Below are 115,343 nucleotides of genomic sequence, written 5' to 3'. Positions count from 1 at the left end.
GCATCCAAACTGCTTGCACATTTGCTGAAGAACAATATCAAGGTACGTTTCTGTCAAAAACCGTTTACCTACCAAGGTAAGGTGTACGACAGGGGAACTTTGATCATACTGAGATCCAGCAATCCTTCCAACTGGAACAGCGTGGCCAACGAAGCCTGCAAAAAATTCAACATCCAGGCAACTGCTGTGGAAACCGGGTTTATGGATAAAGGCGCAGACTTCGGATCGTCTGATGTAAGATCGATCAGCGGCGCATTCAAAGTAGCCATGTTAACGGGCGAACAAACGTCATCGGGAGGCGCGGGCGAGATCTGGCATTTCTTTGAAAAGCAACTGGATTACCCGATCACGCTGATCAATGCGGCCGACCTCGGAAGGGCCAACCTGAAAAATTACCAGGTATTTATTTTGCCCGATGGCAATTACCGCTCGCTGAACGATAAAACCACCACCGACAAACTCAAAGATTTTGTACGCAGCGGCGGAAAGCTGATCGCCATCGACGGGGCAGTGGCAACCATGGCCAACGGCGATTGGGGCATCAAGCAACACGAAGACAAATCGGAAGACAAAAGTGAATACGCCAACGTAAAAAAATACGCCGATCGGGAAACATCGGGACTCAGCAGTTCATTGCCCGGCGCTATTTACAAACTCGAGCTCGACAACACGCACCCGCTCGGTTTTGGTTATCCTGATTATTATTATACACTGAAACAGGATGCCGGCGTATACGATTTCCTGAAAGATGGATGGAACGTGGGTATCATGCGAAAAGACGCCTATGTAACGGGCTTCATCGGCAACAAGATCAAGTCTAAGGTGAAAGACGGCGTTGTTTTTGGTGTGCAGGACATGGGCCAGGGCAACGTGATCTATTTCGCCGAAGACCCCCTGTTCCGAAATTTCTGGGAGAATGGGAAAATGATATTTTGTAATGCGGTTTTCCTTGTAGGACAATAGTTATAATTAGAAATTAGGAATTAGTAATTAGTAATTAGTAATTGGGAATAGTGCCTGGTGAGTAATTAGCGATAAACAATATGTAGTGAAAATTATTTACGTTCGAATATATAGTAACCAGTAACCAGCAATCAGCAATCAATGATCATTACCTGTAGATGACAATCCATAATTCCTAATTCCTAATTACTAATTCCTAATTAAAAAGCCGGTTTATGCGTGTAAACAGAACTTTTTTATACATACTTTTTGCTTTGGCTGGATTTTTTTCTGCTAATGCCCAGGTGCCCGATGCTGTTACCAGTACGGATATTTACATGCAGCTCAAAAAGCTGAACGTGCTGGGCAGCGTTCTGTACATCGCCGCGCACCCTGACGATGAGAACAATGGCTTTCTTCCTTACCTCGCTAAAGAAAGAATGTACCGTACCGGTTACCTGAGCCTTACGCGTGGCGATGGCGGGCAAAACCTGATCGGCAGCGAGCAGGGTGTGGAACTGGGATTGATCCGCTCGCAGGAACTGCTTGCGGCAAGGCATATCGATGGCGCCGAACAATTTTTTTCTTCCGCGTATGAATTTGGATTCAGTAAAAATGCAAACGAGGCATTGTCGATCTGGGATAAACAAAAAGTTTTGTCCGACATCGTTTACGTGATCCGCAAATTTCAACCCGATATCCTGATCACCCGTTTTCCGGGTGATGCGAGGGCGGGACATGGACACCACTGGGCATCAGCATTGCTGGCGAACGAAGCTTTTACCGCGGCGGCCGATCCAAACAAATTCCCCGAACAGTTTGCATACGGCGTAAAACCATGGCAGGCGAAACGCATCGTGTGGAACGGGTTCAATTTCGGAGGCAGCAACAATACCTCGGGCCCGGTGCGATTGGATGTTGGCGGCTTCGATCCGTTGCTGGGTAAGAGTTCAGGCGACCTGGGCGGTGAGGCAAGATCCATGCACAAGAGCCAGGGCGAAGGAAGGCCGAGGCGAAAAGGCGAGATCATCGAAAACTTTATGACCACCGGCGGCGACACCGCGCGCAACGACATCATGGAAGGTATCGTAACAGACTGGAAGCGGATAGACGGGGGAGAAAAAATACAACAGAAGATCAGTGCCATCATCAGGCAATACAATTTCGAACATCCTGAACAATCGCTCGACGGACTGCTTGATGTTTACAAGATCGTGATCGCGCTGCCAGACAATACCATGTGGAAAGAACAGAAAACAAAAGAACTGAAAGAGCTCATCGTAAACTGCGCGGGTATTTTTGCAGAAGCCACTACGCGCGAAGAATTTGTTTTGAAAGGAGATACCGCCGTTATAACAGCCACCATCAACAAAAGAAACGATGTGGATGTGAAATTGAAATATGTGCCGGTTAAACAGGGAACAACAAAACTGCTCGACGAGCCGCTCAAAACCAACCAGAATTATTCGTACGAAATAAAAGACGTACAGGTAGACCCGCCTGTAAGTGCACTTACACAACCTTATTGGCTGCAGGCGCAGCAAACACCGGGGAACTTTACCATCAACAACCCGCTGCTGGTGGGGCAGGCATGGAACGATGCGTTGACCACTATTACTTTTAACGTGTCCGTTAAAGGAGTTCCTATTTCGGTTGTAAGACCGGTGCAGTACAAATACATCGACCCTGTAAAAGGAGAAGTGTACCAGCCGTTCATCATGATCCCGCACCTGTCCGTTTCCTTAACACCGCATGTTGCGTTGCTGAACGTGAAAGGCGAAACGAAGAAATACAGTGCAGACTCGATCTATGTAACGTATAAATCGAATTTTACAAAGACAGGCCTGCCAGTAACCATGTACATTCTGCAGGATACCGCACGTACTGTTTTCAGGAACCAGCCAATGGATTTTGAGAAAGGCAGATCCTACACGATCGCATTGCCGACCAGGAAATATTACAATCCACAGGGCGTTCCGTATCTCGAGGCGGCTTTCCGTTTTAATTTGGACGGGAGAGATCATGTGTACTCGCAGTATTTTAAATCGATCGAATACGACCATATTCCCAACATACATTATTCATACAAGGATCATATCCGTGTGATGAACGACGAGATCAAAACGGTTGGCAGAAAAGTGGGTTACATCAACGGCGCGGGCGACAGGATACCGGATGCGCTGCGCGAAATGGGTTTTGAAGTGAAGCTGCTGGACGAAGCCGATATCACCGAAACAGGTTTAAAAGGGCTTGACGCAATTGTGATAGGCATCCGTGCGCATAACATTTACGAATACCTGAGCGATAAGAATGATGTGCTTAGCAACTATGTAAAGAACGGCGGCAACCTGGTTGCCCAGTACATCAAAAGCAACAACATCGGATTGAAACGTTTAAAGCTGGGGCCTTATCCTTTCTCTATCAGCTCGGCTTCGAGGGTAACGGTGGAAGATGCGCCGGTAAACTTTTTGTTGCCGCAGCATCCTGTGTTGAATTATCCCAACAAAATAACCAGTGCAGATTTCAACGACTGGATCCAGGAGCGCAGCACGTACCAGGTAGACCAGGCAGACCCGGCTTTTGAAATGCCGTTGTCTATGAACGATCCCAACGAAAAACCCGGCAACGGCAGCCTCGCGATCGCGAAATACGGCAAAGGGAATTTTGCGTATGTTAGCCTTGTATTGTTCAGGCAACTGCCCGCAGGAAACCCCGGCGCATTTAAAATATTAGCGAACCTTGTGGCGCTACCAAAAAATTAAAACATGCAGCCGAGAAGAAAAATAGGTTTTGCAACACTTGTACTGATCGGTCTCGGTATCGGGCTTCTTTTAAAGAACGTAAAGATCGGCCTGATCATCGGGCTGTTTCTCGGCATCTGCGCGGGAACGGTTTTGATGGGCGGCGGGCGAAAGTAACGCCGAACGTTGTGTGATGTTTACTTTCGTTAATGGATACGGTTTATTGAGCGGAACATTCAAAACAAAAAAGCTATGAACGACAAACCACCTCTGTTCCCAAGCTGGCGCCACTGGTACTTTTTTGTGATGGCGGTGTTGTTGGCGCTCGTTGTCTTTTTTGCATGGTTCACTAAATATTTTTCATGAGTCAACTCGACTGGATCGTACTGAGCGTTACACTGGCTGCCATCATCGCGTATGGCCTGTACAAGAGCCGTACGGCAAAAAATCTCGAAGGATATTTTTTGAGCGACAGGAGCATGCCCTGGTACCTCGTGCTGCTCAGCATCATGGGAACACAGGCCAGCGCGATCACTTTCCTCTCTGCGCCCGGGCAGGCCTTTACCGACGGGATGCGTTTTGTACAATATTATTTTGGCTTACCCATCGCAATGGTGATCCTTTGCATCACTTTTGTACCACTGTTCCGCAAGGTGAAAGTTTTTACGGCTTACGAGTTTTTAGAACAGCGGTTTGACCTGAAGACAAGAACCTTTACTTCCTTTCTTTTTTTATTGTCGAGGGGCCTTTCTACCGGCATCAGTATTTATGCGCCTTCGATTATTCTTTCTTCCTTACTGGGCTGGGATATTTTCTGGACGAATATCGTAATGGGCGGACTGCTCATCATCTATACGGTGAGCGGCGGGGCAAAGGCAGTGGCGTATACGCAGCAGCTGCAGCTCATCATCATTTTCGTGGGAATGTTTGTTGCCGGTTATTGCATCGTGCATTACCTGCCCGAAGGCGTGGGATTTACCGATGCATTGAAAGTAAGCGGCGCATCGGGAAAGCTCAACGTGATCACAACAGGGATCTCGGAGAAGGGATTTGACTGGAAGGACAGGTACAACATCATCAGCGGGGTGATCGGCGGTTTCTTCCTGGCGCTTTCCTATTTTGGAACGGACCAGTCGCAGGTAGGCAGGTACCTCACTGCCAAAAACAACAGGGAAAGCCGGTTGGGGTTGCTCATGAATGGCCTGGTTAAGGTGCCGATGCAATTTTTCATCCTCCTGTTGGGTGCAATGCTTTTCACTTTTTACCAGTTCAACAAGGCGCCGGTGTTTTTCAACAAAGCGGTTGCAGAAAAAGCGATGGCCACGCCTTACAAAGATTCGTTGCAGAAGCTGGAGCAAACCTTCAACATACAGCAAACCCAACAGCAGGCATTGAGCAGGCGTTACATTGTTGACAAGAATGAAACATACAAAGACAGTGTGCGCATCACCTCGCAAAAAATAGCCGCCACACAAAAGCAATACCGCGATGTGTTGAAGAAAGCATTGCCCGCAGATGATACGAGCGACACCAATTATATCTTTCTCCGTTTTGTGGTAGACTTCCTGCCAAAAGGAGTAGTGGGCCTCCTCATCGCTATTATTTTTCTCGCGGCATGGGGTTCTATTGCGGCCGCGCTGAATTCGCTGGCTTCGTGCACCATGGTGGATTTTCACGTGCGTTTCCGCGGAAAAAAATACGACAGCAACAACGCCAGGCAATGCGCCGACGAATACAAAACGTCAAAATATTATACACTCGCATGGGGAGTATTCTCCGTTGTTACCGCGGAATTTGCAACAGGGATGGGCAGCCTGATCGAGGCGGTGAACGTTCTCGGTTCTTTGTTTTATGGGGTGATACTGGGTATTTTCCTGGTTGCGTTTTATATGAAAAAGATCGGTAGCAATGCAGTGTTCATCGCGGCTATATTGGGAGAAGCCATCGTGATAGCCTGTTTCATTCTCGATAGGGATGGCACGATCGGCCTCGGCTTCCTTTGGTTGAATGTAGTGGGCGCGGTAGCTGTTGTGGTGCTTGCGGCACTGCTGCAAATGTTCACACCTGCCCGCACCGCGAAAGAAGTGACAGGCAACAGCGGGCGTTAAGCGGCTTTGGATTTAAGGAAGTAGGCGACCACGCCCAATGCGGTAACGATCAATCCGCCCAATATCATTTCTTTCCCCGTAGAAAAAAATACAAACGCCCACATCAGCATCGCCAATACTACGGGCACGGGATAGAGCGGCATGCGCCATGCGAAATGCTGTTTGCCTTTTCTCTTCACCAGCAACAGCAAACCGGCGCCCTGGCCGATGAACTGGACGAGGATGCGCATCGCCAGTATGGCGCTGATCACTTCGTGTAGTTTGAAGGTGAGGCTGAATGCAAAAGCGATCCCGCCAAGAAACAAAAGGGAGATGTATGGAAAATGTTTGGTAGGATGCAGTTTTGCAAAAATTTTGAAGAAAGAGCCATCCAGCGCCGCAGCGTATGGAATGCGGCTGTAGCCAAGCGTTGCAGAGAATACAGAGGCGAATGCAACCCATAAGATGAGCAAGGTAACCACATTGGCTGCGTATTTTCCCGATAGGTGGTTAACAAACTCACTTACCACGAAATCGCTTTTGCGGATCTGGTCCAACGGCAATACAGATGCAACGCTGATGTTCATCAACAAATAAAGCACCGCAATACCCGCAATGGAAATGAACATGCTGCGCGGAATATTTTTTACGGGGTTGATGATCTCGCCGCCGAGGTGACAAACATTGTAATAGCCAAGATAGCTGTACACTGTTTTCACGCTTGCAAAGCCAAGCGCCGCTGTAAAGGCAAGGTCAACTTTTAAACCGTTGTTGATGTTTTTAACCGGTTCAAGAAAATGGCCGTGCGAGATGCCGCTTCCTATGATCCACACCATCACCACCAAAACACCCATCCACAACAAAACGCTGATCCTGCCGATGGCCTCGATCTTTCGATACAAAAGAACGATGATAAGAAGAACCACCCCGCCACTTACCAATTTGCTTTGGATGGCGTTGAGCGGGAAAATGTATCCGGTGTATTGTGCAAAACCGATGGCCGCAGAAGCGATCACAAGCGGTGCCTGGATCATCGTTTGCCATACAAAAAGAAAACTCATGAGCCTGCCCCATTTAGGGCCGTATCCTTCTTTGAGAAAATTATAACTGCCGCCGGCGAGTGGGTAGGTGGCGCCAAGCTGGCTCCAGATCATCGCATCAATAAAAGAAAGCAGGGCACCGGCTATCCAGGCGTATAAGAACCAGGGGCCGTTCATGATCTTAACCACAGTGGCCAGCACCACAAACGGGCCGATGCCAACCATGTCGGTCATGTTGATAGCAGTAGCCTGTAAAAGACTTATCTTCCTTTCCAGTTTCGGAGGCTCATTGTGCATTGGTATAAAACTATTTCTTTACCGGGAGACTAAATAATATGGATCGCATTTTTTCAACAGTAGACTGGGCAAAAGGTTCTGTAGTGTATGAAGTGAACACGAGGCAATTCACGAAAGAAGGAACATTTTCCGCTTTTGGTAAACACCTGCCGCGGTTGAAAGAGATGGGCGTTACCGTTTTGTGGTTCATGCCCATTACACCCATCAGCAGCAAAGAAAGGCTGGGATCGCTGGGTAGTTATTATGCCTGCAGCAGTTATGTTGACATCAATCCTGAGTTCGGCGATCTTCCGGCATTTAAAAAGCTGGTGAACGATGCGCATGCATTGGGATTGAAAGTGATCATCGATTGGGTGGCAAACCATACCGGGTATGATCATACATGGACCACCGAACATCCCGATTGGTACCTGCTGGATGAGAAAGGAAATTTTACGGAAAAGAATGGATGGAAGGATGTGATCGATCTCAATTTCAACAACCATGATATGCGCAATGCGTTGATCGGTTCCATGAAATACTGGATCAGTGAATGCGGCATCGATGGCTTCCGTTGCGATATGGCGCACCTCGTGCCACTTGATTTCTGGAAAGATGCCCGCACACAATGCGATGCGCTGAAACCTCTGTTCTGGCTCGCAGAGTGCGAAGTGGTGGATTACCACCAGGTGTTCGATGTTTCGTATGCATGGTGGTGGATGCATGTTACAGAAGCGTATGCAAAAGGAAACGGCAACCTCAACACCGTGCGTGATGTATTGCATGCCTACTCGCAATACCCTGCGGGCGCACAAAAACTATTGTTCACCTCCAACCACGATGAAAACAGCTGGAACGGTACCGAGTACGAAAAATACGGATCCGCAGCGAACGCATGGGCCGTGTTCTGTTGCACATGGAGCGCGGTTCCCCTGATCTACAGCGGTCAGGAGAGCCCGAACAAAAAGCGGCTCGCGTTTTTCGACAAAGACCCGATCGGGTGGCAGGAACCGTTGCGGTTGGAAGATTTCTACAAGGGACTTTTATCCCTCCGGCAAAGAAACCCCGCAATCGTTGAGGGCGAAACGTTCATTTTACCGTCTACCAACGACGATCAGCTGATGGCTTACCTGCGCCGGAAAGACGAACATGTAGTGCTTGTGGTTTTGAACGTTTCAGAACAAAACAGGCTGAAGATCGATGTGGGCCACGAATGGATACACGGAACTTTCAGAAACATTTTTTCCGGGCTGGCTTTCCGGTTTGATGGCGGGGCCTCATTTGAATTGCAGGCAGGAGAATATGTTGTTTATGAACGCACAGGCGAATAAGGAGCCGTTGGTTCCTGGATTTATCTATATAAAAAAACGGCCTTTACGAATGATCGTAAAGGCCGTTGCTATTAAATGGAAAAATCAATAATTAGTCAACATCGCTCAGGTCCAACGGATACGGGTAGGTATTGTCATAACCCGGGTAAACACCTTCCACCTTCACTTTTCTTCCCCGGTTCAGGGAAAGGATCTTGTCGAGGTCTGCAACGCTTTTTACTTCCTGGTCGTTCACGCTGGTGATGATGAATCCTTCCTGGATCCTTGTTCTCTTCAACAGCCCGTCGTTGATCTTCTTCACTACCACACCGCCGGAGATGTTATTGGCTGCAGCGGTCTTGGTATCTACCGCCACGAGTTCCGCACCCAGTTTTTCAAGGATGCCGGTTGTTTTTACAACATCGGTTGTGCCCGCCTTGTTTTTCAGCGTAAGGGTAACCGTGTTCTCTTTACCTGAACGGTTGTAGGTCAATGAGATTTTATCGCCTGGTTTGTAACGGGTAACCTGCTCCTGTAATTCAGGTCCGCTGGTAACGGTTACGCCATTGATCTTTGTTACGATATCGCCTTTTTTCAAACCTGCGATCGCCGCGGCGCCGTCTGCCGGAACATCGGTTACGTAAACACCTTCACCTTCTTTGTATCCTGCGCCGAGTTCTTTTTTCTGTTCTTCGGTGATCGATTCGCGTGGGTAAGAGATACCGATGTATGCTCTTTGCACCGCACCAAACTTCACGATATCGGTAACTACTTTTTTAACGATGTTCACCGGGATCGCGTAAGAATAACCCGCATAGGAACCGGTTGGAGATGCGATCGCCGAGTTGATGCCGATCAGTTCGCCATTGGTATTGATCAAGGCTCCGCCGCTGTTACCCGGGTTCACCGCCGCATCTGTCTGGATGAATGATTCGATGGCCGCATTGCTCTGCCTGTCGTTGATCCCGATCGATCTTGATTTCGCACTTACGATACCCGCGGTAACGGTTACGTCAAGATTCAAAGGATAGCCGATGGCGAGTACCCATTGCCCGAGTTTGGCCTCATCGCTGTTGCCATACACCAGGTACGGAAGGTTCTTCGCGTCGATCTTGATCACGGCGAGGTCGCTGCTCGCATCGCTCCCGATCACGGTTGCCTTGTAAGTATGTTTGTTTGAAAGGGTAACCGTAAGCTCGTCTGCACCATCTACCACGTGGTTGTTGGTAACGATGTATCCATCATCTGTGATCAATACGCCGCTGCCGCTTGCACGCTGCTCAGGTATCATACGTGGGCCGCCAAAGAAATCGCCCATGTCGCCATCGCCGAAAAGATCTGCGAATGGATTGTATCCGCGTTGCTGGCGGCCACTATTGCTAACCTGTCTTGCCTTTGTTTTGGTTTTGATATGCACTACCGCAGGTGTTCCCGTTGTAGCCGCAGGGCCAAAATCAACCGCCCCACCGGCCGGCATACCGGTATTGTTGTAAAAACCTGCGTAGTTAGCCGGCACTTTGCCATCTATCTGGATGCCTGCCGATTTGCTCTCCAGGAACTTTCCATAGCCCCACACACTCAAAACAGCGGTGGTAGCACTGATGAGCACAACTGCTAAAATGTTCTTGAGTTTCATATTTATTCCTTGTTTTTTTATTGTTTAGCTGGGTCAAATTTTATGCCTTTCCGGTAACAAATAAACGAAGCTGTTTAATTGTCAGGATACCACATCCCACTATTTAACAAATGTTTACGTAACTTTTCGTACTTGTGATTTTATTTGACGTTGAAGTTACCGATTTTCCCGGTGAATACCGCTTTTGGATTTTAGCGGTTGGCCACGGGTATCGGGGATGCTGTTTTTTACCGGTGGTTTGTTATGACATTTTCGCACGCCGGTTTTCCGGTTGCGACAAATAAACATTTGCCGGTTGTTACAATCCCATCAAGAACTGCATGGTATCCACCCCATCGGCATAATCTGTCAGCTCCGGGCTTTGCGCACTTCCGAAGGGGAGGTGGTTGTGGCCAACAACGCACTGGATGTCGTGATTGTTTTGAACAACCTGCTCTGCTTCGGTCTTGTCGGAATAAAAAGAATAATGAACCTGGCTCACGGGCGAGAACGGTGAAACGTTTTCTGTGAGGATAACGCTCTCGTTGTTCATGTAATATTTATTGCCCATGATGAGCAGCGCAAGATGGTAGTCGTAATTGTGTTTGTACTTATGAAAATCGAGAAAATGCCCGTATTTCCTGAGCGCATCGAGCAGGGGAATAAAATCGTATGCTTTGGGCACGAGCAGTTGCGTAACGTTCCGGCAGCCCAGGCCGAAATACAATTGTATGTCGTTGGCCAGGGCATCCAGCTCCTCCCTCGTTTCGTTACCGTCGAGGATGGCCACCGATGTGCGGTTGCGCCGGATGATGTGCGGGTATTTTCCAAAATAATAATCAAAATACCGGCCCGAGTTATTGCTTCCCGTGGCGATGTATGCATCGCAGTTCTTCAACCGTTCCGCGAAGGAAACGGTGTTCTGTATGGTGATCTCCCATTCGTATAGCTTTTTTACAAGGTGCCTGATCAGGATCTCGTCTTTGGAAGAGGTCTTGATCACCACCGAATGCCCGCTGATGAACACACAAAGAAAGTCGTGGAACCCAACCAGCGGGATGTTCCCGGCCATTACCAGTCCCACGGTTTTAGGCGATGCCTGCTCGTCCGGTACATTGTACCCGGCCGCCCAGGCCCGTAAAAGCGCCGGGTCCAGGAAACGCTGAACGATGGCGGCAACGGCCTGTTCCACAAATTCGGGAACAAACCACTGGTTTTCGCGGTAGGCGCGTTCTTTTACCTCCCGGAACTCCGGGCCATCCTCCTTCATATACAGGCCGAGGCGGGCCATCAGCTCAATTCGTTCTTGTAAAATCATTTGACAACCGTATTTTTGGAATGCAAATGTAGAATCACTAACCCAACAAACCCATTTTGTATGGCAATCAAAATTACCGAAGAGTGTATCAACTGCGGCGCCTGCGAGCCCGAATGTCCGAATAATGCGATTTACGAAGGCGGCGTTGAATGGGCCATCTCCGACGGAACAACCATCAAAGGTGATTTTACTTTGATGGATGGAACCGTTGTAAATGCCGACCAGCGTTTTGCGCCCATCAGCGTAGACACCTACTACATTTCTCCGAACAAATGTACCGAGTGCCAGGGCTTCCACGAAGAACCCCAGTGCGCAGCCGTTTGCCCGGTAGATTGCTGCGTTCCCGATGAGATGTACCGCGAAACAGTAGACGAACTGCTCGCCAAGAAAGCCAAAATGCACATCTAATGCACATCCGATGTGCTAAACTTGTGCATCCGGAACTTGCAAAACAGAAGAATAGTTTTTAGCTTAGTACTGTTAATAGAAGTATTAATAATTGTTGCTTTTAAACGGCAACAACCAGTAACGGCGGGTGATATTTCCCGTCAACGCGAGGTGAAGAGACAAACGTTTCTTCACCTTTTTTTGTGGCCTGCCCCAAGGAGAATAGGCCTCGCCGCTCAGGAATCGGCTGTGAGCGGTTATATTTGCAGAGGGAGGCGGTTCTTCCGATTAAAAAATCACACAAAACCTTACGGAGCAGCAATGAAAAAAATAGCATTGGTTACCGGTGGCCTCAGCGGCGAAGCGCAGATCAGTTATAAAAGCGCAATTACGGTAGGAAATAATATTGACAGGGATAAGTTTGAAGTATACCGCATCGACATCAACCCTTCGGGCTGGTGGTACGAACCCGTAAACGGTGAGAAATCGAAAGTGAACCGCGATGATTTCTCTGTAACCGATAACGGCCATAAAATAAATTTCGATGCCGTTCTGCTTTGCATCCATGGCACACCGGGCGAAGACGGGAAACTGCAGGGGTATTTCGATATGCTCAACCTGCCTTACACCAGCTGCGACGCGGCAACATCTGCTTTAACTTTCAATAAAAGATATACGGTGGCAGTGGCAGCCTTCGGCGGCATCAATGTTGCCCGCTCCCTGCATCTATTTAAACACACACCCGTTACACCCCAGGAGATCCTGGCCCAGCTGAAACTCCCCGTTTTTGTAAAGCCCAACAATGGCGGAAGCAGCATCGGCATGAGCAAGGTGAACGAGGCGGGCGCCCTGCAGGCTGCGCTGGATAAGGCTTTCAAGGAAGATACGCAGGTGCTGGTAGAGGAGTTCATCAGCGGGCGCGAGTTTACGATCGGTGTTTTCAAAAACAAAAACGAGATACTTGTGCTCCCGATCACCGAGATCGTTACGCACAATGAATTCTTCGATTTCGAGGCAAAATACCAGGGTAAAAGCGAGGAGACCACGCCCGCTAAAATTGATGCGGCCATGCAGCAATCGCTGGAAACCGCTGCAAAAAGAGTTTATGAATTGCTCAACTGCCGCGGCGTGGTACGGATCGATTTTATCTACGATACCAAAGAAGGAAAACCCTATATGCTTGAAGTGAATACGGTACCGGGACAAAGCGAGGCCAGCGTAATTCCGCAACAGGTAAGGGCAATGGGTGGCAGCCTGAAAGATTTTTACACGGCTGTGATCGAACAGGCTTTTAGTTAATTTTTGGGTTCAGGGAGGGGGGATTTTGAAATTGAGTTATCTTACCCTTGATTTTAATGGCAACCGTTCCTTAAAACACGAGCCCTGAATTTCGAAATTTCGCATAATTCCAAAATCTCAAGATGTCTTTAGTTTCAAAATACGTTACTTCAAAACCGCTTTGGGTGAACATCCTGTATGGCATCGGGCTGGTGATCGTGCTGGTGATCCTGTTCTTTTTTTCACTCTCCTGGATCACGGGTAACGGCAACGAGGTAAAGGTTCCGGCCGTTACCGGGCAGAACGCAGATGCGGCAAGAAAAATTTTAGAAGACAAAGGATTTGATGTCATCATCCAGGATTCGGTATACGTAGATTCTGCGGCAAAACTTGCCGTGATCCGCCAGTTGCCCGAGGCAGATGCCACTGTAAAATCCGGGAGAACGATCTACCTCACCATCAACCGCAGCATACCGCCGCAGGTTGAAATGCCCAACTTTGCCGGCTTTTCTGTGAAGAGCGCTGAACTTTACCTGCAGAGTATCGGTCTTAAAATGGGAAGCATCACCTACGAACCGGATATTGCGCGCAACGCGGTGTTGAAACAACTGTACAACGGCGAGATCATCGCTCCGGGAACAAAGATCCCGATCGGTTCGGTGATCAGTTTTGTTTTGGGCAGCGGCGAAGGCGGCGGCGTGATTAATGTGCCCGATCTTGTGGGGATGACGCTCAGCGAGGCACGTACCTATCTTTCAACCATGGGAATCGATGTGGGAACCATCACGGGCACAGAAGAAATAAAAGATTCAGCGAACGCTTTTGTAGTGCGGCAGATCCCGCAGACACTGAGCGATTCCATTGGCACTTCGGGACTGCGCGTACCCAATAAAATAAAACAGGGCCAGATCATCGATGTGATCATCGGGAATACGGCGCCGCCAAGAGAGCAGAGAAATTAAATCATACCATTCCTATTTTTATGCAAACCATTACAGTAGAAGAATTAAAAGCCAAGATCGACGCAGGAGAAAACCTGCACCTCGTAGACGTTCGTGAACCACATGAGAACGCGGAGTTCAACATCGGCGGCTTGTTGCTGCCGCTCGGCAAAGTGCAGACCATGCAGACCGACGAAATAGACGACCTCAAAGACGATACCGTTTACATCTACTGCCGCAGCGGCAACCGCAGCGGGCAAGCCTGCCTGATTTTAGAAACCATGGGTTTCAAAAACGTAGTAAATGTTGCAGGAGGAATGCTGGCCTGGCAGGAAAAAATTGGTAAATGATCTTCAGCAGTGGGAGCAATGCGCTTATCATTACAACGAAGAAGCCTGGTGAAAATATCTCCAGGCTTCTTCGTTGTATAACATGCTGTTCATCTCGCGAAGCTGCAAAAACCTAAACAAAAAACGGCGTCACGATCTTCACTACATCATCTTTCGACAAGGGTTCGTCAAATGCTTCCGTTGCTGCGTTGACGCCGATGTTTCCATTCACACCCGCAAGACTGGTAATGGTTACGCCGCCTTGCACCGTTGCGTCTTCGCCTGCATATACTGCGTTTGTCCTGGCATCGATGCCACTAATCATGAGTGTGATCCATGGCCTTACGCCAACTCCTGCGGCCGCACGCATCTGGCGGATGTGCGACGCATGGCGCGCTTCCACCGAATGGATGTTCAATGCCGCCGTAAGGTAAGCGCGGTTCGCTGTGCCCATTAGGTTCGGGGCCTGGCCTTTGTAGGCTCTCACGCCCGTATCTTCAAACGCCTGTGCCACCGCCAGAAAAGTTGCGTAGTTGCTGAACACATCTGGAAAAGCGCCTTTTGCCGTGAAATCAAAATTGGCGGCGGTATAGCTTACCGGTGTTCCTCCCGCTGCGGTGATGGCTGTTTTTAAAAAGTTTACGTGCGCGTTCTCATGGTCGCGGATCGTTGCGAGCGCCGCCGCAGGCGCGCCTGCAGGTATGAGCCCGGCCGTGGCTACGCCTTTTGTATAAAAATTTGCTTCGAGGTATTCGAGCTGCAACGCAAAATTCAATACACCCAACACACCCGTAGTGGTTTGCCCGTAGGCTTTCTTAAAGAAGGCACCCAATGCAAGCGGCAGCGCAGCCAGCGTGAGCCTTTTACCCGCTGTGCCCAAACCTTTGAACACATCGCGGCGACCCGATGCTCTCTCATAGATCTCCGGATCTACCTGTTCTATCTCTGATAAAATATTTTGAAGATTCATGGTTGTGATTTTTTGATGATAAATGTGGATGCTATCCTAGGAAGGCAGGCCGCTGATGTCGAGTCTTGTGTTGAGGTAAGCTCCGGCAATGGCAAAAACCTGTGCCGGTGTCCTGGCCATATCAAGACCATTGGCATCAAGCGCTGTGCTGTCTGCAAATGATCCCGGCGACAGCAGGTCGCGTATCAATGCCGCATGTCTTGCTTCCACGGAAACGATTTTGCCCGCGAGCCCGAGGTAAACAGGGTTGGTAATGAGTTGCCCGGCCCCATTGTATGCGGTTACGCCCAGGTCTTCAAAAGCTTTTGCGGTGGCGAGAACGCTTGCACGGTTTCCAAAATCGATCGTACTGAAGTTTACATCCAGTGCGCGGATGGCATTGCTTCCCAATGCGGCTTTGAAAAATTCGCGGTGCGCAATTTCATGATCGCGGATATCGGCCAGCAGTGAGCCTTCAGCGGCGGTCATGTTATCATAAGGCGTTGCGATCACCCTGGTGTAAAACGCAGCCTCCAGTTGCTCGAGCGCGTAGGCATAGTTGAGGATGCCCGTGTCGCCCGTGCCCAGGCTAACCGTGTCTGCCATGCCCATCGAATCGTTTTTTTTACAGGAGCTTGAACCGATCACGAAAGCGGAGAGCAGCGACAGCCCGCCCGCGGTTGCAAGAAATTTCCTGCGCGATGCCTGCGGGGATGGTTCGGCATTGTCCAATACATTGCCCTCAAGTTGATTTGATCTACTTGTCATAAATAATGTTTTGAAATGAATAATGGATGATCTTTAAGCGCGGAACAACAAGGTTATCTAATTACGTCTTACACCGTATAAAAGGTTTTACAGACACAATTTATTTTTTCGTAAATCTTTAACTGAAATTTTTATACCGAAAAGATTTGCCGCAGTTTGGTGAAAAATCTTTCCCGGTAAAAATTTCTGTTAAACGAAACGGTTGAAACGAATATGATTCCCTATACAAACCTGACGATTGGCGGAATTATTCTACAAAAACGTTGTCCCGGGCAATAATAACCTAGGCGACGATTGATCATCGAGTAAAAAAAGAAGCGGATCATATTGATCCGCTTCTTCTTCTTCTTCTTAAATATTTTCAAGACCATTCTCATAACCTGATGTTCACTCCCAAAACATAATTTGTTCCCGCCATCGGGAAATACCCGTTGTCTGTGTATACCGATCCGCCGGAAACATAACTGTAAGTGTACCCATTGGGTTCATATCTTTTGTTGAATACGTTGTTCACCATCCCGGTGATGTTCCATTCGGAGAACAGCAGTTTTTTGAAGGTCCACGATGCGCGGATGTTCTGAACGAAGAACGCATTGAGTTTGCGCGTTTCATCCTGGCTGTTGTCCATGTATTCTTTGCCAACATACTTACTGATGAAACTTAACTCAACATTCCGTACAGGAATGAAAGAAAGCGTGGCAGCGGCTGTAACCGGCGGCGAAAAAGAGATATCGGTATTGCGGTGTACCTTTTCATCCTGCCCGCCATTATCGTAGTTGTCTATGTACTCGGTATAGGATGCGATCTTGTTCCTGCTCAGCGTAAGGTTTCCGGCAACATTCATCCACTTGTTAACTACGGCGGCCGCCTGCAGTTCGATACCCAGCCGGTAACTGTGCGGGATGTTTTTTCTTGTATAAGATCCCACATCGTTGATCTGGCCTGTCAATACAAGCTGGTTGATGTAGTACATGTAATATACGGTTGCCCCGAAATGATAAGCGGCCGTTCTTTTTTCAACGCCTGCTTCAATATCGTGCATGGTTTCTGCTTTCGGTTGCGTGGTAATGCCGGCCTGGAAATCATCGCGGTTGGGCTCTTTGCGCCCGAGCGCATAGCTGATGGAAGTTTGCCATCCATTCTTTGCATAAGTGATACCGGCCTTCGGGTTGATGAAATCGAAATCGCGGCTCACATACAGGTTGGGGTTGTCTTCAAAACCATTCATGTCGTGTTTTACATAACGGTACTGGAGATCCGCAAAACTTGTCCAGTTTGCATCGATGCGGTGCTGCCATTTGGTATACACATTCACATCCGTTTTCTTCGCCGGGTAATCATAGTAACGGTGGTTGGCCGGCACGGTGCCATACTGCAGCCAGGCAATGGTGCCGTAATGTTTTCCATCGTAAACGGTCCACCCGCCACCGAATGTGAACTCGTCGTTTTTGTTTTTGTATTGAAGCGAAAGGATCTGCCCGTAAAAATAATTATCGAGCCAACGCTGTCTTACAATGTCTGTCTGCGTGTAAGTGGTGCCGCCCACAACAACCGATGCCGGCAATCCATATTTTGTAAACGATTGCTGGGCCTTGTATTCTTCGTAATAACCTTTTCCCCTTGTAAGAAATACCGCGGTATTGAACGACCAGCTGCTGCTGAACGAATGGTTGAAGAAAAGCTGGTAATGGGTCTGCGTGTAGTTATCGGTCTGGTTATCGTACGGTGCGCCCGTTTTCTCCGTTCCTGCAGGGTTGTAGCTGCGGTCGCTCTGCAGTTTGTTCTCAGGAACGCCGTACCATGCCTGGTATGTTTTTTCTTTCCCGGAAAAGATGTTCAACCGCAGGGAAGATTTTTTATTGAGGTAAGCGGTACTGAAGTAAAAAGATTTCAGGTCCGATTTTGCGCGGTCGATAAACCCGTCGCTGTTGATGCGGCTGAGCCTTGCATCAACGGTGAAATGATCGCCGATCAGTCCCGACCCCGCTTTCAATGTATTTTTCCAGGTGTTGAAAGAACCGAAGCTGTTGTTCGATTCTGCATAGGCTTTTTCATTGTATTCGTTTGTTGCGAGGTTGATGGTGCCGCCAAAGGCCCCCGCACCATTGGAGGAGGTGCCGATGCCGCGTTGTATCTGAATGCTGTTTACCGAAGACGCGATATCCGGCAGATCTACAAAATAACTGCCCATGCTTTCGGCATCGTTGTAGGGAATGCCGTTGAGCGTAACGTTCACCCGGGTGGCATCGCTGCCGCGGATGCGTATGCCGGTATAGCCAATGCCGTTGCCTGCATCTGAATTGACCACCACCGAAGGCGTTTGGTCGAGCAGGAACGGAACATCCTGCCCGAAATTGTTTTTCGCGATCTGTTCTTTGGTGATGTTGGTCTTTGTGAACGGCGCTTTATCGGATGCGCGCACCGACCGCACCTCGAGCGGCTGCAGGTACAAAGAAGAAGGCGTGAGCGAAATACTGAGCGCGGCATTGCTGTTCTTCACATCGATGTCCTGGCGATAAGGCTTATGTCCAAGGCTGCTCACCAGCAACTCGTACCTGCCCAAAGCGGGGTTTGTAAAAACAAATTTCCCGTTTTCATCGGTAACGGATTGCCTGCTGCCAAGGCTGATGGTGGCGCCGGCGATGGGGGTGCTTGACCCGGATTCTGTGACTGTGCCCTGTACGGGGCTTTTTGTGGGTTGAGCAAAGGCAGACGCTGTGAGGAATGCCAACATCAATGTTCCCAAAAACTTTTTCATTGCTGAATGTTTTAAAAGTTAATAATGGGAACAGGGGAACGCTAGTAGGAGAGGTACTGGGCCCATCGCGGCAGAAGCTTTGATGGGCGTTTTCGGAAATGTACGCCTTCCCTTCGCAGGAATTACCCTGTTCAGGTTCAACGGGTATTATCTCAGCCCTCTCCCCACGATATTGTGAGGGAGAAAGCACCCCGAGGAATGATCTGGTGCAAAAATAGGTGATCGGCAAATGCGCGCCAACTGTAACTTTATCCCCCGGTGCCCGTTACACCGTAAACTATTATTGATGAAGAAGACCGGATCATTGTTGATTATGTGCCTGGGACTGTTCTTTGCCCATGCCCAGAATGAAAAGAACCTCGTGGTGGATGCCAATGCCGAAGTGCGAACGGTAAACAGTTTTACAGCGATCGAAGTGTCTGATGCGATCGACCTCTATATTTCCCAGGGAAATGCCGAAGCAGTGGCCATCAGCGCCAACGCAGACGACATCAGGACCCGCATCAAGACCGAGGTGCGTGGCAATACCCTGCATATTTTCTTCGACGCCAAAGGGCTAAACTGGCGAAAATGGGGCAACAACCGCATGAAGGCCTATGTTACCTACAAAAAACTGGAGCGGCTCGAGGCTTCGGGGGCATGCAACATCAAGACCACCGACCCCATCATCCAGCCCGAATTGAAAATGGAAATGTCTGGCGCCAGCGATTTTACCGGCGAAATCAAGGTAGGTAAACTCAGGCTCAATGGTACCGGCGCATCTGTGATCACCCTTTCGGGTAAAGCGGATGAAATGAACATCGATATTTCAGGTGCGAGCCAGGTAAAGGCATACGACCTGGCCACCGACCTTTGCAAGGTCGATGCCAGCGGCGCATCCGTGATCCGCATTTCAGTAAACAAGGAACTCAGCGCCGTGGCCAGCGGCGGCAGCAATATCAAATACCGCGGCACCGGCCTGATCAGGGACATTAGTAGTAGCGGAGGTGCCAGTATTAAGCGAGACAACTGAATAATTAGGAATTAGGAATTAGGAATTAGTAATTGGGGTTGGGTGGTAATACCCGTTTTTAATTCAAATTCTTAATTCCTAATTCCTAATTCCTAATTGCTGAGTCGGCTGTCAGACTGTTAATTTCAATTATTAATTCCTAATTCCTAATTATTAATTTGTTTTACAATCCTTCCTGCCCTACATTTGCAGCCCAAACATCGCGAGGTAGAGCAGCGGTAGCTCGTCGGGCTCATAACCCGAAGGTCGGAGGTTCGATCCCTTCCCTCGCAACAAAATAGCAGAAGCCTCGACTATGAGGCTTTTGTTTTTCAAAGAAGGGTTTTAGTAAGACCCTTTGGGAGGATCAGCATAAAGATCTTCCTGTTCGGCTGGAGGCTTCTCTGGATACTGAATGTATAAACACAAGATAGAAATGTATCTTTTCAGGTAGCGGTCACGCAGTGGCCTATCCCAACCATTCATTTTCCCGGGCATCCTACGCGTTTATTACTGATTATTAATTCCTAATTATTAATTAATTGAAAGCAGGTTTCGTAAACATATTCGGCCGGCCCAACGCGGGCAAAAGCACCCTGCTCAATGCATTGATCGGGGAGAAGATGGCCATCGTTTCATCGAAGGTGCAGACCACGCGCCACCGCATCAAGGCTTTCCTGAACAAACCGGGCGAATACCAGGTTATTTTTTCCGATACGCCGGGTATCATCGATCCGAAATACAAGCTGCATGAGCGCATGATGGACTCTGTAAAGAGCGCGCTGGAAGACGCGGATGTGGCGCTTCTGATCGTAGATGCCAATGAAAATTTCGAGGAGGTGGATGCCATCTTCCAGGCGCTTCGCCTTAAGGTGCCCAGTATCGTTGTGCTGAATAAGATAGACGAGGCCGCCAACGGCAAAACCGCGCAGGCAGAAGCTTTTTTTACAGGCAAACCGTATTGCAGGCAGCTCATCAAGATATCGGCACTGCAGAAAGTGCATCTCAACAAACTGCTTGATGCGGTGATGTCGCTGCTTCCGGAAGGACAACCCTTTTACAGTGAGGACGACCTGAGCGACCTGCCCACCAAATTTTTTGTGGGCGAAATGGTGCGGGAAAAGATCTACCAGCTTTTTGGAGATGAGATCCCTTACCATACCGCAGTTATGGTAAACGAATTCAAAGAAAAAGAATCACTCGTTAAAATACAGGCCGATATCATCGTGAACCGCGAAACACAGAAAGCGATCATCATCGGCGATAAAGGAAGCATGATCAAACAGATCGGCATGATGGCGCGCAAAGACATCGAAGCCTTCATACAGCAGAAAGTATTTCTCGAGCTCTTCGTAAAAGTAAGACCGAAATGGAGGGATAACGATCTGCAGTTGAAGGAGTATGGATATAAATGAGCCGGGAGGCCCGGGCTGTAGACAATTTAAAAAAAACAAGACATGAGTTACACCGTAGCAATCGTAGGAAGACCCAACGTAGGAAAAAGTACCCTGTTCAATCGTTTGCTTGAGCAGCGCAAGGCCATTGTAGACGATGTAAGCGGGGTTACGCGCGACCGCCAGTATGGCCTTGCCGATTGGAACGGGAAAGTCTTCAACCTCATCGATACAGGCGGCTTTGTGCCGAATACGGAAGATATTTTTGAGAGCGAGATCCGCAAACAGGTGAAGATCGCGCTGGAAGAGGCCGACGGCATCATATTTATGGTGGATGTGGCCACAGGCATTACCGACCTCGACGATGCGATGGCAGACATTCTCCGCCGCACAAAGAAACCGGTATATGTGGTAGTGAACAAGGTAGACAACGGCACCCGCGAGCTCGAGGCAACGGAATTCTATTCGTTGGGTTTCACCAATAATTACTTCATCAGCAGTATCTCGGGAAGCGGCACAGGCGAGCTGCTGGACGCGGTAACCGCGCCCATTACACCGGAAGAAGATGTGGAAGAAACCAAAAAAGACAGCGGCCTGCCTAAATTCGCCATCATAGGCCAGCCCAATGTGGGGAAATCTTCGCTGCTGAATGCATTGATCGGGCAGGAGCGGACGATTGTGAGTGATGTTTCGGGCACCACGCGCGACAGTATACATACCCATTATAAGTTGTTCCAGAAAGAATTCATGCTGATCGATACGGCCGGTATCCGTAAAAAAAGCAAGGAGAAAGAGGATCTTGAATTCTATTCCATCATCCGCGCCATCAAGGCAATAGACGAGGCAGATGTTTGTATGATCGTGCTGGATGCCGACAAGGGCATTACCGCGCAGGATATCACGATATTCAGCCTGGCGGTGCGCAAGGGAAAAGGGGTGGTGATGCTGGTGAACAAGTGGGATCTGATCGAAAAAGAAACCAATACCGCCCGCGATTACGAGAAGTTGCTCAAGCAGAAACTGGCACCGTTTACAGATGTCCCCGTTCTGTTCATATCCGTATTGGAGAAGACAAGGATCTTCAAAGCCATCGAACTGGCACTGGAAGTATACGAGAACAGGCGCCGGAAAGTGCCTACCAGCAAGCTGAACGAAGCCATGCTGGCAGCGGTTGCGGCCTACCATGCGCCGGTGGTGAGGGGTCATGCGATAAAAATTAAATATGTGAGCCAATTGCCCACACCGGTCCCTTCTTTTGCCTTCTTTACCAACTATCCGGACGATATTAAGACCCCGTATCGCAATTACCTGGAGAACCAGCTGCGTACAAAATTCAATTTTACCGGGGTGCCGGTAAGGATTTTTTTCCGCAAAAAATAAAAAAACGCCGTTTAAATTTGCAAAATTCGATCTGGCTGCTATCTTTGCGGCAACTCAAAAACTCAAAAAAACAAGAACAATGAAAAAAGTATTCGCAATCTTAGCAGTTGCCGGCTTTATGGCTTCATGTAATTCAGGTGCAGACAAAGAAAAAGCTGCTGCTGATAGCACTCGTATCGCTGATTCTACACACGCTGCATGGGTAGCTGACAGCACTGCAAAAGCTGCTGCTGACACTACACATCCTGCTGCTGGTGATACAGCTACAAAGATGAAATAGTTTATAAGTACTCCGGTACTTTATATAACTTCTTGCAAGAAGGCCTCTCTACATTATTGTGGGGAGGTTTTTTTTTGCGGATTGCGCCAATTTACCCGATTTAGGGGTGGTGGCATCAATATTGACTTACTTTTGCAGACTGGGTAAATAAAAGATCAAGCGCAGGAAATCACAGTTATGGGAAGAACCCGTTTCCCATAGCCGCGAGGCTTGCCATCCCCCTGACAATTTGACTAAGCATAATTATGGTGAAAGAAAATCTATTTTTCCGTTCAGACGACGATACTGACTTCATGCCGATCATCCCGATCAATGAAAACGACAGTGAGCAGGATAAAAATATTGTGATCCCCGATACACTGGCCATCCTTCCCTTGCGTAACACGGTTCTGTTCCCGGGTGTTGTGCTGCCGATCACGGTGGGACGCGACAAAAGCATCAAGGCCGTGAACGACGCCTACAAGCAGGATAAACTCATCGGCGTGCTCGCACAAAAAGACGCAAATATCGAGGAGCCGGAACCAAAGGACCTGTGTGCCATCGGCACCGTTGCGCGTATTGTGAAACTGATCAAGATGCCGGATGGCGGAACCACCATCATCATCCAGGGTAAAAAACGGTTCGAGTTGCTGGAGATGCTGAGCGATGACCCCTATTTCAAAGCGAACATAAAAGTGTTTGCCGACGACGAGATCCCGGCGAATGAAAATTTCAATGCCTATATCAGCAGCATCAAAGATCTTGCGGCGCAGATCATCCAGTTATCGCCCAACCTGCCCACGGAAGCATCCATCATCCTGAAAAATATTGAGAACCCTTCGTTCCTTATCAATTTTGTGAGCAGCAACCTCAACAGCGATCTTACGGAAAAACAATCTTTGCTGGAGATCAACGATGTTCACCAACGGGCAGAACGGCTGGTGTTCATCCTGCAGCGCGAACTGCAGTTTGCTGAGTTGAAAGACAAGGTGACCAACAAAACGAGAACGGAGATAGACAAACAGCAACGCGATTACTTTCTGCAGCAGCAATTGAAAAGCATCAAAGACGAGCTGGGCGGAGATACCAACGAAAGAGAGATCGCCGAAATGCGCAAAAAGGCCGAAGCAAAAAAATGGCCCGAAGCCGCCAAAAACCTTTTTAAGACCGGTATTGAAAAACTGGAGCGCATGCATCCCACAACGCCGGATTATTCGGTGGTGTACAATCACCTCGACCTGATGCTCGATCTGCCCTGGCTCGATTACACCGCTGATAATTACGACCTGAAGAACGCCAAAAAAGTGCTCGACGCCGATCATTACGGCATGGGCAAGATCAAAAGCCGCATCATCGAATACCTCGCGGTACTGAAATTAAAAGGCGATATGCGAAGCCCGATACTTTGCTTTCTCGGTCCCCCGGGCATCGGTAAAACATCGCTCGGCCGTTCCATTGCCCACGCCATCGGTAGAAAATATGTGCGTGTGAGCCTGGGTGGACTGCATGATGAAAGTGAGATCCGCGGCCACCGCAAAACCTATATCGGCGCCATGCCGGGCAGGATCGTTCAGAACATACGCAAATGCAAATCGTCGAACCCGGTGATGATATTGGATGAGATAGACAAGATCGGCGCGGATCATCGAGGCGATCCTTCTTCTGCATTGCTCGAAGTGCTGGACCCCGAACAGAACCATACCTTTTACGACAATTACCTGGAGCTGGAATATGACCTGAGCAAAGTACTGTTCATTGCCACAGCCAATAACCTCCAGAACATACAACCCGCATTGCGCGACCGCCTGGAGGTGATCGACCTGAGCGGGTACGCGGTGGAAGAAAAAGTAGAGATCGCAAAACGCCACCTCTTACCGAAGCAGAAAGATGCGCATGGATTGGCGAAAGTGAATTTCAAGATCGCGGATAAGGTGCTCGAAAAGATCATCGAAAACTATACGCGCGAAAGCGGGGTGCGTGAGCTCGACAGGCAGCTTGCATCCATCATGCGTTACCAGGCAAAAGAACTGGCCATGAAGAACAAAGTGAAATCGACGGTTACCGCGCAGGACGTGGAGAAAATACTGGGACAACCCCGCTACAGCAACGAGATCTATAAAACGGCAAATATGCCGGGCGTGGCGGTTGGCCTTGCATGGACCTATGTTGGAGGGGATATCCTTTTTATTGAAACCATTTTAGGCGAAGGCAAAGGCGAACTCAAACTTACCGGCAACCTTGGCAATGTGATGAAGGAAAGTGCAACCACTGCTTTAAGTTATGTGCAGGCAAACGCAAGAAAGCTGGGCATTAACCCCGAAGATTTTGCCAAGAAGAACATCCACGTTCACGTACCGGAAGGCGCAACGCCGAAGGATGGACCGAGCGCGGGAGTTACCATGTTGACTTCATTAACCTCTGCATTTACCGGGAGAAAAGTAAAACCGTTCCTGGCCATGACAGGAGAGATCACGCTCCGCGGACAGGTATTGCCCGTGGGAGGGATCAAGGAAAAGATCCTGGCAGCAAAAAGAGCGGGACTAAAAGAGATCATCCTCTGCTGGCAGAATGAGAAAGATGTGAATGAGATAGACAACGATTTTATCAAAGGTGTACAGTTTCATTACGTGAAGACAATGCAACAGGTGATTGACCTGGCGCTTGTATAACACCTATAGAGATCTGCCACCGGGTATAGAAAGACAACAATGCGATCATCGTTCTTCGGTGATCGCATTGTTGTTTCAGCAACGATGTCCGATTCTTTCATAGATTTACACTCACATGCGCCGCCTTTCAACATTGATGCTGGTACTGCTTGCAGTTCATCTCCAGGCACAGACCCTTGGTGGAAACGCTGCATTCAGTTTTTTGTCGCAATCTTCCGGCGCACAACTTTCTGCGTTGGGCGGTACCAATATTTCATCCATCGGCAATGATCTGGGCCTGGCCTTTCACAACCCTTCTTTACTTCGTGAGGGAATGGACCGGCAGGCATCCTTCTCGTTCAATTCTTTTTTGGCCGGCATCAGGAATTACAGCGCCGTATCTGCCTGGCACCTTCCTGCTTCCGGAACCAATATCGCCGCAGGCGCAAATTATTTTGATTATGGAAACATCCTGCAAACAGACGCATCGGGAAACGTGCTGGGCAGTTTCCGGCCGGTAGACTATGTAGTGCAGGTAATGGCATCGCGGCAATACCATGAACGTTTTTTTTATGGCGTTGCGCTCAAATACATCAGCTCCGGTTATGCACAATACAAAGCATCGGCGATTGCATTGGATGCAGGGCTTTCTTATTGCGATTCGTCCAACGGTTTGCAGGTTAGCATTGCCATAAAGAACATCGGCACCCAACTGAAAACATACGATGGCAGCGGCAGGCCAAAAGAAGAACTGCCTTTCGATCTGCAGGCGGGCATCACCAAACGCCTCGCCAAAGCGCCGTTCCAGTTTTCGTTAACGGCACATCACCTGCAGGCCTTTTCCATTTATTACAACGATACAACGTTTCGCGCAGGGGAAGGAGATGTAGGGTATGGGGAAAAGCGCACGCTGGATAAGATCTTCGCCCATCTTGTATTGTCTGCACAGATCTTCCTGAACGAAAAAATGGAACTCACCGCGGGATATAATTTTCAACGCAGGCAGGACCTCAATGCCTATAACCTCAGCAGTGGTCTCAACGGGTTTTCTTTCGGAGCAGGGTTGATGCTGAAAAAACTCAACATCCGTTACGCCACAGGTTTTTACCAGCAGAACCTGTTTCACCAACTATCACTCAATATCAATTGGAAAGGAAATCTTTGAGCAATACCGGTTCTATTTGATGGAAAGGTTGAGGTAAATAAAGGTTGAATCTTTACACGCCGTTCTGCTCACCGAGATGGTCACATGATCCGTTTTACCCACCGCATCTGCAGCCGCAACATAATGGTAAACAGAGGTAAACATGTCTGTTTCATTTTCCATTTTGCTGGTTGATGCATAAGCTGGCTTTTCGATGATGTTTGCATAATCTCCTTCGTCGCCGTAAGAAGACAACTGCAGAAAATAATGCGTTCCCGCTGTTAATGCCGTGTCAATCGTTACTTCTTTCACGATCTCCTTCTGCATTACTTCTTTTTGGCAGGATTGCAGCAGCAGGAACAATGCTGCAATAAAGAATACGGTTGTTTTTTTCATGCGTGAATTGGTTGCTTGGTTTGTAGATACGTTGCCAAGCTTTACCGTTGCCTGGAGAGGGCGGTGGGCTTCGTTTTTATGCAAGCAATACAGTTCCACCATTAAAAGCATTTGTTGGGTTGCCGGTGTATAAACGCGCGCCGCTTACCTTCTTGTTCCGCCCGGTTTCTTCGGCGGCATCAGGTTTTCGCCTTTTTTGTTGGGTGTATTGGGTGGCTGCTGCGCAGGAGTTGCGGGCGGGATGTTTTGTTTGGGTTTCTCTGTTGCCTTTTTCTGGTCAACCGGGATTTCCGATTCTGCCCCAATGTCTTCCTTGGTCACGTTCTTAGGCAGCTCATAATCGCTTTCTGTTCCGGTGCTTGGCCCTTCGCCCGATAATATGCTTGCATCATCCTGTATGGTGATCTCCGGCATGTTCTCCGGTTTTACGAAACTGAGTTTTGTATCGAGCCCGCAGTTGGGATCGGCGGCGGCCTTCTTCATAAAGATGGCCCAGATGGGCATTGCCGCGCGTCCACCTTCCCCGTTCTTACTTGCGGTATTGAAACGGATGAAACGGTCATCGCAACCTACCCATCCACCTGCAAGCAATTGCGGTGTGTATCCCATGAACCATGCATCGCTGTTGTCGTTCGTTGTTCCTGTTTTCCCAGCCATTTCCGCAAACGGCGGATCGTATTGCCAGATACCGGCGCCTGTGCCTATCCTCAATACTTCCTGCATCATTTTGATCACGGAATAAGCGGTCTGGTCGCTGATCACTTCTTTTCTTTGCGGCGTGAATGTGGCCAGCACATTTCCGTTCCTGTCTTCAATACGCGTGATGTACATCGGTTTTGAATTGAAACCGCGGCCCGGGAACATGCTGTAACCCTGCATCATCTCATACAGTGAAAGTTCGCAGGAGCCGATACCGATGGAAGGGTAGGCGGGGATATTGGAAGTAAAATTACACTTGCGTAAAAAATCGATCAGCCTTTTTGCACCATTGTTCCCGCCATTGTCCAGCTGCTTCAGCACATAGGCCGTTGCGCAGTTCCTCGATTTTGCGAGCGCCATGGCCATGGGCATGGCCTGCCCGGTGCAGGTTTTGGAGGTGGCTGGCACCATTCCAAATCCACCAAAGCTCTGCTGGTTATCGTACACGGTTGTATTGGGCGAGAAACCCGCTTCTTCAATGGCAAGACTGTAGAGCAGGGGTTTCATGGTAGAACCTACCTGGCGCTTGGTATTGATGTTGGCGTGATCGTATTTGTAGGTCTTGAAATCGATGCCACCCACCCAGGCCTTGATCTGCCCGTCCAGCGGGTTCATCACCATAAAGCCGGCCTGCAGCATCTGCCTGTGGTATTTGATGGAATCCCACGGCGTCATCGTGGTATCTGAATAACGGGAAGGGTTCCAGGCAAAAATGCGCATCCTTGTTTTCTGATCAAATGTTTTCCGGATCTCATCATCGCTCATACCATCGCTCTTCAGGTTCTTCCAGCGATCGCTCTGGCGCGCGGCTGTTTCAAGTACGTTCTCAAATCCTTTCCAGACCGTTCCTTTCTTGATGTTCTCCTGCATGTTCAGCAAGCGCTGCATCGTGGCCATATGGTTGGCCACGGCTTCTTCGGCGTATTGCTGCATACGCGGACTGATGGTTGTATAGATCTTCAATCCATCGCGGTACAGGTTGTAATTGTCTCCATTGCTTTTTTTGTGTTCCTTGCACCATTTCTTCATATCCTCAGCCAGCACCATACGGAAATAGGGGCCGAGGCCGTTGTTCTCGTTGAGCTTGCGGTAAGAAAGTTCAATGGGTTTTTTCTTGAGCACGAGCGCTTCCGCTTCCTTGAGGTTGGCACGTTCGTAATCCACCATCCTGTTGAGTACAATGTTCCTTCTTTCGAGTGCACGTTTTGGGTTGGTGCGGGGGTTGTAGATGCCTGGCGCATTTACCATGCCTACCAATACGGCGGCCTCTTCAATGTTCAAACGGTCGGGTTCTTTTTGAAAAAAAGTATTGGCCGCGTTCTTTATCCCGAAAACATTGTCGCTGAACTCTACGGTGTTCAGGTACAGCGTAACGATCTCTTCCTTGGTAAAATTCCGCTCAAGCTTGATCGCAATGATGCTTTCTTTCAATTTTTGTATAACACGCAGGAAAATGTTTTTTGTGCTCCAGTTCTTGGTAAAAAGGTTTTTCGCGGTCTGCATGGTGATCGTACTCGCACCTCCTCCCGTTCCGAGATAACCAAAGGCGCGCAGCAAAGAATAACCGTCGATACCGCTGTGGTCGTAAAAACGTTTGTCTTCCGTTGCCACCAGTGCATTGATCACATGCTTGCTGATGTCTTTGTTGGGAACACTCACACGGTCCTGTATCAGGTATTTTCCCATCGGTGTGCCGTCGTCTGCAAATACCTGGCTGGCCTGCAGTGCGGAGGGGTTCTCTATATCGTCGATAGACGGCATATCGCCGATCCATCCCCAGTTGATCATCAACAGGAACAAAATGAACGCGGCAACACAGCCGAAAAAAATGCGCCAGAAAGTACGGACGGCTTTTGTCATATCGTAAAACTTTTATCTTCTTGGTTGAACATCCAATGCGGATGGAACACCTTCATCCGGACGTTGGTTAAAGTTAACCAACATCCTGCTACTGCAACTATTCTTTGTTAACGAACCTGCGCAATATTGTTTCAGGCGCTTGGTTCCTGTTCCGTCAGAATTTATCAGGAAACACGCCTTTCAAAAATGCCTGGTACCCTTCCACATCCTGTTTCTCCAACAGCAATCCCATGTTCGCATTGCTGATCATTAAAAAACCATACTTGTCTGCCGTTAACCACGGAACGATGCGTGTTCTGGCAACGGCCCTGGTACGGTCTATATACGTCATCGCATCGCCACCGTTGGCAAACGGCCCGATCATCACAAAATTGTATTGCTGGTTGATGCGCCTGTTAAAAACATCATAGCGTTTGTCAGGATAAGTGTCCTGGTTGTAACGGTTGAACGCATTCCTTCCTTCTGTTACAAAGATCGGGTCCACATTATTGAGCACCACTACCACGTACTGCGTATCGCTGGTATTGAATTTATAGGTCTTGCTTTCCGCAACAGCCGGCGCCGTAACGGCATTAACCAATGCGGGTTTCTTTGGATCTGTTGGCAATACGATCAAGGCGGTTCCGGAATCTTTCTTAATCTCGGGGGCCGCGGCAAGGGTGTTGGTGTTGCTGAGGTTGGTGAGCTGCCTTCCCGTATTCTTAAGGGTGGTGGGCGCTGCGAGAGAGTCTTTTCTTGTAACCGCCGTTCCAACCGCCGCCGTCGAATTCAGGTCCACGCCGCGTGATACCGTTTCGTCATCCCGGCTCACGTTCAGGTTGGCAAGGTAGTTTTCGATCTGCGACCTGCGCTGCAGCACATCGATCATCGTAACGGCCTTGGCCGCCAATTCCGATTTTTGAAACAGGGAAATGATGCTTTGCAATTTTGCGATCGCCGTACTGTCCTGCTTTTGTTTGATGTAATAGATCGATTCGATGTAAAGCAACTGCGGTGTCCAGTAATTGTTGCCGAATTCTTTGTCGGCCCTCAGCTTCGCTTCTTTCGCTTCTTCAAAACGGCCGCTGAGAAACATGTTGTAGATGTTCTCGTATTGTTTCTGGGCAGGACTTGCATTTTTCTGTGTATTGGCAGCCGCATTCAGCTGGCTGGCCATCTTGCCGTTGCCAAATGATTTTTTCAACTGCGCCGCGGCGGCATCTGCTTTGGCTACGTCTCCTGCTTTTTTATAAGCGTAAGCGAGGTTGTACAAGGCTTCTTCCACTGCTGCATGATCGGGGTAGCGGCGGATCAGTTCTTCATATGTTTCAATGGCCGAAGGATAATCTTCCAGCTGGTTCTGGAACGTGGCGGCATTCGCCAGCAATGATTTGACGATCGCGTCGTTCGAATTCTGCAATTGCGCCGATGTTATGGGGATGTCTTTTGATAATGTTTCAATCGTAAGCTCAGGTTCTTTCTTCACCGCGGTTGCAGCGGGGCCCCTGTCGCCGGAAGGCGTTGCCGTATTGATCTGTGTTGACACAACAGACTGCCTGCGCCAGTTGTCTACATTCGGCCTCGCGCCCCATTTGCTTTTGAATTCAACCGAGCCCCTTGCTTTTTGCGTATTGTTCAGGAAATAAAATGCCGAACCGGTAGTTGTAAAAAGATCGGATGACGCATTGGGATTGCCCAGCGGGTTGCCAAAACCTGCGTTGCCCGCATCGGTATCCTTCAGGCCCTTTTCTTTTCGCAGCTGGCGGAGTAATTTTTTTAAGAAAGCATCCCTTTCTTCGGGCGATAACAAAGCGAGTTTTTGCAGGCTGTCTTCACGACTCACCACATCAATGTTCCCGCTGATGATCTTCAATGCAGGTTTACGCGACTCAACGCGGCCGCGGTCCGCTTCTTTCAGGAGATTGGTTGTAATGCTGTCGTAATATTTGTAAGACGGTGCGTATTTTTTGATCGGGTAGTTCATATCACCCAATAAAAGAAAGCTGAGTTGTCTTTGCAACGGGTTATCCGTATTGTACCTGATGCTGTTGAGCAGGTGTTTTTCTGCTTCTGCATAATTTTTTCTTTTCAGTTCCAGTTGGGCGGCGGCGTAATAGATGATGTCGCGGCTGTCCTGGTATTTATCGCGCTTTGCCATTTTCAGCAATTCATCGAGGTTTCGCTGGATGGCGTCGCCTTCTGCACCGGCGGCGAGCGCAACAATGTTCATGCGTGCATTTACTTCCATCAATGGATCGATGGCATGCTGTATGGATCTTTCAAAAGAAAGTTTTGCCTTTGCGTTGTTGTTGGCGAGGGCATACATCTGCCCGGCCAGGTATTCCCATCGCGCACGTTCCGCCTTGTTCGCTGCATTGTCGAGGGCAAGCAGGAGGTGATCGGCAGCGCCTTCCCATTGCTGCTGTTTGTACAGCACGTAAGCCGTTATTTCTTCGAGACCTGTTTTCAGCCTGGGTGGAAAATTGGGATCTGTTCTGATGAGTTCCAGCAGGCTGGCGGCTTCCGTAAGCTCATCCATTTCTACGTAGGTTCGCGCCTGCCAGATAAAGCTCTCGTTTCGGCTCGGCGGGAAACTCGCGATCTTCTTCCACATGCTCCTGCTCTCGCGCGAGGCAATGGTGAATACGCCGTTGGTATTGCTCGCATTGCTGCCTATCGGAAGATCATAGCCATTGTCTTTCGGCGCGAATGCATAATTGATGAATTGAAACACATTCGATGCAGAATCAAAATCTTTCCGGTAGAGATAGGCGCGGCCCATCAGAAGGTACAATTTATCAACCCAATCGCTGCGCAGGTCGTGCAGCAGTATGCCCGCAGTGGTTTTGTAAAGAACGGTATCTATCTGTCCTTTGGAAGTTTCATCCAGGCTGTAATTGTAAAAAGAAAGCAGTTGCGTGTAATCGTCCTGGTGGCGCGATTTGGCGAGGTCTATGATCTCGTTCATTTTATTATTCGCGTTGAAATAATAATTGAAGCGGCTCACGAGGTTGTTGTAAAAGCGTTTGGGTGCGGTGAATTTTTTGTTGCCCGATTTTTCGGAAGGCAGTTCACGTTCTTCGTATGCTTTCGGTTTTTTCAGTTCGATGGAAAGGTTGGGTTGCGCCGTGGCGGCCAATGCAAAAAACTGGATGAGGAGGCCCAGGCAGCAGGCGATCATCCACCGGTATTTCCGTTCGTATGTGCGTATGTTCACTAAGTACATAAAATGTGGCTAAAATTACAGTTATTTCCCAATTCAGGCTGGTGAAAAGAATATTGATCGTTACCTTTAGCCTGATTTAACAAAATGAGTAATCCAGAGACCCATAGTACGTTCAAAAAGCTCCGAAACAGTTACCGTTTGGTGGTGATGAACGACGATACCTACGAAGAGGTGGTAACCTTCCGCCTTACAAGGCTCAGCGTGTACATTGGCCTGAGCACCGTTTTCGTGGTATTGGTGGGGTTAACCATCGCGCTGATCGCGTTTTCGCCCATCAAATATTACATTCCAGGGTATGGAACGCGTGAGAGCAGGACGGCGCTCCAGGTGCTCAAGATCCGTACCGATTCGCTGGAACAGGCCATTCATTACAAGGAACAATACCTTGAAGGCGTGAAAAAAGTATTGAGCGGCAATACGCCGTCGCAGCTTGATACGGTGCCGGTGGCATTGCCGAAAAACGATCCATCCAACGACTGATCTTCATGGAAGACAAGAAAAAACCACACCAACACCCGCTCATGCAGTATGCAGGGTATGCCGCTCAGCTGGCAGCCGCACTGATCATTGGCGTAGTGGCAGGTATGTGGATCGATAAAAAGCTCAACATCGGTTTCCCCATCGCCATATGGGCGCTGCCGCTGGTGATCCTGATCGGGATGTTGATCAAAGTGGTGAAGGATACTTCGACGAAGAAAGGAAAAAATGAGTAATGAATAAGGCGCAAAGAATAATGGACCTGTGATTTTTGCAGTTTCAGGATGTCGCGGACGTTATTCAATCACCCATGACAGCAATCAGTTAATAACAAAACACGAAGCATGAAGAAACAATACACCCAGCTTACCCGTCCGCTACTCGTTTTTTTTGTGATGGCGAATGCGTTGCTGATCGTGTTCCGCAGGAAACTCGAATCGAAAAACGTGGATGTGGACGTGGTGCTTATTGCCAATGTTTTATTGCTTGGGGTGGCGCTGCTGAATGTATATTTCCAGGTTAAAAATCTACAGAACCCCAATCCGCAGGCGGTGATCCGTGGTGTGATGGCGGGCACGTTCATCAAGTTGTTCATCCTTGCTGCGGCTGTGATCATTTACCTGCTGGCGGCCGGAGAGAACCGTAGTGTGAATGCGGTCTTTGTATCGATGGCGCTGTATATTGTATATACGTGGATTGATGTGAAAATTTCTTTACGGCTGAACCCCAAAAAATAATGCCGGTATCAGAACACCCTATGCAGGCGCTCGCCGCATTTTTGCCAGATGGAAGTTTTGACAAGGTGGTGCACTACATTCATCATTACAAGGTTCATCTGACCGTCAGCAAGCAACGCAAATCTGTTCTCGGCGATTACCGCCATTCGGGCTGGGGCGGCAACCACCGCATCAGTGTGAACGGGAACCTCAACAAATACGAGTTCCTCATCACCTTGCTGCACGAGCTTGCACACCTGCTTACCTACGAACAATTCAAGAACAGGGTAGACGCGCATGGCAAGGAATGGAAGCAGCACTACAGCTCGCTGCTGGTTGATTTTGTGAACCACAAAATATTCCCGGCCGATGTGGAGCGCGCGCTGCAGAAATCCATACTCAACCCATCCGCAACGGCAAACGGCGAAACAGATCTCCTACTGGTGTTGCGCAGGTACGATCCCCTTAAAAAAGAAGGCATCATCCCCGTAATCGATGTTCCCGAAGGCGCATTGTTCCAAACAGAAAACGGAAAGGTCTTTCAAAAAGGCGCGAGAAGAAGAAAACGCTTCGAATGCATCGAAGTGAAAACAGGACTGCATTATACGTTTAGTCCAGTAACGGAAGTCAGTATAATTAGGAATTAGGAATTAGGAATTAGGAATTAGAAATTAAGAATTAAGAATTGTTAGTTCCTGATCCTTAATTCCTAATTTTTAATTCCTAATTCCTAATTCCTAATTATATGGGGTTATGCTACTGCGGCTTTTACCAGTTCGGCTGCTTCGCTCAGCTGGATGGCAGATTGGACTTTCAGGCCGCTTTCATCAATTAATTTTTTTGCTTCCACGGCGTTGGTTCCCTGTAAACGGACGATGATCGGGATGTTGATGTTGCCCAGTTTGTTGAATGCCTCGATCACACCCGCGGCCACTCGGTCGCAACGAACGATGCCGCCGAAGATGTTGATGAGTATTGCTTTTACATTCGGGTCTTTCAGGATGATGCGGAAACCGGCTTCAACCGTTTGCGCATTCGCAGAACCACCTACGTCGAGGAAGTTGGCAGGCTCTCCACCGCTAAGCTTGATCATGTCCATGGTTGCCATCGCAAGTCCTGCACCGTTCACCATACAACCCACGTTGCCATCGAGTTTTACGAAGTTGAGGTTGTATTGTCCGGCTTCCACTTCTGTAGGGTCCTCTTCGGTTACATCCCTCAGGGCCGCGATGTCTGCGTGGCGCATCAGGGCGTTGTCGTCGATGTTCATCTTACAATCCACCGCGATGATCTTGTCGTCGCTTGTTTTGAACAACGGGTTGATCTCGAGCATACCACAATCCAGTCCCACATAAGCGTTGTAGAGGTTGGTAACAAATTTCACGCAGTTCTTGAATGCTTCACCGCTCAGCCCGAGGTTGAATGCGATCTTCCTCGCCTGGAAGCCCTGGAGGCCGCCACCGGGGTGGATCCATTCCTTGAATATCTTGTCAGGTGTGTTGTGTGCAACTTCTTCAATGTCCATCCCGCCCTCGGTGCTGTACATCACCACATTCATGCCTTTGGCGCGGTCGAGGAGGATGGAGAGATAGAATTCTTTCACGGGGTTGGCACCGGGGTAATATACGTCCTGCGCCACCAGGATCTTGTTCACTTTCTTGCCTTCTGCACCGGTCTGGATGGTAACAAGCGTTCCACCGAGGATGTTTTTGGCAATGGAAGTAACGTCTTCAAGGCTTTTCGCCACGGCCACACCTCTTTGTTCGGTTCCGGCGATCTTGCCTTTTCCACGGCCACCGGCGTGGATCTGCGCCTTGATCACGGCAAAATTGTTGTTGGTTTGTGTCTTGATCTGGCGGTACGCCTCTTCGGCAGCCATAACAGTATCAACGGCAATGCCTTCCTGAACGGGAACATTGTACTTTTTCAGCAGTTCTTTAGCCTGGTATTCATGAAGATTCATTCTGAAAATTATTTGTGCGAAGATAAGCGAAACGGGAATTCAGGGGGTAAGCAGTTGAAAATCTATTTTTTGGCCACGGATTTCACAGAAGGACACAGATGGGTTAAGACAAATCCATGACTCCCGACTTTATCTGTGTCCTTCTGTGAAATCCGTGGCGATTTATTATTGTTGCAACATTAAATATTTATATTTTTGCCGAAAGCCTTATATTTAACTGTGTAAAACAAAACCTTTATGAAAAAAATCATTTTTGCGGCTTCGATGCTCCTGGCGTCTGCGGGCCTTTTCTCTTTTACCTATTTTGCTGATACATTAACCGTAGATGCAACCAAAAGCAAGATCAACTGGAGCGGTTCTGCTGCCGATCATTACCACCCGGGTTCGGTTGCTGTAAAGAGCGGAACAGTGACTGTCGACAACGGCAAGATCACCGGCGGTTCCTTCACTTTCGATATGGCTACTGTAAAAGTATTGGATGAAGCAGGCGACCGTCTTGAAGGGCACCTGAAATCCGCTTCTTATTTTGATGTTGCCAAATTTGGTGAAGCTTCTTACACCATCACAGGCGTGAATTATGTTTCAGACAACACGGCGAACATCAGCGGTAACATGGTTGTGAAGGGTGCAACTGTTCCCGTTTCATTTCTTGCCAAGATCCGCGGACTGAAAGACGGTAAATTGTTTGCCGAAGCAAACTTCAGCCTCGATCTGAGTGCCGTAGGCATCAAAAACGGCATCGACATCGCCGTGCACCTGTTTGCCAACAAATAACAAACAACCAAACAGTCACAACTTTTTTAAACGCCGCAGCCTGTATTGCGGCGTTTTTGTTGAAACAATGCCCTAATAATAAATTCCTAATTCCTAATTTCTAATTTTTTACTGTTTCTTCGGTCTAAATCTTCATCCATGCCAACCATCGAATTATCCTCCATTCAACCCAAAGAGATCATTGCCGGTTACTCCGCACGTTTTGTTCATACAGAAGGGATGACCTTTTCTTTTCTTGATGTGAAAGCCGGCGCCGCTTTACCCGAACATTCGCACCCGCACGAACAGGTTGCGCAGGTGATAGAGGGTGAGTTTGAACTTACCGTAGCAGGCGAACCCATCCGCTTTGGGCCGGGAACGGTAATCGTGATCCCGTCCAATGTGCGACACTCAGGACTGGCGATCACTGATTGCAAGTTGCTGGATGTTTTTACACCGGTGAGAGAAGACTACAGGGCATTGTCGCAGTCGTGATGATGCGGGATAATATCATCAATGCAATTGATTTTTTAAACGGAAAGACAGGCAAGCCTGAAAACAAACAGCGATACCGATCGGCATCGCTGTTTGTTTTTTTGGGGGGCTTTATTTTCTATTCACTATTACTGGCCCGTCTTCATCTTGTGAATCTCTTCCGTCAATTTTGGCACTACTTCAAAGAGGTCGCCTACAATTCCGTAGTCTGCTGCTTTGAAGAAAGGTGCTTCAGGGTCTTTGTTGATCACTACGATCACCTTACTCCTGTTCACACCCGCCAGGTGCTGAATGGCGCCGGAGATGCCAAGGGCGATGTATAAGTTGGGTGCAACCTGCACACCGGTTTGTCCTACGTGCTCGTGGTGCGGCCGCCAATGTGCATCGCCCACGGGGCGACTGCAAGCCGTTGCCGCATGTAATTCTTTTGCCAGGTCGAGGAGCACGCCCCAGTTCTCGGGGCCTTTGAGTCCGCGGCCACCGCTCACCACTATGTCTGCTTCTGTAAGCGGAACTTCGCCGCTCACCTTATCTACATGTGTGATCTTTATTTTTGATGCATCCACTGCAACATTCAATGCCACCACTTCGGCCGTGCCATCGCCTGCTATGGTCTGGTAACTGTTGGGGTTGAGGGAAATAACTTTTACCGCGGTGTTGATGCTCACGTTTGCGAATGCTTTACCTGAGAAAACCGTTTTGCGCACCACGAAACCGTTTGACGTGTCGGGCAATGCAGATGCGCCTGCAACGATGCCCGCTTTCAAACGCGCGGCCACTCTTGCGGAAACCGCTTTGCCTGTCTGGTTGTGTGAGAACACCACAACGTTTGCGCCTGTTGCGGCAACGGCTTCGGCAATTACTTTGGCGTAGAGTTGCGCGTCTACATGGTTGAGGGTTTCGTTGGCTACCTGGTGAACTTTCTTCACACCGTATTTCCCGAGGGCGGCGAGGTCGTCGTTCACGGTCCCGAGAAGCAATGCTTCCGCGGTGGTGCCCATCTGTTCGGCAAGTTTAGCGCCGTAGGTCAGTACTTCGTACGAGGCTTTCTTGATGTGTCCTTCTGTTTGATCGATGAATATGAGAACTGACATGATGCTGAAATTTTGGTATTGGTAAATTTATTTTCTGTTGCCTGTAGAACCGGGCGTTGAAGTGTGCGACGCAACAACAGCCGATGGTACTACCGGAGCCGGGCCCATGATCCCTGTTCTTATATAACCTTTGCTTCTTCGTGCAATAACCTTACAAGCTCGGCAACATTATCCGGGCTGATGAGTTTTACCCCGGCTTTTGCAGGTGGCAATTCGTAGCTCACGATGCTGGTTAAAGCGTCTGTGGCTGCGGGCTCAACAACCTGCAATGGTTTGGTACGGGCCGCCATGATGCCGCGCATATTGGGGATGCGTTGTTCTGCCACACCTTTCTGGCAGCTTACCACCACCGGCAGGCTTACTTCGCAGGTTTCTTCGCCACCCTCGATCTCGCGGGTGATGGTTGCCGTTGTACCGTTGAGGTCAAATTTTGTTGCAAGCGAAACATACGGCGCATCAACCAGTTCGGCAACCATACCGCCGATGGATGAGCCATTGTAATCGATCGTTTCCTTGCCGGTGAAAATGATATCGTATGCACCTTTCTTTGCCACTTCGGCTATTTGTGCCGCAATGTAGTAGCTGTCGCTGTTCTCTGTATTCACACGGATGGCCTCATCGCCGCCCAATGCAAGCGCTTTGCGGATCACGGGATCGCAATCAGCGCCGCCTACCGTAACGAGGTGGATCACCGCCGATGCATCTTTTTCTTTCAACTCGATGGCGCGCACAAGCGAGTACCATTCGTCGTAAGGATTGATGATCCATTGAACACCGGTCTCATCAAATTTTGTATTGCCATCTGTAAACGCAATTTTCGAAGTGGTATCGGGCGTTTTACTGACGCACACTAAGATTTTCATAGAGCAAATATTTAGAACGGTTTAATGGTTGCATAAACAACTATTAGCAAATGTAGGAAGAATTCGGGAGCGGCAAAGTTTTGGTGTGATTATTTGTTTGTTAGTGATCGGCTGGTGCTGGCGGGCGATTGGTGTTAGCTTTTTGTGGTATGGAATGGTGATCGATGCAATAATATCGCGCCAACTCTTCCGGGGCCTGTTCACTATCAGCATGCAGTGTGTTATCTTTGTTTCATGGACCGTATTGAAAAGATCAACGAATTCCTGGCCGATAATCCGAACGATAATTTTCTTCGCCATGCATTGGCCCTGGAATACATCAAGGCCGGGCGCGATACCGAGGCGCGGGTATTGTTTGAGGCGATCCTGGCCGCATCACCGGATTATATCGGCTCCTATTATCACCTCGCCAAGCTCCTCGAAAAACTCCAGGAAACCACGCTCGCGATCGAATGGTACGAAAAAGGAATGGCCGCTGCAAAAACAGCGGGCGATAACCACTCCTATAATGAATTGATGGCAGCGTACGAGGACCTGGTGTATTGATGAGCCCCGGGGAATGGGTTGAATTGATTTGACCCGCTAACCATTTAACCGCTTTATTTATTTTTACGACTTTTATCCTTCAACAAAAACGATTGCCATGACGCCCCGCAAATACGATCCCGTAGTTTATAAAACGCCAACCGGTTCCGTTCTCAACTGTAAAGGATGGGTGCAGGAGGCAGCGCTTCGCATGCTGCTCAACAACCTTGATCCCGAAGTGGCGGAGCGGCCGGACGACCTGATCGTGTATGGCGGGCGGGGAAAAGCGGCGAGGAACTTTGAGAGCCTCGATCTCATCATCAAGGCGCTGAAAGACATTGAAGAAGACGAGACCCTGCTGATCCAGAGCGGCAAACCCGTTGGCATTCTCACCACACACAAGGATGCGCCGCGGGTATTGTTATCCAATTCCCAACTCGTTCCCAAATGGGCCACGTGGGAGCATTTTACGGAGCTTGAGAAAAAGGGATTGATGATGTACGGACAAATGACCGCCGGATCATGGATCTACATCGGCTCCCAGGGAATTGTGCAGGGAACCTATGAAACATTTGCGGCGCTTGCCGATAAACATTTCAACGGATCGCTGAAAGGAACATTGAGCGTAACGGCGGGTCTTGGCGGTATGGGCGGTGCGCAGCCGCTTGCTGTTACCATGTGCGATGGCGTTTCGCTGATCGCGGAAGTGGAGGAGTGGAGGATCGATAAAAGGCTCGAGACAAAATACCTCGATGTAAAATATACGGGTATCGACGAAGCGATCGACCGCGCAGTAGAGGCACGCGCAAACAAGGAAACCATCAGCATCGGCGTTCTGTGCAATGCGGTCCATCTTCTGCAACGGCTGATCGATAGGAACATACAGGTGGATGTGCTTACCGACCAGACTTCTGCGCACGACCCCTTGATCGGTTATGTGCCGCATACCTTGTTGAATGAAGAAGCGAATGCGCTGCGCGAAAAAGATCCGCAGCAATACATTGCGCTCAGCTACGACAGCATGAAACTGCATGTTGAACTGATGCTGGAACTGCAGAAACGGGGCGCCATTACTTTCGATTACGGCAATAACCTCCGCGCGCGCGCGCAGGAGCATGGACTGAAAAATGCATTCGATTTCCCGGGCTTTGTACCGGCTTACATACGCCCGCTGTTCTGCGAGGGCAAGGGCCCGTTCCGTTGGGCGGCATTGAGCGGCGACCCGGCCGATATCGCGGTTACGGATAAAGTGATCACGGAACTCTTCCCCGAAAACAAGAGCCTGCAACGCTGGATGAAGATGGCAAAAGAAAAGATCGCGTTCCAGGGATTGCCGGCGCGGATCTGCTGGCTGGGCCAGGGCGAAAGGGAAAAAGCGGGCCTCGCTTTTAACGAACTCGTCAGAACAGGAAAAGTGAAAGCGCCCATCGTTATCGGGCGCGACCATCTCGATACAGGGTCGGTAGCATCTCCGAACCGCGAAACAGAATCCATGCTGGATGGTTCGGACGCTGTTGCCGACTGGCCCGTTCTGAATGCCCTGGTAAATACCGCCGGCGGCGCCAGTTGGGTAAGCCTGCACCATGGGGGCGGGGTTGGTATGGGCTACAGCATTCACGCAGGAATGGTAATAGTGGCCGATGGAACTGATGATGCAGCGAAAAGGCTTTCCCGTGTGTTAAGGAATGATCCGGGTATGGGCGTGATCCGTCACGCAGATGCCGGGTACGATATTGCACTGGATACCCTGCGAAAAAACGGGCTGTCGATACAGGAGCGGTTGAAGGTGTAAAAAAGAAGTACGGCAAAGTGGCACAGCATCGTTTGTAGTCTTGTACCTGTGCTTGCGGAACCGTACACATTTACATCAAAACCAAAATTGCTCAATATGAAAAGGACCTGCCTTGTATGCTTCCTGGCTATGCTGTTTTCGATGGTTTCCTGTAGGAAAAGCGAAATGGCGCCGGCTGAGGGCGAGGACACCGTTTTTTTTGCCGGTAAAAAACTAAGACGCATAACCATCAGCGGCGTACTGTCTGAAGAATTCACCTATTATTCCAACGGCCTTTTGTTCAAACACACTTCCTACATGACGCCGACAGTAAGAAGTTCAGAGCAGGTGTTTTATTACGATACCGACGGAAGGATGGTGAGAACGGTATCCCTGATGAATATCAGCAACAGCTGGAACACAGAAGCGATGGATTCCGGCTACGTGGATTATGAATATCAAAACGGACTCGTATCCGCCGCCAAATATTTTGTGAAGACAAATGGAACGCCCCGGCAAACCAGTTACACGCTCTTCGATTTTGACGCCGCAAAAAGGATCGTTGCAGCAACCGTTTTCTTACCTGCCGGGCAGCCGGCTTCAAAAAACACTTATCAATACGATGGCAATGGCAATGTTTCCGTAAACGAGTTTTTCAGTTATGCAAACGGCGCACCCGTTCTTTCGATGCGGTATAATTTTGAATACGACAACGGGAAAGTTCCCCCGCAATTTGCCTTCCTGCCGCCATTTACGACAAACAGGAACAACCTTACCAGGGAGGTGTATACCAATTTCAACAATGTACCCGGCAACCCACCGGTTACAACAACAACGATCACTTATCAATATACTGCCGAGGGTTATCCCTGGAAAGTGAAGAGCAGCGATGGGGTGGAGAGAACCTACGAATACAATTGAGTTTACTTTAATGTAACTGGTTAAGAATTAAAAGGTTAAAAAGTTGTAGATTACCATACCTTTTTAACCTTTTTATTTTTTAACCCGTTTCAAAGGTCCGGCGCCAATACGTCCTGTCTTTGATGTAACTGCAATGAGAAGAATTAGCTGCGCTTTTTTGTTACTGCTTTGTTTATCCGTTTCCGCCCAGAAAAAAGGACAGGCGCGTATCGATTCAATGATCGCCGCTTTGCCTGCCATCAGCATAGACACTTTACGCGTACAAACCCTGCTTGCCATTGCCGGTGATTATCCGGCCACCAATCCCACGGAAGGGCTCCGTTATTCCAACCTTGCCATCGCGCTTTCGCAGAAAATAAAATACAACAACGGGCTCTTCAATGCATACAGTGTTGGCGGCAACAACCTCCGCATCAAAGGCGATTACACGCAGGCCATCGAATATCATTCAAAAAGCATTGTAATAGCGGAAGCATTGAAAGACGATAAATTGCTGGCTTCGGCATACGGAAGCATTGCCAGTAATTATTTTTACCAGGGCCTCTATCCCAAATCACAGGAGTATTCCCTGCGTTCTCTGAAGATCAACGAAAAACTCGGGCTGAAAGGCGGCATTGCAGGGAACCTGAGCACGCTCGGTAATATTTATTCGTTTCTGAAAGACTATGACAAGGCCATCGAAAATTACGAGCGCGCATTGCGTATCTATGAAGAATTGGGAACTAAGCGGGGGATTGCGATCAATTCAGGAAATGCGGGGTACGTTTACCTTTACCAGAACAAGTTCGAGAAAGCGCTTCAATACATCGGCCGCTCGCAGGCGCTGTACGAGGAGATGGGCAATAAAGACGGCTCAGCAAGTAATTTGCAGGCGATGGGCCGTATTTACCAGTCGCGGCGCGATTACGCCAAAGCCGTAGAATACTATGAGAACGCATTGCGCATCTCCGAGGCAATCGGCAATAAACTACAGATCGCACAGAATAGTTTAACCATCGCCGAAGCCTATGTTCTTGTGGCGAAAGATTCTTTGCCTTCGCCTTTCAAGGGCGCATTGTCTGCACGCGATGGCCTGCTCGCAAAAGCATTGCAGAATGCAAACCGCACCATTGCGCTCCGCAAGGAAATCAATGACCTCAACGGGTTGAATTTTGCATACGACACAAGATCAGAAATAGAATTGTTATCGGGCGATGCTGTGGCCTCGCTTGCGTCGTTCAAAGAGCACATCCGTTACAGGGACAGCGTTTTCAACCTCGAAAAAACAAAAGAGATCAACCGCCGCGAACTGCAGTACGAATTTGGCAAACGCGAAGATTCCATCCGGTTTGAGCAGGCGCTTACCACCCAGCGGCTGGAGCGCCAGCAATTGCTGGGTAAACAACAGGAGCAGGCCCTCGCATTGAACAGGCAGCAGCTTCAGCTGATCAGCAAAGAAAAGGACCTGCAACGGTTGACCTACCTGCAGCAACAGGCGAAGCTGCAACGAGAAAAAGAAATGCAGGAAGAAGCGCTGGAACGGAACAAACTCGAGGCGAAACTTTCAAAAGAAGCAAGCGATAAACAGATCGCGCAGCAGCAGTTGCAGATCAGTTTCGACAAGAAAGTAAAATTGTACCTGGGCATTGCAGTGGCTTCTATTTTATTGATCGCGTTCCTGGTGTATTACAACCAGCAAAAAACAAAACGCCTCAACCGCATCATCGGCAAACAAAAAGCGGAGCTGGAAGAACTCGGTCATGTAAAAGACAGGATCTTCAGCGTGGTTAGCCATGATATGCGTACGCCGGTTAACACGCTTATATCGTTCATTGATATCCTGGAAGATGGCGCCATTTCGCAGAAAAAATTGCAATTGTATGCAGGGGAGCTGAAGAACCAGCTCTCGCACACATCGGTGCTGATGGAAAACCTGCTGAACTGGGCCTCGAGCCAGATGAAAGGTTTTACGCCCGTAACGGAGTCGATTGCCGTAAAAGAATCGGTTGACCAGACCATCGCATTGCTCCAGCAGCAGGCAGCGCACAAGAACATACGGATCGTTAATCATACGAAGGATGATACCAATGTTTGCGCCGACCGCAACATGTTTTCTCTCATCATACGCAACCTGTTGAGCAATGCGATCAAGTTTACGCCCCCGGATGGTTTTATACAGGTGGAAAGCATTACCGGCTACGGGCGTGTTTCCACGACGATCACAGACAGCGGAACAGGAATGCCGCAGGAGAAAATGAATGCGATCAACGACAGAGAATACCTCCATGCCATCGATACAAAGAAAGGAACCCAGGGGGAAACAGGAACAGGGCTGGGGCTCATGCTTTGCAAAACCTTCGCCGCGCTGATGAAGGGAAGCCTGCAGGTAAAACGGAATGAAAATGCAGGAAGCAGTTTTATGATCGAAATGCCGGAAGCGTGATGGCGAATAAATACGTTGAATAGGGAATGCAATACCATGTCTGGTAAAACAAAAAGTTCAGGAAACGCGGCCGATGTTTAATGATTCATCGATCGCGGGTTCCTGAACTTTATCTTTACAGGTTGCGGTGCGGTGTGCACTGTTCAATCAGCTTCCTCTCGATCCGCCCGTCTTGATGGGTTTTTTAGAAGGGCCGGATGCTTTCGTTCCCGGTTTTGCAATGAACTTGGAGCCCTGGCCGCCCATCATACCTTTCGGGCCCTTGCCGGCTTTGCCGTTGTTTTTATTGTTTACTGGTAATGACATAACAAAAAATTTAGCGTGTTATAAATCGACTGTTAAGGTAAGTTGAAATTGTGTATTTTCAAGCGGCGGCGGGCAGTAATTCGGCCGCCCTGTTTTTTTACCAAATATCTGCAGCATGGGAAAAGGAAGACTCGAAGCGTTCAGCGATGGTGTTCTCGCGATCATCATCACCATTATGGTACTGGAAATGAAAGTGCCGCACGACGATTCTATGGAAGAACTGGTGAAGATCGGCCCGGTTTTTATGAGTTATGTATTGAGTTTTGTATACATCGGTATTTACTGGAACAACCACCACCACCTCATGCATGCCGCGCAAAAGATCAGTGGCGGCGCCATGTGGGCCAACAACCATCTTTTATTCTGGTTATCGCTGATGCCTTTTGCCTCCGGGTGGATGGGGGAGAACCATTTTACCAAATGGCCCGTGGTGGTGTACGGCGTGATCCTGTTCATGAACAGCATTTCGTATTACATCCTCGTTTTGTGCCTGTTGAAAGCGAATGGTAAAGGATCCACGCTTGCAAAAGCTTTGGGGAGCGATCTGAAAGGAAAGATCTCGACAGCCATTTATGCGGTGGGCATTGCGGCCGCGTTCCTGCATACCTGGATCAGCCTCGCGTTGTACGCTGTAGTGGCCATTATCTGGCTGATCCCGGACAGGCGAATTGAGCGGACGATAGAACAGGGATGACCTCAAATACGTTCAAATGTTTTTCGGGGAAGCGGAACTCAATCGAGCCGCTTCATCAACGCATCGTCAATTTTCCTGAAAAGATGGTAGGGTTTGTAAACGCGCCATTCGGGCAGATCGGTAAGTTCGATGTAGTAATTCAGTTTTTTCTTTTTGAAATCCTGCTGGGTGGCCTCGGGCATGTTAAGGGCTACGATCCAGCCATTCTGTTCGCTTACTTCGTCGTACCATTCCTGGTAATATTCTTTGTCGCTGCTGTGAAAATTAAGAACGTTCTCCGCAATCAGGATGTATTTGTAGATGCCTTCGTTGTATAGAATGTCCATCACCTCGCGTTTCATTTCCATGATATCGTTCTCTATCGCATCGTTCCATTCCCCGATCAGTTCAATCACGGCGAAGTTGAGTTCGTAATCGGCATAAATGATTTTCATGTACAGCGTGCGGCTCCCGAAATCATCCCATTGCGGGTGGATGTAATAGTTGTACACGGTTTGTGAAAATTCAAATTCACTATAGGTCCTTCCAAAAAAGGGAGAGTGCTTGTCTTCTTCAGACACGTAAATATGGCGCCAGTTGTAAAAAGGTTCTATTTCGTGCATAATCGTTTGGCGCCGGTTTGGGTACTGGGCCACGTTTTTTTAAATGGCTACGAGCCATGAACAGTGGGCTCCGGGCTGATGGCCCATCTCCCGCAGCTCACAGCTCGCAGCTTTGGTTTGTTAAGTATTTTATACCGGCTATGAAGCGTTCGCCGCCTCTACGGCTTTCTTCACACTGCCATGTTTCAGCAACAGATCCTTTGCTTTTTCGTAATCGGTGAGCGATAAACCTTCCATCACCATTTTTACGCCGCGGTCAACCAGCTTTACATTGCTGAGCTGCATGTTCACCATTTTATTGTCTTCTACCCGGCCAAGCTGTATCATTACGGAACTCGATATCATATTCAACACCAATTTCTGTGCCGTGCCGCTTTTCATGCGTGTACTGCCGGTAATGAATTCAGGGCCCACTACAACCTCTACCGGGAAATCTGCTTCGGCGGAAACAGGGGAGCTCGGGTTGCAACTGATGCTTCCCGTGATGATGCCGTGTTTGCGGCACTCTTTCAATGCGCTGATCACGTATGGAGTTGTTCCGCTTGCGGCCAATCCTACAACAACATCCTTATCGCTGATGAAATGTTTCTGCAGGTCAGACCATCCTTTGTCGGTGCTGTCTTCTGCAAATTCCACCGCCTGCGTGATCGCTTTTTCGCCACCGGCGATGAGACCGATCACCAGCCCGTAAGGAACGCCAAAAGAGGGTGGGCACTCGCTCGCGTCCACAATACCCAGTCTTCCGCTTGTGCCCGCGCCGATGTAAAACAAACGGCCGCCGGATAACATTTTATCTGTGATGGCAGCTACCAGTTTTTCGATCTGTGGTATCGCTTTGCCAACCGCATCGGGTACGGTGCGGTCTTCGTTGTTCATGTTCTGTAATAATTCGAGTATCGACATTTTCTCGAGGTGCCTGTAGTTCGACGACTGCTCCGTTACTTTGATAAACTGTGCCATTAAGGTTTTTTTACTTGTGTGTGGTATGCTAATAATCCCTGCATAGGGGCTTTGATCACTTTTCCCAGTTCGAGCTCATAGGTTTCGCAGAGATCTTTCAATACATCCCTGAATCCATAGGCGATGCTGCCAATGAAATGGATCGGCATCGTCCAGCTTTCGCGGTATTTGTAAAGGTGGGTGAAGAAGAAATCGTTCAGCCCGTCCTCGATGATGTTCTCGATCATATAATGCCCACGGTTCTCTGCCAGGAAGATCGCAAACGATGCGAGGTAGCGGTTGGCAAGCGGCTGCTTGTAAACCCGGTCGAGGATCTCGAGGTAACTCGTTTCGAAACGTTTTTCGAAACGGGTCTTCAGTTCTTCGTCGAATGTGTTGTATAAATAGTATTGTACCACTTTTTTGCCCAGGTAAGCGCCACTGCCCTCATCGCCCAGTACATATCCCAGCCCGGGGCTGTTTTTCACGATCTTCTTTCCATCGTAATAACAGGAGTTCGAACCCGTGCCCAAAATACAGGCCACGCCCTTCGATCTGCCGCAAAGCGCCCTGGCTGCGCCGAGCAGGTCTGTCTGGATCTCTGTTTTTGCTTTCGGGAAAAGGGTTTTGAATACTTTTTTTACGATGGCCACATTACCGGCATTGTTCAAACCGGTTCCGTAAAAATGAATATCGGTAACCGTCACATTCTTCAGTTTTGGCAGGATCTCTTTCTGCAACAGCGCGGTGATCTGCTCACCCGTTAAAAAATACGGACTGATGCCCATCGTGCTTATGGTCCTGTTCTTCCCATTCTGAACCAGCCTCCACTCGCATTTGGTGGCGCCGCTGTCTGCGATCAAAGTAACTGCCATGGCTTCAATTTAAGAATACAAGTCTAAGATACCAGGCACAAGGTACAAACTCACAACCGAAACCCGCAAAATCATGCATTTTTGCCCCTGCTTTGCCTATCTCAGGTCTGCGAAACTACAAAAAACCGCATAGCCAGCATTCCTTCCACCAAACTTTAGCCAACATAGTGTAATCGTTATTAATGTCTGTGAGCGTTTGTATGGTTGCTTTTTTCTTTTGGCCAACCTTATATCCATCAACCGTTCACCGGGTGGATGGGTTCCCGCACCTTATATCAAAACCTTCCCGTTCATTCACCTTTTAAGCAGATATTTGCCGTTCAAACACGATTCTAAGAGGAAATTATCTATGGGAAGTAAAAAATTGCAGGTCTGGCTGCCCGTTCTTTTTGCCATTGTAATGGTGGTTGGGATGATGATCGGTTACCAGTTGAAAGACAAAGCAGCAGGAAACAAGTTCTTTAACCTCAACCGCAGAACGTCTATCCAGGACCTGGTGGAGCTGATCAGGAACCGGTATGTTGATAAAGTGAACGTTGACAGCATCAACCAGCTCGCGGCTTCCGAATTGCTGTCGCACCTCGATCCCCATTCTGTTTACATACCAGCAAACAAGGTAAAAGAGGCCAACGAGGACCTGATGGGAAATTTCCAGGGCATCGGCGTTGAGTTCCAGATCCTTGCCGATACGGTAAATATTATGCACGTGATAGAAGGCGGCCCGTCTGAAAAAGTAGGGTTGAAAGTGGGCGACCGGATGCTTGCGGTAAACGATACCGCGAAAGTTGCGGGTGTAAACATCACCTCAGACGGTATCCGGAAATTGTTACGCGGCGAAGAGGGCTCCACCGTAAAAGTGCAGGTGCTGCGCGATGGGGTGAAAAGAGATTTCATGATCCAGCGAGGCGTGATACCTGTTTCGCCTATCGATGCGGCTTATATGATAGAACCCGGCACCGGCTACCTCCGCATCAACAAATTTGCCGACCGCACCTACGAAGCATTTATGCTGAACATGGAAAAACTGCAGAAGCAGGGGATGAAACAACTCATTCTCGACCTGCGCGGCAATGGCGGCGGGTTGCTTAAAGAAGCGATCTCTATTGCAGATGCATTCCTCAGCGGCGATAAACTCATCGTATACACCGAAGGCGAAAACATGAAACGCGCCGAATACAAATGCAGCACCGAGGGCATTTTTGAAACAGGAAAACTGGAAGTGCTGATCGATGAAACAAGCGCATCTGCAAGCGAGGTACTGGCTGGCGCGCTGCAGGATTGGGACCGCGCCACCATCATCGGCAGGCGGTCTTTTGGAAAGGGCCTGGTTCAGCAACCTTTTATTTTGTCTGATGGGAGCGAGGTACGGCTTACCATCGCCCGCTATTATTCCCCACTCGGCCGTAACATCCAGAAACCATACGCCAAAGGCAAAGCCATCTACGAGGAAGAGCTGATGGAACGCTATCACAACGGCGAAGTGGTAGTAGGCGATACCGCGAAACCAACAGGCAAGGCCTACAAAACACCGGGCGGAAGAACCGTTTACGGCGGCGGTGGCATTACCCCGGATGTGTTCGTGCCGATGGATACAACGCACATGGACCCGGCGGCGGTGAAACTGTATTATAAATCCACGCTCAACAGTTACGTGTATCATTATTATATAAACAACCGTCCCTTCTTCGATAAGATGAAAAACCCGGAGCAGCTTACAAAAGAGTTCGTGCCCGGCGAAAAAGAGTGGCAGGGATTGGTATCGTTTGCAAAAAAAGACACCATCAACCTAGCGCCTGTAACACAGAAAGGAAAAACAGAGGTGCTGAAAAGGATACAGTCGCTCATGGCCCGCCAGATCTGGCGCGCCGGTGGTTTTTTTGAAGTAAGCAACCGTACCGACCCAACGATACAGCGGGCGCTGGAGGGATTTAAGTAGATCAAGCCCAAAATCTCATTATATTGCGCCCAGATTCAGGAACAAAAAATACCCTTATGACAATCGAACAATTCAAAGAACTAACGCTCGAACAGAAAATAAAAGAACTGAAATATTCCGGCGAATTGCTGGGTTCTTACGAGCGCAACAACGAGAATGGCGGCCCCAAAACACCCGGTGATATTTTCGCCCTATACGATTTCTGGGTATACCTCAGCGAAGATGAAGAAACCGTGATCCCTTCCAGAAGGAACCCAATCAAAGTGGTGGAAGAAGAGGAAGAATAGCAAGAATAGGAAGAAGAGAAGTAATAAGAGAAGTAATAAGAATAGGAAAAGTCTAAAAATAGTTTTCTAAAATTTGTGATCAGCAACGCCACCAGAAACTGCCGATCCCAAATATCAATGGAACTGTAAAGAGCGAACCCATTAAAAAATGCGGCCGTTCTTCACAGTTCCATTTTTGTAATTACTAATTACTAATTCCTAATTACTAATTATAAAGATGCTCTTAGCGTCAAATGAAACGGTATCTCAATATGCTGCACCGATTGTTCCAATATCAACTGCGCCGTTTTTTCGCCCATCAGTTGAAAATCGGTTGAGATCGTAGTGATGCCGTTCAGGATGATCTTTTTCAGTGGCGTTTCGTTGTAGGAGATAACGCCCACGTGTTTACCCAGTTTCATTTTTGTGGACAATATTTTTTCGATCAGCGTTACCAGATCATCTTCCATCAGGTTGATGTATGCCTCGCCTTCTTTGATCGGCTCATTGGCAATGTTGTGCACCACTTTGCAGTTGAACGCATACTGCTGGCAAAAACGGTTGAAGCCTTTCAGGATCTCTATCGGGTGATAAGTATAAAAAGGAACGATGATCTTGATCGTATGGTACTTGCTCAAATGCGGCAATGCCTGCTCCAGCGCGCCGTAAATATCCTTTTCAAAATTTTCATACACAGCGCCATATTGTCCCTCGATACCCGGAACGATCTTATCCAGCAGAATCAGTTTTTCTTTCGGGATCAGGTTGATCACATCGTGCGCATTCTCGCCGCCGTCCAGGAAATGGGGAATGATCACGTAATGGGTGTAGTCTTTTTTGTTGTTCTGGATCAGCCGTTTGAAAAAATCGAAATCGTTGTTGTAAATATAAAAATCAACAGACGCAAGCTCCCCGAGCGAAGTAACAAATGCATCGTAAATGATCTTTTTATGCGGACTTAATTTATTGAACAGCAGGAATATTTTGAGTTGTTGTTTCAGATCGGTATCCTGAACAAAATAGCCCTTGCCGGGTACAGAACTCAGCACGCCGATCTTTTTTAAATATTTGTAACCTTTCTCTGCCGTATCCCTTGAGATCTCGAATTCAAAACTCAATTCGTTGATCGATGGCAGCAATTCATCCTTCACGATCTTACCGTCGCCAATTGCCTTGATGATCGAATTGGCAAGCTGCAGGTACTTCGGCGTAGCCGAATAATAATCGATGAACAGGTGCTGAAAAACGCTTTTCTTTTTCATGGGGGCAAACAGTCGTTAGCTTGTCAAACTTAGGGAAAAGCTGCGAGTCGCGTACCGCGGCTAAAAAAGAAGCAGGCCGGCGCCTCCTGCCGGGGTTGTGCAAACCGGCGCAACCATGACGGTACATGACAGGGAAAATATTTTAATCGATAGTTTTGAAAACAGTAAATTGGATCATTGCTTGGCCATCATTTGAAAACCTTCTGCTCATGGGTATTATTCTCGGTGTTATTTTTCATTTCATAGGCGGTTTTGCGTCCGGCAGTTTTTACATGCCGTACAAGAAAGTGAAGGGCTGGAGCTGGGAGAGTTTCTGGATCGTTGGTGGTTTGTTTTCGTGGCTCATTGTTCCACCCATTGCGGCGTACCTCACCATTCCCAATTTTATGGACATCATCACCGCTTCCTCGTCGCAGATCCTGGGAACGGTGTTCCTGATGGGTTTGCTCTGGGGCGTGGGCGGCCTCATGTATGGCCTGGGCGTTCGCTACCTCGGTATGAGCCTTGGCAATTCGGTGATACTGGGTTTCTGTTCTGCATTCGGTTCGCTCATACCGGCCATCTATTACAATTATGTGCCCACCGCCGGCAAAGAGAACCAGACCATCAGCCACATGCTGCAGAATACAGGCGGGCAATGGGTTTTGGCAGGTGTGGCCGTTTGTATCATCGGCATTGCCATCTGCGGCCGTGCGGGAACAATGAAAGAGAAGGACCTCACGCCCGAAGCAAAACAGGCCAGTGTTAAGGAATTCAGTTTGGTCAAAGGTCTGATCATCGCAACCATCTCGGGCATACTCAGCGCATTTTTTAATTTTGGTATCGAAGCAGGGAAACCCATGGCCGATATTGCCAATGCAAACTGGCAGGCAACACATCCGGGGGAAGGCAATTTTCTTTTTCAGAACAATGTGATCTTTGTCGTGATCCTGTGGGGCGGACTCACAACCAATTTTATCTGGTGTATGATCTTGAATGCGCGCAACAAAACATTCGGCGACTACACCAATAAAAAAACGCCGCTCAATAAAAATTATCTTTTTTCCGCCCTCGCGGGAACAACCTGGTTCTTACAATTCTTTTTTTATGGGATGGGTGAAAGCAAAATGGGCAACGGCGCAAGTTCGTGGATACTGCACATGTCGTTCATCATCCTGGTGGCCAATCTTTGGGGCATTTATTTAAAAGAGTGGAAAGGCGTAAGCGGAAAAACAAGGTCAACGATCGTGATCGGTATACTTACCATCATCGCATCCGTATGCATTGTGGGGTATGGCAATTCGTTGGCGCAGCAATAAAAAACTTTAACAAACATAACTGACCAGAGTGAATACAGTAACAGAATTTAAACACGTGAGTTATTTGTGGGATGATGCCAAAGCCGCAACCATGGCAGGCGATGAAGTAGCGTTGCTGATCTACCGATCCAACCTGTTGGGCGCCGACCTCCGCCTCACCAATTATGGCGGCGGCAATACTTCCTGTAAAGCCATGGCCAGGGATCCGCTCACCGGGCAGGAAACAGAAGTGATGTGGGTGAAAGGGAGCGGCGGCGACCTGGGCACATTAAAAGCAAGCGGCCTCGCAGCATTGTATGTTGACAGGCTCCGCAGTTTGAAAAACGTTTACCGCGGTATAGACCACGAAGATGAAATGGTTGAACTTTTCAACCACTGTATTTTCGATCTTGCCTCCAAAGCGCCTTCGATCGATACGCCGTTGCACGGCTTCCTTCCCTTCAAACACATCGATCACTTACACCCCGATGCCGCCATCGCCATCGCTGCGGCAAAGGATGGTAAAAAGATCACGCAGGAATTGTTCAACGGAACGATCGGCTGGGTTGACTGGCAACGCCCCGGTTTTGATCTCGGTCTGAAACTGAAAGCCTGCTTCGACGAAAACCCAGGCATCCGCGGCATCATGCTCGGTTCACATGGTTTGTTTACCTGGGGCGACACCGCCTACGAAAGCTACATCAACACGCTCGAAGTGATCGAACGTTGCGCCGAATACATTGAAGACGCCGTTGCAAAAAACACAACGGTTTTCGGAGGTGCTGTCACCACATCATTGCCCAAAGAAGAAAGACTCAAACAGGCCGCTGCATTTGCTCCCGTGCTGCGTGGTTTTTGTTCGTCGCATACGAATATGATCGGGCATTTTTCTGATGACGAGCGCGTACTCTCTTTCATCAATTCAAAAGACCTCGCAAGGCTCGCACCCATGGGCACTTCCTGCCCAGATCATTTCCTGCGCACAAAGATCAGTCCGCTGGTACTCGAACTTGCACCAGCAGAAAACCTTGGCGATACCGCTTCTCTCAAAGAAAAATTAAAACCCGCATTTGAGGGCTACAGGAAAATGTATGCCGATTACTACAACAACTGCAAACATCCCAATAGTCCCGCCATGCGCGATGCAAATCCCGTGGTGATCTTATACCCCGGCGTGGGCATGTTCACCTTCGCGGTGAACAAACAAACTGCGCGTGTAGCGGCCGAATTTTATACCAACGCCATCAACGTAATGCGTGGCGCCGAAGCCATCTCTGCTTATACTTCCCTTCCAAGACAGGAGGCCTTCAATATCGAATACTGGCTGCTTGAAGAAGCGAAGCTGCAGCGTATGCCCAAACCCAAAGCATTGTCTGGAAAGATCGCACTCATTACGGGCAGTGCAGGAGGGATCGGGAAAGCGATCGCTAAAAAGATGGCTGACGAAGGCGCCTGTATCATTGTGAACGACAATGATGCTGAACGCCTGAACACGGCCAATGAAGCGTTGCAGAAAGAATACAGCAAAGACGTTTTCACAACGGTGTTGCTTGATGTGACCAGCAGAACCGATATCCAGAACGCGTTTGAAAAAGCGGCGCTTGTGTTTGGCGGTGTTGATATTGTTGTGAACTGTGCGGGATTGTCGATCTCAAAACCGCTCGAAGAACACACCGATAAAGACTGGGACCTGTTGTACGATGTACTCGTAAAGGGTCAATTCACTGTAACCCAGGAAGGCGTAAACATCATGCGCAAACAGGAACTCGGTGGGCATATACTGAACATCGTGAGCAAGAATGCGTTGGTGAGCGGCCCGAACAATGCGGGCTACGGCTCTGCAAAAGCAGCGCAACTGCACCTGAGCAGGCTCAATGCAGCGGAGCTTGGCAAAGACAGGATCCGCGTGAATGTTGTGAACCCCGATGCAGTGATCAGCGACAGCAAGATCTGGCAGAGCGGTTGGGCCGAGGGAAGAGCGAAAGCCTACAACGTAACGGTAGAGGAGCTCCCGGCCTATTATGCAAAAAGAACATTGCTCAACGAGATCATCAACCCCGGCGATATCGCCGATGCCTGTTTCGCATTCGTGGGCGGCCTCCTGAACAAATCGACCGGCAATGTACTCAATGTTGATGGCGGCGTAGCCACGGCATTTGTACGGTAAACATACTTTAACGACAAGCAGTCGAAAGGGTTGATGGTTTTCCAATTGTCAACCCGCCTTTTTAAAGCAACTATTCGTTGCCACAGATTTCTCGGATTAACACAGAAGTTTTTTGGGTATACAAGCTTGCGCAAAACTTCTGTGTTAATCCGTGAAATCTGTGGCAACAAAAGAAAATGAACTGTCTATGCAGAGGATCGCCTTCAAAATGCAACTCCACAAAGGCTTTGAAGCAGAGTATGCAAAGCGCCATGAAAAATTATGGCCCGAACTGGAAACACTGTTGAAGGAAACGGGCATTGCAGAATATTCTATTTTCCTGGATGAATCTACACTCTCCCTTTTTGGTATGTTGAAAATGGAAGACCCATTAAGGCTGGATGAGTTGCCCGCGCACCCCGTTATGCAGAAATGGTGGGCTTACATGAAAGATATCATGGAAAGCAATCCTGATCATTCGCCTGTTAGCGTACCTTTAAAAGAAGTATTTTATTTAGCCTGAAAACAATCCCACACATGTTGATTGACAAAAACGCGATCGCATCACACAACGAAAAATTATTGCCGCAACATGAAAAAGGGTTTGCCTACCTGATGGGTATGCAGCCCGGTGTTGAAAAGGTAATCCGGAAACTCATCGATTTCCAGGTCGCCATACCTTCCTGGGCGCTGGGTACGGGCGGCACAAGGTTTGGCAGGTTCAGCGGTGGCGGAGAGCCCCGCAATCTCGAAGAGAAAATTTCGGATGTAGGTTTGTTACATGCACTCAACAGGTCGAGCGGGGCGATCTCCCTGCACATTCCCTGGGACATACCCGGAGACGCCGCCAAAACAAAAGCGCTCGCCGCCCAGTATGATTTGCGGTTTGATGCAGTTAATTCCAATACGTTCCAGGACCAGCCCGGTCAAAAACACAGCTATAAATTTGGTTCGCTTCAGCACGTTGATAAAGCAACACGCAAGCAGGCCATCGATCACAACATAGAAGTGATCAGGCATGGCATTGAACTTGGGTCAAAATCTCTGACGGTATGGCTGGCCGACGGTTCGTGTTTTCCAGGACAGCTGAATTTCAGGAAAGCCTTTCAAAATACACTCGAAGGACTGCAGGAGATTTACGCGGCGCTTCCCCCGGATTGGAAAGTGTTTGTTGAGTACAAAGCTTTCGAACCCAATTTTTATTCAATGACAGTAGGCGATTGGGGCCAGTCGCTTTTATATGCCAACAAACTTGGCGAAAAGGCCTACACACTCGTGGACCTCGGCCATCATTTACCAAACGCAAACATCCAGCAGATCGTTGCATTGTTGTTGAATGAGAAAAAACTAGGTGGGTTTCATTTCAACGATAGTAAATATGGCGATGACGATCTCACCGTAGGAAGCATCGACCCATACCAGCTCTTCCTGATCTTCAATGAGCTGGTGGAAGGAATGGATGCGCGCAACATGGATCATGCAAACGATCTGGGTTGGATGATCGACGCTTCACACAATGTAAAGGATCCGCTAGAGGACCTTCTGCAAAGCGTTGAAGCCATCATGATCGCGTACGCACAGGCATTGCTTGTAGATACAGGATCGTTGCAGGATGCGCAACAAAACAACGATGTTGCGCGCGCGCAGGAAATATTGCAACACGCATACCGTACCGATGTCCGCCCCATTGTTGCCGAAGCAAGATTGCGCTCGGGCGCAGCCCTTGGGCCGTTGCAGTTGTTCAGGGAAAACAAGCTAAGAGACGCTTTGGTAAAAGAAAGAGGGGAGCGAACGGTGGCAACAGGATTGTGATCCTTTCAGCAAAAAAATAGATTCAGTAAACAAACCAGTGATCCAGCGGAACATTCTCATGCCATCCTCAAAAGACCAGCATAATCCCAAACCAACTTCTACCTTCCGGGAACGCGAAGGCGAACGACCTGGTAATATTAATGTGGTCGCCATCTTTGATATTGGAAAAACGAACAAAAAATTTTTCCTCCTCAACGAACAATACAAGATCGTTCTCGAACGCTCCGCGCAGTTTCCTGAAACGGTGGATGAAGATGGGTTTGCGTGCGATGATGTTGAACTGTTGTCTTCCTGGGTAAAAGAAACCATACGCGAGATCATCTCCCTTCCCGGTTACAACGTAAAAGGAATAAACTTCTCTGCATATGGTGCGAGTTTTGTACTGGTTGGAGAAGATGGAAAACCCGTTGCACCGCTATACAATTACCTCAAACCTTATGATCCTGTTTTACAGGAAAATTTTTACAAAACTTACGGCGGCGAAATGAAGATCGCTGTAGCAACGGCTTCGCCGGTATTGGGAAACCTGAACTCGGGTATGCAACTGTATAGGCTAAAGAATGAGAATCCGCTTCTGTTTGAAAAAGTTCAATACGCGCTCCACCTGCCGCAATACATCAGCTACCTCATCACCGGGAAAACATATGCCGAAATAACCAGCATTGGTTGTCATACGGGCCTTTGGAATTTTGCTGCACGAATGTACCACGACTGGGTATACGCAGAGGAGATCGACCAGAAGTTCCCTCCTGTACTGCGTTCCAATGCAACGATAGAAATAACATTGGATGGTCATACAATAAAGTCGGGGATAGGCCTTCACGACAGCTCTTCGGCCCTGATCCCTTACCTGGCCTGCTTTTCGGAGCCTTTTGTTTTATTGTCGACGGGCACCTGGTGCATCAGCCTCAACCCGTTCAACAACGATCCTTTAACGGAAGAAGAACTAAAACAGGATTGTCTCTGCTACCTCGAATACCATGGCCGCCCGGTAAAAGCATCGCGGCTGTTTGCAGGTAATGAGCATGAACAGCAGGTGAAAAGACTGGCTGCGCATTTCAATGTTCCTGTTGAATATTTCCAGGACGTTGCTTTCAGCAACGTTTTATTTGATCAGGTAAAAGAACGAAACAGGAACGAAACGGTGTCAACGGGTCTGCATGCCTCTGCATTTGTTTCGCGTGGGCTGGAGCAGTTTGATCGTTACGAAGATGCGTATCACCAACTCATTGCCGATATCATCGCGCAGCAAAAGATCTCAACATCGCTCATCCTGTCTGACAGGAAAGTATCAAGGATCTTTGTAGACGGCGGCTTCGCTAAAAATCCCGTTTACATGAACATGCTTGCCAATGCGTTCCCGTCTATGGAAATATTTGCGGCATCGGTTTCGCAGGCAACGGCAATAGGCGCCGCGTTGGCCATTCATGCCGACTGGAACACGCAGGGCATCCCGGGCGATATGGTGGAGTTGAAATACTATTCCATCACCCGGTAAAACAGGATACAGCAGGACGGTGTTCCCCTCCCGATCTCATTACTTTATAGGATAGCCGCCAGCTTATGCCGATAAGAAGCTCCCACATCTTTTCAATTGATTTCACATGAAGAGAAAGGATTTCATTAATACCATTTCCCTGCTTTCATTGGGGGCCGCGTTGCCTGCATGGGCCAATGAATTGTATTCTGATGAGTCGCCGTTTGCTAAACGTTTACAACCGGTTGGACGTGCACTGGAACTGGAAGGGTATTATGTCTGGTGCAATAGTCCCATAGAAGACGACTACGGAAAGGTCCATCTTTTTTTTTCGCGATGGGACTCAAAAAAAGGGATGGGTGGTTGGATCAAAGGCTCAGAGATCGCGCATGCAATGGCAGATACACCAGCGGGCCCTTACGAAGTGATTGAAACCGTGCTTGCGCCAAGACCCGGTTTTTGGGATGCCACTACCTGTCACAACCCCTCTATCAAAAAAGTGGATGGACAATATTGCCTGTTTTACATGGGCAATTCAAACGGCAAAACAAATACCAAACGCATCGGCCTTGCAACAGCGCCAACATTGAGCGGGCCGTGGACACGTTCCGCACAGCCATTGCTGGAAGCGGGCGAGGAAGGGGCATGGGACGATCATTGTACAACAAACCCCGCATTTGTCAAACATCCAAACGGACAATACTGGCTGTATTACAAATCATGGAACACCCGTGATTACGAAACGGGATCTGGACCGATCAAGGGAAACCGGAAGTATGGATTGGCGATTGCTGATCAGATCTGGGGTCCCTATAAAAAACATCCTTCCAACCCATTGATCGATTTCTCGGGAAAAGGAAACAACACCCAACTCGAAGATGCATTTGTGTGGATAGAGAAAAAGAAATTCAACCTGCTGGCAAGGGATATGGGCGTATTCAACCACGTGAACGGCATATTGCTGCAATCAAAAAATGGGTTGGCATGGAATGATCCAAAGATCGCCTATTATGCCGCAGACCACTACATCCAGCAGCCACCGGCCCCTGCGCACCTGAAAAAATACGGGCGTTTCGAACGGCCGCAACTGCTTTTTCAGAATGGGAAACCTACCTACCTGTTCACAACATCGCAGGGTGGAAAATACATGACATCATCTCCTTTTATTTTCAGGATCAGCTAAAACAGGAAGCTTATGCGCATCATCAAATGCATGTTTTTGTCAATCGCTATCCTGCGCTCTGCGGGAATAAACGCGCAACCGGTGATGGAAACCGGCGGACAAAAAATGCCGGACGAATGGATCGACAAAAGCACGGGACACAAAGTGATGCGCCTCACGCGAAAAGAAGGAAGCAGCATGAGCTTTTATTTTCACAACAACCCGTTTATCGGGAACAAAATGGTTTTCTACAACAGCAGGCTGGAACAACCGGGCGCGGTTACAGATATGAAGCGGGAAACTTATAACCTGAATATAAAAGACAGGCAACTTTATCTTCTCGATCTTAACACACTCGCCATCGAACAACTCACGCATCAATCGATGCCGATGAGCGGTGAAATTGTTTCGGCAAAAAGGAAAGAAGTTTTTTTCCAGGTAAAAGACAGTGTGTTTTCAGTAAATGTTGAAACAAAAGCACAAAGACTTGTATTCGTGTTCCCCGAAGGTTTCAAGGGCGATATCACAACCGTGAACGCGGATGGAACATTATTGGGCGGTGCAAAGGGATCGGATGCAGAAAAAGAGATCTATACAAAATACCCTGCCAAATCGGATTTCTTCACGCGCATTTACGAGGCGCACCTGCCGCGTACCTTGTTTACGATCGATATAAGGAACGGAACGCTCACAAAAATTTTTACAGACAGCGCATGGCTGAATCATGTCCAGTTTTCGCCAAGAGATCCTTCGTTGCTTATGTTTTGCCACGAGGGGCCGTGGCACAAAGTGGACCGCATCTGGACGATAGACATTCAAACAAAGAAAATAATGCTCATGCACAAACGCACCATGGACATGGAGATAGCGGGCCACGAGTGGTTGAGCGCCGATGGAAAGCGGATCTGGTTCGATCTTCAGCAACCGCGCGGTGAGCATTTTTTTGTTGCGGGAACAGATGTAAAAACAGGGAAAGAAATAAAATACAAAGTGAACCGCAGCGATTGGTCCGTTCACTACAACAATACACCCGACGAGAAATTGTTTGCGGGTGACGGCGGCGATCCAGGCGCTGTTGCAAAAGCGCCGGATGGACAATGGATCAATCTGTTTACACCAAACGGCGATACATTCATCACCGAAAAACTGGTGAACATGAAACACCATCGATACAAGCTGGAGCCGAATGTGCATTTTAGTCCTGATGGCAAATGGGTTATCTTCAGAGCCAATTTTGAAGGAAGTGAAAATGTGTACGCGGTTGAAGTTGAAAAGCACTGATGCAGGAATTATTTAAACCCTATTATTCTTTATTCAATGAAAAATAAATTTTTTTTGTGCCTGTTCTTTTCTGCATTGCTGATCCACGCGCGATCGCAATGGCCCGCCGTTACACAAACGGCGAAGCCATGGACACGGTGGTGGTGGCAGGGAAGCGCCGTAAATAAAAAAGATCTCACAGCTGCTATGCAGCAATACCGTTTAGCGGGATTGGGTGGACTGGAGATCACACCTATCTACGGCGTAAAGGGCCACGAACAAGAGTTCATCGATTTCCTTTCTCCCAAATGGATGGACATGCTGCAGCATACGTTGCAGGAAGGAAAACGGCTGGGTCTGGGCATCGATATGGCAAATGCAACGGGATGGCCCTTTGGCGGCCCCTGGGTAAAACCGGAAGATGCTTGTAAAGAACTGTTCGTTAAAACATACTCTTTAAAAGAAGGCGAAGAACTGGATGGACTGATCAACTACACACAGCAACCCTTTTACAGGTCGGAGAGCGGGCAGAAAGTTGATCTCAAAACATTGTCGTTCCCGGTTGCTACCAACAAGGGTCTTCAGCGCTATGCATTTGACCAGGTAAGATTTGAGATGAACCTCAAACCAGCTACTGTTGTGGCGTACAACCAGGAAGGAGAAATGGTTGACCTGGGTTCTAAAGTAGATGCCAACGGCAAACTAAGCTGGAAGGCCCCGGCGGGTAATTGGAAAATATACGCGTTGTTCCTCGGCTACCACGGAAAGCTGGTTGAACGTGCGGCGCCGGGAGGAGAGGGAGATGTGATCGATCATTTTAATACAGCGGCGCTCAAACATTACCTCGATCGGTTCGATAAAGCTTTCGCAGGAAGAGACATCACCGGCATCCGCTCTTTCTTCAACGATAGTTATGAAGTGGATGATGCAAGGGGGCAGAGCAACTGGACACCTGCATTCTTACAGGAGTTCCAGGTCAGGCGCGGGTACGACCTGAAGAAATACCTTCCCTTGTTACTCGACAGGGACAGCACGGAAACGGGCAGGCGTGTGCTGGCGGATTATCGTCAAACCATTTCCGATCTGCTGCTTGATCATTTTACCAAACCCTGGCAGCAATGGGCCAATGCAAAAAACAAAAAGATCCGTAACCAATCGCACGGCTCTCCCGCCAATATTCTCGATCTCTACGCAGTGGTAGACATGCCCGAAACCGAAGGGGCAGACATTCTCCGTTTCAAATTTGCAACCTCAACTGCACATGTAATGGGTAAACCATTGGCTTCTGCAGAAACGGCCACATGGCTCAATGAACATTTTCAATCTTCGCTGGGTGATGTAAAGCAGGCAGTAGATAAATATTTTATCGGTGGAGTGAACCATGTATTCTGGCACGGGACCAATTATTCTCCACAGGATGAACCATGGCCCGGCTGGTTGTTCTATGCCGCGGTTCATTTTACTCCTGCCAATTCTTTCTGGAAGGATTTCTCAACGCTCAACAACTATGTGGCTCGATGCCAGAGCTTTTTACAACAGGGAAAACCGGATAACGATGTGCTGCTTTATTTTCCTTTCAACGACAAGATCACCGATATGGGCAGGGACCTGCTGCTGCATTTCGACGGTATGGTTGGTTTTGAACGCACTACTTTCAAAACAAATGCGGAATGGATGTTGAAAGAAGGGTATGCATTCGACCTCATTTCAGACAGGCAGGTGATGGGATTGAAAAACAGGAATACATCGCTTCAAACCAGCGGCGGCGGTATTTACAAAACCATTGTATTGAGTGATGTAAGATACATCCCGCTTGAAACGATAAAAAAATTAAAAGCAGTAGCGGAACAGGGTGCAACGATCGTGTTCTATAAAAACCTCCCCGTTGATGTGCCAGGAATGGCGGAGTTGAAAAAAAGACAAAATGAAATTGTGCAACTGGTAGATGCTTTACAATTTACAACCGTCAATCCTTCGGTTAAAAAAGCGAACATCGGCAAGGGCTCATTCCTGGTAGGGGATGACCTGGGCCAACTGTTGTTACAGGCAAAGGTAAACCGCGAAACACTTGTTGATTTTGGATTGCAATACTCGCGCCGCGCAACCGAAACCGGCCGTTGCTATTTTATCTCCAACCCCGGAAACAAAACTGTAAACGAATGGATCACATTGCAAACAACCGAAAACAATGTTACCCTGTTTGATCCAATGAATGTTGTATATGGAAACGCAAAAACAAAAACAGCCAACGGTGAAACAAAAGTATTGGTACACCTCGATGCGGGCGAAAGCTGTATTTTGAAAACAACAAAAACGTTCAACCGCGCAGGAGGAAATCCATACCATATCCCGACAGGAACGGCAGAACCGGTACAGGGTAAATGGAAACTGGAATTTATTTCCGGCGGGCCTGTATTGCCGCCACCTGTTGAGTTGGAATCGCTTGGTTCGTGGACCGAACTTCCGGGCGAAGCAGTAAAAAGTTTCAGCGGAACGGCGGTATACAGTGTGCGTTTTGCCCGGCCCTCTTCAAAAGCAGAAAGATACCAGCTTGATCTCGGTACCGTGCAGGAAACGGCGGAGGTTTGGATAAACGGGAAAAAGATCCAGACATTGATCGGACCTTCTTTCAGGTTGAACATTCCTGCATCTGATCTCAAAGAAAACAATCTCCTGGAAGTGAAAGTAACCAACGGCATGCCAAACCGTATTGCGGACCTGGACAAAAAAGGAGTGGTATGGAAGAAATTTTACAACACGAACTTTCCCGCCCGGCTGCCGCAGAACAGGGGGGCAGATGGTTTGTTTACCGCGGGCAAGTGGCAACCCAAAGCATCCGGGTTGGCAGGGCCGGTTACCCTGCAGCCGCTGCAATAGACAGGTAAAGTGATTTTCTTGTGCCTTGTTTGCCGTACCTTAAAACCTTATTGTTAAAGGTATTTATGGAAAACACAAACATCATCGTATCCATGCAGGAAATGGAAGAGCGCTTTACCACGATCCTGCTCAAAGAAGGTTTTACAGAAGCAAAAGCAAAACGCTGCGCCGGCTTGTTCACTATGAATAGTATCGATGGCGTTTACACGCACGGCGTAAACCGTTTTCCAAGATTTGTAAGGTACGTCCGCGAAGGCTTTGTGCAGAAAGATGCAGCGCCCACCTTACAACATGCTTTCGGAAGCCTTGAGCAATGGAACGGCAATCTCGGCCCCGGTCCCCTGAACGCAGAACATGCCACGCAGTCAGCCATGCGTTTGGCAAAACAGCACGGCATCGGTTGTGTGGCATTGTCTAACACAAACCACTGGATGCGTGCAGGCGCTTATGCATGGCAGGCGGCGAAACAGGGGTTTGTATTCATTGCGTGGACAAACACCATCGCCAACATGCCCGCCTGGGGCGCGTTGAACGCAAAGCTCGGAAACAACCCGCTCGTGCTGGCACTGCCTTTTGGCGAGGAAGCCATCGTGCTTGATATGGCGATGTCGCAATATTCACTCGGATCCATGGAGCTCGCTGCGATGAAGCATGAAAAACTCCCGGTAGATGCAGGTTTTGATAAAGAAGGAAAATTGACCAACGATCCTGCTGCAATACTGGAAACGCGGAGATTGCTGCCAACGGGTTACTGGAAAGGATCGGGACTTGCATTGTTGCTTGATATATTGGCCGCAGTTTTATCCGGCGGACTTTCAACCGCAGACATCAGTAAAAAAAATGTTGAGTACGGGTTGAGCCAGGTATTTGTGGCGATCGATCTTTCCAAATTACCGAACCACTCATCAATCGCAGGCGTTGTTGAAAACATCATTGCTGATTATCATTCTTCTGTTCCCGCCGATGAAGCAAAGAAAATTACCTACCCGGGCGAACGCGTTTTGCAGACACGCAGGAGAAATCTTGAAAATGGAATTCCCGTGCAGCAGAAAGTATGGAAGATCATCCTCGGCCTCTGTGATGGTTCAACGGATCTTGCAACGATCAAATACATTTAAGCGATACAATTTTCAAAGCAGTTTGATGAGTGTAAGTTTGACACGTTAGTTGTCCGTCGCTCACAATCCACGCCCCGCGCGTTTCCCCGCAAGCAGGACGGTACAGGATGCTAACAGGATGCTAACAGGATGGTGCAGGATGATTGTTGGTTAAAATCAAAATAATTTGTCTTGATTTTTAACCTTAACGCTGCCATATGAAAAGAAATGCACTACTGTTTGTAGTACTCTTTATTGTACTTCCGTTTGCGCTGCTCGCCCAGCAAAGACAGGTAAAGGGAAAGGTGACGGATGAATCCGGCGCCGGTATCCCCGATGTAACTGTCTCCGTAAAAGGAACCACTTCCAAAACCACCACAGCCGGCGACGGCTCTTTCTCCATCAACGCAACGGGTGCGAATGTCAGCCTTGTTTTTGAACACGTGAACTTCGGTACAAAAACGGTGGCAGCAACGGGCAACACGGTTACCGTATCTCTTTCAAGGGCCGAAAAACAACTCGATGAAGTGGTTGTGGTTGGTTATGGTACGCAAAAAAGAGGAAGTGTGACAGGTGCTGTGAGCACGCTCAAAAACGAGAACCTCGAAGAAAGGGCGATCACGCGTGTTGACCAGGCATTGGTAGGGCAGCTTGCCGGCGTTACGGTAAAACAAAACACGGGCGTTCCCGGGAAAGCCTTCAGTATACAGGTGCGCGGCTCGGGATCTATCAGCGGCGGTAATGAACCACTGTATGTGCTGGATGGATTCCCGCTCTCTGTCAATTCAAGCAACACGACCAACGGTTCCTTCTCTACCGGCAATCCGCTCGACAACATCAATCCAAACGATATTGAAAGCATCGAGGTCCTGAAAGATGCTGCTGCAGCCGCTATCTACGGTTCGCGTGCATCCAATGGCGTTGTGTTGATTACGACGAAACGCGGTAAGATCGGTAAAATGTCTTTGAACTTCAACACCTATGCAGGATACAACCAGGCGGCAAAAAAACTGGAGATGATGAATGGCGACCAGTGGATCGAACACGCCACAGAAATCATCAACGCGCAATACCTTGCCAAATACGGGTCGGCAGGCGCAACCATTAACGATAACCAGGCGCAGCGCCTGGCAAGGAACGGCGGCGCTTTTGATGCAAACTACATTCTTGATCCGCGCTGGACAATGCCCGGACATCCCGGCCTTGCGTTCATCGATTGGCAGGACGCGATCGAAAGAAAAGGAAAGATGCAGAACTACGAGATCTCTGCCAGTGGCGGAACAGATGCGGTGCGTTATTTCGTTTCAGGAAATTATGCCAACCAGGAAAGCTTTGTGATCGGTGTAGGATACAAAGCGTACTCAATGCGTGCGAACATCGAACTCAATGCTTCCAAAAGATTGAAATTTGGTTTGAACGTTGCACCCACTTATTCGATCACGCAAGACCCTGGTATCGATGGAAAAGACGCGATCTTTCACCAGGCACTGAGCCTTGCACCGGTACAGGAAGATACCATGGGGCTTTATCCCAACTATGGAAAAAATGGCCAGTACGTATGGAGCAGTACCACCAACTCACCACTCGGAAAATTGACAACCAATGTTGGTACCACCAAGCGGTACCGCACCGTCGCTTCCTTGTACGGCGAGTTGCAGGTTGTAAAAGGGTTGAGCTTCAGAAGTTCCGTTAACCTCGACAACACGGATAATATTTCAAATGGATATACGTCTTACCTCACCGCAGGAACACTTGCTGCGCGAACCTTTACCGGTGCAAACAACCTGCTCGCTGCAACATCCGGCAGCTACAACAGCTACCGCAGGCAAACCTTTGTAAACGAGAACACCCTTACCTACAGCAACACTTTTGCAACAGACCACAGCCTGAATGTTCTGGTGGGTTATTCCTACAACTTTGACCGCCTCGACAGGGTTACGATGAGTTCGAATGGTGGATTTACAAGCGCAGTGATACAAACATTGAATGCAGCGGCGGCCGTTACGGGAAATACAACTTCCTCACAAAGTGTTTTGTTATCTGCCTTCAGCCGTTTGCAATACGGGTTCCAGGATAAATATTTATTGTCTGCCAGCATCCGCCGCGATGGTTCATCGCGTTTCGGTGCCAACAGTCAATACGGGGTTTTCCCTTCCCTGTCCGCCGCATGGGTCATCAGCAAAGAAGCGTTCATGAAAAATGCACGTGTATTCAGCTACCTGAAACTGCGCGCGAGTTATGGTGTGAATGGCAACAACAACCTTGGAAACGATTACGCTTCTATTTCAACCATCGGTTCTGCAGGATACATCACGGGAACCACGCCGGGTGCAGTGATAGGCCAGGCGCCAAACGTGATCGCGAATCCTGATCTCAAATGGGAGAAATCAAAGACCTACGACATCGGTCTGGATTTCGGTTTGCTGAACAACCGCATCACCGGTTCGATCGAATATTACAACAAGCTCAATTCGGATCTCCTGCTGAATGTACCAGTACTGGCCGTAACCGGTTTTGCATCTTCACTTAACAACATCGGATCGGTGCGGAACATCGGGCAGGAACTGACCCTGACTTCAAAAAATACAACAGGAAAATTTGAATGGAGCACTTCCGTAAACATCACACACAACAAAAACAGGATCGTGGCGCTCGGGCCCGGACAAACACAGATCATCATTCCAAACGGATTTACCGTGTCTGACCAGATCCTGAAAGTGGGCGAACAGCTGAACAGCATTTATGTTTTGAAAGTGATCGGTTTCCTCTCTGCCAAAGATCTCGCCAGCGGTGTTGCAAAATACGGGAGCGGGCAGGCAGAAGGCGATTTCAAGTTTGAAGACTACAATGGTGATGGCGTGATCACAGAAGCAGACAAACAGATCGTAGGTCATCCCAATCCCGATTATACTTACGGCATAACGAATACGTTCCGTTACAAAGGGTTCGACCTGAATGTACTTGTACAGGGACAAACAGGCGGATCTATTTACTCGCAGTTGGGAAGGGCGATCACGCGACCGGGGCAGGGCAGATCAGATAACCACCCTGCATCTTTCGTGAACAGGTGGAAATCGCCAACCGACCAGGGCGAAGGAAGATTTGGTAAAGCGTATTCAACCTACAATTCACCGATCACAGCGGCAACGGATTGGTTGTATTCGTCTGATTACATACGGGTGAGGAACATTACGCTCGGGTACAACCTCAAAGATGGTTTGAAAATGCGTTTTGTACAGGGGGCGCGTCTTTACCTCACATTGGAAAACTTTTTTGGACACGATAAATACATCAACGGTTTAAACCCGGAAGCGGCGAACACGGCAGTGAGCTCAAACAGCGCTTATCCTGAGTCGGGTGATTATGGTGGGATGCCACTCGCAAAATCGTTCATCATCGGTTTAAACATCACTTTCTAATCCAGCAAATCACGATACATGAAAAAGATATTTTCCATACTATTCATTGCAGGCACGGTGTTGTTGGCTTCTTGCGCAAAAGAACTGCAGCAGGTTCCGCTTTCCACCGCAACAACCGTAACCTTCTACCAGCAGCCGAGCGATTTCATACAGGCCATCAACGCCGTGTATAACTCGTTGCGCAATTACCCGAGCAGGTTGATGTTTCTTTCGGAGATCAGGTCAGACAATATTTATCCGACCAATACAGTGGGCCGCGATCCAGATCCCATCAACAATTTCGCGCCGGGCATCGCCTCGAATACCTATGTGGAAGAAGCATGGACCGCAGATTTCAACGGTATATTCAAAGCAAACGTTGTTATCGAGCAGGTTGCCAAAAATGCAGCGTTTGTTGGCTCAGCGGCACTTGCCAACCGATTGACAGCGGAAGCAAAATTCCTTCGTGCTTTTTTCTATTTCGACCTTGTACGTTATTATGGAAAGGTTCCGGTGATAGACCACGTAGTATCTGATGCAGAAGCAAGAACCATCAAACGCGGTACGGTTGCCGAAGTGTATGCACTGATCATTGCCGATCTCCAGTTTGCCGTTGCAAACCTCCCGGCAAATTACTCCGGAACGTTCCCGAGTTATTCTGCAACAGATGTGGGGCGCGCAACCAAATACGCAGCGGAAGCTGTGCTGGCACAGGTTTACATGGCGCGCTCCGGTCCCAACTATGGCATCGAAGGGCCCGGTCTTGGATTGAATGAATGGAACCAGGCGGCTACATTGCTCACCGACATCATCGGAAGTGGCGCTTATACCTTCAACCCGAACTTTGCAAACATCTTTTCTTATACAAACCAGAATCCAACCACAAACAAGGAATCTGTGTTCAGCATCATGTTTCTCACAGGATTGAATCCCGTACTGGGCACAGATTTTCCATGGCAACTGGTTCCGAACAGTTATTTCAGTTCACTGCCCACTGGTAATACACCGGCGAATGGTGCATTGGGAGTGCCATCGGTATCAACCAACCTGGTGAATGCATATGCAACCAACGATGCACGTAAATCGCCAACCATCCACACCACCGCTTTCACGTTTACCGGAACAACAGATGCGAATCCTTTCTTCAGGAAATACCTGGATACAACAAAAATCCCGGCCAGCCGCTTCGACTGGGGAATCAACTTCATCGCAGTTCGTTACACAGATGTGCTGTTGTTGAAAGCCGAATGTGTACTTAATGGTGCAGCAGGCAACCAGGCAACGGATGTTGATGCTGTAGCGAACCAGGTACGTTCAAGGGCCGGCCTGCTGCCGATCGCCGGCGTAACCAAGGCCCAGCTGCTCGATGAGCGCAGAAGGGAATTTGCGGCGGAGGGCTCACGCTGGTTCGACCTGCAACGCAGCGGAAACCTGGTAACGATCATGAATGCATGGATCGCAACAGAAGATGCAGCATTGAAAAAAATGAACCAGGCAACGGCAAACTCAGTGATCTACCCGGTACCACAATCGCAGATGGATGCGGCCCCGGGATTGTATACACAGAACCCGGGCTACCAATAAACAGGCAATCGTTGTTTTTATACAGGCATCAAGCAAACAAACCGGCTTTCAGCCGGTTTTGTTTTTTGGAATGGCGCGGTGTTAACGCTCTTACAGAAAGTGTTTCAAATACTCTTCGCTGCACCCTCTGATAATCAGGATGCGGCAGGATGGATAAAACCGCGAAACGCCTAGATTGTAATCCTAAACCGCTTGCCCGTAATGAACAGGAAAAATGCACTTGCAACGCTGGTTGCGATCTTCACCGTATCCATACTAACTGCGCAACATACCAAACCCGACTGGATTGCAAAAGTAGGTGCAAGGCCATTTGCCATACCGGCCAGGATATTTTCTGCAAACGATTATGGTGCCGTGAACGATGGACAAACGCTGAGCTCCGCGGCCATCCAGAAAGCGATCGATCTCTGCGCAGCAAAAGGAGGCGGAACCGTTACACTCAAACCTGGAACCTACGTGAGTGGCGCCATCTTCTTAAAAGACAAAGTGAACCTGCGCATCGATAAGGATGTCCTGATCCTGGGCTCCCAGAATTTTGATGATTATCCCGAAATAGATACGCGTATAGCCGGCATTGAAATGAAATGGCCCGCGGCCCTGATCAACATCATCAACGCAAAAAACGCAACCGTATCCGGTAACGGAACCGTGAACGCAAGGGGGAAGTTCTGTTGGGATAAATACTGGACAATGCGCAAAGCCTACGACGCCAAAGGCCTTCGCTGGATCGTTGATTACGATGCCAAACGCGTGCGCACCTTGCTGGTGCAGCATTCATCAGACATCAGTATCAAAAACCTGACCTTTAAAAATGCAGGATTCTGGACCGTACAGTTGTTGTATTCCGATCACATCACCGTAGATGGTGTGGTGATCAGGAACAACGAAGACGGCCACGGGCCAAGCACAGATGGCATCGATGTTGATTCTTCTTCCTGGGTGCTTGTTGAAAATTGCGACATCGATTGCAACGATGACAATTTCTGTTTGAAAGCCGGGCGCGACTGGGACGGCCTCCGTGTGAACAAACCAACAGAATATGTAGTGATACGCAAATGTCTTGCACGCCGGGGCGCCGGCCTTATCACACTCGGCAGCGAAACCTCGGGCGGGATAAGACACGTGCTCGCAACAGACCTTACTGCCGAACATACGGACAATGGCCTCCGCATTAAATCAGCCACCACACGCGGTGGAACCATCGAAGACATTTATTTTCAGAACTGCAAAATGGACTCGTTGAAAAACGTATTCAGTTTTACATTGAACTGGAACCCCGCTTACAGTTATTCAGAACTGCCCAAAGGATACAAGTACGAAGACGTGCCCGCACATTGGAAAGCAATGCTGAACAAAGTGGAGCCGGCAGAAAAAGGCATTCCGCATGCGAAAGACGTGTACGTAACCGGTCTTACCGTTACCAACGCACAGAACATTTTTACGGCTTCCGGTCTTGAGCAATCCTATCTTGCCAATTTCGTGTTCAGCAATTCCACTTTTACCGGTGACCAGTTGGGATCGATGGAGTTTACCAAAGGATGGAAATTCAGTAATGTTGTATTCGGGATACATAAAAACAAACCGGTTGCAAAACCTGCAGCGAGAGAGATCGAAGAACGATTAAAACAATAGTATGAAAACATTGTTGCGTATGGTTGTTGCCGGGTGCGTGCTCCTTTTTTTTGCATTCAGGCTCCCAGACAGTAAACCCACGCTTTACATCATCGGTGATTCTACTGTAAAAAACGGGGATGGCACCGGCGCCAACCTGCAATGGGGATGGGGTTCGTTGATCGCGGGTTATTTTGATACTACACGCATCAGCATACGCAACCACGCGATCGGCGGACGAAGCAGCCGCACATTTATTACCGATGGAAGATGGGACGCGATCCTGAAAACATTGAAAAGTGGTGACTATGTGATCATGCAATTCGGCCACAACGACAGCGGCCCGCTTGATGATACCGCGCGTGCAAGGGGAACGATCAAAGGCATCGGAAGCGACAGCGCTGAAACATACAATCCCATCCGCAAGACCAACGAAACGGTGTATTCCTATGGATGGTACATGCGCAGATACATCCGGGAAACAAAAGAAAAAGGAGCAATACCCGTGATCTGCTCGCCTGTTCCCCGTGCAAACAGGAAGAACGACAGGATCGTCCGCAGTGATTACGCGGTTTGGGCCAGGCAGTTGGCAGAAGAGACAGGTTCCTGCTTAATAGACCTGCAGGACCTGGTCGCAGCTGCGTACGATAAAATGGATTCGCTCCGGGTAAATGCATACTTTCCAACAAAAGGAGACAGGACCCATACCAACAAAGAAGGCGCAACCTTTAACGCTGAACAGGTGGTGGCCGGCATTAAACAACTTTCCAGATGTGACCTGAAAAAATTCCTGCTACGCTGATGCGCATCCTTCAAAAGAAAAATATCGTGGTTGTGTTGCTGGTTTGTTTTTCTCAAACCCTGTTTGCGCAACCCATCAACCGGAAGGCATTGGTGGAAAGACACCATGTGGTCAACACAAAATTTGATTCGCTGTCCTCTTTATCTGTTGGCAATGGAAGTTTTGCCTATACAGCAGACATTACAGGAATGCAGAGTTTTCCGGAAGCCTATGCAAAAGGAGTTCCCTTAGGCACGCAGAGCGAATGGGGCTGGCACAGTTTTACCGACACTGCGCATTACCGTTTTAATGAAACCTTGAGATCTTATCAATTGAATGGCCGTTATGTTCCTTATGCAACACAGATCAAGGAACCGGAAAGAAACAGGAATGCAGTGAACTGGTTCCGCGTAAACCCGCACCGCCTGCAGCTCGGGAACATCGGGATGGAGATCAGGAAAGCCGATGGCACCATCGCCGGTATCAGCGATATCGGGAACATACAGCAAACATTAAACCAATGGACAGGCGAAATTCATTCTTCGTTCACTGTTAATGGAACGCCGGTAGAGGTGTTTACGTATTGCCACCAGCAGCAGGATCTTGTTTCCTTCAGGATCGTCTCAGCCTTGTTGAAACAAAACAGGATTGCAGTAACCATTCGTTTCCCATACCCGAATGGAGAATTCAAAGATGCAGGTGTTAACTACGCAAATGGAGAAAAACACAATTCCATTTTCATAAGGTCTGCCAATGGCGGAACATTCAAACATACGCTCGACTCAACAACGTATTTTGTGAGGCTGCAATGGAAAGGCAACGCAAAAGTGCTGCAGCAACGCAAACACGTTTTCCTTGTTCAACCCGGTCGTGAAAATGTTTTTGAGTTGTCGTGCGCGTTTTCACCGCGCGAAGTAAAAATGTCTTTGCCATCGTTTGGGGAAACGGCATCCAACAGCAGGCAGCACTGGATGAAGTTCTGGCAAAGCGGCGCTGCCGTTGATTTTGAAGGAAGCACCGATCCGAAAGCATTTGAACTGGAAAGAAGGGTCATCCTTTCGCAATATCTTACAAAATTGCAATGCGCAGGCAACTATCCCCCGCAGGAAACCGGGCTCACGTACAACAGCTGGTACGGCAAACCCCATCTTGAAATGCATTGGTGGCACGCGGTTCATTTTGCATTGTGGGGCAGGATTGAATGGATGGAAAAAAGTCTTTCCTGGTACGGCAAAGTTTACAATGAAGCTAAAAAGATCGCTGTGCGCCAGGGCTATGAAGGCGTTCGCTGGCAAAAAATGACCGACAACGATGGCAGGGAGAGCCCTTCTTCCGTTGGCGCGTTTTTGATCTGGCAACAACCCCATTTCATTTATTTTGCCGAACAGGTGTACCACGAACGAAACGATGCGGCCACGTTAAAAAAATACAGTGATCTTGTTTTTGCCACCGCGGATTTCATGGCATCGTACGCCTGGTACGATCCCGCAAAAGGAAGATACATTCTTGGTAAAGGCGTCATACCCGCGCAGGAAAGGTTCAGGGCAGAAGAAACATTCAACCCCACCTATGAATTGGTATACTGGCACTGGGCCCTGCAAACTGCGCAGAAATGGAGGGAACGCCTGCACTTGCCGCGGAACAAAAAATGGGACGATGTGATCCGGCGGCTGTCGCCACTTCCTGTGCAGGGCGATAAATACCTCTTCACCGAAAGCGCAACAGATTCTTACACCAACGAGGAGTACCGCGGCGATCATCCATCTGTACTGGGTGCCTGGGGTATGCTGCCCTACACGCCGATGATGGACAGCGCCAGGATGAAAAATACTTTCAACTGGGTCTGGAACAATTGGCGATGGAAAGATACATGGGGCTGGGATTATCCCATGGTTGCCATGACTGCAACCCGTTTGGGAATGCCTGCCATGGCCGTTGATGCACTGTTGATGCCTGTTCAAAAAAACACATACCTCAACAACGGGCACAATTTCCAGGACGAACGCCTCACGATCTATCTCCCTGGCAATGGTGGGTTACTTGCCGCCGTTGCATTGATGTGTGCCGGATATGAAGGGAGCGATGTGCCAAACCCCGGTATCCCCAAAACAAAGGGATGGAAAGTAAGATCAGAAGGATTGCGAAAAATGTTCTGATATCACCAATGCAAATGCAGATCGTATGAAACGTTTATTTTCTTTTTTCATTGCTACCGCGATGATCCTTTGTGCAGGCGCTTCGTTTGCGCAGAAACTGCCTTCCAAAAAAGAGACACTTGCAGCGATGCGGCTCGCGAACGGTTATTTCATGAACAAATGGCCCGACGCAGGCAAAACCATCATCACCAACATCGAACGCCCCAGCAACATCTGGACACGCGCCGTGTATTACGAAGGCTTGCTTGCCATGCATTCGATCGACGCAGATAAAAGATACATCGATTACGCTTTGCAATGGGCCGAGTTTCACAAATGGAATTTACGCGGCGGTGTGAAGACAAGGAACGCAGACAACCAGTGTTGCGGGCAGATCTACATAGACCTGTACCTGATGGACAGGAAAGAAGAACGCATCCAAAACATCAAAGCGTCGATCGACAGCATGATGGCAACTCAGAAGATCGACGATTGGAGCTGGATCGATGCAATACAAATGGCATTGCCTGTTTACACAAGGCTGGGCGTGGTTTACAAAGACACCAGCTATTTTCACCGCATGTACGAAATGTATGCCTATACAAAATACAAGCACGGCGGAAATGGATTGTACGACGCTGCGGCGGGCCTTTGGTGGAGAGACAAAGATTTCGTGTACCCTGCGTACAAGGAACCCAATGGACAAGGCTGTTACTGGGCAAGGGGCGATGGTTGGGTGGTTGCTGCATTGGTAAGGGTGCTGCAACTGCTGCCAAAAACAGACCCGCATTACAACGAATACCTTACCGATTACAAGGAATTATGCAGGGCCCTGTTACCGCTTCAGCGCGAAGATGGTTTCTGGAACGTGAGCCTTAAAGACCCGGATCATTTCGGCGGAAAAGAATTGACCGGAACTTCTTTGTTCACTTACGGATTCGCCTGGGGCATCAACAACAGGATCCTTGATAAGAAGACATATTCACCCGCCATTGCCAAAGCCTGGAACGCACTGCTGAAAGATTGCGTGCATCCAAATGGCGCACTGGGCTATGTTCAATCCACGGGCAAAGAACCGAAAGACGGTCAACCCGTTGCCTACGACAAAATACCCGATTTTGAAGATTTCGGACTGGGTTGTTTTTTGCTGGCGGGTAGCGAGGTTTATAAGTTTAAGTAGGTATCCCATTGAAACAATGCACATACGGTCTTGTTGTTTACAGGATCGTATGTGCTTTATAGACAACTTTCCATGAATGGCTGATGGTGCCGGATCTCCTCCACACTTCCCTTAAACAAGCTTTAACTATTTAAACTCGTCCCGGGAAAGTATTTTTGTTCTAATTTCAAAGACATGAAAACAAAAATACTTTTCTCGTTCCTTCTTGCGTCGATACTTGTTGCCTGCGGTTCTTCCAGGCAAAGCAAATCGGAAGAGCTGGTGCAGGCTGTTCCCTGGCAAAAGGATTCGTTAACGATCGATGGGAGCGATGCCGACTGGAGCAACCCGTTGCAACTCGGCGATGACAAGCAGTTTTTCAGTTATGGATTTTCCAGCGACCGGAACAATCTCTACATACAATTAAGCACACGCGACGAAAACGCGATCCAACGTATTCTCCGGGGCGGGCTCACGGTTTATATCAACAGTCATGGCGTGAATGAAGTGGCCGGCGCTGCAGGCATCAGCTTTCCTACGGGAAATCGTGTGAAAAAGGAAGGACAGATGTTGAATGACCGGCCGGAGTTGCAGCAAGACAAACACATTGCGCTCAATGCTGTGGCCGACTATTCGCTGTTCGGGTTCAAACAGGTAAAAACGCCTGAGAATTTCGATTACGGGAAACCAAACACAGAAGGCATAGAACTTGCCATCGGGCTCAATCCATCCAATGTACTGGTATACGAAGCGATGATACCTTTGCGCTCTTTTCTCAACGTGAATGAAATAAATACATTGAGCAGGCGTACGGTTTCAATTGGGTTTGTGGTGGAGGACATTCCCGGGCAGGCAGGCTCACGCGGTGGTGGCGGTGGCTTTTCGATCGGCGGTGGCATAGGGCTCGGGTCCTTTGGAAGAGGCGGGGGCATCGGGGTCTCGATCGGCAGCGATGCACTGGCCAACATCGGCGGAAGAAAAAAAGGAAAACCGGTAAAGAAGTGGAACACCGTTACATTTGGTAAGGAACCAACTGCGAAATAAACTGCAAACCAAAAACTGACTTATGCAAAAAACAAACTGGCACGCGAAACACGAGGCCTCGTTATCATTCGGCGACCGGATTGCCGACAGTGTGGCCAACGGGATGGGCTCGTGGCGCTTCATCATCTGGCAATCCATCATTGTGCTCGCGTGGATGTTTCTGAATATTGTGGGATGGATGCGGCATTGGGACGTATATCCATTCATCCTGCTCAACCTGATCTTCTCCACGCAAGCCGCTTACGCAGCCCCCATCATCATGATGTCGCAAAACCGCCAGAACGAACGCGACCGTGAACAGGCACTCAACGATTACCAGACAAATACCGAAGCCAAACTCGAGATCGAAGCATTGCAACTGCATCTCAACAAACTCGAGACCGAAAAACTGGACAAGATCATGGAGATGCTCCTCGAAATGAAACAGTCGCGCTAAAGGATTCAGCGAATCACCCGGGCTTTCCAACGCTTCCTTTGGAGACAAGCATTTCACCCATATTCCCCCCGGGTGATGCGTTTGGTTGCGCATAGTTAAGTATCTTGACGCGTCTTTTTATTTTTCTTAAAACATGATCCGATGAAAACAAGAACGGGGTCCGCAATCTTTGCATTTTTTTTGCTGCTCGCTTTGCAGTCCAATGCCCAGGGATTTCTGAAAGCAAAAGGAAAGATCATCGTCAACAGTAAAGGCGAAAAAGTGATCCTGCGCGGAATGGGTATTGGTGGATGGATGCTCCAGGAAGGATACATGTTCAGGCTGTCGCACCTCGGCCAGCAATACAGGATCAAAGAAAAGATCAAAGAATTGGTTGGAGAGGAAAAAACAAAACAATTCTACAACGAATGGTTGCAGAACCATACCACCAAAACCGATATCGATTCAATGGCTGCATGGGGATTCAATTCGATCCGCTTGCCCATGCATTATAATCTCTACACACTTCCCGTAGAGGCAGAGCCCGTGGCCGGGAAAAATACATGGCTGGAAAAAGGGTTCCAGATGACCGACGACCTGTTGAAATGGTGCGCCGCAAATAAGATCTACCTGATTCTCGATCTTCATGCAACACCCGGCGGCCAGGGAAACGACCTGCCGATTTCTGACCGGGATCCATCAAAACCCCTTCTTTGGCAAAGCGAGGCGAACAGGGAAAAAATGATCGCGCTCTGGAAAAAACTTGCGGCGCGTTATGCCAAAGAAGAATGGATCGGCGGATACGATATCATCAACGAACCGAACTATGGGTTTGAAGATCCGAAAGATACACGCGGTACTTCAGAAACCAAGAACGTTCCTTTGCAGCAATTGATGACCGACATCACAAAAGCGATCCGCGAGGTTGATAAAAAACACATCATCATCATCGAGGGAAATGGCTTTGGAAACAATTACAACGGCATCACACCAACATGGGACGATAACCTGGTGATGAGCTTTCACAAGTACGGCAACTTCAACAACACAGGATCCATCAGCCGCTTTCTCGAACTGCGCGATAAATTCAATATCCCGCTATGGCTGGGCGAATCAGGGGAGAATTCAAACACATGGTTTACGGAAGCGATCAGTCTTGCAGAAAAAAACGACATCGGCTGGGCATGGTGGCAGAGTAAAAAGATGGGGATCAACAATCCACTGGAAATAAAACAACCCGAAGGATACCAGAAGTTTCTTGATTACACATCCGGCAAAGGGCCGAAAATCCCGGAAGAAGAAGCATGGAAGATATTGCAGGAACTTTTGTCGAACCTCAGGATACAGAATAACATTTACCACCGCGACGTAACGGATGCGATGTTCAGGCAGGTGCAGGGCTCAGGCACAAAGCCATTTAAAAAACTGGTGATCGATAAACCAACTACAACCATTGCCGCAGTTGATTTTGACATGGGCAGCCAACGCGTAGCTTATTACGACCGCGATTCATCGCGTTACCAATACACACCGGGCGTAAATACAGTAGGCAACAAAGGGAACACCTACAGGAACGACGGCGTCGACATCCAGAAAGACAAAGACGGCCCTTATGTGTTCAGTATCGAAGATGGCGAATGGCTGCATTACACCATCGAGGTGAAGGAAGCCGGGAGATACAGGATCGCTTATACAGTTGGCGCAAATGAAGAAGGTGGATCCATCCTGCTGTCAAACGATAATGGAATGCCGGATACCGCTGCTGTGCCCGTTACAGGTGCCGATAAGAATTTCAGGAAGGTTGAATCAGCCGGCGTCATTCAACTAAAAAAAGGAGTTAACTTTTTGAAATTGACATTTGGTAAAGGAGGGTTCGTGTTGAGAGATCTCTCATTCACAAAACAATAGACGGGAAGTTGAGATCGTTTGTTGAAACCGGTTGATCCGGGTTCAACGCGAGCTGTTGCGCTCGATCAGGCTGCTTTTCAGAACGATCTTGTCGATCCTGTTGCCAAATGTTTTCTTTTCAATCATCCGGAAAAGCAACGATGCGCTTTCTTTCCCGATCTCGAATGCAGGTTGTGTTATCGTTGACAGGGATGGGTTTAGCAGTGATGCAGTACGCAGGTTGGAGAAACTGATCACCTTCAGTTGCTGCGGAATTTTCAACTTCATTTCATTGCATACATAGTAAGTGGAGATCGCAAGTTTTTCAACGGTCGCAAAAATACCATCCGGGCGATCCTTCTTTGCAAGCAATTTTTTGATCACTTCCAGGTTGCTCTGGTTGTTATTGGTGCATTCGATGATGAGTTTCGGATCTTCCTTCATGTTGTATTTCTTCAACGCATCCTGGTAGCCATGCACACGTTTGTGTGTGATCGACAGCAAACTGGAGAGCGACAAACACGCGATCTTCTTACACCCCGCTTTGATGAGGTGTTCGGTTGCCTTGAAACCGCTTTCGTAGTCGTCCGTTGTTACCGTAGGGCATTCCATTGTTTCCGGTACGCGGTCGAAGAACACGAGCGGGATCCCTGTTTCGTGCAGGGAAGTGAGGTGTTTGGTGCTGTCTGTATCGCGGCAAAGCGAGATCAGTACGCCATCCACGCGGCCGCCCTGCAGGTGTTTGATGGTAGATTCTTCGTTCTGGAAACTTTCGTGCGTAAGGTAGGTGAGCACGTGGTACCCTTTTTCCTGCGCCACCATCTGTATGCCATCGATCGCCAGGGCGAAAAAATTGTTCGCGATCTCAGGAATCACAACGGCGATGGTAATGCTCTTTTTCCTGCGCAGGCTGCTTGCAAAAGGGTTGGGCTGGTAGTTGAGTTTCTCGGCCATTGCCAACACACGCTTCTTCGTCTCTGCACTGATCTCATAACTGTCGCGCAGCGCTTTCGATACAGAGGAGATCGATAACCCAAGTTCTTCAGATAATCTTTTCAGGTTGATGTTTGGCATACATTTCGTAAACGATGTTCAATTTACAGGTTTTACGAAAAAAACCAGAAAACGTTTTCGTAGTTTACGAAAATATCGGGCCTGAACGTGAACAAAATCGGGATAATTCTTACGAAACGGTGCAGCGAAATCCGGATACGCCCAACGTGGCTCATCTCCCGTTCCGCTGCTTTGCCTCTGCTGCCAGCACGACCAGATAGGTTTCCAGTTTCGGGCGGCCGAGCCTGAGCTCGGCTGCCATCTTTTCCATATCCGCACGCGGAACCCCAAATCGTTTTTCAAGCTGGGCGTAGGCTTCATCACTGATGGGCGCAGGTTTGTGCAGCCATTTCTTCCTGGGCTTCTTATCGGGCATAAACAAAAGGAACGCCGGGTTCAGATCAGCGTCGCATGGTTATATACGAAGTGATATTACCATTGGATTTGCCCGTTTTTGAATAGATCGGCCGCCGCCAATGCATTCAATCAGTAAAAAGTACCACAAATGGATTGAATAATACCCGTTCCGGTGGTGTTTGCAGCGTAATTTTGTGTTTCAAAAAGATCAGATGTCAAAACAGGTACTCCCGGTTTACGATATATGTAATCTCGCAGATGCAAATCCTGCAGCTGAGATCATGGCCGACCACTTTACCCATTACCTCCAAACGCACCGTGATCTGTATTTCCCGCACAAACATTCTTTTTACCACCTGGTGTATTTCAAAAACGGATCGGGCAAACATTCGATCGATTTTGTGCCATTCAGCGTGCGGGCGGGACAGGTTTATTTTATGATCCCTGGCCAGGTACACACGTGGAATTTTGCCGGCGATCCCGAAGGGTACATCATCAATTTTTCCGAAAGATTCATACAGTCTTTTGTTACCGATGCGCGCTATCTTGAAAAATTTGCTTTTTTTTCAGGGATAGCCACAGAACAGTTGATCAACCTGCCCAAGAAAGAAAGGGAAGGCATTGAAATGATCTTTGAGAAAATATTGGAAGAACTGCATCACAAAAAAGAAAATGCAGACGACCTGGTGCGTGTTTTGCTCATCGGGCTTTTCATCAGGCTGGCGAGATGCCAGGAGCCGGATCACAAAGCGAAAACCGCGCCCTACAATTCTGTGTTGCTGAACAATTTCAGGAAGCTGGTTGACCAGCACTACAAAGAAAAGAAACTTACAAAAGAGTATGCCTCGCTTTTGTACGTCACACCCAATCACCTCAATGCATTGTGTAAAGATGTCACCGGCCGCCCGGCGGGCGAGATCATACGCGACAGGGTTTTACTGGAAGCAAAACGGTTGTTGACCAATGCGGGTCTTTCCATCGCCGGGATAGCGGCAGAACTCAATTTTGCAGACAACTCCTATTTCTCAAAATTCTTTAAGAAATATGAAGGCGTTACACCCGAGGTATTCAGGAAAAAAGTGCACGGGTACTGACCAATTGCTTATTAAAAACATTCACACCATGGTAATGCCATGGATAAAAAATAAAACCATGTTAACCATCACGCAAAACCCCAAAAAAAGCCCGCTCCGTTTGTTTGCCTGCAAATGCCCACGCTGCAGGGAAGGGGATATGTTCCGGAATAAAAATGCCTATGCACTCAAAGAAACCATGAAGATGAACCCTGTTTGTCCGGTGTGCGGGCAACCGCTCAACATCGAGGTCGGTTTTTATTATGGTTCGAGCTATATCAGTTATGCGGTAACCGTAGGTTTGAGCGCAGTAACATTTGCCGCATGGTTCTTTACCATCGGTTTTTCATTGTACGACGACAAGATCTTTTACTGGCTCGCGTTTAATGCGTTGCTGCTGGTTGTGTTGCAGCCTTATCTTATGCGTCTTGCACGAACCGGGTGGCTCGCCATTTTTGTTCGTTACGATCGCAACTGGAGACTGCACAAAGTAAAAATGCCGGAGCGTGTAAACGAACAACAGGAAAAGAACTGGTAATCATCCCAGGCGCAGTTCATTTCTCACTGCGCCGATCTTCAGGCGTGATACCGGGATGCGCGTTCCATCGGTCAGCACCAATTCAAATGCATTGCCGTCTTTGATGAGGCTGCGTATGTATTTCCTGTTAACGAGGTACGACTGGTGGCACCGTATGAAATGAAAGGGCGCGAGCTGCGCGTCGTAGGTGAACAGGCCGGCCGAAACCAGCAGCGGCTCTTTGCTTCCATCGTTCATAAAGAATTTTGTGTAACTGTTTGATGCTTCGCAGTAGGTTATATCACTTATGTCTACAAAGCGGATCTCCTTCATCAGTGGCAGGCCGATTCGCTTGCCGGCAACATCCGTTTCCCCGAGATGCGACAACAGGTTCGTGATCTTTTCAGCGGCCTGTTTTTTGGTGCTGCTTGTCTCGGCCTTGCGTACTGCTTCCACAAGCTCTTTGGGCTTTACGGGTTTTAACAGGTAATCGAGTGCGGAAAACTTGATGGCCTGTATGCCATAGGTGTCGAACCCGGAAACAAAGATCACTTCGAAATTGCAGTTGCCGATTTCCGACAGCATATCGAAGCCTGATTTTCCAGGCAATTGTATATCCAGGAAAACAAGATCCGGTTGCAGGTTGTTGATCAGCCTGCGGCCGCTGTCTGCATCAGCGCCTTCGCCTACTATGGCTATCTGCGGGCAATTCTTCTGCAACAGCGAGCGCAGTTGCACGGAGTTTCTTTTTTCATCTTCAATGATCACAGCTTTCATAACCAGTTTTTAAAATGAAAACGTACGCGGGTATTGTCTGGTAAATATTCTGTTTCGTAACCGATCTCATACTTATATAATTTGTGGAGCGAGCTGATGCGTTCTTTTGTAAATAAAATACCGTGCCCGGTTCCCTTTGTTTTTGGAAGATGTTTTTTGTTGCCGTTGTCTTTGATGGTGACCAACAGATCGTTTCCGTCGCGAAGCAGATGTATCGAAAGCAAACCGGTGTTCCCCATCCCCGAAACGCCATGTTTCACTGCATTTTCCACGGCGGGTTGCAGCAGCATGGGTGGGAACTCGATCGCGTCGGTATCAAGGGATGGATCCACATCGATCGAATAGCGGAAATCAAAACGCAGTTGTTCGATGCGGATGTATTTTTCGAGCATGGCGATGTCTTCCGTCAAACTCGTGAAAACGATATCGCCATTGCGCAGCGTATTGCGCATCATGTCTGAGAAATGCGCGAGGTACTCCGTTGCCTTTTCATTCTCGCCGGCGTGAACAAGTGCATCGATGGAATTGAGTGCGTTGAAGATAAAATGCGGGTTCAACTGGCTCTGCGCATTTCTCAATTGTTCCTCATCGCGCTGCCGTTTTTCCTTCTCATTGCGCAGGCGTGTTTTCCTGACCTGGAACGGTGTTACGATAAACAGCAAAACACCGCCCAGCACAAACATCGCCGTTGCCCAGGTCCGCTGGAACCAGAACGGCGCTACTTTTATTTTGTATTTTTTGATGGACGAAAGCCCATCGTATTTCATCTCCAGGAAAAAAGAATCGTTGGCGGGCAGGTTGGTAAGTGTAAGTAAATGCCCCGATTTCTTCCATGTTGTATCCGCTGGTTTGGCCGTGCCGCACAAACGGAAATGGATGCTCGAATCGTTGTTGAGCGAACGGGTTTTCAGGAGCAATTCAAGCCTGTTCCCCGCTTTCATTTCGATGGTGCTGCCAACGGGTTTGGCAAAGCCGTTCTGCATGATCCCCGTTTGTTTCAGTGCATTCGCGAGGATGGAATCCGTTGTACGGTCGTTGCCGCTCTTCTGCCGGTATTGTTGAATTTCCGGGGTGATCTCCTTTCTTTCAAACGCACATTGTTGTATGATCTCCGGCGCAGAAGCAAGGCGGAACTGCAAGGTAAGTTTTGAACCCGGTTGTAACGAAGTATCAACCAGCAAACAATTGAAAGGAAAATAGGAAGGCAATGAGAGCTGCGCCGGCAATTTTTTCCAGGCGCTTTTTGCGTTGCTGTCTATAAAAACGCTGTACAGCATTTCTGCGTGCCTGTTGCTGTGACCTGCATTGCTTACGATCAGGTAACGTTCGCTCACCGTTAATGTGTTTCTCGGCGCAAGCGCGATGCGGATCTTTTCCGAAATCACCTGCATCAACTCATCATTTACCAGGGTATCCACGTAGAGCTTCGATTCAACGGCCAGCGCCACTTTGGTCACATACGTTACCACCGGCACCTGCGCCGTGGTGCGCACCACCAGGAAAGTGAAGACCAGCAGGTATGATACGATCGTTTTCAATCAGGAACGGATAACCTGGTTTACGAATACACTCTATATGCAAACGCATACAAAGCGGATTACAACCGATGCAAAACAGGCCCACAAGCCTTTGTGATTTTGAACAAGATTCGTGTCAGCAACGATGATCAGCATTCGGGAGGAGTTGTTAAAAGATAAGATTTTTTATGAATATCTCCCGGCTCAAACCCATTTTTTAAGAAAAGGTGATTTCACGGTCGTTATTGCGGATAACACTTAAGACACTTAATAAACTTAAAAGACAAATTTGTCTCAAAACGACAGAAATGAAAACACCACACTTTTTCCTGGCACTTGCGGTGATCCTGTTATTCGGTGCCTGTAACAAAGACGCGATACGCAACCGCAACGTGGAACGCGCCGATTTTTTCACCGGCGAAAAGGATGCGCTTGCCAAAACACAAAAGTATGTGGATGGGTTTAAGAAAAACGAGATCATAGAAAAGATCCTCAGTGTTTCTTACATCGATTCCGAACACAAGAGCTATGCGTTTGTGTTCTACCGTTCCAATCTTGGCCCGGGCAGCGTGGTGATCGAACAGGAGTACAACGGCAACGAGGTGCTCAACAGCAAAAGCATCCGGTGTGAAGGAGAGTCGTGCCAATGCAAGGTACTATCTATCATCGACGACAGTGGACAGATCTACCTGGATTGCAGTTGTCCTTCGTGTTCAATGATCATCAGGTGAACTGCGGTTTGGGTGCGCAGGGATACAGTGGTGAAATCTGTTGACCCTGCGCTCATCAAACCCGTAATTCAATGCCTTGCTTCCAACGCCAAACTTTAAATCCAATCTCATGCGCCGTATTTCACAGATCATCGCCGCCATTTTCATTCTGGTGTTTGTATACACCGCTATCAGTAAGTTGTTGTCGATGGATGCATTCATCAAAGTATTGCATCAATCGGCTTTGCTGTCGCGTTTTGCGGGATGGGTAGGGTGGGGCCTGCCGTTCGTTGAACTGGTCGTGTCCGCTTTACTGGTGTTCCCCGAAACGCGGAAGGCTGGTTTGTTGATCTCTTTGGGGTTGATGGTTTTGTTCACGGCTTACATCGGGTGGATGATAGTGTATGAGCCAAAGTTACCGTGTTCGTGCGGTGGGGTGATCAGGTATATGAGTTGGCGGACGCATTTGGTGTTTAACAGCGTATTGATCGTATTGGCCATAACGGGTATCCGTACAATACCCAAGGGAGTAAGCTGAAAACCTGTAACAGAGTAAGCGCTATTGTATCAGCAAAGCTGTTGTTAAAAGCAGCACAGTTGGAACCGTATTTTTTTTAAACATTTTAAAACAAAGACCATGAAAAAGTATGTAACCGGCCTGGCCGCAGTTATTCTCGCCATCAGCGCAAGTGCGTTTACGAAGGCGACTGAAAAGAAGGAAGGGGAATTCTACCGCGATGGCGATGTGATTCTCCCGATCACCACCAATGGCCAGTGTCTTGAAGGCACTTCCAATTATTGTACTTACCATCTGAAAGAAGGTAAGGAACTGCCTACCACCAATCCTGATGATTTTGAAGGAGAGGGTCCTGTTGGGTTTTACTGGCAGCCATAGTGCAAAAGAGGGGTGTTTTTTACACCCCTCTTTTAGTTTGATCTTATGATTCGCGTGAGCCCATCCACATCCCGTGGTGCCGAATCGTTGTAAAGTATCTTCCCTTTCTGATTAACAATAACCAGGGTGGGAAAGGCTTTGATGCCAAATTTTTTTATCGCAGGATGCGTGTATTTTGATTGTGCGGTAAACAGGTTGATGATCGACGCAGAAGTATAAATGTCTTTTTTAATGCTTTCCATCCAGGTCTTTTTGATCTCATCATCTGCAATCGATAAAAAAACCAGTGTGGTATCGTGTGCCAGTTTTTCTTCTACCGCCTTTAACGCATTTTTGTAGAAACCGATACATCCCAGGCAGCCGGTATACCAAAAATCGATTACCACTTTCTTCCCACGAAAATCACTGAGCCTTCTTATTTTTCCGGAAGTATCCTGCAGCGCAAAATTGTAAGCCGTTGTGCCGCGCAAATAATTTTCGAGATAGAATTGTAATGGCTCTCTGCAGTAAGGTGTTTTGATCACTTTCAATGCTTCTTTCATTACCGAGTCTAATGATTCGATCCGGCTTGAGGCTTGAAGGATGAAAGTACAAAGCACCCTGTCACGGAGCGTTCCCTTCAACCTCTTAACGATTGCGGCGGGCTCCTTTTCAACTGTATGCAGGTTTGCATGCGCTACCGAGATCGATACCTGTGCATCGAGGTAGCCTTTCGAGATCACAGACACTTTACCGGGCATTGCGGAAGGAATAATGGCCTGGTTCAGAAAATACCGGCCCAGTTCGTGCGCAATGGCTTTGGCGCTGTCGGGTGACAACGCTGCCGATGAAATGGCCTTTGCATAGTTGTAGCTTGAATATTTCCACGTGGTTCGTAAACACGTAACATCTGCAAGCAGTATCGCATATTGTTCTGCCCTGATCAGCCGACGATAATCTTCCAAAAGCGCCAGCCGCGCATTTACATTTGAGTCCACATTTGCATAAGCCGCCCTTAGATAACCGGGATAGTCTTTTTGTGTTAAATACACGGTTGAGCGGGAGATCTTGTCGGCACGGGTATTGGCACGTAACCCAACACTATCCATTTCATAACGGCAAAGCATGGCTTCGGCGCCCCTGCCGGTAAACGAATAGGATTTGTAGTTGACCAGGTTCATGTTGATACTGTCACCAGGCATTGCGAGGTAATGTTCAAGAGCCGATACTTTTCGCCCCTGCTTGAATACAATGGTAAAGTAGACGGGGTTTTTGATGTTCCTGAATTCAAACCTGAAAGAGCCGTCCTCGCTGTGGTGTTGAAATTCCCTGTGTTTGAGAACGTACTGTTTCAATTCTCCAAAATAATGATCCCATACATGAATCTTAACCGTATCTCCCGGATTGGCCGTTCCGGCGATCTGTAAAGAAGTGTTGCTTAAAGTTGCCTTTGCCGGTCCGATCGTAAGTTGAAGGGCCAATGCAAACCATATAATACACCGCATAAAATGATTTTAGAAAGATGAATGATCAACGCACATTTTGTTCTATCCCGCTCAACCTGATCTCGATATCGGGTATCGGTAAAACATACCGCGCATCGTTTGGAGGAAGTGTGTACACCTGGTTATTGAGTATGCGGGTGAGTGTGATGGCATAGCGGCCATCGTTGTTCAATCTTCTCAGATCGATCCAGCGGAGTGTACCTGTGAACGGGAGTTCTTTTCTCCGTTCCGCAATGACCATGTCCAATGCTGCGTTTGCGTTTGCGGCAGTGAGTGGAGAAAAAGTATTGTTCCTCCATCTTTTACCAAGCAGTGTGTTGAGGTCCTGCATGGCAGCAACAATGTTGCCCGCGCGGGCGGCCGCTTCCGCGCGGATGAGGTATTGTTCGTTGATGGCAAGGCCATTGAAGATGGATAAACTTCCCGTATAACTTCCTTTGAATGCAGGTACGGAAGAATAAAGCATGGTCTTGCGAAGATCGTTCGATGCATAAGACCTGTACAATGTAGAATCAACGATCCCGTTCAATGTATTGAACGCCGATGTACTTCCCTTTGCATAGAAAATAACTTCAGGGTGATTCGGATACACCGGCATGGAATACGAAGCGGTGGTGGAAAGCGAGTTGAAGTCGATGAGTTTGTAGGGGCCCGACAATGCCTTGTCTGCATACAAACCTGCGTTTGCATAATCTTCCATGGACAGGCAAACCCTTGCGAGCAATGCATGAGCCGCAAATGTTGTGGGGCGTGTCTGGTACAATGCAGCCGCGGGGAGCAATGCCGATGCATCTTTCAGATCATCCGTGATCCTGCTGTACGTTTCTTTTACGGATGCGCGCACCGAACGCTCATTCACATCGGCGCTCAAACGCAGGGGAATGCCCAGGTCTGTATCAGCGCTTGCTGCCTTGAAGGGCTTTGCATACGTTGTTGCAAGATTGAAAAAAGCGAATGCGCGGTAAAACAGCGCGGAGCCCTTGCAATTGTCCCACGCAGCCTGGTTCTCCGGTGTACGCGCGATCTTTTGCAATCCTTCCAGTACGATATTGCAATATTCAACGCATACATAGGGCGACGACCAATCGTTGGCGTTCACGGATCCGGCGTAAAAATCGTCGGCTTTCCAAACGTATGCATTCTTTGCGTAGGTTACCTCTGCCTGCCATGTGTTGTAACTTACATAGTAGCAGTCTGAACCCAGCAATGGGCCGCCGGGGTGAAAATCGTTCATGTAATCGGGATAGTCGAGCAGGGCCTGGAGGTCCTTCAGGGTTTTGGGTGTAACATCGGACCGGTTTGATTTTACATCGAGCCATTCTTCCTGTTTTTTACAGGAGGATAAGACGATAAAACATGCTGCGAAAATTATGATCGTTCTCATTCGTTTTTATTTGTGTGATTAAAAATCTGCCCTGATGCCAAAGCTCAATGCAAAAGGTGCGGGGTAAAGGTTCGCTGAATTGTAATCGTTCATGTCCGGATCAATGCCCGCTTTGTTTGCTTTCCATAAGATCGCAAGGTTGGATGCGTACATGTACAGCTGCAGGTTGGCGAACGGTGCACGTTTCCATATTTGCCTGTCGATGTTGTAACCCAATCGCAGGTCCTGCAGGCGTATGTGATCGCCTTTTTCAACCAATGCTTCGGAATACTGGTAGAAGTTATTGCGCGCTGTATTGGCAGGGTAGGCGAGCGATGGCACATTCGTGTTCATTTCATCACCCGGTTTCTTCCATGCGTTGATGTAATCCGAATGCGCTGTGATGCCTACCACATCCGCGTAGTTCAGGCTGGTGGTGCTTCTTCTGAATACATAATCGAATTTATAGGTGATGTTAAACGAGAGGGATAGACGTCCATAAGAAAGGGTATTCCGCAGCGAGCCATACATACCCGGGCGGGCAGAGCCTTTGTAAGCAAGACTGTCTGCCGGCACATTCAACAGCGCCGTGTAGTCTTTGCTTTTTGTATCGCCGCGATAGCCAAGCGGGTCTCCGTTTGCGGGGTCGAGCCCTCCCCACCGGTAGGCATAAATGCCAAACAATGCGTTGCCCGGAACAGCGATCAGACTGCCATACGTATTTACAAGCGAGGCAGCGGTGTACTTTGTATCAAACGTAACGATCCTGTCTGAGGTCTTTGTAAACAGAACGTTCGCGTCCCATTTCAGTTTCGAATGGATGATGCGTGCATTGAGGAGTACATCTATTCCTTTTGTAAGGGTTGCCGCTGCATTCCCGTTGAAAGAAGTAAAACCCGTGGAAGGCGCGAGTGGCGCCGCTTCTATGAGGTCGGTCCCTTTTTTGCTGTACCAGTCGATGCTGCCGGAGACTATGTTGTTGCGTGTTGAAAAGTCGATCCCGATATTGGTGTTCTGTACTTTTTCCCAGCGCAGGCTGGGATTGGGCGGCGACGTAACCGTTGCATATTGTGCGCCCGTTAAACTGCTGGTTGAATAGCGTGCGGTTAAATAGGCGGAGGCATTGTATACATTGCCGTTGTATCCGAATGAAGCGCGCAGTTTCAGGTTGGGCAATTCGTCCAGGTGGTAGAAGTTTTCTTTCGAAACATCCCATCCCAAACCGAGCGACCACAATGGCGTGATCTTGTCGTTGATCTTTACCCCGAATAAGTTGGCGCCATCTTTTCTTCCGCTCGCTGAAAGGGTATACCTGTTGTTGTAGGTATAGGCTGCGTTGGCGTAATAGGAAATGTAACGGTTTACGGATCCTGTTTCAGCGCCGCCCGGCGATGGGATCACGCGTGTTCCGGAAGGAACAACGGGTAACGAGGTGCGGTAATCGATGTTGCTTACTACGGTTCCCAGCGCATCATCGTATCCATACAGGGTCTGTGCGTTGGCCACAACATCCACCTGTTTTATTTCAGCGCCGGCCAGGGCATTGATGGCATGAATCTTTTTGAATACACGGTCGAACTGCAGGTGTGCGCGCAGATTATCAGCAGTAAGCGCACGTGAAGAAAGGTTCAGCACACCGCCCTGCGGAACCATGTACACAAACGCACCGGTTGTTGCATTTCGCTGCGAGTACGTATTGATGAGATTGCGCGCATAGTAGGTTTCCGGTGCATAATAATTGCGGCCGTTTCTCAGCTGCGCCTCGTGCTGGAATTGTAGTTCGGCCGTTAAGCCAACAGGGAAACGGTAACGCGCACCCGCTTTCAGTAAGGTTTCCGTAAAGATCACCTTGGATTCGGCCAGGTTGAGCTCGTCGAGCATTTTGTAGGTCCAGTCCTGGTAACCGATGTTCTGTACACTGTCTATAAAAGAAGTCCTCAGGTCTTTGACCGTGCGCAACGGATTGCCGTTCGCGTCCGCAAATTTTGCATAAGGGTACAGTGCGTTGTTGTTGTAATACGAAACACCGGTTCCGCCCATCGACAAAAGATTGGAGTTGTCTGTCACGCTCCTTACCCAGTTGATGCCCGCGCTCAGCTCCAGGTTTTTTACGGGCATAATGGTAATGAGCGAATTGAGCGTAACGCGGTTGTACCCGTTTCTTACGAGTGGGTTTTCATTGTTGTCGTACCCCGCGCCGAGTGTGTAGGTCATCTGGTCGGATCCGCCGTGCATGTTGAGGGCGTATTGTTTCATGGCTGATTTCCGGTAGATGTATTGGCTGTAATCGTTTCTCACATCGTTGAGCGACAATGCCGCGATCTGCGCATCGGCATCGGCGGCGGTGATCTTCCCCGCACGTTGCAGGGCGAGTATTTCAACAACGGGGGTTAGCGCGGGGCGCGTGGTGGTATTGTTGATGCTGGCATCGTAAAACCCTTTTGAGAAGAGGAACTGTTCTGCTTCTATGTAATACCTGGAAGGAAGATAATTGTGGGTATAGAACAGGTCGGGTTTGTCATTGATGGTATAGGCGGCGGAAAAATCTATTTTCATTTTCCGGTTGTACGATCCTTTTTTCGTGGTGATCACGATCACCCCGTTGCCCGCACGCGCGCCCCAGATGGATGCGGCGGCGGCGTCTTTCAGGATGGTGACCGTTTCCACATCGTTCGGGTTGATGTTGTTGAGCTCGCCTTCGTAAGGGAAATTGTCAACTACAACCAGTGGCGTTGCCGAAGCGGCGCCCAGCAGGGTACTTCTCCCGCGTATGCTGAAAGGTTCATCGCTCACATTCGTACGATTGAAGAGAAGACCGCTGGTGATGCCATCCAGCCGGTCGAGGATATTGGTGGATACTTTCCGGTTCACCATTTCCTTGTTCACTATCGTAAACGCGCCTGTGGCCCTTTCCCTGGGTACCAGCTGGTAGCCCGTGCTCACCGTAACCTCGCCAAGGTCTGCAGAAAGCGGCTCGAGTATGATGCGGTGACCGGTTGTGTTTTGCGCACTCACGGGGAAACGCATCACAAGGAAGCCGGTATGTGATACAACAAGTGTATCGGGTAGTGTGACGGCAGCGAAATAAAAGTTACCTTTTGCCAGGGTGGTTGCGCGCAGTTTGCTTTTCGCGAGAAACAGGTTGGCGCCCTCAACGGGTGTGTTATCGGGCGAAACAACGGTTCCCGAGAGGGGCGTTGTTGTTTGTGCATAAGAGAGCATAGGGCATAGCAGGGCCCATAAGCAGAATGTACGGATCATTTGCAGTTGGTTTTTAAAATGGAAAAAACAAAAAAGGGTATGTGCGGCAGTGCACTATACCGGGTTCTTTGGTTTTTTGGCAAACTGTGTTTTGAGTAAACACAAGGCATTGCCATGCAGGCAAATGAAGGATGGATGGTTTTTCACAAAAAAAATAAGGCAACCGGGCCGTCCGTGTGCGGGCAGCAAATGCTGAGGGTAGGGAGGAAGAACCGCATTGTTGAATAACATAAAACTGTTTTTAAAAAGCCGGTTACTTTTTTCCAGTTGTTATTGGTAAGAGAAAACCGGGGGCTGTTTTCTCTTAGTGTTCCGCGCAGTTTACGGCCGGAACTATACAGGGCCAATTCGTAATGATCAACCGAAATGCCTGTCGTTTAACGACAAGGTATTTTCAAATATACCAATCTTTCCTATACATATATAGGAAAGAGCAAAAAATAATTTCGTTTTAGCAACATGGCGAAGCAGGAGCTGAAATCTAAGATCGATTGGTACATCGTGAACCGTGTACGGGAGATCCGTCTGGAGAAGAACATCACCCAGACCGAGATCGCTGTTCACCTGAAGCTGTCTGTCGGATTCATCGGCCATATCGAAAGCCCCAATTTTATCGCCAAATACAATACTTCCCATCTTAACCAGCTGGCCAAACTTTTTAAATGTTCCCCCAAAGACTTCTGGCCGGAAAAAGCTTTGTGAGCCCGCAGCCAGGTGTGTCTTTCTTCTCTGTTTACAGTCCCATAAGTGCAACCCTGCCTTGCATGCATATGCCTTACACGATACCATACATTCCATAAAAAATGCGTTTGTATAAAAATACAAACGCATTCTAATTCATTCATAGAGTATTAATACCTAGAAAAAACACTCTAAAATCATCTCCCTGGATACTTAGTACTTTTTCATTTTCCTGTATCGCATCATCGCTTCGATGTAATAGTAATCTGCATAGGTCAGCGGCACATCAACCTCGGAGCTTCCCGGCAGGTGACCGGTACTGTGTTTTAAAATAAAACCTCCGTTCTCGCCCGGATCGGCCGTGTAGGTACGCGAAGAAAGCGTGCGGATGACCTGTTCTGCGAAGTTCACATAAGAAGCGCTTTTTACTTTGTCGTACTTACTCAACTCCAGCAGCGCCGATGCCGTGATCGCCGATGCAGACGCATCGCGGTAGGTTGCAGGGATATCATGTGAGTTGTAATCCCAGTACGGAATTTTATCGGCGGGCAGGTTCGGATGGTTCATCAAAAACTTCGCAATGTTGGTGGCCTGCTTCAGGTATTTTGCATCTTTTGTGAAACGGTACATCACCACAAACCCATACAATCCCCAGGCCTGCCCACGCGCCCAGGCGGAGTAATCCGCATAACCCTGTGCCGTTTGTTTTACGTTCACATTGCCGGTTGCGGGATCGTAATCCACCACGTGCCACGAACTGTAATCCGGGCGGTAATGATTCCGGATCGTTGTATTGGCATGCGTTACCGCGATCTTGTAGAAAGAAGAATCGCCGCTGTGCTGTGTTGCCCAGAACAGGAGCTCCAGGTTCATCATGTTGTCGATGATCACCGGGAACTTCCATTTGGCGGTGGCGTTCCACGACTGGATGCAGCCTACGGTAGGGTTAAAACGGGTAGACAGTGATCTTGCACTGTTCATCAGGATCTCGTCGTATTCTTTGGTATGCATCAGGCGGTTGGCATTGCCGAAGCTGCAGAACATCATAAAACCAAGATCGTGTGTGCCTTTGTTGAACTGTTCTTTTTCGAGCAGTTTTTCTGCGCGGGTTGCTTCCTGCCACAATGAATTATCGTTCGAATATTCATACAGGTAATTCAGCGATCCCGGGTAAAACCCGCTGCACCACCAGCTCGATTTACTGGTTTCAAATTTTTTCGTCAGCGGGTAATAGGTTTTGGGCAGCGCTTCCGGTGTTGCCACGAGGTTTGCCTGCAGTACCCTGTACTGCCTGATGGCTTTGTTCAGCGCGGTGTCGATCACGGTCAGCAATGGCGTTGCTTTCTGCTGTGCAAAAGATCCGCCCGCAAACAGAAGCACTGCGGCGCAAACGGTAACGATTCTTTTTATCTGCATGTTGGAGGTTTTTATGTCTGTTGTTTTTCCTGGTTGCGTATGGTTTTAAAGGTATGATTTTGCAGTATGATTTCATCTTTATCGATCAGCAAAAACAACGAAATCGTTTACGCTGAAGTGATTTTTTTTAAATCAATACGATCCTGCATCAAATGAGAATGCCATCTCATTTGAGATGGCATTCTTTATTTCAAACCCGTTAAAAAGAACGGATCAATCTACGATCTTGTCTGATGGTGCAACGTTTCCAGCGAAGCCGTTGTAGCCTGCATTCTGGTTCAAACGGTTTCCTGTATTCGCATTGATGGCGGGTTGTGGTATGGGCCATAATACGTGGTAAGGACTGATCTTCATCATATCGCCGTGTGCGGTAATAAAATTTTTCGCGTAGAACACGTTTTTCTCCATTACCCTGTCGTACCAGAAATTGGAAGTTGAGAAATTGGCGAGTGTATACGTTTTGCCGTTGTCTGCAACTTTACCTGTTTTTGCATAGATGTATGCGATCCTGGTAAGTTCTGTTTTGCGTGGCTCTTCGTAGTACAGTTCTCTTGCCCTTTCATCGAGTACGGTTGCAATGGTGGCTTTGGCAATGTTTGTATATGCATCACAGTTTGCCCTTGTTCTAACCGCATTGATGTCTGCCAGTGCATTGGTCTGGTCGCCTTTCCAAACATATGCTTCCGCACGCAGCAGGTAAGTTTCTGCCAAACGGAACACATACCAGTCTGAGTGGCCGCCACGCATCGGTACGTTCTCTGAATCCGGAACATACAGTTTGTAATGAGGCCAGGGGTACCAGCTGCGCAAGGTGTCTGAACACAGCAGTTTGTTGTTCTGGTTTGGATCGAACAGGCGGAGACGGCGGCCGTAAGCGGTATCCACACCTTTGAGTGCAGGGTTCGCATATACGAGGTTCTCCATGTACATCCAGTTGCCCGATACAGAGTCGTGTCTCCAGTCTTTTGGATCATCCCAGATTTCACGGTAGTGATACGAAGTAGAGCGGCAACGGCCGATGCCACGCCCGTAGATCTGCATCAGGTCTATCTCAACACCTGCAGAGGCGGTCATGCCCGCCCTGCCCGCCGGCGTGATGATGTTTGTGCCAATCGACACACCAGGCGCCGCATTACGCATGCTGTTTGTCTGGATGTTGTTGGCCACGCCGAGACGGTCTGTTACGATGTACAATCCTTCTGTATTCGCCGCAGCCGACTTGTTGTCCGGGCGGTGCAGGTCCCATGTTACGTTCTTTGTTGTGATGTTTGCATCAACACCGAAACGGGTTTTCATGAGTTTGTACGTGCCTTGGTTAATCACTGCAGTGGCGCTGGCGATCGCATCGTCAAACAATCCAAGTGACAGGTTGATCTTGGTAAGCAGGTGATAACAGGCCGCCCTGTTGATCTCTCCCCTGTCTGTAACCCATGGTACAGCAGCAATGGTTGATTCGATGTCTGCTTTCGCACGCTGTAGGATCACTTCGCGTTTTACGGTAACGAAATCTACTTTCGGTGTTCTCAGCTCTTTGGTAGGAGCGGGCACATCGCCAAACTGGTTTGTTAAACGATAGAAATCATATCCTCTCAGGAAGTATGCCTGTCCTTTGATCATGTTCTTTTCCGCATCGGTAAGTTTTGATTCTTCCACACGGCCGAGAATGATGTTCGCTGCGCGGATACCATTGTATTGGGTTTCCCAGAACCAGCCGATGTTGTTGAAGTCAACGTGCCTCAGCTGCGCTTCCGGTTTGATCTGCAGATCCATGTTCTGTGCAGGTCCTGTTTTATCATCTGTACCTTCTACAGATTCTTCCGAGAAGATCTGTTCAGAAATGTTGGGCGAGCCATCGCCGTACCATTCTGCTTTCAGGTTATTGGAAGCGGCTGCCAGTGCGGCCTTGAAGCCCGGCAGATCCACGAGTGTATTTTCCGGCGAAAAGAGCGACAATGTTTTTGGCTCGAGCCAGCTTTTTTTACATCCTACTATATTCAGCGTGCCGAACGCGATAACCGCCAGCAGGAAGGATGCTTTTATTGTATTCTTCATTTCTTCTTGATTTAAGGGTTATCTTATAAGGTTACGTTTAATCCAAAGTTGATGCTCAACGGAACCGGTGCGAGGTTGGTTGGGTTATTTGGATCTGGTCCTTTGTACTCCGGATCGAAATACCACCATTTGGTGAACACCGCGAGGTTGGTTACGTTAACGTATGCTTTGATACCGTCAAATCCCCACCTGCGAACGGTACTTGATGGCACGGTATAGGCAAGGCTCACGTTGCTCACGCGGAGGAACGCTGAACTTGTATAAGCCGTCCAGATACCTGCATTCGAGTTAACGGCTGCATAATCGTTGATCGGGTTGTTCGGCATCCAGTGTGGCCTGTCGTAGAAATTCGCGCGGTCGTAAAAGCGGTCCTGGTTCTTGATCTCGTTGTTCTGGTAGATCGAACCGAGTTTCGCATTGAGCGTGAAAGAGAAATCAAAATTCTTGTAGATCTTGAATTCGTTCCTTATGCTGAACTGGTATCTTGGCGATTGATCACCGAGGAACACTTTGTCATCCTGTGTATAGGTTCCGTCGCCGTTCGTATCCTGAACTTTGAAATCGCCTGGTTTGTAACCGTATTTGGCGGCGGTTGTTGCTTCAGACATCTGCCAAACGCCGATGATCTTGTAATCCCATTTCTCCGTGATGGAGTGGCCGAGGTACCATCCGTTGTTCAGGTCGTTTTTCTCTGATTCGCCGATGAGTTTACCGCTTGCATCGTAATCTGGTGTGGCGCCATACAGGTGAACGATCTTGTTCCTGTTGAACCAGAAGTTCACTGTACTTCTCCACTCGAAATTGCTGCGTTTGATGTTTTGAGAGGTAACACTCATTTCGAAACCACTGTTGTTCACCTGTCCGAGGTTTGCGATACCGCTCGAGTAACCCGATACGCTTGGCAGCGTACGGTTCACCAGGAGGTCTTTCGTTACCCTCTTGTACACTTCAAAAGTACCGGTGATGAGCCCTTTGAAGAGTGAGTAATCGAGACCGAGATCCACCGATGCGTTCGATTCCCATCTTAGATCTGGGTTTGGAAGGGTGTTGGCAAATACATAGGATGAGTTGTATACGGTTCCACTTGGTGTTACAAATACGTAGGTACCGCCACCGAGTGTTGACAATGCCACGTAACGACCGATAGACCTGTTACCATTGGCTCCGTAAGAGAGCCTCAGTTTACCATAGTCGAGCCATGAACTTGTGTTCCTCATAAAGTTTTCATCGCTGAATGCCCATGCCACACCGAGCGATGGGAAAGCGGCCCTGCGGTTGGTTGCACCAAAGGCTGAATATCCATCGCGGCGGATCGTTGCCGTAAGGAAGTAGCGTTGGTTGAAGTTGTAAGCCAAACGGCCCATCAACGCATCACCTGTTTCTGTCTGGTCGTCGATCTCGTTCCTGATCGCTTGTGTTGCATTCTGCAAACCGCTGTATCCCAGGTTCGCATTTGGCTGTATGTTCTCGCCGTGTGCAAGGTGGTTGTAGTAGGTCATTTTCTCTGCGTTTACCAGGAAGGTGGCCTCTACGGTGTGTTTGCCGAATTTACCGTTCCAGCGGAGGATGTTATCCAGGTTCCAGGAGAACTCATTGCGGTTCCTTCTGTCGATGATACCTTTCTGTCCAACAAGAAGCGGGTTCTTGTCCGACTGGAAATTGTATTCCCTCGTTAGCTCAAACCTTGGTGAGTAGTTCACCTGGTACGAGAACCCGAATGGAAGTTTGCCCTTCAGTGTCAACTGGGCAAAGAAGTTGTCATACTTGTAAAAACGCGTACTGTAGTATTGCGACATGAACGGGTTCGAGTTGTTTCCCGGATCGTCGTTCGGGCTCAAACGCAGCGTAACGCCATCGGCGGCGTACATCTGTCCGTAAGGGGTTGTCTGCAATACATCACTCAGGTTAACGGTGATGGCGCTCTGGTCTCTTTCCGCAAACTGGAAGTTCACGCCCACGGTCAGGTATTTCGCGATGTTTGCCTCGAGGTTCAAACGTGCGCGGAGTGTTTTGTATTTATCGTTTACAGTGATACCATTGTTCTCGAGATAGCCGAGCGAGAAATAGTAGTTCACATCTTCTTTTCTCTGCGAGATGGAGATGGTATGATCGTGCTGCAAAGCATTCTGGTTGTAGATCAGCTTTTCCCAATCGAGCACATTGCCCGCTTTGTAGTTGGCGATCTCGATCGGTTTCATTTTCAAACGTGTGAGCCATACGGTCACGTCGTCGCCGGCGGTATTGTCAAGTGCCCTCCACTGCGCGAGTGAAATATTCGATGGCAGTTTGGAAGGATCCCATGAATAATACTGGATACCCGGTTTTGAAGTTGAATCAAATGCATAGGTAAGTGGTGTACCGCTTGTGTTTGACCAGATGGCCTGGCTGCGGAACTCGAGAAACTCGGGGCCGTTAAGCAGGTGGGGTTTCTTCTCCACTTTGTTGAGTGCGATGTTGTCGTTGAAAGTGATGATCGGTTTTCCTGATTTACCTTTTTTGGTAGAGATCAGGATAACGCCGTTTGCTGAGCGCGCCCCGAATACCGCGGCAGAGCTCGCGTCTTTAAGGATATCGATCGTTGAGATGTCATTGGGGTTGATGTCTTCCAATCCACCCGGGAAGATCACCCCATCCAATACGATCAATGGGTTTGAACCCGCGGTAAGTGTTCCCTTACCCCGGATCTCCAGTCTTGGCGTAGAGCCTTTCGTACTGCCATCGAAACCAACATCCACACCCGGTGCCCCTCCGCGGAGGATATCACCTACTGATCTTGGATTGTCGTTCTCCAATGCCGTAGCCTTAATCTGGCTCACCGCACCGGTGATGTCTTTTTTAGTGGCGGTACCATAACCAACCACAACCACATCGTTCAGTCCCGAAACCACTTCTGTAAGGGAAACGGAAAGCGGTGCGGTACCTGAGATCTTAACTTCTTTGTCTGCAAAACCTGTAAAAGTGAATACAAGCGTTGCATTTTCCGGAACGTTCGGAAAAGTGAATTGCCCGGCTGCGTTAGTAGTTACGCCGCGACGGGATCCTTTGATCGTTACGCTCACCCCTTCCATCGGCGCATTCTTCGAATCCGTTACCTTACCGGTAATGGTTGCGGGAGGAGGCAGTTTGAAGGAGGCGGAATGGTGTTCCTTCCATCCGGCGGTAGCCGTAACTGCAAAGGAACAAAAGAGGACCGCAAGGCATACTATCTGAAGTAGCTTGGGTCCCGCTGCTGTTTTGTAAACATGCGGATGTTTGTTCATAATGGCAAGTTGGTTTTGATGAATAACAGTAAGCTCCGGGCAATCGATCCCGTTGTTTTAAGCAAACTATTAATGAAGTGTTAAATTAGAATAGTTTTTGAAGTCTCAATCGGTTGATGTGTTTTTCTGACACAAATTCTACGAAAAGGTTTTCGTAGAAAACGTAGTCATTGCCAGTGAGTTAACGCTAAATTTAATTGATAATTAAGCTTTGCCCGTCTACAATTCAAACGATTGCATTATGAGAAGGACTTTCCGTCTTTGCATTGCTATGGTAATTGCCTTTGTTCTTCTCTACCTTCCCATTCTTGCACAACCGCTGGTGCCTTTCCCCGGATTTTTATGGCATGTATCGCAGGGGAACACGGTTGCTGCTCACCCTGTCCATGCAATTTCTGCCACGCTGCTGCCCGGCTTCGTCCTGGCCACGGCAGGGCTATCAGACGGCAAAATTCAACCGATTGCTGCACAGGTGGAGAAAAAAAGCAACCGGTTGCTTTGGCCTGGAAGGGCAAGGGGCGGGTACATCCACTCTAACGATTACAAAAACAAATGAAATGATAAAAAGGGTCTTCTTACAAAACTGTTTTTTATTCTTTGCGTTGAGCATGGCGGTATCGCAGCTGAACGCTGCTGATGGTAAGCTCAGAGGGAGCCGTGTGCTGGTGTATACAAAGAACGGGAAGGGATATGTGCACGATAATATTCCGTCGGCCGTTGCCTGCATCAAGGCGCTTGGCGCAGCCAATGGGTTTACGGTGGATGTTGCCGATACATCTCTGGTATTTACAGAAGAGAACCTGAAAAAATACAACCTGCTTATTTTCACCAGCACCAACAACGATGTGTTTGCAACCGATGCACAGCGCGTTGCCTTCAGGAGATACATTGAAGCCGGCGGTGGTTTTGTGGGCGTTCATTCTGTAACGGGCACGGAACGCAACTGGACATGGTTCAAACAAATGCTTGGCGAAACGTTTACCTGGCACGCAAAGAACCAGAAGTTTACCGTTAAAAAACTGGATGGCGACCACCCCTCCATGCAAGGCGTACCGGCCATGTGGGAAAGAAAAGACGAGTGCTATTTTGGGAAAGAACTCTACCCCGGCATCAAAGTACTGATGGCGCACGTGGTAAGCTCTCTTGATATGCATGAAAGGTCGCAAGACAGCCTCCTGCAGAAAAACCTCGGCTCTTACAAGGATTATTTCCCTGCGGTATGGTACCAGCAGTTCCAGGGCGGAAACATATGGGTTACCACACTGGGCCACGACAAAGAAAATTACCAGGACCCGGTGTATATAAATCATTTGTTGCAAGGCATCAAGTACATTGCATCGCAGTTCCGTGGCATCGATTATGCCAAAGCCTATGCAACGGGAAAAGACGACCAGCTGCGATAATTAGTAATTAGGAATTAGCAATTAAGAATTAGTAATTAATAATTCATAATTGCTGGTTGCCAATTACCAATTTTTCGGTTCAAAAATTATTAATTCCTAATTCCTAATTCCTAATTACTAATTATAATGAGGTTCTTATTCACAATGATAATTACTGCAATTACCGCTTCGCCTGCCATTGCGCAGAAGCCGGTGAGGCTGATCACGCTTGATCCGGGGCATTTTCATGCGGCGCTTGTTCAGAAATCGATGTACCCGCAGGTAGACGAGACCGTGCATGTGTATGCAAAGAAAGGCAATGACCTGGATCTTCATCTTGCCAAGATCAAAGGCTACAATACAGACGTAAAAGCGCCCACGGGCTGGAAAGAAGTGGTATACGAGGGCGATGATTTTTTTGACCGCATGCTCAGGGAAAAAAAGGGCAACGTGGTAGTGCTTGCGGGTAACAACCAGCTGAAGACAGATTACATCCTGAAATCGGTGCAGTCGGGGCTCAATGTTTTTGCAGACAAGCCCATGGTGATCGACCAGAAAGGATTTGTGAAACTGAAGCAGGCTTTTGAAACAGCCAAAAGGAACAAGGTTCTGTTGTATGATATTATGACGGAACGCTACGAGATCACCACCATCCTTCAACGCGCATTTTCCATGGAGCCTGCTTTGTTTGGCGCCTTAACAAAAGGCACTGCTGCAGAACCGGCCGTTACAAAAGAGAGCGTTCACCATTTTTACAAATACGTTTCCGGATCGGTTTTAACAAGACCGGCCTGGTTTCTCGATGTAGAGCAGGAGGGGGAAGGCATTGTTGATGTGACCACACACCTGGTAGACCTCGTACAATGGGAATGTTTTCCGGGCGTAACGCTGGATTATACAAAAGATATTGTGTTAACTTCAGCGAAGCATTGGCCAACGGTGATCAGCAGGAACCAGTTCGCCGAGCTTACCAAAGTGCAGCAGGTGCCCGCATACCTGAAGAAATACAGCGATGCGAAAGACGATATCAGCGTGATGTGTAACGGCGAGATCAATTACAGGATCAAAGGCGTGCATGCCAAGGTATCGGTGATATGGAACTACAAAGCGCCCGATGGAACCGGGGATACACACTACTCCATCATGCGCGGAACAAAGGCAAACCTGGTGATCAGGCAGGGCGCAGAACAGCAGTACAAACCTACATTGTACATCGAACCATTGGTGCACAATGCAGCGTACGACAACGATGTGCAGAAAACGGTTGAAAAAATAGCGCAGCAATACAAAGGTGTTTCACTCAAGAAAAACGACAAGGGCTGGGAAGTGATCATACCCGATGCATTCAAGGAAGGACATGAATCGCATTTCGCACGTGTAACAGAAAAATACCTGGAGTACCTGTCTAAAAACAACATGCCTTCGTGGGAAGTGCCCAACATGCTGGCGAAGTATTATACCACCACGCAGGCACAGAAATTAGCAAATAAAAAATAAGCCATATGAAAACATTTCGTTCCATCGCCGCGGGTTTTCTCTGCATTGCGTTGGTGCTGGTTGCGGGGAAATCGTCCGCACAGGCAAAAGCCACCACGGCCATCCAGGGCACCTACAAAACCATTTACGATATGCTGCGTGATGTGCCGGGTCTTGAAGTAAAAACAAGCAACGGTAGAGGTAACTCTGTGATCGTTCGCGGGATCTCGACGCTTACAGGATCGTCGGTACCCTTATTCGTGGTAGACGGAACGATCTACAGCGGCGACATCAGCAATCTCAACGTACAGGATATCGAATCCGTAAACGTATTAAAAGACGCGGCATCCCTTACGGCGTATGGAACGCAGGGCGCAAATGGTGTGATCCAGATCACCACCAAAAAAGGAAGCAACGCTTCATCGGCCGCATCGGTGTCGAGCCACACGGAATCGGCATACACCTATTTCATCGATAAAAAAACACCACTTAGGGTGTACGGTCACGACGACAAAGTGATCATCGAAGGCGTAATTGAAAAACAAAGAGGGGATTCACTGATCTTCATCAAAAGAAGAAAAGATTTTCCCGTGGCAATATCGAGTGTGAAGCGGGTGGAGATGATCCCGCAGAATTAACCTTTGGGCGCACGTGCGCCTACATCGTTTTCGTAAATTACTTCATTGCGCTTAAAAAAAATCTTCACATTCACATACCAAAATCAATTGCTTACCATGGGATCCAATGATCTTTTCTCGCTTAAGAACAAAGTTATCGTAGTTACCGGCGGCACCGGGATATTAGGTGGATCTTTTGTAAAAGCGATTGCCGATGCGGGCGGTATCGCTGTGATACTGGGACGCAATGCTGAAGTTGGCAAACAACGCGCAGACGAGATCAACGCAAACGGCGGGCAGGCGTTTTCTGTTACGGCAGATGTGATGGAAGAAAGCGAACTCATCAATGCCCGCGACATCATCCTCGAAAAATACGGAACCATCGATGGCCTCGTGAATGGCGCGGGTGGCAATATGCCCGAAGCAGTGCTTGCACCCGAGGCGGATATTTTTTCAATGAATATCGAAGGGATGAAAAAAGCACTAGCATTGAATACCTGGGGAACAGTTGTTCCAACACATGTGTTTGGCGCAGTGATGGCAAAAAAGAACGGCGGGAGCATCGTAAATATTTCTTCGGTAAGCTCACAGCAGGCCGTAACAAAAGTGCTGGGGTACAGCATGGGCAAGGCAGCTGTTGACTGCTACACAAAATGGTACGCAGTAGAGCTGGCCAACCGTTATGGCGACAAGATCCGCATGAACTCCATCATGCCCGGCTTTTTCCTTACCGAACAGAACCGGACATTGTTAACGCAACCGGATGGCAGTTATACAGACCGCGGCAACCTGGTTGTAAAAAATACACCGTATAAAAGATTTGGCAAGCCGGAAGAACTGGTGGGCGCATTGATCTACCTGTTGAGCGATGCATCCCGTTTTGTAACCGGTACGACATTGGGCGTAGACGGCGGCTTTACCATTTTCAGCGGTGTATAAACCGCACTAACCATTGCACCATGAGTGAATATTTTTTAACAGACGATTTTTTGTTACAGGGAAAAGTTGCGCGGCGCTTATACCACGATCATGTTAAACATCTCCCGATCATCGATTACCATTGCCACCTCGCACCAAACGAGATCGCTTCCAATAAACAGTTCAACAACCTTACAGATATCTGGCTTCGCGGCGACCATTACAAATGGCGCGCGCAGCGTTCGCTCGGTGTTCCGGAACACCTGATCACAGGCGATGCCGGCGATGAAGAAAAATTCAACGCCTGGGCAAAAGTGGTTCCGCAAACCGTGCGCAACCCGCTTTTTCACTGGACACACATGGAACTGAAAAACGTTTTCGGCATTGCGGAATACCTGGACGAAAAAAACGCGGCTTCGGTGTATGCATCGTGCAACGAACTGCTTAAACAACCATCGCATACAACCCGCTCTATTCTTGAATCGTTCCGGGTTGAATACGTTGGTACAACAGATGAGCCGTGGGATTCGCTGGAGCATCACCAGCAACTGGCCAATGAAAATTACAAGATCAGGGTATCGCCGTCTTTTCGTCCCGATAAAGTCTTGATGATCGGAAACACAGCCGCATTCTTCCACAACCTGGGCCTGCTCGAAAACAGCGTGGGCAGCTCCATCAAGGATCTTTCTTCGTTCCTGGGCGCATTGCAGGAACGTGTTGATTTTTTTCACGGCAATGGTTGCCGTGTTTCGGATCACGGGTTGATACAGATGCCGGCGAAACTTGAATTCTCATCTGCACTCGAAGCCGAGTTCGCATCGTTTGTTACCCACCGCAAAGGAAGCTTTTCCGACCCGGATGCTTTCATGGGCCATGTATTGCTGCAGTTGTGCAGGATGTACCAGGCAAAAGGTTGGGTGCAGCAGTTTCATCTCGGGCCGATCCGTAACAACAATACACGTCTCAATAAAAAATTAGGCGCCGACAGCGGTTTTGATTCGATCGGCGATTTTCCGCAGGCATTGCAGATGTCGTTGTTCTTCGATCAGCTCGATCAGCATGACCAGCTTGCGAAAACGGTTATCTACAACATCAATCCATCCGACAACGAAGTGTTTGCAACCATGCTTGGCAATTTCAACGATGGGAGCGTAAAAGGAAAAATGCAGTTCGGTTCGGGCTGGTGGTTTTTGGATCAGAAAGATGGAATGGAGCGGCAGTTGAATGCCCTGTCCAATATGGGTCTGATCAGCACATTCATCGGGATGATAACAGACAGCAGGAGTTTTTTATCGTTTCCGCGACACGAATACTTCAGGAGGATTCTTTGCAACCTCATCGGCGATGAAATGGAAAAAGGATTGCTGCCGAACGATGAAAAATGGATGGGAGGCATCCTCGCAGATATATCTTATCACAATGCGAAGGAGTATTTCGGGCTTTAGGGTTTCGTACAAAAAAATAACAATGCCATGAGGAAAATAATTTTTCTGCTGATCACCGCGTGTTTTATTTCACAGTTTTCTGCTGCCCAGAAATGGGAAAAACTTTTCAACGGCAAGGACCTGAAAGGTTTCAGACAGCTCAATGGCAAGGCGCCATACACCGTGGAAAATGGCGAGATCGTTGGCCGGACGGTGTTGAATGAACCCAATAGTTTCCTGGCAACCGAAAAAGAATACGGCGATTTTATACTCGAACTCGATCTGAAAGTTGCCGACAGCATGAATTCCGGTATCCAGTTCAGGAGCGAGATAAAAGATGCGGACGATAAATGCAATGTAACCGACAAACGAACGCCGGAGCGTGTACATGGCTACCAGGCGGAAGTGGACCCCTCTGATCGTGGATGGAGCGGCGGCATTTACGACGAAGCGCGGCGTGGCTGGTTGTATTCGATGGAGAACAACCCCGCGGCAAAAAAAGCATTCAGGCCCGGGCAATGGAACCATTATAAAATTGAATGCATCGGCAACAGCATCCGCATCTGGCTCAATGGCGTTGCGTGCTCGCACTTGATCGATGACATGACACCGAAAGGTTTTATCGCATTGCAGGTGCACGCGATCAGGGATGCAAAAAATGTGGGAGAGGAGATCCGCTGGAAAAACATCCGCATCCAGACCACGCGTCTTAAAAAAGCACCCGACGACAATGTTTTTGTAGTGAATACACTCGTCAATACCATTTCTCCCGATGAAAAAAGATTGGGCTACCGGTTGCTGTTCGATGGGAAAACAATGGATGGATGGAAAGGTGCGAACAAAGAGAACATTCCACCGGTATGGTACGTAGAGAACGGAACACTGAATGTGAGCAAGGGAAGAAGCGCATCCGTTTCTTCGGGCGGGGATATCATTACCAGTGAACAATTTGGCGCTTTCGATCTGCAGTTTGAGTTCCGGATGACAGACACGGCCAACTCCGGCGTAAAATATTTCGTGGTAGAAAAAGAAAAAACGACCAATGGACCGATAGGATTGGAATACCAGGTGCTCGACGACGACAGGCATCCTGATGCGCGGGCAGGACGGGATGGTAACCGGAAACTTGCATCTTTGTACGACCTCATTCCATCCAACAAAAACGGCCGCGAGAAAATTGCGATCGGCGAATGGAACAGGGGAAGGATCGTAGTGTATCCAGACAACCGCGTGGAGCACTGGATCAATGGATGGAAAGTAGTGGAATACAAACGCGGTTCACCGGAGTTTCTTGCGCTTGTGGCCAAAAGCAAATACGCAAAGATCCCGGATTTTGGAATGGGGGCAAAAGGGCATATCTTACTGCAGGAACATGGAACGCATGTAGCCTTCAGGAGCATCAAGATAAGGGAACTTTAGCCGGGAGAATTTCAATGTATGTAACGACAACTTACACTTACAGCTAACTATTAATCACAACATAACGATTGAACATGTCAAACTCACGTCGCAAATTCATCAAACAATCCGCGCAGGCGGCTGCGGGAACGTACCTGGCCACGCTTGGATTCAGTGCAAAAAGTTACGGCCGCATCATTGGGGCCAACGATCGCGTAAGGGTAGGGGTGATCGGTTTTTCCGATCGCCACAGGGCATCACACATTCCACCGTTCATGAAGTTTTACAAGGATATGAATTTTGATATCGTGTCCGTATCTGACCTGTGGAAAAAAAGAAGGGACGAAGGGCAGGCTTTTCTCAAAGATAAAATGGGCCACGACATCAATGCTTACCGGAACAACGACGAACTGTTTGCTTCCAAAACCTGCGATGCGGTATTCATCAGCACACCTGATTTTCAACACGCGCTTCATTGCAAAGCTGCTGTAGAAGCGGGTCTTGACGTGTATTGCGAAAAACCGTTTGCAGAAACAATGGAAGACAACCGCGCTGCGTTGAAAGCCGTGAAAGCTTCCAAAAGCATCGTGCAGATAGGGTCGCAGAGAAGGAGCGGGAAAAATTATACGGCCGCAGCAGATTATATCCAGAGCGGAAAATTCGGTCCGATCACGATGGTTGAATTGACATGGAACGTAAACCAGCCCGGCCGCTGGAGAAGGCCCGATCTTGTTGCACAATGTAAAGAAGAGGACCTCGACTGGAACCGGTTCCTCATGAATCGCCCGAAAGAAAAATTTGACCCAAGAAAATACCTGGAGTACCGTTTGTTCTGGCCTTATTCATCAGGCTTGCCCGGCCAATGGATGAGCCACCAGATCGATACCGTTAACTGGTTCAGCGGCCTTGGCCATCCACGCAGCGTAACGGCCAACGGCGGTATTTACCAGTGGAAAGACGGCCGAAGGAACTGGGATACGATCACGGCCGTGTTTGAATACGGTCCGGAGAACGATCCTTCAACCGGGTTCCAGGTGGTATTTATGTCGCGCATGCACAACGGCGACGAGAACCCGAGTGAGATCTATTACAGCAATGGCGGAGAGCTGAACCTTATCACCAACAAGGTTTCTCCGAAAGGCGGGTTGACGCAGCGCTTTGCCAACCAGATGAAAATGCAGGCCAACCTGTTGCCTGAATTGAGTTTGTCTGAAATGATCAAAGTAGAAGCCGGCGCCAACACCGGTGGCGATGAATTGACAACCGCCCACGTACGCAACTGGATGGAGTGTATCCGAAGCCGCAAAACACCAAATGCACCGGTGGAAGCGGGATACAACCATTCCATCGCAACCATCATGTCGAACGCCGCGGCTCGCACCGGTGAAAAAGTAACGTTCGATCCAAAAACACAGGAAGTGATGGCAGGTGGAAAACCTTTCAAATATTAAAGGAAGTTTTAGATAATAAGTTTAATGACCAATACCTTGGTTACACTGGGTTAAAACAGCTTTGGGCCTGAAAAACGCTTTGCTGTTTTAACCCTTTTATTTGCTGCGCGATGAACGTAAAAACAAAGGCACGACTGGCCGTACTTACGGGAAACTTTTTCTTCGGAACGATCATTGTAGCCGTTAAGCACATCAGTCCTTCGTTGATACAGCCACTGGGACTCACAGCCATCCGCATTACCATAACGGCGCTCCTTTTCTGGTTGATGTATGCGGCGCGGCCTGTTAAGATGTCTTTTACAAAAAAGGATTACCTGCGTTTGTGTTTTTGCGCGCTCACGGGCATTACACTCAACCAGACCTTTTCTATCCTGGGAATTTCGCTTACAAGCCCCATCCACGCATCGTTGCTTGTACTCACCACGCCGATCACCATTACCCTGCTTGCCGCGTTTTACCTGAAAGAATCGTTGAACTTTTTCAAGATCGTAGGGTTGCTGCTTGGCATATCGGGCGGCGCACTGCTTGTGTTTGCGCGTGATGTTTCTTCCGCCGCAGGCGCACAGCAATCGCTTGGAGATCTTTTTGTGATCTTAGGCGCGCTGGGTTATTCCTCTTATGTGATCGCCGTTAAACCGCTTACCGAACAACACAAAGCCACACATGTGCTGCAATGGGTATTTCTTTTCGGTATCTTCTTCAGTCTTCCCTTGGGATGGAACGCCCTGCAGCAGGCGCATTGGCAATCGTTCGATGCGTTAAGCTGGTTCGCATTGGCCTATGTTGTTGTGGGCGGCACATTCATCGCCTATATGTTGATGAATTACGGGATCAATAAACTGGGCGCCAGTGTTACGGGTTCGTTTATCTATACGCAACCCTTTTTTGCTACGATCGCATCGATGATCATTCTCAATGAATCGTTGAGTATGCCGAAAGTGCTGGCAGCGGCGTTGATCATGACAGGCGTATTCCTTACCAATTACAGGAAGAAATAAGGATGGTTGTACTTCCTGAATATCTTTAGCTTCGTAGCTTAAACCACCGGTTATGCGTTCAAAGTTTTTTCTACTCGCGTTGGTCATTTCTTTTGCTGCCGTTGCGCAGAACGATGAGGGGCAAAAGGAAAGGGCCTATCTGGTGCAAGCCATGACGAAGCTTGCCGATCCGATGTTCAAAGCGCTCAGTGAGAAAACGCTGAAAGAAAAAATGCCTGTGGAGAAATCGCCGGAGATGATACGTGTAAAGCGGATCCCGTCCACCACCTATCTTGAGGGCTTTGGAAGAATGATGGCCGGCATGGCGCCCTGGCTCGAGCTTGGCGCCGATGATACAGAGGAAGGGAAGCTCAGGAAAAAATACATCGACCTTGCCTTGCTTTGTATAAAGAATGGTGTTGATTCAACATCTCCCGACTATCTCGGTTTCAATATTCCCGGGCAGTCGCTTGTAGATGCCGCTTTTTTAACACATGCCCTGCTGCGCGCACCAACACAACTGCTCGCGAAGCTGGATGAAAAAACAAAACAGGAACTTGTAGCAGCATTGAAGCTCACACGCAAAACAAAACCTTACGAAAGCAACTGGCTGCTGTTTACAGGAATGGTAGAAACCGGATTGCTGCTGCTTACCGGCGAGTGCAACCAGGCAGCGATCGATTATTCCATACAGAAACACAAGGAATGGTACAAAGGGGATGGCGCTTATGGCGACGGGCCCGAATTTCATTGGGATTATTACAACAGTTTTGTGATCCACCCGATGCTGCTCGATATCCTTGGTGTAATGAAACAAAAAGGAATAGCAACCGCTATCGATTACAACACGGAGCTGCGCAGAAGCAGGCGCTACGCCGCAGTATTGGAGCGGCTGATCTCACCCGAAGGCACTTACCCTGTTATCGGCAGATCGCTTGCCTACCGTTTCGGTGCCTTTCAATCGCTATCGCAGGTTGCATTGATGAAACAGTTGCCGGAAGGCATTGCGCCGCAACAGGTACGCGCGGCTTTATACACAATGATCAAAAAACAGCTCGAAGCGCCCGGCACATTTGATGCGGACGGATGGCTGCAGATCGGTGTATCCGGGCACCAGAAAGACATCGGCGAAAATTATATTTCAACTGGGAGTTTGTATTTGTGTTCCGAAGCGTTCCTTATTTTAGGACTGCCCGCGTCGGATGCATTGTGGAACGGCAAAGATGAAGACTGGACAACAAAAAAGGTTTGGAAGGGATTGCCTGTTCATGCCGATCATGCTATCGGCAACTAGAAGACTGCAGCATTTTTGGGAATGGGAAATTTTGAAACCATTATACCTTGGTTCAAAATTTCCCATTGCGGATCCCAAATTCAATTAAACATATTTTGTTACGCCCGGAACTGCGATGTTGTAAAACCCGTCTGCATTCGGCAACACCGGCGGCGGTGCATCAAACGCATAGGTTTTGGGTTGTATGTTGATGCCTGAGTTGATGGCTTTGTCCCACTCAACAATCTGCCCGCTGTAAGTTGCCATTCTTCCCAGGATCGAGGTCATGGTACTTTTCGCGCCGTTCTCCGCATCCGCAAACTTGTATTCGCCTTTGGCGATGGCAGCAAAGAGTTCGTCGTGCTCCGTCTGGTATGGGTTCGGTTCGCCATTCTTCAAATCAAACTGGTAGATCACTTTGCCCGATGCATCGGTGATGTTGGCCGCGCCGCAGCGGATCTTTCCTTTTGTTCCAACAAGCAGTTCGTCTACACGGCTCATGGTTCCGGGTATGTGGCGGCATTGGCTGTTGAGCAATGAGCCGTCGGCATATTCAAATTCAACATAGTGGTGGTCAAAGATTTCGCCATGGTCTTTACCCTTGCGAACCTGCCGTCCACCGAGGCCCTGTGCCTTCACGGGGTAGCTTCCTTTGAACCAGTTGATCACATCCAGGTTGTGTATGTGCTGTTCGGTGATATGATCGCCGCAAAGCCAGTTGAAATAATACCAGTTGCGCATCTGGTATTCCATTTCTGTTTGTTCCGGTTTGCGCGGGCGAACCCATACGCCATCGTTGTTCCACCAGGCCTGCGCTGAAGTAATGTCGCCGATCAGGTCTTTGCGTTTGAACAATTCGCGGTAAGAGTTTTGGTAGTGCCGTTGCAATCCTACGACAACGTTTAGTTTTTTCTGTTTTGCAAGCGCCGCTGTTGCCAGTACACTTTGCACACCGGCGGGGTCGGTGGCCACGGGCTTCTCCATGAACACGTGTTTGTTCTGTTTGATGGCTTCCGCAAAATGTATCGGCCGGAAACCGGGCGGCGTGGCAAGGATCACAACATCTGCCAGCGGTATCGCTTTCATGTAACCGTCGAAGCCGGTGAACTTCCTTTCTTCCGGAACATCAACACGCGCTTTTACGCTTACGGCATTGGGATCGGATTTGTCCTCTTTGGTGAGTGAGTTGTAACATTTGTCGATGTTGTCGCGGAAAGCATCCACCATCGCAACAATTTTCACGTTCTGTTTACTGCGCAGTGCCTGCATGGCAGCGCCTGTGCCGCGGCCGCCGCAGCCGATGACGGCTACTTTGATCACATCGTCGGCACCTGAAAAAAAGTTTGCGCCCGATAAAAGCGGGGCGGCGATCAATCCGCCCGCGATAAGCGAGCTTTGTTTTACAAATTCTCTGCGCGAGTTGTTGCTGGAAGCATCGTTGTGCATATGGTTGTTTTTAAAAGTTATTGATCCAGGTATTTTTTGAAAAATTGTTCTGCCTGCTCTTTTGATGGCTGCTGCGCCGGGCGCACCAAACGAAATCCCACGGCAGGCGCATCGGTGATCCACCACCTGCTTTTAGGGATCTGCGGATCGCGGCGGTTCCATACCGGGTCCGAGGGGATGCGCTCCGCGCTCCTCAACTCCGCAGCCGCTGATGCATAACCGCCCCCACGAAGTGTTTTCGGATACCGTACCGGGTTGGCTTCCACTACAGGATCTTTTGCTTCGATCTTTGTATACCGCGCAGCGTCGTAATGATCCAGCGTCCATTCCATCACATTGCCCAGCATATCATACAAACCCCAGGCATTCGGCAATTTTGTTCCTGTTTTCTGGAATTTGTCGTTGCTGTTCTTCGCATACCATGCGTATTTGTCCAGTTGCGTACTGTCGTCTCCAAAAAAATAAGCGCTGGTGCTCCCGGCCCTGCATGCATATTCCCATTCGGCCTCTGTGGGCAAACGGAAGAAGACGCCGGTTTTTTCATACAGCCAGCGGCAATACATCAGCGCGCCGTACTGCGACATGCTGTTTGCAGGAAAGCCGCCTTCTTTACCCATACCATAACTCAGGTCGATGTATTGCGGGCTTGGCCGCGTGATGGCATCAACGTCTACATTCTGGCTCGTTGTTTCGTCTTTGAGAAAAACATCAAATTCATCGCGAGTCACTTCACGGGCGCCCATCCAGAAAGCAGACAGTTCGATCTTTTTTTGCGGGGCCTCGTCTGCCGCGTGGCTTTTTTCGGATGCAGGGCTCCCGATGGTAAAGCTGCCGCTTTTAACAGGCACCATTTTAAACGACAAAGAAGAACCCGGTATATTCTGGCTGTATTCGGTAAAACCATTTTGCGCAGAACAATCCGTTGAAAGATAAAAAGCAGACAACAAAAGAACCAATCGTTTCACATGCATGATTTTTGGGTGTGTCAAGATAAGTAAATAATCAGGAAAAACGGTTGCAGGCAACGATAACGTTTTAGTGTTTCCAGTACTTCGCGAAGCCGGTGGTTGAATGGTAAATGATCTTCCCTTCTTTTAATTCTGTGATCAGGAGGTCGGCGTGCAGGGCAGATGCCAGTTTTTTGCTTTGTTCCACGGGCAGGATACTGCAGGCGGTGGCAAGCCAGTCGGCATCGGCGCCGTTGCCGGCGATCACGGTTACATTGCGTTGCGATGCGATCCCGTATCCCGTGCGGGGATCTATGATGTGGGAATATTTGATGCCATCGTGTTCAACATACTGGTAAGCATCGCCCGATGTGGCAACGGCTTTGTTGGAAAGCAGGAGCCGGCGCGGCAGGAGCCTGTCGGTTGTTTCGGGAATGTTCACGCCAACCGTCCACCCGCCAGAACCCGGTGGCGCGCCGCTCATCACCATATCCCCGCCTGCATCAACCAATGCCATGGTAAAACCCATGGCAGAGATCAAGCCGAGTACCTTCTGTGCAACGTATCCTTTGGCGATGCCCCCCAGGTCGAGCGCCATTCCTTTTACGGGAAGCGCTACCGTGTGTGTGGCATCATGCATTTCTAAACGTTTAAAACCGGTTAGCGCCCTTGCGGTGTTGACTGTTTCCGCGGAAGGGAAGGTTTTTTCTTTTCTCGTTTTCCGCCACAACCGGGCGAGCGGCCCAACGGTGATGTCGAATGCACCCTTGCTTTTTTGCCATGCGGCGCGCGAACGAACCAGTATCTCCCACAATGCCGCAGAGGCACGGACCTCGCCTGCGCCTGCCAGGCGGTTGATCTTGCTGAGCTCGCTCGCAGTATCGTAATCGCTGTAGATAAGATTGAACGAATCAACCAGGGCGAAACATTTTTCCGCAACGGCTGCGGCTTTCAGCGAATCGCCCGAAACAAGGATGATGTTAAACGGCGATCCCATTTTCTGCGCGGAAAAATGAAATTTTTTCTCCTGGCTTTGGGTACTAATGGCCGTTAGTAACGGGAATAAAAAACAAATCAGCGATCTGGGCAAAGTTTCTGTTTTTATAAGGTGTTTTCCAGTAAATTTAAGCAACAAAATACTGCTCATGCAAAGAAGAAAATTTATGCAGCAAGGTTTACTCACCGGGGGGGCTTTGCTCGCTGCTTCAACCGGTTTCGCCAACGAAAAAAAAGGGGAGTTGCCGGATGATAACAAACCTTTCCAATGCAATTACGGGATCCACGACGGGATGTTCAAAAATCATGCAGGCCCCGATTTTATCGACCAGATCAAGTTCGCGCACAGCATGGGGTTCCGTTCCATCGAAGACAATGGCATGATGGGCCGGACACCGGAAATGCAGAAAAAGATCGGGGATACACTGGCGCAGCTGGGCATGACAATGGGTGTGTTTGTAAACCAGTTCGATACCTGGCCGGTAAAAACTTCCATGACATCGGGCAGCAAAGAATGGAAAGACAAGTTCATCCAATATTGCAAAGATTCTGTAGAAGTTGCCAAACGATGCAATGCAAAATGGATCACGGTTGTGCCGGGTAACTACGACAGGAGTTTACCGGAAGGCTTCCAGACCGCCAATGTGATCGAGTTCATGAAACGCGGTGCGGAGATCATGGAACCCCATAAACTGGTGATGGTGATGGAACCGTTGAGCGATACGCCGGATCTTTTCCTGCGCCATTCAGACCAAACCTACGCCATCTGTAAGGCAGTTGGCAGTCCGTCTTGCAAAATACTTTTCGATATGTACCACATGCAGCGCAATGAAGGAAACATCATTGCCAATATCAACAAGGCATGGGATGAGATCGCATACTTCCAGATCGGCGATAACCCGGGAAGAAAAGAACCGGGCACAGGGGAAATGAATTATAAAAACATTTTCAAACACATCAAAGACAAAGGCTATACCGGCGTTTACGGAATGGAGCATGGCAATGCCAAACCGGGTAAAGACGGTGAAGCAGCTTTGATCAGGGCCTACCGGGAAGCAGATGCTTTCTAGTACACGTAAACGATGGGCGCCTGCCATTCAACCAACGCATTTTTTACAAAATAAAAAAAGCTTGCGGCCTACGGCTTAAAGCTTCGCTCCATCCACATGAGAAAAACATTGCTTGCCGCTTTTTCTGTTTTTGCGTTCACGTTTGTGTCTGCGCAATTGCGCACAGCAAAAATATTTTCCGACAGCATGGTATTGCAGCGCAATGTGTCCGTTCCTGTATGGGGATGGGCGGGGGCAGGTGAGAAGATCGCTGTGCAGTTCAACCTGCAAACAAAAACAACCCAGGCCGACGCTTCGGGCAAATGGCGCGTTGATCTTGATCCGGAAAAAGAAGGCGGGCCGTTTCAACTGCATGTTAAGGGCAACAGCGCGATCACCTATAACAATGTTTTAGTGGGTGATGTGTGGCTCTGTTCTGGGCAATCCAACATGGAGTGGACCGTGAACAACGCAAACAACTACGCGGAAGAAATGGCCGCGGCGGATCTTCCGATGATCCGTCACACGAAGATCGCCCTTACCGCTGCGGGCTCGCCGCTGCAGGACCTCGCTACCGGCAACGGCTGGCAGGCCGCAACACCCGCCACCGTTGGCAACTTCACAGCGGTGGGATATTTTTTCGCAAAACGTCTCCACGAAGAATTGCATGTGCCCATCGGGCTGATCAACAGTACATGGGGCGGAACAAACGTTGAAACCTGGACAAGCCGCGAGGCACTGCAGCAAAACAACGAGTTCAGGGAAATAATGGCGGGTTTCCCGGTGTTGAACCTGGATTCCATCGCCGCCGTACGCAGGCAGGAAACGCTTGATAAACTTACCGGAACGCAGGGTG

General features: G+C 48.7%; 94 protein-coding genes, 1 tRNA gene and 1 riboswitch (2 of these 96 running past the window's edge). Of the genes, 65 read left to right on the top strand and 30 right to left on the bottom strand.

Annotated elements, in window-relative coordinates; genetic code table 11:
• From GWC95_RS07490 to GWC95_RS07475, 4 genes are all read left to right on the top strand, one after another.
• Positions 1–963: the 3' portion of a M14 metallopeptidase family protein gene (locus GWC95_RS07490; RefSeq protein WP_161818069.1), read on the top strand. Its footprint begins 1,530 nt before the window's first position; only the last 963 of its 2,493 coding nucleotides appear in the window; its start codon lies off the left edge, out of view; the stop codon is at positions 961–963.
• Between the two features lie 215 nt (positions 964–1,178).
• The gene (locus GWC95_RS07485; protein ID WP_161818068.1) at positions 1,179–3,704 is read left to right on the top strand and encodes a PIG-L family deacetylase; all 2,526 of its coding nucleotides are present in this window, start codon (positions 1,179–1,181) and stop codon (positions 3,702–3,704) included.
• A gap of 3 nt (positions 3,705–3,707) precedes the next feature.
• Positions 3,708–3,860 carry a hypothetical protein gene (locus tag GWC95_RS07480; protein ID WP_161818067.1) on the top strand — a complete coding sequence of 51 codons (153 nt, stop codon included), beginning with the start codon at positions 3,708–3,710 and terminating at the stop codon, positions 3,858–3,860.
• 185 nt (positions 3,861–4,045) lie between these two features.
• Positions 4,046–5,791 (top strand): sodium:solute symporter, encoded by a 1,746-nt coding sequence (locus GWC95_RS07475; protein WP_161818066.1) that lies wholly within the window; start codon positions 4,046–4,048, stop codon positions 5,789–5,791.
• Here the strand turns inward: GWC95_RS07475 and GWC95_RS07470 are convergent.
• Positions 5,788–7,107: an APC family permease gene (locus tag GWC95_RS07470; RefSeq protein WP_161818065.1), complete on the bottom strand. Its 1,320-nt coding sequence runs from the start codon at positions 7,105–7,107 to the stop codon at positions 5,788–5,790. The two genes, GWC95_RS07475 and GWC95_RS07470, sit on opposite strands and share 4 nt — an antisense overlap.
• Positions 7,108–7,145: 38 nt before the next feature.
• On the opposite strand from GWC95_RS07470, the gene GWC95_RS07465 reads away from it, so the two are divergent.
• Positions 7,146–8,417: an alpha-amylase family glycosyl hydrolase gene (locus tag GWC95_RS07465; protein WP_161818064.1), complete on the top strand. Its 1,272-nt coding sequence runs from the start codon at positions 7,146–7,148 to the stop codon at positions 8,415–8,417.
• Positions 8,418–8,508: 91 nt separating this feature from the next.
• Here the strand turns inward: GWC95_RS07465 and GWC95_RS07460 are convergent, their stop codons facing one another.
• Together GWC95_RS07460 and GWC95_RS07455 are read right to left on the bottom strand one after the other, a co-directional pair.
• Positions 8,509–10,032 carry a trypsin-like peptidase domain-containing protein gene (locus GWC95_RS07460; protein ID WP_161818063.1) on the bottom strand — a complete coding sequence of 508 codons (1,524 nt, stop codon included), beginning with the start codon at positions 10,030–10,032 and terminating at the stop codon, positions 8,509–8,511.
• Between the two features lie 298 nt (positions 10,033–10,330).
• Complete coding sequence (locus tag GWC95_RS07455; protein ID WP_161818062.1) at positions 10,331–11,329, bottom strand: acyl-CoA reductase; 999 nt, start codon at positions 11,327–11,329, stop codon at positions 10,331–10,333.
• A gap of 60 nt (positions 11,330–11,389) precedes the next feature.
• Here GWC95_RS07455 and GWC95_RS07450 point away from each other — a divergent pair, with 60 nt between their 5' ends.
• The 4 genes from GWC95_RS07450 (at position 11,390) to GWC95_RS07435 (ending at position 14,285) form a co-directional block, all read left to right on the top strand.
• Positions 11,390–11,737 carry a 4Fe-4S dicluster domain-containing protein gene (locus GWC95_RS07450; protein ID WP_161818061.1) on the top strand — a complete coding sequence of 116 codons (348 nt, stop codon included), beginning with the start codon at positions 11,390–11,392 and terminating at the stop codon, positions 11,735–11,737.
• A gap of 300 nt (positions 11,738–12,037) precedes the next feature.
• A complete protein-coding gene (locus tag GWC95_RS07445) occupies positions 12,038–13,015 on the top strand; it encodes a D-alanine--D-alanine ligase (RefSeq protein ID WP_161818060.1) in 978 nt (325 codons plus the stop codon).
• A 122-nt stretch (positions 13,016–13,137) separates the two neighbouring features.
• Positions 13,138–13,956, top strand: a complete 819-nt coding sequence (locus tag GWC95_RS07440) for a PASTA domain-containing protein (protein ID WP_161818059.1) — start codon at positions 13,138–13,140, stop codon at positions 13,954–13,956.
• 20 nt (positions 13,957–13,976) lie between these two features.
• A complete protein-coding gene (locus tag GWC95_RS07435) occupies positions 13,977–14,285 on the top strand; it encodes a rhodanese-like domain-containing protein (RefSeq protein ID WP_161818058.1) in 309 nt (102 codons plus the stop codon).
• A 112-nt stretch (positions 14,286–14,397) separates the two neighbouring features.
• On the opposite strand, the gene GWC95_RS07430 is transcribed toward GWC95_RS07435, so the two are convergent.
• The 3 genes from GWC95_RS07430 to GWC95_RS07420 form a co-directional block, all read right to left on the bottom strand.
• On the bottom strand, positions 14,398–15,234 hold the full coding sequence (locus GWC95_RS07430; RefSeq protein ID WP_161818057.1) for a ferritin-like domain-containing protein: 837 nt from the start codon (positions 15,232–15,234) through the stop codon (positions 14,398–14,400).
• A 36-nt stretch (positions 15,235–15,270) separates the two neighbouring features.
• Positions 15,271–15,981: a ferritin-like domain-containing protein gene (locus GWC95_RS07425; RefSeq protein ID WP_161818056.1), complete on the bottom strand. Its 711-nt coding sequence runs from the start codon at positions 15,979–15,981 to the stop codon at positions 15,271–15,273.
• Between the two features lie 373 nt (positions 15,982–16,354).
• Complete coding sequence (locus tag GWC95_RS07420) at positions 16,355–18,739, bottom strand: TonB-dependent receptor (protein WP_161818055.1); 2,385 nt, start codon at positions 18,737–18,739, stop codon at positions 16,355–16,357.
• A 91-nt stretch (positions 18,740–18,830) separates the two neighbouring features.
• Positions 18,831–18,943, bottom strand: a riboswitch (TPP riboswitch).
• A gap of 82 nt (positions 18,944–19,025) precedes the next feature.
• On the opposite strand from GWC95_RS07420, the gene GWC95_RS07415 reads away from it, so the two are divergent.
• The 7 genes from GWC95_RS07415 (at position 19,026) to porQ (ending at position 26,576) form a co-directional block, all read left to right on the top strand.
• On the top strand, positions 19,026–19,751 hold the full coding sequence (locus tag GWC95_RS07415; protein WP_161818054.1) for a head GIN domain-containing protein: 726 nt from the start codon (positions 19,026–19,028) through the stop codon (positions 19,749–19,751).
• Between the two features lie 201 nt (positions 19,752–19,952).
• Positions 19,953–20,024, top strand: a tRNA-Met gene (locus GWC95_RS07410).
• Between the two features lie 248 nt (positions 20,025–20,272).
• Entirely contained in the window at positions 20,273–21,145 is an 873-nt protein-coding gene (era, locus tag GWC95_RS07405) for a GTPase Era (protein WP_161818053.1), read from the top strand.
• 42 nt (positions 21,146–21,187) lie between these two features.
• Positions 21,188–22,504 (top strand): ribosome biogenesis GTPase Der, encoded by a 1,317-nt coding sequence (gene der / locus GWC95_RS07400; protein WP_161818052.1) that lies wholly within the window; start codon positions 21,188–21,190, stop codon positions 22,502–22,504.
• A 79-nt stretch (positions 22,505–22,583) separates the two neighbouring features.
• Positions 22,584–22,784, top strand: coding sequence for a hypothetical protein (locus GWC95_RS07395; RefSeq protein WP_161818051.1), 201 nt, complete (start codon positions 22,584–22,586; stop codon positions 22,782–22,784).
• A 245-nt stretch (positions 22,785–23,029) separates the two neighbouring features.
• Positions 23,030–25,432, top strand: coding sequence for an endopeptidase La (gene lon, locus GWC95_RS07390; RefSeq protein WP_161818050.1), 2,403 nt, complete (start codon positions 23,030–23,032; stop codon positions 25,430–25,432).
• A gap of 115 nt (positions 25,433–25,547) precedes the next feature.
• On the top strand, positions 25,548–26,576 hold the full coding sequence (porQ, locus tag GWC95_RS07385; RefSeq protein WP_161818049.1) for a type IX secretion system protein PorQ: 1,029 nt from the start codon (positions 25,548–25,550) through the stop codon (positions 26,574–26,576).
• Between the two features lie 12 nt (positions 26,577–26,588).
• Here the strand turns inward: porQ and GWC95_RS07380 are convergent, their stop codons facing one another.
• The 3 genes from GWC95_RS07380 to porW all read right to left on the bottom strand — a co-directional run bounded on the left by GWC95_RS07380 (position 26,589) and on the right by porW (position 32,715).
• Positions 26,589–26,951: a hypothetical protein gene (locus tag GWC95_RS07380; RefSeq protein ID WP_161818048.1), complete on the bottom strand. Its 363-nt coding sequence runs from the start codon at positions 26,949–26,951 to the stop codon at positions 26,589–26,591.
• A 144-nt stretch (positions 26,952–27,095) separates the two neighbouring features.
• Positions 27,096–29,510 carry a transglycosylase domain-containing protein gene (locus GWC95_RS07375; protein ID WP_161818047.1) on the bottom strand — a complete coding sequence of 805 codons (2,415 nt, stop codon included), beginning with the start codon at positions 29,508–29,510 and terminating at the stop codon, positions 27,096–27,098.
• Between the two features lie 154 nt (positions 29,511–29,664).
• Positions 29,665–32,715, bottom strand: a complete 3,051-nt coding sequence (porW, locus tag GWC95_RS07370; protein WP_161818046.1) for a type IX secretion system periplasmic lipoprotein PorW/SprE — start codon at positions 32,713–32,715, stop codon at positions 29,665–29,667.
• Between the two features lie 84 nt (positions 32,716–32,799).
• On the opposite strand from porW, the gene GWC95_RS07365 reads away from it, so the two are divergent.
• The 4 genes from GWC95_RS07365 to GWC95_RS07350 all read left to right on the top strand — a co-directional run bounded on the left by GWC95_RS07365 (position 32,800) and on the right by GWC95_RS07350 (position 34,555).
• The gene (locus tag GWC95_RS07365; RefSeq protein ID WP_161818045.1) at positions 32,800–33,195 is read left to right on the top strand and encodes a hypothetical protein; all 396 of its coding nucleotides are present in this window, start codon (positions 32,800–32,802) and stop codon (positions 33,193–33,195) included.
• A 5-nt stretch (positions 33,196–33,200) separates the two neighbouring features.
• Positions 33,201–33,428, top strand: a complete 228-nt coding sequence (locus GWC95_RS07360) for a hypothetical protein (RefSeq protein WP_161818044.1) — start codon at positions 33,201–33,203, stop codon at positions 33,426–33,428.
• A 108-nt stretch (positions 33,429–33,536) separates the two neighbouring features.
• A complete protein-coding gene (locus GWC95_RS07355; protein ID WP_161818043.1) occupies positions 33,537–33,929 on the top strand; it encodes a hypothetical protein in 393 nt (130 codons plus the stop codon).
• Positions 33,929–34,555, top strand: coding sequence for a SprT-like domain-containing protein (locus GWC95_RS07350; protein ID WP_161818042.1), 627 nt, complete (start codon positions 33,929–33,931; stop codon positions 34,553–34,555). Before GWC95_RS07355 ends, GWC95_RS07350 begins: the two co-directional genes overlap by 1 nt.
• 104 nt (positions 34,556–34,659) lie before the next feature.
• Here the strand turns inward: GWC95_RS07350 and sucC are convergent, their stop codons facing one another.
• Entirely contained in the window at positions 34,660–35,871 is a 1,212-nt protein-coding gene (gene sucC / locus GWC95_RS07345) for an ADP-forming succinate--CoA ligase subunit beta (RefSeq protein WP_161818041.1), read from the bottom strand.
• A gap of 237 nt (positions 35,872–36,108) precedes the next feature.
• On the opposite strand from sucC, the gene GWC95_RS07340 reads away from it, so the two are divergent.
• Positions 36,109–36,645: a YceI family protein gene (locus GWC95_RS07340; protein ID WP_161818040.1), complete on the top strand. Its 537-nt coding sequence runs from the start codon at positions 36,109–36,111 to the stop codon at positions 36,643–36,645.
• A gap of 138 nt (positions 36,646–36,783) precedes the next feature.
• Positions 36,784–37,119, top strand: coding sequence for a cupin domain-containing protein (locus GWC95_RS07335; protein ID WP_161818039.1), 336 nt, complete (start codon positions 36,784–36,786; stop codon positions 37,117–37,119).
• Between the two features lie 128 nt (positions 37,120–37,247).
• On the opposite strand, the gene GWC95_RS07330 is transcribed toward GWC95_RS07335, so the two are convergent.
• Positions 37,248–38,213 carry an electron transfer flavoprotein subunit alpha/FixB family protein gene (locus GWC95_RS07330; protein ID WP_161818038.1) on the bottom strand — a complete coding sequence of 322 codons (966 nt, stop codon included), beginning with the start codon at positions 38,211–38,213 and terminating at the stop codon, positions 37,248–37,250.
• 119 nt (positions 38,214–38,332) lie between these two features.
• Entirely contained in the window at positions 38,333–39,076 is a 744-nt protein-coding gene (locus GWC95_RS07325; protein ID WP_161818037.1) for an electron transfer flavoprotein subunit beta/FixA family protein, read from the bottom strand.
• Between the two features lie 234 nt (positions 39,077–39,310).
• Here GWC95_RS07325 and GWC95_RS07320 point away from each other — a divergent pair, with 234 nt between their 5' ends.
• The 4 genes from GWC95_RS07320 (at position 39,311) to GWC95_RS07305 (ending at position 44,715) form a co-directional block, all read left to right on the top strand.
• On the top strand, positions 39,311–39,622 hold the full coding sequence (locus tag GWC95_RS07320; RefSeq protein WP_161818036.1) for a hypothetical protein: 312 nt from the start codon (positions 39,311–39,313) through the stop codon (positions 39,620–39,622).
• 97 nt (positions 39,623–39,719) lie between these two features.
• Positions 39,720–41,393, top strand: a complete 1,674-nt coding sequence (hutU, locus tag GWC95_RS07315; protein ID WP_161818035.1) for a urocanate hydratase — start codon at positions 39,720–39,722, stop codon at positions 41,391–41,393.
• Between the two features lie 96 nt (positions 41,394–41,489).
• Complete coding sequence (locus tag GWC95_RS07310) at positions 41,490–42,293, top strand: hypothetical protein (RefSeq protein WP_161818034.1); 804 nt, start codon at positions 41,490–41,492, stop codon at positions 42,291–42,293.
• Positions 42,294–42,426: 133 nt separating this feature from the next.
• Complete coding sequence (locus GWC95_RS07305; protein WP_161818033.1) at positions 42,427–44,715, top strand: tetratricopeptide repeat protein; 2,289 nt, start codon at positions 42,427–42,429, stop codon at positions 44,713–44,715.
• A 147-nt stretch (positions 44,716–44,862) separates the two neighbouring features.
• Here the strand turns inward: GWC95_RS07305 and GWC95_RS07300 are convergent, their stop codons facing one another.
• Positions 44,863–45,021, bottom strand: coding sequence for a hypothetical protein (locus tag GWC95_RS07300; RefSeq protein ID WP_161818032.1), 159 nt, complete (start codon positions 45,019–45,021; stop codon positions 44,863–44,865).
• A 115-nt stretch (positions 45,022–45,136) separates the two neighbouring features.
• Here GWC95_RS07300 and GWC95_RS07295 point away from each other — a divergent pair, with 115 nt between their 5' ends.
• Entirely contained in the window at positions 45,137–45,715 is a 579-nt protein-coding gene (locus tag GWC95_RS07295) for a TMEM175 family protein (RefSeq protein WP_161818031.1), read from the top strand.
• Positions 45,716–45,753: 38 nt separating this feature from the next.
• Here GWC95_RS07295 and GWC95_RS07290 read toward each other — a convergent pair whose 3' ends face one another.
• The 3 genes from GWC95_RS07290 to GWC95_RS07280 all read right to left on the bottom strand — a co-directional run bounded on the left by GWC95_RS07290 (position 45,754) and on the right by GWC95_RS07280 (position 48,131).
• Positions 45,754–46,317 carry a hypothetical protein gene (locus tag GWC95_RS07290; RefSeq protein ID WP_161818030.1) on the bottom strand — a complete coding sequence of 188 codons (564 nt, stop codon included), beginning with the start codon at positions 46,315–46,317 and terminating at the stop codon, positions 45,754–45,756.
• Positions 46,318–46,455: 138 nt separating this feature from the next.
• The gene (murQ, locus tag GWC95_RS07285; RefSeq protein WP_161818029.1) at positions 46,456–47,277 is read right to left on the bottom strand and encodes an N-acetylmuramic acid 6-phosphate etherase; all 822 of its coding nucleotides are present in this window, start codon (positions 47,275–47,277) and stop codon (positions 46,456–46,458) included.
• Positions 47,277–48,131 (bottom strand): N-acetylglucosamine kinase, encoded by an 855-nt coding sequence (locus tag GWC95_RS07280; protein ID WP_161818028.1) that lies wholly within the window; start codon positions 48,129–48,131, stop codon positions 47,277–47,279. The genes murQ and GWC95_RS07280 overlap by 1 nt, the downstream gene beginning before the upstream one ends.
• A gap of 349 nt (positions 48,132–48,480) precedes the next feature.
• Between GWC95_RS07280 and GWC95_RS07275 the strand changes: the two genes are divergently transcribed.
• Together GWC95_RS07275 and GWC95_RS07270 are read left to right on the top strand one after the other, a co-directional pair.
• A complete protein-coding gene (locus tag GWC95_RS07275) occupies positions 48,481–50,067 on the top strand; it encodes a S41 family peptidase (protein ID WP_161818027.1) in 1,587 nt (528 codons plus the stop codon).
• A 56-nt stretch (positions 50,068–50,123) separates the two neighbouring features.
• Positions 50,124–50,354, top strand: coding sequence for a hypothetical protein (locus tag GWC95_RS07270; protein ID WP_161818026.1), 231 nt, complete (start codon positions 50,124–50,126; stop codon positions 50,352–50,354).
• A 209-nt stretch (positions 50,355–50,563) separates the two neighbouring features.
• Here the strand turns inward: GWC95_RS07270 and GWC95_RS07265 are convergent, their stop codons facing one another.
• Positions 50,564–51,595, bottom strand: coding sequence for a GntR family transcriptional regulator (locus GWC95_RS07265; RefSeq protein WP_161818025.1), 1,032 nt, complete (start codon positions 51,593–51,595; stop codon positions 50,564–50,566).
• A 209-nt stretch (positions 51,596–51,804) separates the two neighbouring features.
• On the opposite strand from GWC95_RS07265, the gene rhaT reads away from it, so the two are divergent.
• From rhaT to GWC95_RS07175, 18 genes are all read left to right on the top strand, one after another.
• Positions 51,805–52,893 carry an L-rhamnose/proton symporter RhaT gene (rhaT, locus tag GWC95_RS07260; protein WP_161818024.1) on the top strand — a complete coding sequence of 363 codons (1,089 nt, stop codon included), beginning with the start codon at positions 51,805–51,807 and terminating at the stop codon, positions 52,891–52,893.
• A 28-nt stretch (positions 52,894–52,921) separates the two neighbouring features.
• The gene (locus GWC95_RS07255; RefSeq protein ID WP_161818023.1) at positions 52,922–55,039 is read left to right on the top strand and encodes a bifunctional aldolase/short-chain dehydrogenase; all 2,118 of its coding nucleotides are present in this window, start codon (positions 52,922–52,924) and stop codon (positions 55,037–55,039) included.
• A 151-nt stretch (positions 55,040–55,190) separates the two neighbouring features.
• The gene (rhaM, locus tag GWC95_RS07250; protein ID WP_317164102.1) at positions 55,191–55,541 is read left to right on the top strand and encodes an L-rhamnose mutarotase; all 351 of its coding nucleotides are present in this window, start codon (positions 55,191–55,193) and stop codon (positions 55,539–55,541) included.
• Positions 55,542–55,555: 14 nt separating this feature from the next.
• Positions 55,556–56,830 carry a sugar isomerase gene (locus GWC95_RS07245; RefSeq protein WP_161818021.1) on the top strand — a complete coding sequence of 425 codons (1,275 nt, stop codon included), beginning with the start codon at positions 55,556–55,558 and terminating at the stop codon, positions 56,828–56,830.
• Positions 56,831–56,888: 58 nt separating this feature from the next.
• Positions 56,889–58,328 (top strand): FGGY-family carbohydrate kinase, encoded by a 1,440-nt coding sequence (locus GWC95_RS07240; protein ID WP_161818020.1) that lies wholly within the window; start codon positions 56,889–56,891, stop codon positions 58,326–58,328.
• 106 nt (positions 58,329–58,434) lie between these two features.
• Entirely contained in the window at positions 58,435–59,490 is a 1,056-nt protein-coding gene (locus GWC95_RS07235; protein ID WP_161818019.1) for a glycoside hydrolase family protein, read from the top strand.
• A 12-nt stretch (positions 59,491–59,502) separates the two neighbouring features.
• Positions 59,503–60,750 (top strand): oligogalacturonate lyase family protein, encoded by a 1,248-nt coding sequence (locus GWC95_RS07230; RefSeq protein WP_161818018.1) that lies wholly within the window; start codon positions 59,503–59,505, stop codon positions 60,748–60,750.
• A gap of 36 nt (positions 60,751–60,786) precedes the next feature.
• Positions 60,787–63,606 (top strand): glycosyl hydrolase, encoded by a 2,820-nt coding sequence (locus tag GWC95_RS07225; RefSeq protein ID WP_161818017.1) that lies wholly within the window; start codon positions 60,787–60,789, stop codon positions 63,604–63,606.
• A 65-nt stretch (positions 63,607–63,671) separates the two neighbouring features.
• Positions 63,672–64,724 (top strand): 3-dehydro-L-gulonate 2-dehydrogenase, encoded by a 1,053-nt coding sequence (gene yiaK, locus GWC95_RS07220; RefSeq protein ID WP_161818016.1) that lies wholly within the window; start codon positions 63,672–63,674, stop codon positions 64,722–64,724.
• A gap of 197 nt (positions 64,725–64,921) precedes the next feature.
• A complete protein-coding gene (locus GWC95_RS07215; protein ID WP_161818015.1) occupies positions 64,922–68,122 on the top strand; it encodes a SusC/RagA family TonB-linked outer membrane protein in 3,201 nt (1,066 codons plus the stop codon).
• A gap of 18 nt (positions 68,123–68,140) precedes the next feature.
• A complete protein-coding gene (locus tag GWC95_RS07210; RefSeq protein ID WP_161818014.1) occupies positions 68,141–69,685 on the top strand; it encodes a RagB/SusD family nutrient uptake outer membrane protein in 1,545 nt (514 codons plus the stop codon).
• Positions 69,686–69,886: 201 nt separating this feature from the next.
• Positions 69,887–71,317 carry a glycoside hydrolase family 28 protein gene (locus tag GWC95_RS07205; RefSeq protein ID WP_161818013.1) on the top strand — a complete coding sequence of 477 codons (1,431 nt, stop codon included), beginning with the start codon at positions 69,887–69,889 and terminating at the stop codon, positions 71,315–71,317.
• 1 nt (position 71,318) lies between these two features.
• Entirely contained in the window at positions 71,319–72,098 is a 780-nt protein-coding gene (locus GWC95_RS07200; protein WP_161818012.1) for a rhamnogalacturonan acetylesterase, read from the top strand.
• Positions 72,098–74,233, top strand: a complete 2,136-nt coding sequence (locus GWC95_RS07195) for a hypothetical protein (protein WP_161818011.1) — start codon at positions 72,098–72,100, stop codon at positions 74,231–74,233. Before GWC95_RS07200 ends, GWC95_RS07195 begins: the two co-directional genes overlap by 1 nt.
• Positions 74,234–74,258: 25 nt before the next feature.
• Positions 74,259–75,392, top strand: a complete 1,134-nt coding sequence (locus tag GWC95_RS07190; protein WP_161818010.1) for a glycoside hydrolase family 88/105 protein — start codon at positions 74,259–74,261, stop codon at positions 75,390–75,392.
• Between the two features lie 174 nt (positions 75,393–75,566).
• On the top strand, positions 75,567–76,415 hold the full coding sequence (locus tag GWC95_RS07185) for a hypothetical protein (RefSeq protein ID WP_161818009.1): 849 nt from the start codon (positions 75,567–75,569) through the stop codon (positions 76,413–76,415).
• Positions 76,416–76,437: 22 nt separating this feature from the next.
• Positions 76,438–76,851, top strand: a complete 414-nt coding sequence (locus GWC95_RS07180; RefSeq protein ID WP_161818008.1) for a DUF1003 domain-containing protein — start codon at positions 76,438–76,440, stop codon at positions 76,849–76,851.
• Positions 76,852–76,992: 141 nt separating this feature from the next.
• Positions 76,993–78,738: a cellulase family glycosylhydrolase gene (locus GWC95_RS07175; protein WP_161818007.1), complete on the top strand. Its 1,746-nt coding sequence runs from the start codon at positions 76,993–76,995 to the stop codon at positions 78,736–78,738.
• Positions 78,739–78,780: 42 nt separating this feature from the next.
• Here the strand turns inward: GWC95_RS07175 and GWC95_RS07170 are convergent, their stop codons facing one another.
• Together GWC95_RS07170 and GWC95_RS07165 are read right to left on the bottom strand one after the other, a co-directional pair.
• Positions 78,781–79,791, bottom strand: a complete 1,011-nt coding sequence (locus tag GWC95_RS07170) for a LacI family DNA-binding transcriptional regulator (protein ID WP_161818006.1) — start codon at positions 79,789–79,791, stop codon at positions 78,781–78,783.
• Between the two features lie 151 nt (positions 79,792–79,942).
• Positions 79,943–80,146: a hypothetical protein gene (locus GWC95_RS07165; RefSeq protein WP_161818005.1), complete on the bottom strand. Its 204-nt coding sequence runs from the start codon at positions 80,144–80,146 to the stop codon at positions 79,943–79,945.
• A 193-nt stretch (positions 80,147–80,339) separates the two neighbouring features.
• Here GWC95_RS07165 and GWC95_RS07160 point away from each other — a divergent pair, with 193 nt between their 5' ends.
• Both GWC95_RS07160 and GWC95_RS07155 read left to right on the top strand, forming a co-directional pair.
• Entirely contained in the window at positions 80,340–81,221 is an 882-nt protein-coding gene (locus GWC95_RS07160; protein WP_161818004.1) for an AraC family transcriptional regulator, read from the top strand.
• A 34-nt stretch (positions 81,222–81,255) separates the two neighbouring features.
• On the top strand, positions 81,256–81,738 hold the full coding sequence (locus GWC95_RS07155; protein WP_237722093.1) for a DUF983 domain-containing protein: 483 nt from the start codon (positions 81,256–81,258) through the stop codon (positions 81,736–81,738).
• On the opposite strand, the gene GWC95_RS07150 is transcribed toward GWC95_RS07155, so the two are convergent.
• Entirely contained in the window at positions 81,739–82,494 is a 756-nt protein-coding gene (locus GWC95_RS07150; protein WP_161818003.1) for a LytR/AlgR family response regulator transcription factor, read from the bottom strand.
• Positions 82,491–84,032, bottom strand: a complete 1,542-nt coding sequence (locus GWC95_RS07145; RefSeq protein ID WP_161818002.1) for a sensor histidine kinase — start codon at positions 84,030–84,032, stop codon at positions 82,491–82,493. The genes GWC95_RS07150 and GWC95_RS07145 overlap by 4 nt, the downstream gene beginning before the upstream one ends.
• Before the next feature lie 287 nt (positions 84,033–84,319).
• On the opposite strand from GWC95_RS07145, the gene GWC95_RS07140 reads away from it, so the two are divergent.
• The 3 genes from GWC95_RS07140 to GWC95_RS07130 all read left to right on the top strand — a co-directional run bounded on the left by GWC95_RS07140 (position 84,320) and on the right by GWC95_RS07130 (position 85,616).
• The gene (locus GWC95_RS07140; RefSeq protein WP_161818001.1) at positions 84,320–84,742 is read left to right on the top strand and encodes a hypothetical protein; all 423 of its coding nucleotides are present in this window, start codon (positions 84,320–84,322) and stop codon (positions 84,740–84,742) included.
• Between the two features lie 109 nt (positions 84,743–84,851).
• Positions 84,852–85,259, top strand: a complete 408-nt coding sequence (locus GWC95_RS07135; RefSeq protein WP_161818000.1) for a MauE/DoxX family redox-associated membrane protein — start codon at positions 84,852–84,854, stop codon at positions 85,257–85,259.
• A gap of 99 nt (positions 85,260–85,358) precedes the next feature.
• Complete coding sequence (locus GWC95_RS07130) at positions 85,359–85,616, top strand: hypothetical protein (protein WP_161817999.1); 258 nt, start codon at positions 85,359–85,361, stop codon at positions 85,614–85,616.
• Between the two features lie 32 nt (positions 85,617–85,648).
• Here GWC95_RS07130 and GWC95_RS07125 read toward each other — a convergent pair whose 3' ends face one another.
• Genes GWC95_RS07125 through GWC95_RS07115 form a run of 3 tightly spaced genes read right to left on the bottom strand, consistent with a single transcriptional unit; the run spans position 85,649 to position 91,724 of the window.
• Positions 85,649–87,100, bottom strand: a complete 1,452-nt coding sequence (locus tag GWC95_RS07125; protein ID WP_161817998.1) for a TlpA family protein disulfide reductase — start codon at positions 87,098–87,100, stop codon at positions 85,649–85,651.
• A gap of 25 nt (positions 87,101–87,125) precedes the next feature.
• Complete coding sequence (locus GWC95_RS07120; protein ID WP_161817997.1) at positions 87,126–88,484, bottom strand: RagB/SusD family nutrient uptake outer membrane protein; 1,359 nt, start codon at positions 88,482–88,484, stop codon at positions 87,126–87,128.
• An 18-nt stretch (positions 88,485–88,502) separates the two neighbouring features.
• On the bottom strand, positions 88,503–91,724 hold the full coding sequence (locus GWC95_RS07115) for a SusC/RagA family TonB-linked outer membrane protein (RefSeq protein WP_161817996.1): 3,222 nt from the start codon (positions 91,722–91,724) through the stop codon (positions 88,503–88,505).
• 459 nt (positions 91,725–92,183) lie between these two features.
• Between GWC95_RS07115 and GWC95_RS07110 the strand changes: the two genes are divergently transcribed.
• The gene (locus GWC95_RS07110; RefSeq protein ID WP_161817995.1) at positions 92,184–92,426 is read left to right on the top strand and encodes a helix-turn-helix domain-containing protein; all 243 of its coding nucleotides are present in this window, start codon (positions 92,184–92,186) and stop codon (positions 92,424–92,426) included.
• Between the two features lie 192 nt (positions 92,427–92,618).
• Here the strand turns inward: GWC95_RS07110 and GWC95_RS07105 are convergent, their stop codons facing one another.
• From GWC95_RS07105 to GWC95_RS07095, 3 genes are all read right to left on the bottom strand, one after another.
• Complete coding sequence (locus GWC95_RS07105) at positions 92,619–93,821, bottom strand: glycoside hydrolase family 88 protein (protein ID WP_161817994.1); 1,203 nt, start codon at positions 93,819–93,821, stop codon at positions 92,619–92,621.
• Between the two features lie 213 nt (positions 93,822–94,034).
• Entirely contained in the window at positions 94,035–95,873 is a 1,839-nt protein-coding gene (locus GWC95_RS07100) for a RagB/SusD family nutrient uptake outer membrane protein (protein ID WP_161817993.1), read from the bottom strand.
• 23 nt (positions 95,874–95,896) lie between these two features.
• Positions 95,897–99,133: a SusC/RagA family TonB-linked outer membrane protein gene (locus GWC95_RS07095; RefSeq protein WP_161817992.1), complete on the bottom strand. Its 3,237-nt coding sequence runs from the start codon at positions 99,131–99,133 to the stop codon at positions 95,897–95,899.
• A 241-nt stretch (positions 99,134–99,374) separates the two neighbouring features.
• On the opposite strand from GWC95_RS07095, the gene GWC95_RS07090 reads away from it, so the two are divergent.
• From GWC95_RS07090 to GWC95_RS07045, 10 genes are all read left to right on the top strand, one after another.
• The gene (locus GWC95_RS07090) at positions 99,375–99,689 is read left to right on the top strand and encodes a hypothetical protein (protein WP_161817991.1); all 315 of its coding nucleotides are present in this window, start codon (positions 99,375–99,377) and stop codon (positions 99,687–99,689) included.
• A 1-nt stretch (position 99,690) separates the two neighbouring features.
• On the top strand, positions 99,691–100,536 hold the full coding sequence (locus tag GWC95_RS07085) for a ThuA domain-containing protein (RefSeq protein WP_161817990.1): 846 nt from the start codon (positions 99,691–99,693) through the stop codon (positions 100,534–100,536).
• Between the two features lie 144 nt (positions 100,537–100,680).
• A complete protein-coding gene (locus tag GWC95_RS07080; RefSeq protein ID WP_237722092.1) occupies positions 100,681–102,012 on the top strand; it encodes a putative oxidoreductase C-terminal domain-containing protein in 1,332 nt (443 codons plus the stop codon).
• 5 nt (positions 102,013–102,017) lie between these two features.
• Positions 102,018–102,629, top strand: a complete 612-nt coding sequence (locus tag GWC95_RS07075; RefSeq protein WP_161817988.1) for a TonB-dependent receptor plug domain-containing protein — start codon at positions 102,018–102,020, stop codon at positions 102,627–102,629.
• Between the two features lie 96 nt (positions 102,630–102,725).
• Positions 102,726–103,547 carry an SDR family oxidoreductase gene (locus GWC95_RS07070; RefSeq protein ID WP_161817987.1) on the top strand — a complete coding sequence of 274 codons (822 nt, stop codon included), beginning with the start codon at positions 102,726–102,728 and terminating at the stop codon, positions 103,545–103,547.
• 20 nt (positions 103,548–103,567) lie between these two features.
• On the top strand, positions 103,568–104,971 hold the full coding sequence (gene uxaC, locus GWC95_RS07065) for a glucuronate isomerase (RefSeq protein ID WP_161817986.1): 1,404 nt from the start codon (positions 103,568–103,570) through the stop codon (positions 104,969–104,971).
• A 27-nt stretch (positions 104,972–104,998) separates the two neighbouring features.
• Positions 104,999–106,369, top strand: a complete 1,371-nt coding sequence (locus GWC95_RS07060; protein WP_161817985.1) for a 3-keto-disaccharide hydrolase — start codon at positions 104,999–105,001, stop codon at positions 106,367–106,369.
• Between the two features lie 74 nt (positions 106,370–106,443).
• Positions 106,444–107,799 carry a Gfo/Idh/MocA family protein gene (locus GWC95_RS07055; RefSeq protein ID WP_161817984.1) on the top strand — a complete coding sequence of 452 codons (1,356 nt, stop codon included), beginning with the start codon at positions 106,444–106,446 and terminating at the stop codon, positions 107,797–107,799.
• Between the two features lie 110 nt (positions 107,800–107,909).
• A complete protein-coding gene (locus tag GWC95_RS07050; RefSeq protein WP_161817983.1) occupies positions 107,910–108,797 on the top strand; it encodes a DMT family transporter in 888 nt (295 codons plus the stop codon).
• Positions 108,798–108,849: 52 nt separating this feature from the next.
• A complete protein-coding gene (locus tag GWC95_RS07045; protein WP_161817982.1) occupies positions 108,850–110,070 on the top strand; it encodes a DUF2264 domain-containing protein in 1,221 nt (406 codons plus the stop codon).
• A gap of 84 nt (positions 110,071–110,154) precedes the next feature.
• Here GWC95_RS07045 and GWC95_RS07040 read toward each other — a convergent pair whose 3' ends face one another.
• The 3 genes from GWC95_RS07040 to GWC95_RS07030 form a co-directional block, all read right to left on the bottom strand.
• Positions 110,155–111,495, bottom strand: a complete 1,341-nt coding sequence (locus GWC95_RS07040) for a Gfo/Idh/MocA family protein (RefSeq protein WP_161817981.1) — start codon at positions 111,493–111,495, stop codon at positions 110,155–110,157.
• A gap of 17 nt (positions 111,496–111,512) precedes the next feature.
• Positions 111,513–112,466: a formylglycine-generating enzyme family protein gene (locus GWC95_RS07035; protein ID WP_161818220.1), complete on the bottom strand. Its 954-nt coding sequence runs from the start codon at positions 112,464–112,466 to the stop codon at positions 111,513–111,515.
• A gap of 64 nt (positions 112,467–112,530) precedes the next feature.
• The gene (locus tag GWC95_RS07030; protein ID WP_161817980.1) at positions 112,531–113,532 is read right to left on the bottom strand and encodes an FAD:protein FMN transferase; all 1,002 of its coding nucleotides are present in this window, start codon (positions 113,530–113,532) and stop codon (positions 112,531–112,533) included.
• Positions 113,533–113,587: 55 nt separating this feature from the next.
• On the opposite strand from GWC95_RS07030, the gene GWC95_RS07025 reads away from it, so the two are divergent.
• Positions 113,588–114,508, top strand: a complete 921-nt coding sequence (locus tag GWC95_RS07025) for a hydroxypyruvate isomerase family protein (protein ID WP_161817979.1) — start codon at positions 113,588–113,590, stop codon at positions 114,506–114,508.
• Between the two features lie 96 nt (positions 114,509–114,604).
• Positions 114,605–115,343: the start of a sialate O-acetylesterase gene (locus GWC95_RS07020; RefSeq protein WP_161817978.1), read on the top strand. Its footprint extends 1,226 nt past the window's final position; the window shows 739 of its 1,965 coding nt (coding positions 1–739); the start codon lies at positions 114,605–114,607; the stop codon falls past the right edge of the window.

It is taken from the genome of Sediminibacterium roseum, from assembly GCF_009939005.1.
GTDB lineage: Bacteria > Bacteroidota > Bacteroidia > Chitinophagales > Chitinophagaceae > Sediminibacterium > Sediminibacterium roseum.
This window is presented reverse-complemented; position numbering and strand designations above follow the sequence as displayed.

Coding starts and splice junctions, on each gene's coding strand:
- GWC95_RS07280 (WP_161818028.1), bottom strand. CDS start 48,131: ATGGCAGTTACTTTGATCGCAGACAGCGGCGCCACCAAATGCGAGTGG.
- GWC95_RS07365 (WP_161818045.1), top strand. CDS start 32,800: ATGAGTAATCCAGAGACCCATAGTACGTTCAAAAAGCTCCGAAACAGT.
- GWC95_RS07310 (WP_161818034.1), top strand. CDS start 41,490: ATGAAAAGGACCTGCCTTGTATGCTTCCTGGCTATGCTGTTTTCGATG.
- GWC95_RS07465 (WP_161818064.1), top strand. CDS start 7,146: ATGGATCGCATTTTTTCAACAGTAGACTGGGCAAAAGGTTCTGTAGTG.
- der (WP_161818052.1), top strand. CDS start 21,188: ATGAGTTACACCGTAGCAATCGTAGGAAGACCCAACGTAGGAAAAAGT.
- GWC95_RS07050 (WP_161817983.1), top strand. CDS start 107,910: ATGAACGTAAAAACAAAGGCACGACTGGCCGTACTTACGGGAAACTTT.
- GWC95_RS07230 (WP_161818018.1), top strand. CDS start 59,503: ATGCGCATCATCAAATGCATGTTTTTGTCAATCGCTATCCTGCGCTCT.
- GWC95_RS07320 (WP_161818036.1), top strand. CDS start 39,311: ATGGACCGTATTGAAAAGATCAACGAATTCCTGGCCGATAATCCGAAC.
- GWC95_RS07035 (WP_161818220.1), bottom strand. CDS start 112,466: ATGCATGTGAAACGATTGGTTCTTTTGTTGTCTGCTTTTTATCTTTCA.
- GWC95_RS07080 (WP_237722092.1), top strand. CDS start 100,681: ATGATAATTACTGCAATTACCGCTTCGCCTGCCATTGCGCAGAAGCCG.
- GWC95_RS07235 (WP_161818019.1), top strand. CDS start 58,435: ATGAAGAGAAAGGATTTCATTAATACCATTTCCCTGCTTTCATTGGGG.
- GWC95_RS07200 (WP_161818012.1), top strand. CDS start 71,319: ATGAAAACATTGTTGCGTATGGTTGTTGCCGGGTGCGTGCTCCTTTTT.
- GWC95_RS07425 (WP_161818056.1), bottom strand. CDS start 15,981: ATGACAAGTAGATCAAATCAACTTGAGGGCAATGTATTGGACAATGCC.
- GWC95_RS07175 (WP_161818007.1), top strand. CDS start 76,993: ATGAAAACAAGAACGGGGTCCGCAATCTTTGCATTTTTTTTGCTGCTC.
- GWC95_RS07265 (WP_161818025.1), bottom strand. CDS start 51,595: ATGAAAAAGAAAAGCGTTTTTCAGCACCTGTTCATCGATTATTATTCG.
- GWC95_RS07300 (WP_161818032.1), bottom strand. CDS start 45,021: ATGTCATTACCAGTAAACAATAAAAACAACGGCAAAGCCGGCAAGGGC.
- GWC95_RS07245 (WP_161818021.1), top strand. CDS start 55,556: ATGTTGATTGACAAAAACGCGATCGCATCACACAACGAAAAATTATTG.
- uxaC (WP_161817986.1), top strand. CDS start 103,568: ATGAGTGAATATTTTTTAACAGACGATTTTTTGTTACAGGGAAAAGTT.
- GWC95_RS07455 (WP_161818062.1), bottom strand. CDS start 11,329: ATGATTTTACAAGAACGAATTGAGCTGATGGCCCGCCTCGGCCTGTAT.
- GWC95_RS07470 (WP_161818065.1), bottom strand. CDS start 7,107: ATGCACAATGAGCCTCCGAAACTGGAAAGGAAGATAAGTCTTTTACAG.
- GWC95_RS07435 (WP_161818058.1), top strand. CDS start 13,977: ATGCAAACCATTACAGTAGAAGAATTAAAAGCCAAGATCGACGCAGGA.
- GWC95_RS07195 (WP_161818011.1), top strand. CDS start 72,098: ATGCGCATCCTTCAAAAGAAAAATATCGTGGTTGTGTTGCTGGTTTGT.
- GWC95_RS07170 (WP_161818006.1), bottom strand. CDS start 79,791: ATGCCAAACATCAACCTGAAAAGATTATCTGAAGAACTTGGGTTATCG.
- GWC95_RS07045 (WP_161817982.1), top strand. CDS start 108,850: ATGCGTTCAAAGTTTTTTCTACTCGCGTTGGTCATTTCTTTTGCTGCC.
- GWC95_RS07295 (WP_161818031.1), top strand. CDS start 45,137: ATGGGAAAAGGAAGACTCGAAGCGTTCAGCGATGGTGTTCTCGCGATC.
- GWC95_RS07450 (WP_161818061.1), top strand. CDS start 11,390: ATGGCAATCAAAATTACCGAAGAGTGTATCAACTGCGGCGCCTGCGAG.
- GWC95_RS07110 (WP_161817995.1), top strand. CDS start 92,184: ATGGCGAAGCAGGAGCTGAAATCTAAGATCGATTGGTACATCGTGAAC.
- GWC95_RS07205 (WP_161818013.1), top strand. CDS start 69,887: ATGAACAGGAAAAATGCACTTGCAACGCTGGTTGCGATCTTCACCGTA.
- GWC95_RS07485 (WP_161818068.1), top strand. CDS start 1,179: ATGCGTGTAAACAGAACTTTTTTATACATACTTTTTGCTTTGGCTGGA.
- GWC95_RS07395 (WP_161818051.1), top strand. CDS start 22,584: ATGAAAAAAGTATTCGCAATCTTAGCAGTTGCCGGCTTTATGGCTTCA.
- GWC95_RS07025 (WP_161817979.1), top strand. CDS start 113,588: ATGCAAAGAAGAAAATTTATGCAGCAAGGTTTACTCACCGGGGGGGCT.
- GWC95_RS07350 (WP_161818042.1), top strand. CDS start 33,929: ATGCCGGTATCAGAACACCCTATGCAGGCGCTCGCCGCATTTTTGCCA.
- GWC95_RS07270 (WP_161818026.1), top strand. CDS start 50,124: ATGACAATCGAACAATTCAAAGAACTAACGCTCGAACAGAAAATAAAA.
- GWC95_RS07155 (WP_237722093.1), top strand. CDS start 81,256: ATGCCATGGATAAAAAATAAAACCATGTTAACCATCACGCAAAACCCC.
- GWC95_RS07355 (WP_161818043.1), top strand. CDS start 33,537: ATGAAGAAACAATACACCCAGCTTACCCGTCCGCTACTCGTTTTTTTT.
- GWC95_RS07325 (WP_161818037.1), bottom strand. CDS start 39,076: ATGAAAATCTTAGTGTGCGTCAGTAAAACGCCCGATACCACTTCGAAA.
- GWC95_RS07055 (WP_161817984.1), top strand. CDS start 106,444: ATGTCAAACTCACGTCGCAAATTCATCAAACAATCCGCGCAGGCGGCT.
- GWC95_RS07225 (WP_161818017.1), top strand. CDS start 60,787: ATGAAAAATAAATTTTTTTTGTGCCTGTTCTTTTCTGCATTGCTGATC.
- GWC95_RS07120 (WP_161817997.1), bottom strand. CDS start 88,484: ATGAGAACGATCATAATTTTCGCAGCATGTTTTATCGTCTTATCCTCC.
- GWC95_RS07460 (WP_161818063.1), bottom strand. CDS start 10,032: ATGAAACTCAAGAACATTTTAGCAGTTGTGCTCATCAGTGCTACCACC.
- GWC95_RS07305 (WP_161818033.1), top strand. CDS start 42,427: ATGAGAAGAATTAGCTGCGCTTTTTTGTTACTGCTTTGTTTATCCGTT.
- GWC95_RS07380 (WP_161818048.1), bottom strand. CDS start 26,951: ATGAAAAAAACAACCGTATTCTTTATTGCAGCATTGTTCCTGCTGCTG.
- GWC95_RS07330 (WP_161818038.1), bottom strand. CDS start 38,213: ATGTCAGTTCTCATATTCATCGATCAAACAGAAGGACACATCAAGAAA.
- GWC95_RS07215 (WP_161818015.1), top strand. CDS start 64,922: ATGAAAAGAAATGCACTACTGTTTGTAGTACTCTTTATTGTACTTCCG.
- GWC95_RS07415 (WP_161818054.1), top strand. CDS start 19,026: ATGAAGAAGACCGGATCATTGTTGATTATGTGCCTGGGACTGTTCTTT.
- GWC95_RS07105 (WP_161817994.1), bottom strand. CDS start 93,821: ATGCAGATAAAAAGAATCGTTACCGTTTGCGCCGCAGTGCTTCTGTTT.
- GWC95_RS07240 (WP_161818020.1), top strand. CDS start 56,889: ATGCCATCCTCAAAAGACCAGCATAATCCCAAACCAACTTCTACCTTC.
- GWC95_RS07335 (WP_161818039.1), top strand. CDS start 36,784: ATGCCAACCATCGAATTATCCTCCATTCAACCCAAAGAGATCATTGCC.
- GWC95_RS07100 (WP_161817993.1), bottom strand. CDS start 95,873: ATGAAGAATACAATAAAAGCATCCTTCCTGCTGGCGGTTATCGCGTTC.
- GWC95_RS07075 (WP_161817988.1), top strand. CDS start 102,018: ATGAAAACATTTCGTTCCATCGCCGCGGGTTTTCTCTGCATTGCGTTG.
- yiaK (WP_161818016.1), top strand. CDS start 63,672: ATGGAAAACACAAACATCATCGTATCCATGCAGGAAATGGAAGAGCGC.
- GWC95_RS07150 (WP_161818003.1), bottom strand. CDS start 82,494: ATGAAAGCTGTGATCATTGAAGATGAAAAAAGAAACTCCGTGCAACTG.
- GWC95_RS07210 (WP_161818014.1), top strand. CDS start 68,141: ATGAAAAAGATATTTTCCATACTATTCATTGCAGGCACGGTGTTGTTG.
- GWC95_RS07360 (WP_161818044.1), top strand. CDS start 33,201: ATGGAAGACAAGAAAAAACCACACCAACACCCGCTCATGCAGTATGCA.
- GWC95_RS07430 (WP_161818057.1), bottom strand. CDS start 15,234: ATGAATCTTCAAAATATTTTATCAGAGATAGAACAGGTAGATCCGGAG.
- GWC95_RS07275 (WP_161818027.1), top strand. CDS start 48,481: ATGGGAAGTAAAAAATTGCAGGTCTGGCTGCCCGTTCTTTTTGCCATT.
- sucC (WP_161818041.1), bottom strand. CDS start 35,871: ATGAATCTTCATGAATACCAGGCTAAAGAACTGCTGAAAAAGTACAAT.
- GWC95_RS07160 (WP_161818004.1), top strand. CDS start 80,340: ATGTCAAAACAGGTACTCCCGGTTTACGATATATGTAATCTCGCAGAT.
- hutU (WP_161818035.1), top strand. CDS start 39,720: ATGACGCCCCGCAAATACGATCCCGTAGTTTATAAAACGCCAACCGGT.
- GWC95_RS07480 (WP_161818067.1), top strand. CDS start 3,708: ATGCAGCCGAGAAGAAAAATAGGTTTTGCAACACTTGTACTGATCGGT.
- GWC95_RS07085 (WP_161817990.1), top strand. CDS start 99,691: ATGATAAAAAGGGTCTTCTTACAAAACTGTTTTTTATTCTTTGCGTTG.
- GWC95_RS07190 (WP_161818010.1), top strand. CDS start 74,259: ATGAAACGTTTATTTTCTTTTTTCATTGCTACCGCGATGATCCTTTGT.
- lon (WP_161818050.1), top strand. CDS start 23,030: ATGGTGAAAGAAAATCTATTTTTCCGTTCAGACGACGATACTGACTTC.
- GWC95_RS07115 (WP_161817996.1), bottom strand. CDS start 91,724: ATGATCCGTACATTCTGCTTATGGGCCCTGCTATGCCCTATGCTCTCT.
- GWC95_RS07420 (WP_161818055.1), bottom strand. CDS start 18,739: ATGAAAAAGTTTTTGGGAACATTGATGTTGGCATTCCTCACAGCGTCT.
- GWC95_RS07135 (WP_161818000.1), top strand. CDS start 84,852: ATGCGCCGTATTTCACAGATCATCGCCGCCATTTTCATTCTGGTGTTT.
- GWC95_RS07070 (WP_161817987.1), top strand. CDS start 102,726: ATGGGATCCAATGATCTTTTCTCGCTTAAGAACAAAGTTATCGTAGTT.
- GWC95_RS07290 (WP_161818030.1), bottom strand. CDS start 46,317: ATGCACGAAATAGAACCTTTTTACAACTGGCGCCATATTTACGTGTCT.
- GWC95_RS07340 (WP_161818040.1), top strand. CDS start 36,109: ATGAAAAAAATCATTTTTGCGGCTTCGATGCTCCTGGCGTCTGCGGGC.
- GWC95_RS07475 (WP_161818066.1), top strand. CDS start 4,046: ATGAGTCAACTCGACTGGATCGTACTGAGCGTTACACTGGCTGCCATC.
- GWC95_RS07445 (WP_161818060.1), top strand. CDS start 12,038: ATGAAAAAAATAGCATTGGTTACCGGTGGCCTCAGCGGCGAAGCGCAG.
- murQ (WP_161818029.1), bottom strand. CDS start 47,277: ATGGCACAGTTTATCAAAGTAACGGAGCAGTCGTCGAACTACAGGCAC.
- rhaT (WP_161818024.1), top strand. CDS start 51,805: ATGGGTATTATTCTCGGTGTTATTTTTCATTTCATAGGCGGTTTTGCG.
- GWC95_RS07180 (WP_161818008.1), top strand. CDS start 76,438: ATGCAAAAAACAAACTGGCACGCGAAACACGAGGCCTCGTTATCATTC.
- GWC95_RS07165 (WP_161818005.1), bottom strand. CDS start 80,146: ATGCCCGATAAGAAGCCCAGGAAGAAATGGCTGCACAAACCTGCGCCC.
- porW (WP_161818046.1), bottom strand. CDS start 32,715: ATGTACTTAGTGAACATACGCACATACGAACGGAAATACCGGTGGATG.
- GWC95_RS07060 (WP_161817985.1), top strand. CDS start 104,999: ATGAGGAAAATAATTTTTCTGCTGATCACCGCGTGTTTTATTTCACAG.
- GWC95_RS07090 (WP_161817991.1), top strand. CDS start 99,375: ATGAGAAGGACTTTCCGTCTTTGCATTGCTATGGTAATTGCCTTTGTT.
- GWC95_RS07140 (WP_161818001.1), top strand. CDS start 84,320: ATGAAAACACCACACTTTTTCCTGGCACTTGCGGTGATCCTGTTATTC.
- GWC95_RS07185 (WP_161818009.1), top strand. CDS start 75,567: ATGAAAACAAAAATACTTTTCTCGTTCCTTCTTGCGTCGATACTTGTT.
- GWC95_RS07130 (WP_161817999.1), top strand. CDS start 85,359: ATGAAAAAGTATGTAACCGGCCTGGCCGCAGTTATTCTCGCCATCAGC.
- GWC95_RS07125 (WP_161817998.1), bottom strand. CDS start 87,100: ATGCGGTGTATTATATGGTTTGCATTGGCCCTTCAACTTACGATCGGA.
- porQ (WP_161818049.1), top strand. CDS start 25,548: ATGCGCCGCCTTTCAACATTGATGCTGGTACTGCTTGCAGTTCATCTC.
- GWC95_RS07040 (WP_161817981.1), bottom strand. CDS start 111,495: ATGCACAACGATGCTTCCAGCAACAACTCGCGCAGAGAATTTGTAAAA.
- GWC95_RS07375 (WP_161818047.1), bottom strand. CDS start 29,510: ATGACAAAAGCCGTCCGTACTTTCTGGCGCATTTTTTTCGGCTGTGTT.
- GWC95_RS07095 (WP_161817992.1), bottom strand. CDS start 99,133: ATGAACAAACATCCGCATGTTTACAAAACAGCAGCGGGACCCAAGCTA.
- GWC95_RS07440 (WP_161818059.1), top strand. CDS start 13,138: ATGTCTTTAGTTTCAAAATACGTTACTTCAAAACCGCTTTGGGTGAAC.